Genomic DNA, 115,343 nt, shown 5'->3' with positions numbered 1-115,343 from the left:
AACGGGCGCGCTCGGAGCTCGACCGGCGGCGGGCCGAGCTGCGGACGGCCCTGGAGGAGTTGGACCGCACCACCCGGGCGACCATCCACGACCGCCTCACCGAACCGGACTTCGCCGCCTCGGTCGAGCTCTCGGTGCCCGGTCTGCTGGCGGAGATCCGCCGCAGCGGGCGTCGGCACCGGCCGGGGTCGGCCCGTGAGCGGCGGCGTCTGCTCACCGTGTTCCGGCTGCTCCAGCGCGCCGCCACCAAACCGTCGCCGTTCGCCCGGCTCGCCGAGGCCGCGCTGCTCGTCGCCGGGGCCGGCCGACGGCCACCCGACCGGCACGTGCGGGTCGACCGGCGGGCACTCGACTGGGTCCAGCACTGGGTTCGTGGCCCGGGCCTGCGGTCGGTGGCACCGGACCAGGTGTGGGTGACGACGAATCCCACCGTCACCGTCGACGAGCCGGCCCCGGGCCGGGTGAGCTGGCTGATGACCGGCGGACCGGCGGACGACCTGCGGAGCGCGGCCTGCCCCGACCAGCTGGCCCACCTGCTGCGCCGGCTGCGCTCCCCGCACCGGCTCTGCGACCTCTCCCCCGACGGCACCGTCCCGCGGCAGCTCTCCGCGCTCCTCCGCAGTGGGCTCCTCGAGGTGGGACTGCGTCCGCCCGGGCACGGACGGCAGGTCCTCGACGGCGTGCTGTCGGCGCTGCCGGCCACGACCGACGGCGGCACCGGCGAGCTGCGCGCGGCACTGCGCCTGCTGCGCGACATCGAGGCGGACCCCTCTCCCGCGCCGGGTGCGCTGACCGCCCCCGCCCGGGTGGGCCTCGACCGACTCGCCGCGGCCTGCGGGGTCGGCACCGGGGGAGCGGACCGCCTGCTGGTCACCGAGGACCTCGTACGGGTCGTGGACGAACCCGCCCCACCCCTCGACAAGGAGGTGCTGGCAGACCTCGGACGGGTCCAGCTGATCGCACCACTGCTCGCCCCCGAGCTGCCCTTCCAGCTTGCCGGCATGCTGTGTTTCCGGGAGCGGTTCGGCACCGGATCCGTTCCGCTCCTGACCGCGTACCGGTGGTTCGTCGAGTCCGGCCGCGCCGCGGCGGACACGATGATCGCCGAGTCGACTCATCCGCTGCTGCGCCGCGCGCTGGGGCTCCGCGCCGACCTGACCGACCGGCTGCGGACGCTCGTGGCCCGCGCACCGCAGGCCGACGAGGTCCGACTCGACGGCGCGGAGCTCGACCGCGTCGCCGCCGCCCTGCCCGACGAGCTGCCGGACTGGTCCTGCGCGGCGTGGCCGGTGCAGCTCGCCGGCGACCGCATCGTGCTCAACGGCCTCGGTTGCGGGTACGGTCGGTTCGCCGCCCGGATCGCCGCCGGCCTGGTCGACGCACCGGTCGGACTGCTGCGGGAGTGGGCCGGCACGGCGGACGTCGCGGAGCCGGACGCGCTGGCGGTGGACGTCACGGCACGGTTCGGCGCGACCGCCAACGAGCGGCCCCGGCTGCTGCCGTACAGCCTGGCCTTTCCCGGGCATGCCCTCGAGTGCGACCCGGAGGCCCGGATCGACCCGGGCGACTGCACGGTTCGGGTCGACGAGGAGCGCGGCAGGCTTCTGTTGCACAGCCCCGCGCTGCCGGGACGGGCGCTGCTCCCGGTCCCCCAGAACGCCACGCTGACGGCGCTGGCGCCACCGTTCTTCCGGTGGCTGCGCAGGCTTGGCCCGGCGACGGGCAGCACGCTGGCGTTCTGGGACCATGTCGACGGCAGCCTCGGCGCGGACGCCCCCGGGCTCCGCCACTATCCGCGGCTGGTCCTCGGCCGGCTCGTGCTGGCCCGCCGGACGTGGAAGGTGCCGCAGGCGGCGCTCCCCGGTGGGGCCGACGACGACGCCGCCAGGATGGTGGCCTGGCACCGGTGGTGCGCCGAGACCGGGGTGCCCCGGCGGTCCTTCGTCCGGGCGGTCACGCTGCCCGACCCGTGGGACGTCGTCCGGGGCCGCGCGTCCAGCGAGTGGGTGGGCCAGGCCCGGTCGCGGTCGGGCGGCGCCGTGCGCAAGCCCGTGTACGTGGACCTCGCCCAGCCGAAGTGTTGGCCGGAGGGGATCGCCGCCGTGCTGACCTTCGCCGAGCCGTTGCCCGACCCGGCCGCGCCGGATCCCGGGACACACCCGACGGAGTACGTGATCGAGACGTCCCAGTCCCCACGGCGGAGGAGCAGGGTATGAACGAATCGTCCACCCTCGACGTGGAACCGGTCACCGCGGACCGGAACGTGAAGAGGTACTTCGCCGGCACGCACCGCACCCGGCATCCGGCGGACACCTGGCGGCTCGCCGAGCGGCTCTTCACGCGCTGCGGCCTGACCCGGGTGGCCGACGTGACCGGCCTCGACGTCATCGGCATCCCGGTGTGGGTCGCCGTCCGGCCGATGGCCCGTACGCTCAGCGTCAGCCAGGGCAAGGGCGCCACCGACCTGGCCGCCAAGGTCTCGGCCGCGATGGAGGCCATCGAGCTGTGGCACGCCGAGGAGCTGCCGGCGACGACGCCGGGGCCGGTGGGCGTGGCCGCCTCGTCCCTGCGCCTGCCGTACGACGTCATGTCCCTGCAACGCGCCGCCCGGAGCCTGCTCACGCCGGACGTCCCGCTGGACTGGGTGCCTGCCCGGGTGGTCGGCGAGGAGCGGGAGACGGTGGTGCCGCTCGCCTGCGTGGCCATCTCGTCCCTGGCCGCACCGGCGTGGTCCGTGCCGCTGTTGCGGGTCTCCAGCAACGGCCTGGCCAGCGGAAACTGCCCGGCGGAGGCGGCCCTGCACGGGCTGTTCGAACTCATCGAGCGGGACTGCACGTACGACCTCGGCGACCGGCCCGTGTCCACCCGGACGCACATCGACCCCGAGACGGTGACGGACCCGGACTGCCACCGCTTGATCGGGCAGATCACCTCCGCCGGGGCGTGGCTGGAGCTCGTCGACAACACCCGCGACCCCGCCTTCCCCTGCTTCGTCGCCTATCTGTGGTCCCCCGAGGACCCGTCGATCTATTCGGGGTCCGGCTGCCACACCGACCCGGCGACGGCCCTCTCCCGCGCGGTCACCGAGGCCGCGCAGAGCCGGTTGACGGTCATCAACGGCACCCGGGACGACGTCCGGGGCAGCCTCTACCGCTCGCACCGCTGGGACACGCATCGGCCGGTCACCCCACCCGACCGGCTCCGTTCGTGGGACCAGACGCTGGCCGCGTTGCGAGTCCGGCGTTTCGGCTCCGTCGACGAGGAGTACCGGTGGTGCTCGCGGCAGGTCCGCCTGCGAACCGGCCAGCCCGTGCTGGAGGTGCCGTTGTCCCCGTCCGACGAGCCGCTGTCCGTGGTCCGGGTCATCGCTCCCGGGCTGCGGTTCGGCACCGGCGACGAATGCCCCAGGCCCGTTCGACCGGAGGAATCCTGATCACGATGGCGACCCATGTCTTCGCCGGCCCCACCATCGACGCCGACGACATCCGCCGGATCGTGCCCGACGCGGTGCCGCACCCGCCGGTGCGCCACGGCGACCTGCTGCGGCTCCGGCCCGGGCCGGCGGACACCGTCCTGATCCTGGACGGGCTCTTCTTCCAGGCGCCCGCCGTCCGGCACAAGGAGATCCTGCATCTGGTCCGCGAGGGGGTGCGGGTCGTCGGCGCCAGCAGCATGGGCGCGCTGCGCGCCGCCGAACTGCACCCCTATGGCGTCGTCGGCGTCGGCCAGGTCTTCCAGTGGTACGCGGACGGCACGGTCGTCGCGGACGACGAGGTCGCCGTCGCCCACCTCGACACCGACGACGGCCACGCGCAGCTCTCCGACGCCCTGGTCTCGATCCGGTACGGCCTCCTGTCGGCCATCGGCGAGGCACTCGACCAGGACGAGGCCGACGGCCTGCTGGCGCTGGTCCGCGACCTGCCGTTCCCCCGCCGAAGCTGGTCGGCCCTCTGGCGGCTGGCCGAGCACGGCGGCCTGGCGGCTGCCGCCCGCCGGATGCGCGGGTGGCTCGACGCGCACCCGGACCAGCGGGACGTCAAGCGGCTCGATGCGGTGCGGGCCCTGCACCTGGTACACGACGGGACCCCGGTGGACGCGGCGCCGGTCGACGTCGCGCGCTACGCCACCCTCGACACGGTCTACCTCGCGGACTGGCGCTGGGAGAACGAGGGCACCGAACTCGGCGGCCGGGTCGTGACCGACTACCACGCGCTGGGGTTCCTCCGGCTCTTCCTGCCGGCGTATCCCTCGCTGCACCGCCGGGCGACGCTCGACGCGATCGCCCGGGACGGGGCTCCGGAGGGCAGCGGCGACGCCGGGGCCACGCTCGTCGAGCGGGCACTCGAGGCGGCCCGGGCCCGCAGGGTGTTGGGCTCCGACGACGGGCCGACGACCGGCATGCGCGAATGGTTGTCGGCGGAGGAACAGGCCAGCCTCCCCGATCGGGAACTCGCCGTCCGGGCCCTGGTGCGTTCCTTCCGGACCGAACCCGGCGTCCGCACCGGGCACCGCGTCCCGTCCCTGCTGGCGGCGCAGCCGGCCCTGCTGCGGCTGGCCCGGACCTGCGCCGCCGCCGCAGGTGCCCTCAACGAGACGGCCATGCGGCGCAACAGCGGATTCCAGGTCGAACACATCCGTCATGACCTGGTCGAAACCTTCTTCCGGGACCGCTGGGGCTGCCCCGACCTGGAGATCGCCTGCTGCGACCGGGGGCTGACCGGGCTGGCGCAGCTGCACGAGCTCGGCCGGTACTTCCTGCTCCTGGCGCGCTCCGGCAAGCTGCCGGAGGAGACGCTGAACGCGGTGCCGGGCTGGCCGGACGGGCACCGGACGCCGGGAGACCCGGCCGGTCCCTCCGTTCCCGCCCCTGCCACGAACGCCCTTCCCGGGCCCGCCACGAACGGACGTTGAGATCGCCATGTGTGGAATCACCGGATGGATCGACTTCGGGCGCGACCTACGCACCGCGAGCGCCGCGATCGCGTCGATGACCGCCACGATGTCCTGCCGGGGGCCGGACGCCGAGGGCACCTGGATCGGCCCGCACGCCGCGCTCGGGCACCGGCGGCTCGCCGTCATCGACCTGGAGAACGGCACGCAGCCCATGCTCGACGACCCGGACCGCGACCCGACGGCCGTCATCACCTACAGCGGCGAGGTCTACAACTTCCAGGAGCTACGTGACGAGCTCGCGGCCCGCGGGCACCGCTTCCGGACCCGCAGTGACACCGAGGTCGTCCTGCGGGGCTACCTGGAGTGGGGCGAGGGGCTGCCCGAACGGCTGGTCGGCATGTTCGCGTTCGCCGTCTGGGACAACCGCGACCAGCGGCTCCTTCTTGTCCGGGACCGGCTGGGGGTCAAGCCGCTCTACTACTACCCCACGCCCCGGGGAGTGCTCTTCGGCTCCGAACCGAAGGCCATCCTCGCCCATCCCGAGGCCCGCGCCCAGCTCGGCACCACCGGGCTACGGGAACTCATGACCTGGGTGAACACGCCCGGCCAGGCGATCTTCGAGGGGATGCGGTCGGTCCTGCCCGGTCACGTGCTGAGGTTCGACCGGACGAGCACGTCGGAGACGGCCTACTGGCGCCTGCCCGCGACGGCGCACCAGGACGACCGGGCGACGACCGTCGAGACGGTACGGCGGTTGCTGAGGCGGGCCGTCGCGGGACAGACCGTGGCCGACGTGCCGCTCTGCTCGCTGCTGTCCGGCGGACTCGACTCCAGCACCGTCACCGCGTACGCAGCGGAGGCGCTGGCCGAGCGGGGGGAGGGCCCGCTGCGGTCCTTCGCCGTCGGCTTCTCCCGCCCCGGCATCCCTGGCCAGGACCCGGCCGAGGACGCGTCGTTCGCCGCCAAGCTCGCCGCCACCGTCGGGACCGCCCACGAGACCATCACGCTCAATGCCGCCGACCTGACCGATCCGGCCGCGCGCCTCGCGGTGCTCCGCGCCCGCGACCTGCCGCTCGGGCTGGCCGACATGGACACCTCGCTCTACCTGCTGTTCCGGACGGTGCGCCGGCACTCGACCGTCGCCCTGTCCGGCGAGGGCGCGGACGAGCTCTTCGGCGGGTACCCGTGGTTCCACGACCACGGTGCCACGACTGCGGACACGTTCCCCTGGATGCACCACAGCGCACCCATCGACGTCAGCGGGCCGTCGTTCCTCGACCCGGACCTGCCCCGCCGGCTGGCACTCGACGACTACCGGGCCGACCGGTACGCCGAGGCGGTGCGCGAGGTCCCGGCGCTCGACGGGGAGAACGAGCTCGACGCGCGCATGCGCCGGGTGTCCCACCTGTTCCTCACCCGGTTCATGCCGATGCTGCTGGAACGCAAGGACCGGATGAGCATGGCCGTCGGGTTGGAGGTCCGGGTGCCGTTCTGCGACCACCGGCTCGTCGAGTACGTGTTCAACGTGCCCTGGTCGACGAAGTCCTTCGACGGGAGGGAGAAGAGTCTGCTCCGCGCTGCGGTGGCCGGAACCGTGCCGGGCTTCGTGCTGGACCGCCGGAAGACCCCGTATCCGGCCATCGTGGATCCGGCGTACGACCAGGCGATGCGGCAGAAGCTCGGTGACCTGATGGCGGATTCGAACGCGCCGGTCCGGCCCCTGATGGAACAGTCCAGCGCCCGCGCGGCCTATGCCCTGGTCGAGCAGGCGGAGCCGAGTCAGCTCCAGTTCCTCCGGCTGGGTTTCGAGTCCCTGTTGCGGATCAACGACTGGATGCGCGAATACCGCGTCGAGCTGCTCTGAGGCTTTCCGGAGGCGACGCCCCGCCAGCAGACCCGACCGAAGGAGGACGACATGCCCCAGCCCCGGTTCTGGAAGTTCGACGGCACGCAGACGACGATCTCGGTGCGGACCTGGGACCACGAGGATCCCCGTTACGTAGCCATCGTGGTGCACGGCTACCCGGAGCACGCCGGCCGTTACGCCGACGTCGCCAGCCGGCTCGTCGCGCACGGCGCTGCCGTGTACGGCCCCGACCACATGGGGTTCGGGCTGTCCGACGGCGAACGCGCCTACGTCAAGGACCTTGAGGACATCGTCACGGATGTGCGCACCGTGGCCGAGCAGGCACACGCCGACCACCCCGGAAAGCCGCAGATCGTCATCGGCCACTCGGTCGGTGGCCTCGTCGCCGCCCGGTACGCCCAGCGTTACCCGGACGCCGCGACGGCTCTCGTGCTCGTGGCACCGGTCCTCGGCACCTGGCAGACCGCGACGATGCTGCTCTCGTTCGAGGAGTTCCCGACACAGGTGCACGACATCGGGCCGATGCTGTCCAGGGACGGCCAGGTGGGCGCGGACTTCAACGACGACCTGCTGGTCTGGCACGGCCCCTTCCGCCGGGTGACCCTCGAAGCCATCGCCCGAACGTTGACGGTGGCCAACGACGCCGGTTCCCTCGGCCCGCTGCCGACCCTGTGGTTGCACGGTGACGAGGATGCTCTGGTGCGCCTGGACGACACCCGGCAGGGGATCGAGCTGATCGGCGGCGAGGAGCTGCACCAGCGGCGATATCGCGGGGCCTACCACGACCTGTTCCACGAGACGAACCGGGAGCAGGTCTTCCGCGACATGATCGGCTTCATCGACCAGTTCGTCCCCGAGCCGGACGGACGATGATCGCGCAGGCGGACGCGTCGGTGGCGGCCGTGTGGTGGCTGGTTACCACCGCGTGGTGGCGGTCCCAGCCGGCGTTGGGCTCGGCGTGGAACGGGCTCGGCGTTGGCGACGCTGACCACCGTGCGTCGGCGGCCGCCACGGCGATGCTGTGGGTGGCCGAGGGTGTCGCCGCCGTGGCCCCGCACCGTGCCCGGCGCGTTCGCGCATCCGGCCCTGGGCCGGGTCGGCCCGCACGTCAGGTACTGCGGGTTCTGACTACTCCCGCCAGCCGTCGGGGTTGTTGAACGACTCCCGGGAGATGCCCGACCCGGTGCGCGGCCAGTCGCCGAACCGCTTGTCGTGCAGGTGCGCGAAGAGGTAGCAGAGGCTCTCGCACTCGGCGTCGGTGACCGCCAGGGCGGGGTTGGCCCGCACCGCCTCGTAGAACTCGCGGCCGAGGGCGACGATGTGGCCCCGGGCGTAGAGGAAGCCGTCGTCGGAGCCGTCGGTGACGGCGTGGATGTCGGCGCGGTCGAGGTCGTAGAGCTTCCGCTCGACCACCCGGTCCAGGGCGGTCAGCTCCTCGCTCGACAGGTCGGTGGCGAGGGCACAGAGCTGTTCGACGAACGGGCTCAACCACTCGTCGAGGGCGTCCGGGTCGACGTCGTCGGCCGCCGGGTCCCGCTCCCGCAGGGCCCGGCGCAGCGCCGCCGGCTCGGGGCCCAGCCGCTCCCACGCGGCCTCCACCATGGCCCAGAACCGGGCCTCGTCCTCGACACCTGGCAGCTTCGCGACGCCGTCCACCGAAACACTCATGGGCCGCAGGCTAGCGGTAGGCCCCGACATCCTGTCCGGCCACCGGCGGCGGAGCGGTCACCGGCGGCGGAGCGGTCACCGGCGGCGGGCCAGCAGGTCGGCCACGGTGGCCGGCGAGTACACCCGGCCACGGGCGAGCACCGCCACGACCAGCGGGGCGAGCACCGCGACCAGGCCGAGCAGCGCGGTCTGCTGGTCGGCCGACACCGGCAGCCCGAAGGCGACCAGCAGGCTGAGCACGGCGGCACCGGCGGCGGTGACCCCGCCGACGGTCAGCAGCGGCTCGGAGGCCGCCGACGCGTGCGCGGGAACGGGGACGGGAACGGACTCGGGCATGGCGGGCCTCCTGCGGGCTCCGTCGCGGACAGTGTCGATCGTTCATTCGGTCACGCAGGCGACGATGCGCTGCGCGCCTCCGGCGGTGACGACTGTGACGACCTGCACCGTCGTACCCTCGGGGCACCAGGGCCCCGGCGGGCCGCTCGGGCCGACCGGCCCGGCCTCGCCCTGCGGCCCCCGCTCCCCCGGCGGGCCCGCCTCGCCCCTGGGCCCCTCCGGGCCGGACGCCCCCGGTGGGCCGGCCGGACCACCCGGACCACCCGGGCCGCTCGGACCAGCCGGACCAGCCGGACCGACCGGGCCGCTCGGGCCGGCGGGGCCGGACGGCCCCGGCGGGCCCTGGTCACCGCGTGGCCCCGGCGGGCCGGTGGGACCGCCGGCGCCGTCGAGGCCGGGGACCCCCGGTGGCCCCGGCGGACCGGCCGGGCCGGGATCCCCGGGTACGCCCTTCAGGTCCTCCGGGTCGACGACGCACGTCCCGCCGAGCTGCCGGACCTGCTGGCACAGTTGCTCGGCGCCGGACAGGGCGGTGGCCGCGCGGTGCTGCTGCTGCACGGTCTGCCGTCCCATCGACGCCGCCCACCAGCCGATCGTGGCGGCGATGAGGGCGGTGGCCGCCACGGCGACCACCGCGCGGCGGCGGCCGAGGCGGTTCATCCGTAGTCGTAGCTGAAGGGTCTCGTCGGTCACGCATCACCGCCTGGCTCGTGCGGACGCAGTCTCGTCAGTTCCCGCAGCAGGGAGTCGGCATGGTCCTCGGCCGCCCGCCGGGCGGACCGCGCCTCGTCCACGGCCTGCTGGAGGGTGTCGAGCCGGGCCTCGGCGGCCGAGCGGCGCACCTCCGCCTCGTCGGCGCGCCGCTCGGCCCGGTCGATGGCCTCCTGGTACTCCCTGCGGTCGGCCCGGTTCGCGTTGAGGAGGTACAGGACGACCATGACGAGCAACCCGCCGGCTCCGACCGCGCCGAGACCACCGGGCGGGACGAGAGTCGCCAGGTCCACACGACGTCAGCTCGACAGCCGGGCGGTCAACTCGTCGACGACCTTGCGGGCCATGTCCTGCGGCACCGCCGCCGCGATGGCCGCCGGGGTGAGGCCGGCGGTCGCCAGCGCCTCGCCGAGCCGCTGCGGGGACAGGCCGGCGAGCACCCCGGCGATGATGGCGGGCTCGTCCGTCCAGTCCTTGCCCTGCAGGGTGGTGACCCCGGCGACGACGCCGTCGAGGCGGGCCATCAGGTAGTCGAGCTTGGCGACGATGCTGTTGCTGGCCGCCGCCGGTCCGGCGCCGTCGGGGTCGACGACCCGGCCCATGCTGCTCCCGCCGTAGAACGTGCCTAGGTAGACCTGGTGGATCTCGTTCTCGGCCTTCTCGCTCATGTCGTCCTCCGGTGCAGGTGGGGTGATCAGTCCGATTTCGGTCAGGTAGCGGCGGAACAGCGGGGTCTGGTCCCGGCCCGCCTTGGTCGAGTCGCGGAAGAAGCTGAAGTGGGTGTGCCAGAGGTGGGAACTGTCCCCGGTGCTGCGCTTGCCCAGCCGGTCCCACCGCTTGACCGTCTTGCCGTCGGGGGAATAGATGATCTCTCTGAGGTCCCGCGTGTCGGCCGTGCCGGCGGTGCACTGCCGCACGCACCAGACCGAGAACGAACGCAGGTCGTGGGTGCTCCCGCCGGACTTCACGCTGAAGCCGCCGACGTCCAGACCGGACGCGTCGAGGGTCAGCCCCGAACTGTCCCGGGTGGACTCCACCACGGAATAGTCACCGGGCACCACGCGGTCGGAGCCGCAGTGGTAGCCGCCCCGGTGGGAGGCGTCGCCCACGATGCCGACCTCGGCAGGTTCCAGATCCTGTGGGCGTGAGGTAGTGGGGTCGAGGTCCAGGTGGGCCAGGAGCAGGCTGCGGACAGCCATCAGGTTCGCCGGGGCCCGGGTCATGGGCGCTCCCTTCGGGAGATGGGGAGCCGGGCCAGATGACTACCGAGTGCGATACCCTCCGTTAGGCACAAGCCCGACCAAGTGGTGCACAACGGCGGGCATTTGACCCAAGAGTAACTAGGTCATCACGCTTTCACCAGGGCAAACGCCCCACCTTCGGATAGTGCGACCCAAGCCGACCGCCCGGACGCCCGGTCACCGCCCGTGTCGGCGACAGGGCGGCATCAGCCGGACCCGCTTGGAGACCTTGTCGTAGACGATCTCGTCGGAGCCGTCGTCCCGGCGGCCGGGACGCCGCCCCTAGGCCGACGTCGCCGGCGGACGCCGCCGCCTCCAGGCGTAAGCGAGGGCGAGGGCGACCAGGCCCAGGAGGGCGAGAGCGCCCGCGACGGCCACGCACACGGCGAGCCGGCGTTCGGCCGCCGCGACGTTCGCCGCGTGCTGCCGCAGCAGCTCGGGCGTCGGGTCCTGGTAGGGCAGCGACATCCCGGCCACCTGGAGCAGGGGCAGGCACGGCAGCAGGCAGGCGGCGAGGAGCAGCAGAATCCCGACCGACAGGGCCAGGCGCGCACGCGACATCGCGCCAGACTCCCACAGTCCGGCCCTCACGGGCGGGGGTGGCCGTGGTTGCCCCGTGGGCTGCGCCGGCCGGCGAGGTACTGCTCCAGGGTCTCCCGGCGGGCGCGAATGCGTCGCTCCTGTTCCAGCAGGTCGTCGCGGACCCGCTGGGCCTGGAGCAGCACGTCGGCACAGGCGACCTGGCCGCCGTCGGCGGTGACGCAGGGCATGATGTCGCGCAGGATCTGCGAGGAGAGCCCCGCGGCGAGGAGGTCCTGGATGAACTCCACCTTCTCGATCGCCTCGGGCCCGTAGTCGCGGTATCCGTTGGGGAGGCGCTCGCTGCGGATGAGCCCCTGCTCCTCGTAGTAGCGCAGGGCCCGGGTGCTGGCCCCGGTGGCGTGGCTGAGCTCTCCGATACGCACCGGTTCGTCGCCCCCTCCGGCCGCCGACGTCGACTTGACCTTCACGCTGACGTCAACGTCTAGGTTAGCCGCATGACCACGACATCCGACATGAAGGGCCGCTCCGCCCTCATCACCGGCGGATCGAGCGGCATCGGCGCGGCGATCGCGGAGCAGCTCGCCGGGCACGGGGCAGACCTGGTGCTGGTGGCCCGCGACGCCGAGCGGTTGGCGAAGACCGCCGCCGGCCTGCGCGAGCGACACGGCGTCGCCGTGCTGAGCGTCCCCCTCGCCCTCGACGAACACGACGCTCCCGTCCGCCTCATGAGGACCGTGCAGGAGGCCGGCATCGAGGTGGAGCTGCTGGTCAACAACGCCGGCATGAGTTCGCTGGCCACGGTGGCGGACAGCGACCCCGCCACGCTGCGTCGACTGGTGGACCTCAACGTCGGAGCCCTGACCGAGTTGACCACGCTCGTGGTGACCGGGATGGTCCAGCGGGGGCACGGTTCGGTCATCAACGTCGCCAGCACCGGGGCCTACACGCCGGCACCCGTCCTGGCCGCCTACGCGGCGTCGAAGGCCTACGTCCTCTCGTTCACCCAGGCACTGTGGGCCGAGACCAGGGCCAGCGGCGTCCGGGTGGTGGCGGTGAGCCCGGGGCCGACCCGGACACCGATGAACCCCCGGCCGGGCGGCGGGAAGCGCCAGCCGGCCCAGGTCGCCCGCACCGCGCTCGCCGCCCTGGAGGGAACCGGACCTGCCGTGGTCGACGGGCGGCGCAACACGGTGACGGCGTTCATGATCCGCATGGTGCCGCCACGATTCATGACCATGCTCGCGCTGCGGATGATGGCGCGCGGCCGCTGACCTCACCTCGTCGCCGTCGCACCGACCGGGCCCCCCACGCACGGGAGGCCCGACAAGCAAGGCCCTGACCAGCGTTGAGCTGGCCAGGGCCTCCTGGAGCCGCCTGACGGAATCGAACCGTCGACCTACGCTTACCGAAAGTCACGGGCCGAAGCTTGTCATGAGTGGTCAGATGTTGGCACTGAACTGCTCAAACTAGGTCAGCCACTGGTCAAAGGTTGTCACTGACGGTCGACATTCCGCAGGAGTTTTCGGGGGGTAAAACGGGGGCAACATGTCCGGCACCGGCCCATGACCGGCTTACCGCCGACACGTCATCCAACCTCACCCGGAACACGAGACGCGGCCTATCACCACGCCCGGGCAGCTGCAACGGATTGAGCCGGTACTCCTGAGGACTCCTTCAGCTGCGCCTCGATCGACCAGGATCATCCACGGGTCCCCGTGTGTGAGGCAGCCTTCAGGTCGACGGGCGCCCGGCTTCCCTGCCGCTGCCGCGAGCGCCTGCGGAGGGCGCGGCCCGCAAGGCAGACGGCGCGGCCGATGGACATGAGGCAGGAAAGGTAGTCGGCGAGATCGGCCCACTCGGACAGGAAGCTCATCATGTCCTTCACGCTGACCGGGTGGCGTCCCGGCTATGTCTCCGCCCACTCCCATCGGAAACCGATCACGGTCTGCTCGATGTAGGGGAGGCACATGCAGGCCTGCCCGGAACGCTCGAGCGGCACGATCCGCTCCTGCACCGGGCCACCCAGCATGTGGTCCGACCAGACTGAGAACCACAGGCGTGCCGGTCGCGCCTGCGGCGTGAAGTGCACCGCGACGGTGACGTTCGATGTACGGCCACGGGCCGGCCGGCGGACCTCGGTAACGCCGTTGCCGGGCTCGTACCGGCTCGTGTATTCCAGGGCCGCGCGGTCGCCCTTGCGTAGCGTCTGATCGAGCACGATGTCGTCCGAAATCAGGCCGCCGCCGTACTCGTAGTGACGGCCGATCCGACCGCCATGCGTGACGCTAATCTCGGTCACCGACGGTTCGTGGTTGAACAGGTAACTGTCTACGCCGTCCTCCCTGGCCTCGATGCACTGCACGGTTCGCCGTAATGACAGGTTGCGTTGGTCGTCCACGTAGTAGCGCTCGAACAGGGCCATCGTGCGGTGCCACTGCTGGCGGGCCATCCCGCGCGGTGCAGTCACCGTCTGCGCCACCCCGTCGGCGCCGAGGAAGGTCTGCCACAACTCCTTCTGGTCCTCCTCGGCCATCGCGAATGCACCGATGAAGTGCTCCAGAGTGGTCGCAGTGAGCCGTTCGCCGGAAAAGGCACGGTAGACCACGTTTTTCAGCTTGACCGGCAACGTGCGGTCGCTGTCCGGGCGGATGCCCTCGTCCCACAGGTAGAGGGCGAGAACCTTCGCGACGGCCCGCTGGTTGATCTCCCCACGCTGGCGGTCGCCGTGCACACGCCAGGCCCGGACATAGGTCTGCTGGCTGCGCAGCAGCTGTTGCAGCAGCTCGCCCGTCGCGGCCGCCCGTCGCCGCTGGCCGTTGGTGTCCATTCGGCCCTCCTTCCGGGGACGTACTGGGGACGTAAGGGTGATGTCGTCCGGATGCGACCTGTAGTCACCTGTACACAGCAGACGGTCACTGCTTGATCAATTCAGAAAGGCGGCCATGGCTCGTTGTCATTCGGAAGGAGGATTGCGATGAGTGCAATCGGCCCTATCCATCCCGATGCAGCCACACGACCAAGGCAATCAACTCCGTGGTGCGGCATCGAACGGCGCCCGCCGTGCCCGGATCCAGTGCCAGTTCGTCGTCGGGACGAAGCAGGCTCACCAATTGTTCGACGTGCAGCAGCAATCCGGCGGCTCCGTTGGACGGCCAGGCATTGAATTTTTCCTCCGAGGAGAAGACCGGCACGATCCGCGAACCCCCATGAATCACCGAGGCGACGTGGATGCGTGTGCGATCGCCAGTCGTCTCGCCGCCTCGAACGGGCAGCACTACCCGCCGCACCGTCAGATTCGATGCCGAATGAATAGACGAGTTGCTCGGGCTGCTCATGACCGAACCATAACAACCGATCGTTACGAGAGGAAGCCGCGAAAATGAGTTACCTCAAGGTCGACATCGCCCAGGCCAAGCAGATTGCGACCGACCTGAAGCAGAATGCCGAGGCTCGGGTCTCCGACCTGGCCAGCCTGGGTTCCAAGGTCAATCCGGCGAACGTCTGGGAGGGTGAGGCGTCTCGCGCGTACCAGGACAAGTACGACCAGTGGAAGGCCGCCGAGCAGCGGCTCATCGACGCGCTGCGCGAGCTCGGAGTAGTTGTCGACAAGATCATCACTAACTTCGACGAGGTCAACCGGCAGGGTGCCGGCGCGCTCAGCTAGGCAGCCAGGCACATGCGGATCGAGGTAGACCCAGAGCGCCTCGGCCGCGAGGCCGAGACGCTCCGCGCGCAGCGCTCCGGCATCGACCACGCCCGCCACGAGCTGGACAGCGGCGCTGGCGGTGCGGCCGGCGGCTGCGGGCACGGCGCGGACGGCGGGCTGGCCGGCGCCCTGGGCAAGCTGCGCAACGCCTGGGGCACCGACCTGGAAAGCATTGCCCGCGATGTCGGCGCGGTCGCGGACGTCATGAAGCAGCTGGCGAAGCTCTACGGCGACACCGACACCGCCAGCGCCAAGGCTTTCGAGTAAAGAGGGAGGTGCCGGTCGTGGTGGATCTGTTCGGCGGTACCCGCCTGCCCGATGAGGGCCGACTGGCAGCCGGCGCCTCCGGTCTGCACAACGCCGCCGACGCGCTCGCCGGCCGTGCCGCACATGTGCGACGGCTGGCTGGCGCGATCGGCCCCGGCCTATGGGTTGACAACTCCAGCACCCGCGCCCGCCACCTGCTCGAGGGCATCGCGGAGGAGCTGTCAACCGGCGCCCACGCGCTGCGCGGCGCCGGCGACGCGCTCAGCCTGGCGGCCCGCCGGGTGGGCACGCATCGGCGCCGGCACCAGGAGGTCGAGGAGCGCCTGCTGCGCCTGCAACGCTCCCCGCTCGATCTCACCTCCGACCCGCAGCGCGCGGCCGAGATACTGCGGCTGACCCAGGAGCGCCGGTCCATCGAGCGTGACGTGACGATAGTGATGACGCAAGCCAGGACGGTCATCGAGCAGAGCGCGGCCCGCGCCGCCCGGCACCGGCAGCAGTCCCGCAGCGGCTTGGATGCGTTCCTGCACGCCCTCGGCTCCGGGGCGTCGTGGGTCGGCGACCGCGTGGTGGACGGCGGCAGAATCGTCGGGTCGTTCGCCCGTGGAGTGTGGGACGGCGTCTGGGAGATCGGCGAGCTGGCGTACGGGCTGGGCATGTTCAGCCAGCGGATGAGCCCCGTGTCGCCGTTCTTCAACCCCGGCGCGGCGCTGAAAGACGTCCAGGGCTTCGTGGACGGCGCGACGCGTTTCGGCGAGGCGTTCGCGGCCGACCCGGCCGGAGTGACCCGCGAGGTCGGCAAGGCGATCATCGACTGGGAGGATCTCAAAACCGACCCGGCGCACTGGGCCGGGAGCCGGGTGCCGGACATCGCGCTCACCTTGGCCACTGCGGGCGGCAGTGCCGCCGTGAAGGGCGGTACGGCGGTCAAGGCGGCGTCGAAAATCGACGGAGCGGCCATCGCCTTCGACGGCGCATTGGCGCGCAGTAAGGTCACGATGAGCATCGAGGAGCGCCTCGACAGTGGCATCGATATTCGACGATGGGAACATAAGTCGATCGCCTTGGATGCGACGAAGACGGGCCACATCATCAAGAAGCATGTGAACACCACGACCCTGTCGAATGAAGATTTCCTCGCCACCAAGACGCGGAATCTCGAAGGGGTCTTTGCCTCCGAGGCTCGAGCCAATGAACTCATTGAGGGCCATATTCGCGGCAACCTGCTGGCGCTTAAGGAGTGGATGCGCTCGAATGAACCGACGCTTGTCGACATTGTCAAGGTAGACGGTGAAGTTGGCTTGGCGAGGAAAAACGGCGTTGTTCAGGTAACGAGCTATATGAAGATCGTCTATCAGAAGTCGACGGAGGTCCCGGAAGGTTTTATCGTCGAGACGGCGTTCCCCAAGTTCAGGCAGAATCAGTAGAGGCTTAAGGCGATGAGTGAACCTTCTTACCCAAGTTACCGTTCGAGTGCCGAGATGCTGCCGGCCCAACGATTCTTTTTCATGTACTTCATGGCTGACTCATTGGACGACCAGCTCGACGTCGAAGAAGCCGTGGACGCCTACCTGCTCGGTCAGGCGGGACCCGATCCGGACGGACGCCGCCTCCTCGACGAGTTGGACGACCTTATCGCCGGTCCGCTGACTGACGATCAGATCGCTGACCGCATCGAAGTCGAATGGGATGCGGATGGAGGTCCGGGTGACGTCGGAGCAACCGCCCGCGAGTTGCTGCGGCGCATCCGAGCCCACCTGATGCGCCGAGCTGCCGAGTCGGCCTGATTGCCTCTTCGATCGAGTGGAGTCTCCGTGAGTCAGGGGGAGCAGTCCGCGCAGCTGCTGAAGCTGGCGATCACCGTCGAGGTGGAGCCGGTGCGGCAGCAGGCCGGCGGCGTCTATGTCGCCGGCCCGAAGGACCTGCCCAGGGATCTGCTGGTCGAGCTGTCGCCGGACGCCACCGTGGGTGACCTAACCGAGGCCGTGGCTGGGCACTTCAAGCTCGGCGGCATCCCTGGCCTAGGCCTCACCCGGCGGATGGTCAGTTCGGCGGATCGCAGCGACCCCCACGCGGTCGGTTTCCTGCCGGCCGGGCACGCCATCGCGGAGTGTGGTCTCTTCGACGGCGTGACGCTCACCCTGCGTCAGCGCAACGGGCTGCCCGATCTGCCGCTGGACACGATGCGTGATCCCGAGGATCTGTTCATCGTAGATGAGCGTGGCACGCACCGGGGCCGGGTGACTCGGCTGCCGCGCGGCGTCGAGGTGATGCTCGGTTCGCGTCCCAGCTCGGTCCCGCACCTGATCGTCGACGATGATGGGGTCGAGGCCGACGCTGTCATCGTCAAGAACTACAACGGGGCGACGGTCTCCTGCACGGTGCTGCGCGGCACCGGCGTGCACATCTCGGGCAACCCGGTCCGACCGGGTGACAAGTGGGAGGCGCAGCCGGGCGGCACCATTTCCTTCCGCCGGGACAACACGGACGCGGTCAGCTTCATCATCACCACGGCGGAAGGGCTGCTGCACCGGTCACCGATCGGCAAGGTACGTTTCGACCCGGCCGCGCGGCTCGGCGACCCGCAATACCGGGAGCTGTCCGAGCACGTACGCCGGATCGACGCCCAGCCGGAACCGCCCGAGGACCAGCCCTTCCCGGCCGAGCAGATCGTGGTGCCGCTGACCATCGTCGGCGTCATCTACTTCGTCACGCAGAGCCTCCTGTCGCTGCTGATCACCCCGATCGCCGCAGTCATCCCAGTGGTCATCTGGCTGCGGCAGAAGCGCATGGCGCAGCGGCGTTACGAGAAGGCACGCACCCGCTGGGTGGAGCGGCTGCAGCGGGTCACCCGCGAACTGACCGAGATGGCCGGTCTCGAGGAGGGCAACCGGAAGCAGGAGAACCCGGCGCCCGCCGAGTGGGCGCGCCGCGCGTACCGAAGGCAAGCCGGTCTTTGGGGTCGCGGCCCGAACCGGGACGACTTCCTGGCCATCGCCCTAGGTTATGGGCAGACGCCGAGCCGCTACGAGGTGAAGCTCGCCGACGGTGTCGACCTGGACGATGAGGATTTCCGCAAGACGATGGAGGTGCAGGGGCGGAAGATCTCACCTGACGCGATCCGTCCGCAGCTCTTCGACGTGCCGATCACCACTAGCCTGCGCGACCATCACGTCGGCCTGGTCGGGCCCGACGAGCTGGTGCTGCGGCATGTCCGTGCGGTGCTGCTGCAGATCGTCTGCGGCCAGCCACCGGGCGCGGTCGGCCTGGCCGCGCTGCTGCCCGGCTCGCCGGAGGTGGTGGAGAACTTCGACTGGCTGAAATGGCTGCCGCACACCGCAGCCGGTTCCACGCTGCTGCCCGCCACCCGGCTGATGACCGGCCGGGCCCGGTCGAACTCGCTGCTGGCCGGCATGCGCGACGTGCTAGTCGAGCGGCAGAAATACCGGCTCAACGAGACGCGGGAGAGCTACGCCGTGCTGCTCGTGCACGAGGCGTCCGAGGTGGACACCGCCCTACTCGGCGAGGTGATCGCGCTGTCCGACGGCCTGGTCCGGGTGCTCTGGGTGGGCAGTTCGACGGACACCGCTCCGGTGCTGGTCACCAGCCTGGTCGAGCTGCACCAGAACAAGGAGGACATCGAGGAGTCGACCGGCGTGGTGCTCTCTGGCGACCCCGCGCTGGCCGAGATCGAGTTCGCGCCCAGCCTCTTCGTACCCGCGCCGGACCGGACCGCCCGCGCGCTCGCGCCGCTCTACGACCCGCAGGCCTCCGGCGCCAATGCCGGCATCCCCCGCTCAGTCCCGCTGGGCCTGATCAGCCCGCTCTCCGGATTCGGCTACCCCGATCAGCCGCGCCCCTCGCTCGGCAAGTCGCTGTCGGCGCCGATCGGGGTAGCGCAGGACGGCGTCTTCGAGCTCGACCTGGTCGCCGACGGCCCGCACGCCCTGATCGGCGGCACCACCGGCGCCGGAAAGAGCGAGCTGCTGCAGACCTTGCTCAGCGGCCTGATCGGCCGTTACGGGCCGAACGAGGTCAACCTCTTCCTGGTCGACTTCAAGGGCGGCGCCACCTTCGCGCCGTTCCGCGCCGTGCCGCACGTCGTCGGCTACGTCAGCGACCTCGACCAGCGCAACGTCAACCGGTCGCTCGCGTTCCTGCGGGCGGAGCTACGGCGGCGCGAGCGGGCGTTCGAGGCGGCCGGTCACGCCAAGGAGTACCACGAGTATCTGAGCCGGACGCTGACTACCGGCGGTCACCCGATCCCGCGGCTGATCGTGGTCTTCGACGAGTTCGCGACGATCGTGCAGGAGTTCGAGCGCACCACCCTGCCGGCCGTCATCGACATCGCACAACGCGGCCGGTCGTGGGGCGTGCACCTGGTACTGGCCACCCAGCAGCCGACCCGCGACGTGGTGGTGCCGAAGGTGCGGGCCAACGTGAACGCGCGGATCGCGCTGCGCACTCTCAGCCCCGACGACTCGATGACAATCATCGACCGGCCGGAGGCCACCCGGATCCCGCGCGCGCTGCCGGGCCGCGCCATGGTCACCTTGGAGGGCGGCAGCCTGGTGGAGTTTCAGACCGCGTACGCGGGCGCCCGCTACATGCCGCAGAACACCGGCCGGGTACGGCTGACCCCGCTCACCATCGCGAGTACCGCGGACGCGCCGGCGGACCCGGATCCCGACGACGCCGGATTGCCGGGGGCCGAGACTCACCTGCGTCATCTCATCGGCGAGGTGATCGCACTGCGGCTGCCGTCGCCCGAGCAGTCGATCGTGATGCCGGATCCGCTTGAGGCGGCGCCGGTGCGCGTACGCCCTCGTCTCCGCGCCCTGCCCCGGCATGCCGACGGCGACGCAGAGGCTGACGGCCGCACCAGGGTGGCGATCGGCGTGGTCGACCTGCCGCACCAGCAGACCCGGCTGACGGTCGAGGCCGATCTGCGTCGCGGCGCGGTGCTCTTCACCGGGCCGAACGGCTCGGGCCTGACCACGGCGCTCCGCACGGTAGCTGAGGCGATGGCCGGGACGACCGATCCGGCGCGGCCGTTCACGGTGGTGTGCCTGGACGGCGGCGATCGCCTCACCGAAACGATCGGCGACGTCGTCTGCTGCTCCATCGCGCGCGTCGATCTGACCACCACGCTGATCGACCAGCTGTGGCTCGTCCTGCGATCCCGGATGGCGCGGGTCGCGGGTCAGGCGGTGCCGATCGGATACACCGGCCGGGCGGAGATCCTGGTGCTGATCGACGGCTTCGACGTGCTGATGCGGGCGCTGGCCGCGCCGGCCACTTCCTTCTGGTACGCGCGGCTCACCGACCTGCTCACCGCCGGCCGCCGGCACGGCATCTATTTCGCGCTGAGCTCCCGCTCCGCGCGCGATCTAGACGCCACCGCGACCGGCGCGCTGGCCTCGCGAATCGCGCTGCACGAGCACTACGACGAGGCCGGCACGCCCGCCGAGGAGCGGCTGCCCGGATTCGGCACCAACGAGAGCGGCAACCTGGTGCAGATCCTGCATCCCACCCGGGACTTCGCCCTGCGACCCCGGCCCGACCTCGACCAGGACTTGGCGAGCTTCCTGCGGTCGGACACCTGGCGAACCACCGCAGCGTGTGGAGGTGACCCAGACGCCGTGGTATTGGGCGTCGACGAGGTCAGCCGGCTGCCGGTGACGGTGCCGCTCGCCGAGGAGCACCTGCTGATCGTTGGTGGCTCGCGGTCCGGGCGATCCACCCTGCTGCACGGGATCGCCGACCAGATCGCGGGCACCACCGGTCACCGTGTCGCGCTGGTGCGGGGCAAGCCGGTGGAGGAGCCGCCGCGCGACGACATAGTGCTGTTCGGAGCCGAAGAGGTGTTCGCGCTCGGGCGGTTGCTGACCGCAGCGGAGCGGCGCGAGTTCGTCGCCGAGCGGGGGCTGGCCTGCCTGCCGGACGGGCGGCTGATCCTCCTGATCGACGACGCGCCGCTGATCGAGAAACTGGACAACGGCAGCTCGCTGGAAACGGCGCTGACCGATCTGCAGGCGCGCTCCGCCGCTCAGGTCGTCGCGGTGACCTCGGCGCAGGCGGCCGCGCGCAGCCCGCTCACCGGTGGGATGCGCACCAGCGGCTTCACTGTCTATCTTCGGCCCGGCGCGCTCACCTCGGACGTTGACGACGGCTGGCGGGTGCGCAGCGTGTCCTTCCAGCATCGCCCCGGCGCGCTCTACTCACGGCACGACGCGATCCTGCAGACCGATTTCGGCCAGCACGTCGTGCACCTGATCGGCTCGAGCGACGGGAACGCCGGATGAGCGAACGTACCCTGCTGATCATCGCTGGCGTCGGGCTCCTCGCCGCCTTCTCGGTCTACTTCGTCCGCGTGCTCGGCGATCTGGTGCTCCGGCTGGCCGGCGCGGAGCCGAAGGTGCTCCACGAGTTCCCGGTGGACCGCAACTACCACCTGGGCCTGGGCCTGTCGCTGCTGCTGTCGTCGGCGATCTCGACGGTGGCGCTCCTGATCGCCACCTCGGTGGGATTCGGTGTCAAGCCAGGCTCGGCGGCGATGGTCGCGATCGGGGCGGTGTACTTCTTCCTGATCTTCTCTATCGACCGCTGGCTGGTATCCGACCAGACGGCCGGGTACGCCTCGGAGACACGCGACCGGCTGGGCGGCAGCCTGTCGTGGACCGGCAACTTCCTGAGCGAACTGTTCAAGTTCCTGCCCCGGCTGGCCGTGGTCTTCTTCGCGTCCGCGCTGTTCGCCGACTTCATCCTGCTGGTCGTATTCGACGACGAGATCAAGGAACAGATGAAGCTGATGAGCGTGCAGGCCACGCACCAGTTCGACGCGCAGGTCGCCGCCGAGGTAGCCCGCCGGGTTGCCGAACCCAAGCGGCAGTTGACCGCAGCCGCGACCGAGAAGAAGCAGGTGCAGACGACCTTCGACAACGGGGTCAAAGCCATCAAGACCGCACGCGACGCGAAAGACAAGGCCATCGCCAAGCTCCAGGCAAACGGCGTGCGGTGCCGGCGCATCGCGATTTTCGGCACCCGGATCGACAGCCGGGGCCAGCGGTTCCGGACCGTGGTCGGCCATCGGGAAGAGTGCCCGACCGAGGTGAAGGACGTACTCGACGCGTACGACAGCGTGGTGGACAAATATCCGGGCACGCAGCAGGGTGTCACCAAGGCTCAGGCGGCGATCGACAAGCGGTACGACGTGGTGGCGAAGCGCGCCTACATCACGACCGGAGCCGAGAAGGAGATTCGCGAGGAGTGGTCGGACGCCGCGCCGACGAACCGCGACGGGCTGCTGGTCCGCATGCGCGCCCTCGACCTGCTGACCAGCAAGCCATCGGGCACCTGCAATCCGGCCGCTGCAGACGCCAGCTTCGCCGAGGCGTGCATTTCGCGCTACTCGGGCCGGGCGGACACCATGCAGACCAACCTACGCATCTGGATCCTGCTGCTCGAACTACTTCCAGTACTGATCAAGTTTGTCAACGCGTTGCTCCCCCGCCGCGGCTACGCGTCGCTCATGGCCGCGCTGGACGAGAAGGCCAAAGCGCAGGCTCGGCTCGTGTCCGGCCACACCAGGGCCCGGGTGCGCGTCAAGATCGAGGAGTTCACGCGCCAGGAGCGTACGCAAATGGAACTGACCACGGCCGGCGCCGAGATCGAGATGCGCGAGATGGAACGACAGCGGCAGCAGGCCGGGAAGCGGATAATCCGGCAACGAATGCACGCAATCCCCGGCCTGCCCGGCCACTATCGCTCGGAGGACAGCCCCGATTCGGCGCCAGCGCGACATGCCCGGCGCGGCCTGGGCAGCCGCTTCCGTAACGTCGGCACGTATGTCCGCGCACGCTTCCGCCGGCGGAAGTCCCCACCGGAGCCGGTCGCCGTCCTAACCATGCCGCAACAGTTCTCGGTGTTCGACGACGTGGACACGGTCCGCATGGAGCTGACCGCCAAGCCAGTCATTCCCGAGCAGCGCACACAGCGTGTCGTCAACTCGGAGGACGACCTTTAGGGCCCGCTGATCTCACCTGAGCTGAGGGGCGGCGCCGATGATGCGCTGCGCACGAAACGGCTGTGCGCCTCCCGTCTGCAGCGTGTTGACCAAGATGACGAGGCGGCGGTTCAGGTCGCGGGTGGCGCCCATCCCGTTCCCGTAGCCCGGGCGGTCACCCGTCCTACCCGACAGGGGATCAGCGGACCGACCTGGATTCGGCCGGGCCCAGCGCGATGCTGCCAAGGATGCCGACAGGTAACAACTCCTGCGCCTGCGGCTCCACCGCGTACGCGGCCGGATAACGATCCAATTCATGGAGGGCAGGACGGCACGCAGCGACCCAGTCACCGCTGCTCGAGCAGTTCGTCGCGGAGCGGGAGGCAATCGTGGCGGCGACCATCAGCGGCCTTGTGCGCCAACTGGTGGGCGTGTGCCCGGCTCGGGCATACGGGTCAAACGGGCCGGCGGTCTCCTCTTGCGGCAGCTCCGGGAGTGTCGACGACGGAATCCGCTTGAGCCGTAGCCGGCCTTGCGAAGTACGCGGTCGGCTGCCGGTCCAGCGACACCTTCGCACGATCTACAAAGCTTGCACAGCGTTGACAAGAGTCGACAACCTACGCTTACCGAAAGTTACGGTTCAGGGTCTCCCATTGATCGTCAAAACCAGTCGCTGACCTGCACAGACGCAAGCGTCGACTTGTCAAGGACTATCACTGGCAGTCAACCGTCAGCAGGGATTTTCGAGGGGTAAACGGGGGCACCGTTGGGCGTCGCTGACACGTCCGCGACCCCACCAAGCGCCCCGTCCGGGCTCGCTTCGCTGTCCGGGTTCAAGAAGATCAGCGGCGCCGCAGCGAGGGGGCACCAGCCCCACCGCGTTCCTCGGTGCCGACGGCCGCACCGCCGAACGCCGCCCGCCGCTTCGCCGATGATCTTACTCAGGAGCGGGATCGCGCTGCCGCACATCCCCAGCCGGCCAGCGCGGCGGTTGGCCATGGAGTCACTAGCCGCCCAAGTCAGCGTCGGCGTCACCCGGCCCCGAGGTTACGCAGGCAGCCGGAAGGCGCCGACCACTGCAGCTCAAGTTCCGGCCGGACGCCATGGGTCGAACCGGTTCAACCCATGCTTCCGTCAGTACGGGCGGCCAGCAGCGGGCTGCGCTACGTCTCCGTCCCGTCCACAAGAGCACCTCATCCACAGATACAAAGACACGCCTCCACACACCAAATGCGAGACGCTCCGGAAACGGCCATTCCATTCACGATGGTACGACGTTGTCTCGCCTGGCGCCGCCGCTCGTTGTGTTGCGCATCGGCTGGCGGGGCCGCACCACGCGGCGTAGGTGTTGCCGGGGTTCCATAGATGATCGGGGTCCTGTGGCACGTCTGCCGGTCCTGTCGCTGGTCAGGGTGCTGCGGTCTAGCGGAAGCGCTGAAATCCCCTAGTGACACGGATCGTGTGATCACCGTTAGTGAGGTGGGGTTTCGTCTTGATGTCCTAGTGGCTTGATCGCTAGGGTCACTGGTCGTGTATGTGAAGCGTTCGACCCGGCGGGTGGCGGACGGTCAGACGGTGGGCTATCTGCAGTTGGCCCACAACGAGTGGGATCCGGTGGCGAAGGTGTCGCGGACGAAGGTGCTGTACTCCTTCGGCCGGGAGGACCAGCTCGACGTCGCGGGGATCCGGCGGCTGGTCGCGGCGCTGTGCCGGCTGTTGGGGCCGGGCGAGGCGCTGGCGTCGACCACTTCGGCGGATCTGCGGTTCACCGACTCCCGGATGTTGGGCGGGGCGTACGCGCTGGGCGGACTGTGGCGCACTCTGGGGATCGACGCGGCGATGCGGCGGCTGCTGGCCGACACGCGGATGGAGCCGCGGGTTGAGCGGATTCTGTTCGCGCTGGTGGCCAACCGCGCGCTGGCTCCGTCGTCCAAGCTGGCCGCGACCCGCTGGATCGCCCACGACGTCGTGATCGACGGTCTGGACCTGCCCGTGGTCGACGAGTCCTGCTACCGGGCGATGGACTGGCTGATCAACGCCGAACCGGAGCTGGGGCGGATCGTGTTCGACAACACCGCCGACCTGCTGAACCTGGAGGTGGACCTGCTGTTCTTCGACACCACCTCCACCTACTTCGAGACCGCCGACGCCGACGAGTCGGTGGCCCGCGACGAGCGGGGCATGCGGGTCGGCGACGGCGACCCGGCGGTGAAGGAGACCGGGTTCCGGACCTGGGGCAAGTCGAAGGACTCCCGGGGCGACCTGCCGCAGATCGTGGTCGGGATGGCCGTCACCCGCACCGGCGTTCCGGTCAGATGTTGGGCCTGGCCTGGGAACACGTCAGACAGCGCCCTGATACGACAAGTCAAGGACGACATGCGGGACTGGTCGCTGTCGCGGATCGTGTGGGTCGCCGACCGTGGTTTCACCTCCGAGCAGAACCGGCGCTACCTGCAGAAGGCCGGCGGGCACTACATCCTCGGTGAGAAGCTGCGCGGCGGCACGCCCGAGGCCGACGCCGCGCTGTCGCGGCAGGGCCGCTACCGACACGTCGCGGACAACCTGCAGGTCAAGGAAGTGCGACTGTCCGGCGACCTGGCCGACGACCGGTTCGTGATCTGCTTCAACCCCGAGGCCGCCGTCCGCGACGCCGCGATCAGGGCCCGCATGGTCACGATCCTGGACGAGATGATCAACGGCTCCGACAAGCTCGGCCGGGACAAGCGCGCCGAGCTACGCGGCGTCATCTCCACCAAGCCCGGCCTGAAACGCTACCTGCGCACCACCCCCGGCGGGCTGCTGCGCATCGACCGCAAGGCCGTCGAAGCCGAGGCCAACCTGGACGGCAAGTTCCTACTGCGCTGCTCCGACCCAAAGCTGTCGGCCGAGGACATCGCCCTGGGCTACAAGCAACTCCTCGAGGTCGAACGCGGCTGGCGGGACATGAAATCGATCATCGACCTACGGCCGGTCTACCACCGCGCCGAGGACCGCATCCGCGCCCACGTCCTGCTCTGCTGGCTCGCACTGCTGCTCATCCGCATCACCGAGACCCGCACCGGACAGACCTGGCCCGCCGTCCGTGACGAACTCCAACGCCTTCACCTGGGCACCTTCACCGGCCCCGCCGGCTCCTTCCGCCAGCGAACCGAACTCACCACCGGCCAGAAGAAGATCCTCACCGCCCTCGGCCTGCCCGAGCCCCGCCGTGTCTTCGAGGCCACCCCCGCAACCTCCTGACCAGCACGAACACCCCGGCCTAGTGACACGCCCCGCCACCGGGCCAACCCACGTTTCCCCAGCTCAACCCACGATTCGCGGACTAGCCAACCACCTGATCTGTGGAACCCGGGTACGACCGGCGTGCCCTGACCGGGCCGCGATGGTCAGAGACGACGACGCTCTGCGGAGGCGAGTGAGCTGCCACGGTCGGCGGCGACGGCGGCAGATTCGGCGAGGTGGCATCGTTCCAGGTCTGGATCCATGCGTGGATGTCGCGTTCCAGGGCTTGGACGGAGGCGTGGACGCCGCGGCGGATGAGTTTGTCTATCAGCAGGCCGACTTGCAGCAGCCCAGTCTGTTCACCCTCGGTCACCGGGCGGGCTGACAGGTCGGTAGGGGTGATGACTGCGGCCCTGGGGAAGGGGTCGACGGAAAAGGGCCCACACCACGGGCACCTCGCCGGCGGCCTACTTCCCTCTGGGAGGGCTCCGGCGCGGCAACGCGCCGGAGCTACCCGACCGCGAGTTCATGTACCTGGCCACCGTCGACAGCGCCACCATCAAGATCTGGCTCCGTGACCTCACCCGCGAAACCTGATCTACAAGACACTGCCTAGATCGTCGCGGCGCCGCGCCACCCGCGGTTGCGGTGAATCGCCAGATCTCCAATCGTATCGGTGGCGCGTTGCCGGGGCAGCGGACGCCCATCCGCGCGCAGCAGCCGGGTCATCGCGGAGTGAAGGACGCCCATGCGGATCAGCGGACCGCCGTCGGCCACGCCGTCCCGCAGGACGCGCAGCAGGGCGGCCGTAAACGCGGAGTTGCGGGCGCCCGCCGGTGCATGCGCCCTCTCGTCCTTCGCCGTCGCGGCCAGCACGTATGCCCCTCGGATGTCGAGTTCGCCGCCCGCCGTGCCATCCGACATGAATTCGACGGCCGCCCCGGCATAGCAGCAGTCCAAGATAACCAGGTTCCGGCGGCTCGGGCTGCGCAGGACCATCTTGCGAATCTGAGCGTACGGCAGCGCCGTGAAATCGATGTGCGCCGCCTCGGTCCCTTTTAGGCCCAAATAGAGCCCGTCCTCCAGAAAGCCGTGCCCCGCGTAGTAAAGCAGTAGGGTATCCAGCGGCTCGGCCGCCAGCTCCGCGATGCGGGGCAGGTCGCTCAGACCCGGGTTAGGAAAGCAGTCGACGCGGTCCGTGGCGAATGCGCCCTGCCCGGGGTCGGTCAGGACGTCCCGGAGATCGGTGAGGTTCGCTACGACCGAGGGCAGGTCGGAAATCTGGCTATCGGCGTAGTGAGCTGCTCCGATCAGGATTGCGGTGGACTGCTCCCGGACCGGCAGGAGCGATGTGTCGGTCGCGGCATGCCCGGCTCGGCCCCGCCGATCGCCGTCGCGGCGCTCGGACTCGATTCTGGCAAATATCGACTCCATGAAACCAGTTACACTCGGTTGACGCACCCGGCGGAGATCGACCCCGAACTCCGCCAGCACACGCGCGGCGACGTTGTCTCCCTCCTCGATGATGCCCGAGAGGAGGTGGTGAGTGTCGACGCGGAGCTCGACCAGCTGGGATGCCTCCCGCTTCGCGAGTTTTAGCACTCGTTCCGTCGACGTCGCGAACGGTATGGTCTTCCTCGTGGGCAGCAGTACTTCAGTTAGGTTGAACCCCTGCGACTCCAGGCGCCTCTGCTGCAGCCGCAGGCCGACCAACGCGAGCGGAAAGCCGATGCTCCGCAGGACCTCCACGGCGGGGCCCTCATCCTGCTTGAGCAGAGCGAGCAGGAGGTGCTCCGGCGCGACGGCGCGGTGGCCGAGCGCACGAGCCTCTTCTCTTGCCTCGAAAACCGCCAGCCGGGCAAGCGGGGTGAATCCGTCAGCCATTGACCTGGCCGGAAAGCCTCCGCGCCATATCGGCCGCGACCGCCTCCGGATCCTTGATCTTATCGGACTCGAGTTCGATCTCGACGTCACCGGACTTCACCTTGATCCGGCTCGGCGTGCGCTGACGAGCTAACCATCCCGCCACCGCGCCGGTCAGCGCCGCGAGCAACTCATTGTTTTCTGTAATCCACTGGAGAGCCTCGACGGCTGGGCCCATTTGCTCGGGCTGCGGCGGCGCGTAGACCCGGACGAAACGGGTGCCTCGCAGGTCGACGTCGGCACGCAACTCCCGCTCGAGATCTAGCAAGAGGTCGAGGCTGCCAATGATTTCGACGGTCGGTCTCATCGGACCACCGTACGACAGCCCGCAACACCCGGGTTCCACAGATCAGGTGGTTGGCTAGTCCGCGAATCGTGGGTTGAGCTGGGGAAACGTGGGTTGGCCCGGTGGCGGGGCGTGTCACTAGGCCGGGGTGTTCGTGCTGGTCAGGAGGTTGCGGGGGTGGCCTCGAAGACACGGCGGGGCTCGGGCAGGCCGAGGGCGGTGAGGATCTTCTTCTGGCCGGTGGTGAGTTCGGTTCGCTGGCGGAAGGAGCCGGCGGGGCCGGTGAAGGTGCCCAGGTGAAGGCGTTGGAGTTCGTCACGGACGGCGGGCCAGGTCTGTCCGGTGCGGGTCTCGGTGATGCGGATGAGCAGCAGTGCGAGCCAGCAGAGCAGGACGTGGGCGCGGATGCGGTCCTCGGCGCGGTGGTAGACCGGCCGTAGGTCGATGATCGATTTCATGTCCCGCCAGCCGCGTTCGACCTCGAGGAGTTGCTTGTAGCCCAGGGCGATGTCCTCGGCCGACAGCTTTGGGTCGGAGCAGCGCAGTAGGAACTTGCCGTCCAGGTTGGCCTCGGCTTCGACGGCCTTGCGGTCGATGCGCAGCAGCCCGCCGGGGGTGGTGCGCAGGTAGCGTTTCAGGCCGGGCTTGGTGGAGATGACGCCGCGTAGCTCGGCGCGCTTGTCCCGGCCGAGCTTGTCGGAGCCGTTGATCATCTCGTCCAGGATCGTGACCATGCGGGCCCTGATCGCGGCGTCGCGGACGGCGGCCTCGGGGTTGAAGCAGATCACGAACCGGTCGTCGGCCAGGTCGCCGGACAGTCGCACTTCCTTGACCTGCAGGTTGTCCGCGACGTGTCGGTAGCGGCCCTGCCGCGACAGCGCGGCGTCGGCCTCGGGCGTGCCGCCGCGCAGCTTCTCACCGAGGATGTAGTGCCCGCCGGCCTTCTGCAGGTAGCGCCGGTTCTGCTCGGAGGTGAAACCACGGTCGGCGACCCACACGATCCGCGACAGCGACCAGTCCCGCATGTCGTCCTTGACTTGTCGTATCAGGGCGCTGTCTGACGTGTTCCCAGGCCAGGCCCAACATCTGACCGGAACGCCGGTGCGGGTGACGGCCATCCCGACCACGATCTGCGGCAGGTCGCCCCGGGAGTCCTTCGACTTGCCCCAGGTCCGGAACCCGGTCTCCTTCACCGCCGGGTCGCCGTCGCCGACCCGCATGCCCCGCTCGTCGCGGGCCACCGACTCGTCGGCGTCGGCGGTCTCGAAGTAGGTGGAGGTGGTGTCGAAGAACAGCAGGTCCACCTCCAGGTTCAGCAGGTCGGCGGTGTTGTCGAACACGATCCGCCCCAGCTCCGGTTCGGCGTTGATCAGCCAGTCCATCGCCCGGTAGCAGGACTCGTCGACCACGGGCAGGTCCAGACCGTCGATCACGACGTCGTGGGCGATCCAGCGGGTCGCGGCCAGCTTGGACGACGGAGCCAGCGCGCGGTTGGCCACCAGCGCGAACAGAATCCGCTCAACCCGCGGCTCCATCCGCGTGTCGGCCAGCAGCCGCCGCATCGCCGCGTCGATCCCCAGAGTGCGCCACAGTCCGCCCAGCGCGTACGCCCCGCCCAACATCCGGGAGTCGGTGAACCGCAGATCCGCCGAAGTGGTCGACGCCAGCGCCTCGCCCGGCCCCAACAGCCGGCACAGCGCCGCGACCAGCCGCCGGATCCCCGCGACGTCGAGCTGGTCCTCCCGGCCGAAGGAGTACAGCACCTTCGTCCGCGACACCTTCGCCACCGGATCCCACTCGTTGTGGGCCAACTGCAGATAGCCCACCGTCTGACCGTCCGCCACCCGCCGGGTCGAACGCTTCACATACACGACCAGTGACCCTAGCGATCAAGCCACTAGGACATCAAGACGAAACCCCACCTCACTAACGGTGATCACACGATCCGTGTCACTAGGGGATTTCAGCGCTTCCGCTAGACCGCAGCACCCTGACCAGCGACAGGACCGGCAGACGTGCCACAGGACCCCGATCATCTATGGAACCCCGGTCGTAGCCTGCCAGTCCACGCGCTGTTTACCCGCGTATCGATCGGTTCACGGTGGCCGGCGCGCACCTCGCCGACCCGCCTTCGACCGTCCGGCGGATGGCAACCGGTCCGCGGCCGGTCATCTGACGACGAGGAGGTAAAGAGCGGCCACGGCGGCGATGTTGAGGAGGACGATAATGACGAGAAAGCCGTTGACGGCGCGGCGGTGTCCGGTGAGCCGGCGGTTGAGGTCGGCGAGCAGCTCGTTCTGCCGCTGGATCTCGGCTCGCCCGGCCGTGCGGGCCGCGAGGTCGCGGAGTTCAGCCTCGCGTGCCTGGTCGGTGGTCTCGCTGAGCTGACCGGTGAGATTCGTCACCGCGTGTGCGACCTCGCTGAGCAGATTCTCGACGCTGCGGGCGGCCTCGGCTCGGGCCGTGGCAGCGTCGCGGGCGTGGTGGTGGGCGCTCTGCCGGATCTCGGCCAGTTCGCGGGCGACCTCGCGGTTGGCGGCGTCGACGGCCTGGTGCAGTTCGGTGAGCCGGCGGGTAAGGTCGGCGCCGCCGGTGTCGGCGGCCTGGCGGATCTCCGCGAGGCCGTCGGTGAGCCGCTGGACGGTACCGGTGACATCGAGGACCTCGATGGCGGTCTCGTGCACGGACTGCTGCACTGCGGCGAGCCGCCGGTCGGTCGCCTCGGCTTGGCGCAGGCCGTCCTGGGTCCGGGCTTTGATCTTGACGAGTTCGAGTCGGTGGGCGTCCAAAATGCGTTCCAGTTCGGCCACGGTGCGGGCCAGTGGTTCCCGGGACACCTCGTGCAGGATCTCGTAGAACTGGGAACTCTCGTCGTCCATCGCCGCGCGCCTCACCGGTTCTGTCTGATCAGGTCGTAGTCACGTGCGCAGGACAGCAGGGCGACCGCTGCCGCGAGCGCTGGCCCGGGGCCTTCGGCCCGGGCGGCGGCGGCCTCGCGTCGCAGGCGGGCCATCCGGTTCTCGAACTCACGGTGCAGTCGTTGCGGAAACTGGCTCGCGATGTCGACGTGGTCGGCGAGGATCGCGAATTCCCGGTCACGTTCCTCGCGGATCGTGCGAGCGGACTCCCGATGTGCGGCCAGGGCTCGGCGTTCGGCGTCGAGGGCGGTGACGGTACGGGCGAGCCGCCGCTCCGTGTCGGCGGTGTCGGTGTCGCAGCGGTCGATGCTGATCTTCTTGCGGCGGGTCGCGAAGTCGGTCAGGGACGTGGCGAGGTCACCGGTGGCGGCGGTGACGGCGGCTGCGAGCATCTCCCGCCCGGTACGGGTGTTGAGGTTGACCAGGGCGCGGACGAGAAAGCCACCGGGGGCACCGGTGTTGTCACGGTACCGCCCGAACCTCTCTTCGACGATATCGTCGGCGCACCGGTGGACCACCGTGTCCGACACGGCCGGGTCTCGGGGCTCGCGCACGTCGCCGGGGAAGCTGCGCAGCACTCTCCGCTCGTCCTGGCGCCAGGTGGCCCAGGCTGCGCGGTAGGCGTCGAGCAATTCACGGTCGATGGTGGACAGGTCGCGGATCCGGATGTTCGTGGCGTCCGTGGTAGTCCCGAGTCGCGGTGGGGACAGGGCTTCGAGGGCTTCCCGTGCCCTGGCCAGGTGGCCCAGCCGTTCCCGGAACCCGGCGATCGCCTTCTCCCGCAGTTCGCAGGTCGCCTCGCTGCCGTGGACAGCACGGTCGCAGGCGGCGACGGCGGCGTCTAGTTCGGTGCGGCGCCGCTGCTGGATTTCGCACGCGACGTCGTGGGCCTCGAAGGCGCGCCGGACTCGGTTCTCCGGCCGGCGGGCGCCGGCCAGGTCGGCGCGCAGGGCCGCAAGGAACTCGTCGCGCAGTGCGATGGCGGGGTGTTGCGGGTCCGCGCGGATCAGGGCGTTCCAGCTGCGACCGAATTCCAGCGGGTAGAGCCAGGCGCCAGCGTTCCACTCGGCACCGACGATCTGGAGCCCGTCGAAGTTGGGCATGTCGTCGAGGATCGAAATCCGTAGGGCCGCCATCGTACGGCCGGCGGGTGGGGTCTCGTCGAGCCAGTCGAGGGTCTGCTCGTTGGAGAAGGCGTGCGTGAGGACGACGCGGAAGCGGCGCAGTTGCCGAGGCCAGTTGCGCAGTGATTCGACCTCCTGGACGGATGGCTGCAGTGCGCCCTGTCCGCTGATCAGCGCGATGAGGATCACCATGTCGGACACGTTGATCCACCGGTCGAGCAGGCGGTGGGCATGCCGGTCCTCGGCCCGGTCTGCGGCGGCGACACCCGGCAGGTCGAGGATGCGGACGCCCTCGCCGCCGGGCCGGGTGAAACAGCCGGCAGGCAGTCCGATCTCGATCACCGAGGCGGCTGAGGTGCGGCCGTCAATGACTGCGGCCCGTACGCCCTGGATCCGTTTCTGGATCTCGTCGGTGGTGACCGTCTGGGGCGGCTCACCGGCCGACGCCCGCCAGGTCCAGTCAGGGCCGGCCGCTGCGGCGTAGCGGAACGCCGTCGGGGTCGAGGACTCGCCGACCTGCCGGCCGGCGCGCAGGACCGCGGCGATCTCGTCGTGGTGGGCCGGGTCGACGCCGAGCAGGGTCAGCAGGAGGGTCGTCTTGCCGACCTGGGTCTCGCCGTACAGGGCGGCGTCGAGTTCCCCCGCACTGGTCGCGGTCGCCCGACGGATCTCTGGTGCCAGGTCCTGCAGGAACTGCTCGTAGACGTCGAATGCCCAGCCGAACCGGTCCTGCTCGATCCGGGCGGCCGGTTCACTCCACCAGGGCGAGGCTGGCATGCAACCGGTCCAGTAGTTCGAGCCGGCGGGCCTTCACCCGCTGAATGCTCATCCGCAGCCACTCCCGGCGGGCCATGTCGTGGTCAAGGCCGTAGCCGTCGCGCAGCCGCTGCACCAGCATCCGCCGGGCCAGCGTCATCAGCTCCTCGTAAGCGGTCAGCCGGTTGTCGAGTTCCATCGCCGTAATCCGGTCGATGGCCTTCTCGGCGAGGTTCAGCTTGCGGATCAGACGTTTGTTGAGGACATCGACGGTCACCACGGCGACGGCCGCCGTCGCGAGACTACCGGCCACCAGGGTGGCCACGGCCTGGCCCATCGCGCTGCCGATGCCGCCGCGGGCCGCAGCGGCCAGGCCCTGGACGGTGTCGACGCCGCCGGTGCCGTCGTCGATGCCGGCGATCGACGCCCAGGTCCGGACCATGTCGCGTTGTGCCTGGTCCCAGTGTTCCCACTGGCGGGTGAGGTCGCGGGCGTGCTCGGCGGTGGAGCGCTGGGCGGGCCGGAGGGTGCCGTCCTCCAATGCCACCAGGGCGGGCTGGAGGCTGCCTAGGTGGGCCCATTCCAAGGTGAGCGCCGGGAGCAGACTGACGGCTTTGCGCAGTTGTTCCGACGGTCGGATGCTCTGGGCGGCCGTCATCGTGGCGAGCCGCCGCAGTTCCCGCAGGATCTCGGCGGTGACGGCGGTGCGGCGGTCCTCGACGGCCGGCTCGGGCAGGACCGGGCCGGCGATCGCCGGCAACGCACCTGGTGAGGTCCAGGCGATGTCCAGCTTGACCCCGAGCTCGGACAGGTTGCGCTGGACGACGGCGGCGAACACCTGCGGTAGGACCGGCGCCAGGGGTGAGGTGCCGCTGCTGCCGCCGGTCCACGCATCGCGGACCAGATCGGCGAGCGCGTCCCGGTTCTCTGAGGGCCGCAGCGAGAAGAACGCGGCTCCGCGCTCGATGGCCCGGCTCCAGCCTTCGAACCGGTCCCGGTGCAGGTCGTGCAGCCGTTCCAGTGCGTCAGCACGGAGGGTGCGGATCCGTTCGCTAAGCTCCCTGACGAATACCGGGCGCAATGCGGCCTCGGCGTCATCGAACGCCCGCAGGATGACCCTGCCCTCAGCCCGCTCGTCCTGGTCAGCGTGGTCGTTGGCCTCGTTGAGGGCACGTTCGGCCTTGGTCAGAAGGTCGCCGAGCTCGCCGAAGATGATGCGCTCCAGTTCTCGTACTCGGTGGTAGCGGTTGCGGCCGACGCCGGGACCCATGTCGCTGAGGGCCGACCGGAGCTCGGCGACTGGGTCGGGGCCGTCGGTGCCGCGCCGGACCCAGGTGGTGAAGACAGAGTTCTCCGGCACCCCGTAGCGGGATGTCGCTCGGGCGCGCAGTGCCGCCAGCTCGCTGGGCACGTCGCGGGAGGTGTCGCAGTGGCTGATCGCGATCAGCGGCGTGGTGCCTTCGAGGAACTGTTTGTGCAGGTCGTCGAGGACCACATTGGGCCGGTCGGTGGCCAAGTCCTGCTCGTGGGTGACCACCAAGGCCCGGGAGGCGCCGACCAGCGACTGCCGCATCAGCTCCTGCCAGCGGTGGTTCTCCTCGGTGCGTTTCTCGTACCCGGGCAGCAGCAGCAGTCCGGCCGTGCCGGTCGGTGCATCGGGGAAGAGCTGATACGGCACCTCCAGCTCGAGCAGCAGCACGTTGCCGCCGTCGTCGCGCAGCGCGTACATCCACTGCTCCCGGTCGACGGGCTGCCGCTCCCAGCGTTTGCCTTTCTCGGGGTCGTCAACGAGGCGGGTCAGGTAGCCCTGCGGCTCGTTGACGGCGGACTCGATGAGGAAAACCGGCATGCGCTCGCCCTGGGAACGGTTGGCGCGCAGCCAGGAGTTGTCCAGGCCGTAGATCTGCCGAACCAGGGTGGTCTTACCGGTGCCCTGGGTTCCGGCGACGGCGATCAGGTGCCGGCCGCCGAGGGTCTCGGCGGTGAGGGTGTGCCGCACGACGTTACGGCACAGGTCGACGAGGGCATCGCCGCCGTTGTCCAGAACGGTCAGTGCGCCGGCAAGGTTGAGTAGGGTGAGGTTGAGGGACGTGAGCACGTCCTCCGGGGACGTGACGACTTCGTCGGGGGACATCGGCATCCTCGGGCGCGTCCGTAGTGGAGACCGCTAGCATCTCTATTGGGCAACAGCCATACCGGTTCGGACGGTAGCGCGGGATGGGACGCAGATCCAGCGACGGCTATTGCAGTGTCGGCCTATTGACTGCGGAGCCGGTCGAGCTCCAGAACGGCCAGTCCACGGTGCCCGCAGGCTGGTTCACCGGTTAGATACACCGTGGCCAGTCAGGTCCGACTACATGTCCGCAAGTCCGCAGCAAGCATGTCCGGAGAGTGACGTTCGATCAACGCGCGGGCAGCAGAGGCAACCCAAAGGGACGGAGTCGCCCTCTGCGAAACTGTGTTAGATGGGAGCATGCAGCCCCTCGACGACCTCACTCTTGATGCGGTGATCGTGCTGCCCGGCATCATGGGCAGCGAACTGTACGACGTGCAGGCCGACCGGCAGATCTGGGGATTCCGAGACCCGAGGTGGTACGGAGAGGCGTGGCGGAACCCAGAGACGCTGTCGCGGCTCGCACTCGACGATAACGAGCGGGCCGGAGCGTATGGCCGGGTCCGGGCCACCAACGTGCTGCAGATCCCCGCCTTCGCCCCGATGCTGCGCGGCTTCGAGCCCTACCGTGTGCTGCTGGACCGGATCGGACAGATGGTGCTGCCCGGGGCGCTGAGGGTCTTCCCGTACGACTGGCGGCTCCCGGTAGCGCACAACGCGCGATTGCTGGCGGACGACGCCACCCGACATCTCGCGGATTGGCGTCGCCGAGGGCATCCTCAGGCTCGGCTGGTGCTGGTCGGGCATTCCATGGGCGGGCTGGTGGCACGGCACTGGATCGATGTCCTCGGCGGGGCGGACGACGTCCGGACAACGGTCACGCTGGGCACCCCCTTCGGTGGGGCGGTCAAGGCGGCCGAGATCCTGGCCGCCGGCCGGGGCGTACCCGGCTTCCGCACTAGACGGCTGCGCACCGCGTTACGTTCCGTGTCGGTGACCATGCCCGGCGTGTATGATCTGCTGCCCACCGGGCCGGTGGTGGTGCTCGGCGATGAGCGGATGCGTGAGCTGTCCGCTGTGGATATTGTAGACATCGGCGGGGACAGAGACCTGGCAGAGGACGCCCGTCGGCGCCGCCCGGCGTCCGGATGGACCGACCATGCACTGCGGACCGTCGTCGGAACCGGACAGACGACCGCACAGAACCTGCGTATCGTGGCGGGAGAGGTCCGGACCAGCGTGCGCGCCCTCCGGCGAGGGCGGGACGGCACCGTGGTCGAGGTGGACCGCTCTGGTGACGCCACGGTGGCCCGGGACGCCGCGTCCCCGGTCGCGCAAGCGCACTGCTACCTGGCGCAGACACACGGCGGCCTGCCCGCCTCGGCCGAGGTCGCCCATCACGTCGCGAACATTCTCTCCGAGACCCCGCTCACCCAGCCGCTCGGCCTGCCGGAGCCGGGACTCGACCTGCCGGACGTGGTGCCCGCTGGAACCGAGTTCGCCTTCCGGGTGACCGGGGTGGAGCATCCGCGGGACGCGGCAGCATGGTTCGGTCCGGTGGACGGGAGGACCGGACCACTCCCGCTGCCGGCACACTTCCGGGACGGAGAGGTCTGGGTCAGTGTGCCACCGTGCCGGCCAGGGCTTCACCGGGTCGCCGTCCGCGGCGTAACCGAGCTGGTGCTGGTGGACGCCGCGGAAAACGAACAGGGATGACCACCGCTTCCAGGTTCACCGTGTACCCGGTCGTCGTGGACCGGCCCGGCGGCCGGTATCCGGAAATCACCGGGGGGCATGCCGAGGCGGAGAAGATCCTCGACCTCCTCGACCGGCACTTCGACGGGATGCGTACTGAACCGGTGACTCAGGCCACCCGCCAGCCGAGTGCCACACAGCTCGGCACCTGGTCCGGCGGCACCGGGCAACCGCGAAACTCGATCTTGATATGGATCGGGCACGGCGAGCTCCACCAGTACACCGAGGCATACCTGCTCACCGAAGAAGGCAACCACCCGCTATCGCCGGACTCGATCGTGCGACACCTGCGAGACGAGGCGGACCAACGCAACGCGATCCGCACGGGCCAGCCGCCGTCCGAAGCGTGGGCCATGATGGTCGTCGTCGCGTGCGGCGCGGCCCGGTTCGTCGAGCTGGTCCAATCCCGGCTCGGTCAGGGCGGAAACCAGCCCCGCCGGCTGCTGCTGATCGGTGTCGGTGACGCGTCGCCCGCCGGTGCCCGGCCGACCTTCCTCGGCGAGTTCACCGCGACGCTCACCCGGGTACTCGACTCCTACACGGACAACGACACCGAGGTCGACATCTACGACCTGATGGGCCGGCTCGGTCGGCGGTTCGGGGACGACGCCTTCGTCGCCCCGGTCCGCCTGTTCGACGGTGCCCCGCTGCTCCGCCGCTGCCAGGCACTGCCCGCCGGGCTGACCGCGTCCCTGAACGAGTACCGGGAACTGGCCCGGCTGGTCGACGGGCTGACCCCGGAGATCCGCGCGCACTTCGCCACCCGCGCGCTCGGCGCCGACCCGACAGTGCTGGCCTGGGACTTCATGGGCCGGGCCGACGAACGCCGGGAGATCCTCCGCTGGCTGCGTAGTCGTGACCAGGGCATGCTGGTGGTCACCGGGGCCGCCGGGGTCGGAAAGTCCGCCCTGCTGGGCAATCTGCTCATGCTGCGAGACGCACGGCTCACCGACGTACTGATCCAGCGCGGTCACCTCGACCGTGACATCCTCCGGGACCGCCCGGACCCGGACGTCTTCACCGCGGTCCTGCACCTGACCGGCATGTCGGCCGCCGAGGTCACCGACCGGCTGACCATCGCCGCCGGACTCGACCCGGCCCCGGCCGAGGCGGTGCTGGCCGACCGGGTGGCGGCGTTACTGACCGGCCTTGCCGGCCGCGCCGCCGGGTTCACCGTACTGGCCGACGCCCTCGACGAGTCCCGGCAGCCCGCCGCGATCGCTGCGGTGCTGCGCCGGGTCACCGCGATCAGCGGGTGCCGAGTCGTCGTCGGAACCAGGGCGTCCTCCACGGAGGGCCCGGACCGTCCGGCCGCCGTCGGCGCTGTCACCGGAGACCTGCTCGATGCCCTCGGTAGTGCCGACGAGCACACCTCGGTGCTGGTGGTGCAGCGCAGTCGCGCCCTGATGGAGGACTACGTCGAACGTCAGCTGCGGGCGGCGACCGCAGCAGGCCGGCTCCACTGCACTGATGCCACGATCACCGACGCCGCTCGGCAGATCGCCGACGGTGACCGGCAGTTCCTCTTCGCCCGGCTCGCGGTGTACGAGATCCTACGCGCACCGGGCCTGCTCGGCTCCCCGGCCGAGGCGGACCGGCTGTTCACGTCCAGCCACGGCGCGCTGTTCACCGCCGCCGTGCAGCGGCTCGCCGACCGTCATCCGGCTGGTGCCGCGCTGCTGATCGCCCTTGCCTTCACGCAGGGACGGGGGGTCCCCCGGAGCAGTGGTGTCTGGGCCACGATCGCCACCGCGATCGGTGATGTCCCCGTCGGCGAGGACGACGTCGACCGGCTGCTAGACGGTGCGAGCCCGTACGTGCTGATCGACTCGGAGGACGGCAGCGCGGTCTACCGGTTGTCCCACCAGACCTTCCGGGACCATCTGTCGGCCGCGCCGGACGCGGCCGACCGCCGCAGCCGGATCGCGGACGCTCTACTGAAGGCCGTCGCCGGCACCACCGGGCCTCTCGACCGGCACCTCCGCCGGAACCTGTCCGCGTACGTCCGGGCCGGGGAGCGTTGGGCGGCCCTGGCGGCCCTGCCGGATGTCATCGACGGGCTGGACCCGCAGGCCCTGGCCGCCGACGTGGTGCAGGCCGCCTTCCAGGGCCGCCCGGTGCCCGCCGCGATGGCTGGGATCGTCGACGTGTGGGCCGCGATGGCGGAGGTCCCCGTGCCGGAGCGGGGGCTCTACCGATGGCTCGGGCTCGCCGGGCAGCAGGGGTTGGTGACCGTCGAACCGGACGGACCACCGGTTGTCGCCGGCCCCTGGCGGTTGCGTTGGGCCGCCCGGGAACGACGCCCGTCGCGGGGACGACTGCCCGGGTCCGGCCGCGAGATCACCGCGCTGGCGGCCGTTCCGCTGACCGACGGTCGTACCCTGCTGGCTGCCGGATCCCAGGACGGCTCGGTGCGGCTGTGGGATCCCGCCACCGGGCTGCCCACCGGTGAACCCCTTACCGGACATCGAGGGTTCGTCCTCGGACTCGCCCCGTGTCGGCTACGCGACGGGCGGGACCTGCTGGTCGTCGGCAGCGGTGGCGGCACGGTCACCGGGTGGGACCCGAACACCGGGGCGCGGAGATCATCGGTTGAGCTCGCGGGCGGGCTCCGGCAGCTGTCGTGCGTCCTGCTGCCGGACGGGCAGCCGGTGTTGTTCGTCGGCGACGCCACCGGCATGCTGCACCGCCTCGACGCGACGACAGGGGAACCGCTCGGCAAGCCGACGAACGCACACCATGGCCGGACGGTCACCGCCCTGATCACCTTCGATCTGCCGGACGGCCGGACCCTTGTCGCCAGTGGCGGCGAGGACGGCACGGTCGCCGTCTGGAACCCGCGCAACGGCCGACAACTCGCCCGCCGCTCGATGATCGCGTCGGCTCACGTACGGGCCCTGGCTGACCTCACCCCTGCTGGTCTGCCCGGAAGCGTCGCGATCAGCTCCTACAGTGGAGTGCACGTCTGGCAACCCATGGGAAGGGGAATTCTCGGCCGGATGGAGGCCGTCCTCGGCGGGTGGCGATCGCTGATCCCGAAGGAGATCTCACCGGCGACGCTCATCAGTTTCGGTGTACCCGGAGGCTCCTCCGGGGTGCTCTGCAGCGCGAATCCCGGGACCGAACTGTGGCACCCCCGCACCGGGGAACGGCTGGCCGACATCCCGACCGGCTCCCCCGGCTGGACGACCGCTGCCGCCGTCCTATCAGACGCCGCCGGGCTACCGATCCTCGCACTCGGCTGCTCGGACGGCGATGTCCGGCTGTGGGGAGACCTACCGCCACCGGAAACCGAACTACCAGGACTCGTGTCCGGTGCCACCGCGCTGCTGTGGACCGACGACCCGTCCGGGGTTCCGGTCCTGCTCGCCGGTCTCCCGGACGGGAAAATCCTGCGCTGCCGAGATGACGGAACGACGATCCCGTTCGCCCGGCACCCCGGCCGGCTTCGCAGTCTGACCGTGGTGCCCGGCGACCGGTCCGGCCGGCCCGCCACGGTGGTCAGTTGCGGAGGGGACGGAGTCCCGCGCCGGTGGGACGCGGCCACAGGCGCGGCGATCGGGCCAGTAATCGGCCGGCACCGCGGAGAGGCGCTGTGTGTCCTCGCCTACCAGGTACCCGATGGGCGGTGGCGGCTGGCGAGCAGCGGCATGGACGGGACGATCCGGGTCTGGGATCCGGCCACCGGGCGTCCGGTACTCGCCCCGCTGACCGGAGCTCAGGCGTGGGTCTGGCGGGTGGTGACGGTGCCGACGGCATCGCACCGTCCGGTGCTGGCTGCCAGTGACGCCGATGGCGTCCTGCATACCTGGGACGGAGTGGACGGGCGACTGATCGGCCGGTATAGGGCAGCCGCCGAGGGCACCTTGGCCCTGAGATCGTACGTGCGGGCGCTAGCTGCGTTCACGGCCGACGATGGCACCCCGAAGCTGCTCGCCGGTGCCGGGAACGGGACGCTCCACTGGTGGAACGCGGCAGCGGACGTCACCACCGGGCACGTCGTGTCCGCCGCGCCGCGCCCGGCTTCGGTGGAGGCCGTCGCGGTTGTTCCCGGCGAGACCCCAGGTGCGATCGTGGCCGGATACGCCGACGGCGCACTCGTGCTCATCGACCCGTTGACCGGTGATCGGTTGCACCACATTGACCTCGACGGCACCGTCCGGTGTCTCGCCGTTTCCGGGAACCGGGTGGCTGTTGGCCAGGACGGCGGGGTGGTCCTGCTGGAGCTGCGGTCCGACCGGACGGCACCGATCGAGCGGTGACGTTTGGCACCCGACGCTACTGGTCGGCGCGTACGCCCGGGCCGCCGCCCGGTTCCGGGGCCGACCAGCCGTCGGCGGCGGCCGATGCGCATGCCGGACGATGTTCGCCACGGTCGAGCCGGCGGTGCTGCCGCCGGCTACAAGACCTCCCAATGTCGGACTGTTACCGGGCAGAGCGACGAAGGACGCTCGCGAGCCAGCCGGTCAGGGTTGTCGTCGACAACGACAGGCAGCGTTGCTGCCACGCCGGCACCGGCCCCCGGTGCGTGCGGCGCGAGCAAGCCGAGCCCGGACGAGATGACCTTCCAGATCACCGCTCCCTGCGCGAACCCCACATCGAGCCCGGCGGCCCCGTCACGCCCTGCCCCCCATGCGGGAGGTTTTCGGGGGGCGATTCAAAACTACATCGATAAAAATGAGGCCCTGACCAGCGAACCTGCTGGTCAGGGCCTCTCTGAGCCGCCTGACGGAATCGAACCGTCGACCTACGCATTACGAGTGCGTCGCTCTAGCCGACTGAGCTAAGGCGGCAACGACCGCCAAGTGTACGGCACGCCCCGGCCGCCGCCACAGCGGGATGCCGCCCGCAACGGGCGGCCGCCCGCAACGGGAGGCGCAACGGGACCCGCGACGGCGACGGCACCGGGCCCCGCCCCGGGCACCGGCATCCCGGACATCCGGCCCGTCCCTGCCCACACCCGACAGCGGATCGGCCCCGCCCGGACTACGCTGCGGCTGGTGACCGACGATCGCACCCCCGTCGACGGCCCGGCCCCTCTCGATGACCCCGACGACGAGCGCGCCTTCGCCCGCACGACCCGCCGGCCGCGCAGCATCGACCCGCCGGAGCTGGGCTTCACCCCGCGCCGGCCGGTGCCGTGGCTCGCGCCGCTCCTGCTGATCAGCACCGGCCTGCGGACGCTGCTGGCGATGCTGTTCGGGGCGTACCTGGACAAGCGGGAGTTGCAGAACTCGCTGGAGGCCCGCATCGAGCGCCAGGTCGGGCCGGACGGCGGGCTGTGGCTCGACTACGTGGCCGACCTGGGCGACGGCTTCGACGCGACCTACTCGGTGGCGTACCTGCTCGCCCAGCCGGAGCTGACCGTCGACGGGCACCGGCTGCCCCGGGCGCAGACCCTGGTGATGGGGGGCGACCAGGTCTACCCGTCGGCGTCCTACGAGGCGTACGAGGACCGCTGCAAGGGGCCGTACCAGGCCGCGCTGCCGGTCACGCCGCCCGAGCGGCCCACCCTGTTCGCGGTCCCCGGCAACCACGACTGGTACGACGGGCTCACCGCCTTCCTGCGGCTGTTCGTCCGCTCCCGGGACCGGCACTTCGGCGGCTGGGGCACCGGCCAGTCCCGCTCGTACCTCGCCGCCGAGCTGCCCGCCGGCTGGTGGCTGCTGGGCCTCGACGACCAGTCCGGCTCCTACCTCGACGACCCGCAGCTCACCTACTTCGACGCCGTCGCGCAGCGGCTGGGGCCGGACAGCCGGGTCATCCTGGCCGTGCCCGCGCCGACGTGGGTCAAGGCCGTCGACCACCCCACGGCGTACGACTCGATCGACTACTTCGTCCGCACCATCGTCGCGCCGACCGGGGCGCGGGTGCGGCTGCTGGTCTCCGGGGACCTGCACCACTACGCCCGGTACGCCGGCCCGGACCGGCAGCTCGTCACCTGCGGCGGCGGCGGGGCCTACCTGTACCCGACCCACCACCTGCCGGAGCGGATCGAGGTGCCCCCGCGCGACACCCTGTCCCGGCGGGCCAGCCGCAGCCTCCCGTACGACCTCGCGGCCACCTTCCCCGACCGGGCCCGCTCCCGCCGGTACGGCTGGGGCGTCTTCGCCCGGTTGCCGAGACGCAACCCGGGTTTCGGCACCCTGCTCGGCACGGTGCACACCCTGCTCATGCTGGCCATGGCCGGGGTGGCGGCGGGTCGGGCCGGTGGCACCGAGCAGCGGCTGCTGAGCGTCCCGCTGGTGGCGATGCTGCTGGTGACGATGCTCGGCGCGGTCTTCTTCGCGAAGCCGCCGAGCGCCGGCGGCAAGCGGCAGGTGCGGCACTGGATCCTCGGCGTCGCGCACGGGCTGGCGCAGGTGGCGCTCGCCGCCGCCGGCACCTGGGCCTGGCTGGCGGTGCCCCTGCACGACTGGCCGTGGCCACTGCCGGTGGCCGCCGCGGCGGTGGTGTACGGCCCGCTGATCGGCCTCCTCGCCACCGAGCTGGTGGCGGCCTACCTGCTGGTGGCGGGGGCGTTCGGGGTGAACGTGAACGAGCTGTTCGCCGGTCAGGGCATCGAGGACGCCAAGGCGTTCCTGCGGATGCGCATCGACCCGGACGGCACGCTCACCATCTATCCGATCGCCGTGGACCGGGTCTCCCGCGCCTGGCGGCTGAACCCCGACGACTCCCCGACCGCCTCCTGGCTGGCCCCGAAGGATCCGCTGACCCCGCGCCTGGCCGAGCCACCGGTCGTGCTGGCGCCCTGAGCGGCTCAGGCGTCGTAGCGCTGGTCGTGGGCCTGGCGGGAGCCGCAGACGGCGGCGCGGGAGCACATGGAGCGCGTGCCGTCGGCGTCCAGCCGCACGGTCACCGCGTCCCTCGGGACGCTGTGGCCGACGACCCGGCCGTCCCCCTCCGGGGTGCTCACGCGGGTGCCGATCGCCGGGGCGGACTCGGCGAACTTGGCGTAGAGCGGGTGCTCGTATTTCAGGCAGCACATCAGCCTGCCGCAGGCCCCGGAGATGCGCAGCGGGTTGAGCGGCAGGTCCTGGTCCTTCGCCATCCGGATCGTCACCGGCTCGAAGTCGGTGAGGAAGGTGGCGCAGCACAGGTCGCGCCCGCAGGAGCCGATGCCGCCCTGCACCCGCGCGGAGTCGCGGGCGGAGAGCTGGCGCAGCTCGACCCGGCAGTGCAGGGTGGCGCCCAGGTCGCGCACGAGGGACCGGAAGTCGACCCGGTGCGGGGCGGTGAAGTAGACGGTGGTGCGGTCCCCGCCGCCGTCGGCGGTGGCGAGCACGTGGTCGACGGCGACGACCTTCATCGGCAGGCCGTGCTCGCGGATCAGCCGCTTCGCGGCCACCTTCGCCTCGGCCTTGCGCCGCCGCAGCAGCTCGTCGCGGCGCAGGTCGTCGTCGGTGGCGAGGCCGGCGAGCCGGGGGAAGCCGTCGGTGTCCTCACCGACCCACTGCGCGGCCCAGACGCACTCCGCCACCTCGGGGCCGTCGTCGGTGGGGACCAGCACCCGGTCGCCCACCTGCGGGCGGAACTCGCCCGGGTCGAGGTAGTAGAGGCGCCCGTACCGGTTGAAGCTGACCGCGCAGAGCATGCCCATGCCTTCACCCTACGACGCGGTGCGGCCCGGCACCCAGCCCCGCGTCACCACGCGGTCACCGGACCCGCAGCGGGGAGCCGTGGTAGGGGCCGCCGACCGTCGACCCGCGCCAGGTGGTCTCCGCGAGGCTCGGCGACCACTGGCGCAGCAGCGTCTCCGCCCCGTCGTAGGCCACGCCGAGCACGGCCAGCACCCGGTGGGCGATGTCGGCCGCCGCGAGCAGCCCCGCCGCGCCCGGCCCGGTGTCGCCGGCGGTGGCGGCCCGCACCCGGACCGCCTCGGCGGAGCCGAGCACGTCGGCGAGCGCGCGGGCGAGCGCGAGGCGGCTGCCCTCGACCCAGTCGGCGAGGGCGTCGGCGTAGCCGGCCGTGGCCTCCAGCCGGCCCACCAGGCTCTCCGGCCCCTCGTCGAGGTGGCGCAGCAGGGCGGCGCGGGCCTGGTCGTAGGCCGAGGCGGCCGGCCCGGACCAGGCGGCGGGGTCGGTGAGGGTGCGGCACACCTCGTCGTACGCCCGGACGAGCCCGCGCACCGCGTGGCCGGCGCCGGTCAGCGGGGCGGGGTGCAGGTCGAGGAAGCCCCGCACGGCGTCGCCGGGGAGCACCTGCATGCGGCGCAGCAGCGGCCAGAGCCGGTGCCCCTCGGGCGCACCGCCGGCGAGCAGCGTGTCGACGCGGTCGAGCAGGTCGAGCCCCGGCTCGGCGAGGCGGTCGAGGGCGTCCATCACCGCTCCCGGCCGAGCCGGCGACGGACGGCGTCGTCGACCCCGGTGTAGCGGTCGGCGGCGCTGCGCACCGCGGACGCGGCGGCGGCGAGCCGGGACGCGGCGACGGTCGCCTCGCGGGCCCGGTCGCCGGTGGCGTCGGTCCACCGCCGGTGCAGGGCCCGGCCGATCTCGCCGGGCCGGCCGGGGACCTGCGCGCCGAACGCCGGGTGCGGCGGGTCGGTGGCGGTCACGGCGCGGGCCAGCGTCTCCAGGGTGGCGCTCGCCTCGTCCAGCCGGGCGGCGAGGGCGCGCAGCTCGTCCACGTCAGGCCCCCGCGAGGGGCCGGTAGGCGGCGAACGTCTCGTTGTGCAGCTTCTCCCGGGCCCACTGGGCCGCGTCGGCGGCGGCGGCCACGGCGGCGCGCACGGAGGCGGCCACGTCGCGGTGGTGGCGCTGGTGCAGGGGGCCGAGAAAGCGCACGTCGGTGATCCGGCCGTCGGCGGTGACCAAGACCTCGACCAGCCCGTCCGGGGAACGCACGGTGACCTCCACGGTCGACACCGCCTGGTCGAACTCGGCCTGCAACGCCTCGATGCGGCGGTAGCGCCGCACCGCCTCCTCGATCCAGGCCTCGTCGATCTCCCCCCGAGGCATCGCGGACTCCTCCCGGCAGTGCACTCACTGAGTGTGCCGCCACGGTCACCACGGCATCACCGGACCGTACCGCACACCAATCGGGCCTGTCGATGCCCTGTGGACGGAGCAGGGGTGGGCGGTCAGCCCTTCCAGAGGGCGAGCATCATCGCCTCCACGGCGATGCGCGGCTTGACGTTGGCCTCGATGGCGGCGCGGCACTCCAGCACGGCCTCCAGCCGGCGCAGCGCCCCCTCGGCGTGCCACTTCTGCCCGCCCGCCTCGGCCAGCGCGGCGGTGTCGGTGTGCACGGGGGCGACGGGCGCGCGCAGCGCCGCGACGAGGGCGTCGCGGTAGAAGCCGGCGAGGTCGACCAGGGCCCGGTCCAGGGCGTCACGCTGGGCGCGCGTGGCGCGCGACTTCTGCCGTTTCTCCAGGTCCTTGAGCTGGCCCTGGGCGCCGCGCAGCGCGCCGGCCGCGCCCCGGCCGGTGCCGCCCGCGCCGAGCGCCGTCTGCAACGCGGCCTTCTCCGCCTCGTCGAGTTCGGCGACGGACGCGGCGGCCTCCGCCTCGGCGGACTCGATCAGCGCGGACGCCGCGTCGAAGGCGGCGCCCACCCCGGTGAGCCGGCGCGGCACGGCGAGCACGGCGTCGCGCCGGCTGCGGGCCTGCGGGTCGCCGGCGAGCCGCCGGGCCCGGCCCACGTGCCCCTGCGCGGCCGCCGCCGCCCAGCGCGCCACGTCCGGCGCGATCCCGTCCCGGCGGACCAGCACCTCGGCCACCGCCTCGGGCGCGGGCTGCCGCAGCGGTACGACCCGGCAGCGCGACCGGATGGTCACCGACACGTCGTCGGGGTGGGTGGACGGGGCGCAGAGCAGGAACACCGTGCGCGGCGGCGGCTCCTCGACGGCCTTGAGCAGCGCGTTGCCGGCCGCCTCGGTGAGCCGGTCGGCGTCGGAGATGATCACCACCTGCCAGCGCCCGCCGGACGGGGTGCTGGCCGCCCGCAGCACCAGCGCGCGCATCTCGCCGACGCCGATGCTGAGCCCCTCGGGCGCGACGAGCCGCACGTCGGCGTGGGTGCCGGCCATCGTGGTGTGGCAGCCGGGGCAGGTGCCGCACCCGGTGCCGGAGGCGCACTGGAGGGCCGCGGCGAAGGCGCGGGCGGCCACCGAGCGGCCCGAGCCGGGCGGACCGGTGAAGATCCACGCGTGGGTCATCCCGGCCCCGGGGTCGACGGCGGGCTCCGCGCCGGGGGCGGCCTGCCGGAGCTGGGCGGCGGCCGCCGCGGCGGCCCGGCGCAGCGTGGCGACCGCCTCGTCCTGGCCGACGAGGTCGGCGAAGACGCCCGGCGGGACGGCGGCTTCCCGCGGGGCGCCGGCTTCCGGTGGGGCGGCTGCGGCTGCGGAGACGTCCGGCATCAGGTGCGGTGCTCCATCGTCACCAGCTCCGAGTCGGATAACTCGGGCTGCACCGAGGTGTCGGGCCCCTGGGCGGGCCGGGGGTGCACGATCCCGGCCGGGTCGACCAGGAACTCCGCCACCCGGCGGGCGACCAGCCCGGCGGTCTCCTCGACCGGGCGGGACGCGTCCAGCACCAGGTAGCGCTTCGGGTCGTTCGCGGCGAGGTCGAGGAAGGCGTACCGGACCCGCTCGTGGAAGGCGACGGACTCGGCCTCCAGCCGGTCGGCCCCCTCGTTGCGGGCGGCCACCCGGGACAGGCCGGTGTGCGGGTCCACGTCGAGCAGCACCACCAGGTCGGGCTTGAGGCCGCCGGTGGCCCAGGAGGAGAGCCAGGAGACCTCGTCGACGGGGAGCGTCCGCCCGGCCCCCTGGTAGGCCAGGGACGAGTCGACGTACCGGTCGCTGATCACCACCGCGCCCCGGACCAGCGCCGGCCGGACGACGGTGGCGACGTGGTGCGCCCGGTCGGCGGCGTAGAGCAGCGCCTCGGCGCGCGGGGACGGGCCCTCGGCGGTCGCGTCGAGCAGCAGCGCGCGGATCCGCGCGCCGACCTCGGTCGCGCCCGGCTCCCGGGTTACCACCACCTCGCGCCCCTGCCCGCGCAGCCGCTCGGCGAGCGCGGCGAGCTGGGTGGACTTGCCGGCCCCCTCGCCGCCCTCGAAGACCACGAAGAGCCCGCTGGAGACGAAGTGCTCGGCCGGCATCAGCGGGCGGCCCCGGATCGACCCCCACAGGTCGGCGAGGACCGGCACGCCCTTCTTGTCGTCCATCTGGCCGAAGGCGCTGATCCCGGCGAAGATGCCGGCCGCGCCGGCGGCGAGCAGCAGCAGCCGGGTGGAGGAGACGGAGATGCCGAGGTCGGCGATGGTCAGCTTGCGGGAGCCGCCGACCCCGACGAGGAGGCTGCTCAGCGCGATGGCGAGGATCAGCACCAGCCGGGTGCCGATCTGCACCACCGCGAAGACCCGGCCGCGCACCTCGTCGGCGACCTCGCCGCCGAGCAGCGTGGTGCCGGCGAGGAAGGCCATGCCCGCGCCCGCGCCGACCAGGATCGCGCCGAGCATCGCCATGGACAGGTGCACGGCGAACGCGAGCACCACCACCGACGCGCTGGCCAGCACGATGCTCATGCCGAACCAGCGCCGCCGGGACATCTCCCGCACGATCATCGGGCCGAGCCCGATGCCCAGGGCGAGGCCGATGAACATCGCGCCGAAGAGCAGGTAGAAGGCGGCGTCACCGGCACCGAGCGAGGCGGCGAAGAACTTGGCCGTGCCGATCACGATGCCGCCGCCGGCGAACGCGCCGAAGATGCCGAGCACCAGGCCACGGACCAGCGGGGTCTGGCCGATGTACTTCCAGCCCTCGGTGAACTGGCGCATGACGCCCTGTTCGGTGCGCTCGGCCTCGCTGGCCTGCGCCTGGCTGATCTCCTTGATCCCGAAGGCGACGACCAGGGCGGTGGCGAGCCGGGAGAACGCGTTGAACCACAGCGCGAGCTGCGCCGGCTCGGCCCAGGACGGCATCTCCCCGCCGGTGGCCGCCCGGACGCTGCGGTCGAGCAGGGCCAGGCCGAGCGCGGCGGCGATCGGGGTCAGCCCGTACGTGGTGATCAGGGTGAGCTGGTTGGCCGCCTCCAGCCGGGCGCGCGGGATGAGGTTGGGGACCGCGGCCTCCTTGGCCGGGATCCAGAGCAGGGTGATCGTCTCGATCAGGAAGGTGGCGACCGCCGCCCAGCCGACCACCAGCCCGCCGCTGGCCCCGGTGAGCGCGAACAGCGGGATGGAGGCGAACAGCAGGAAGCGCAGCACGTCGCAGATGACCATGGTCCAGCGCCGGTCGAACCGGTCGGCGAGGACGCCGGCCACCGGGCCGAGGATCAGCGCGGGCAGCAGCCGGATCGCGATCAGGGTGCCGAACGCGGCGCCCTGGGCGGTGCTGCCGGAGACCTGGGCGGCGGCGAAGACCGAGGTGGCGAGCAGGCCGAGCCAGTCGCCGAAGGAGGCGGCGCCGAGCACGATCCAGAGTCGGCGGAACGGTCGGATGCGCAGCACGGAGCGGATCGCGGCGGCCCCGGACCGGTCGGCCGGCTGCGTCCCGGCCGGCGGGGCGCCCGCCTGGGCGCCGGTGCGGCCGGTGTCCTCGGCGCCGGGCGGGCCGGCCGACGGCGACTCGCCGGGCGACTCGCCGCTGTTCTGGCTTTCGATGGCCGTACCTCCACGTGCCGGCCCAACGTTGGGCATCCCGGTGCAACACTCTAGTCCCGGTCGGAGGACTTCCCGCCCGTGACAGTGCCTGCTCGCCGAGCCTAGGCCGCAGCCGCCACCCGTCGCCGCCGGTGTCCCCGGGCCGCCGGGCGGAAGCACGCCCCGGCAGACGCGAGGCTCTTTCACAATTGACCGATCGACAGTTAGCGTGCACACGTGACCAGCGAAGGCGACAAACTGCGCGAACGCCTGGAACGGGCGACCGCCCACCTCGACCCGCCGTACGCGGTGGTCGACCTGGCGGCGTTCGACGCCAACGCGGCGGCGCTGCCCACCCGGGCCGGCGGCAAGCCGATCCGGGTCGCCAGCAAGTCCGTCCGGTCCCGCGAGCTGCTCCGCCGGGTGCTGGGCCGCCCCGGCTGGCGCGGGGTGATGGCGTTCACCCTGCCCGAGGCGAACTGGCTCGTCCGGGCCGGCGTGACCGACGACGCGCTGGTGGCGTACCCCACGGCCGACCGGGGGGCGCTCGCCGAGCTGGCCGCCGACGAGGGGCTGGCCGGGGCGGTCACGCTGATGGTCGACGGGACCGACCAGCTCGACCTCGTCGACGCGGTGTGCCCGCCGGGCCGCCGGCCCGCGCTACGGGTCTGCGTCGACCTCGACGCGTCCTGGCGGCCCCTGGGCAGGCGGGTGCACGTCGGGGTGCGCCGCTCGCCGGTGCACAGCGCCCGGGCGGCCGGCGCGCTCGCCGCCGCGATCGCCGCCCGGCCGGGCTTCCGGCTGGTCGGCCTCATGTCGTACGAGGCGCAGATCGCCGGGCTGGGCGACGCCCCGCCGGGGCGGGCGGCCCTCGCCGCCGCGATCCGGGCCGCCCAGCGCGGGTCGTACCGCGAGTTGCTGGCCCGCCGGGGCGCGGCGGTGTCGGCGGTACGCGAGCACGCCGACCTGGAGTTCGTCAACGGCGGCGGCACGGGCAGCGTGGCGGCGACCAGCGCCGATCCCGCGGTCACCGAGGTCACCGCGGGATCGGGCCTGTACGGGCCGACGCTGTTCGACGCGTACCGGGCCTGGCGGCCCACCCCGGCCGCGTTCTTCGCCTGCGCCGTGGTCCGCCGGCCGACGCCGGAGCTGGCGACCGTGCTCGGCGGCGGCTGGATCGCCTCCGGCCCGCCCGCCGGCAACCGGCTGCCCACCCCCTGGCTGCCGACCGGCCTGAAGCTGCTCGGCGCGGAGGGCGCCGGCGAGGTGCAGACCCCGCTGACCGGCCCGGCGGCGGCCGGCCTGCGCGTCGGCGACCGGGTGTGGTTCCGGCACGCCAAGGCCGGCGAGCTCTGCGAGCGCGTCAACGAGCTGCACCTGGTCGACGGCGACCGGATGGTCGGGACCGTCCCCACCTACCGGGGGGAGGGTCACGCCTTCCTCTAGTCCCGCCGCCGCCCGTTCAGGCGGTGGGGGCGGGGGCCGGGGTGGTGACGCCCGCAGCGGCGGCGGCCGACGCCTCCACGTGCCGGTGCAGGTATTCGCGGATGAGCGCCTTCGCCTCGGCGAGCACCCGCTCGTCGCCCTCGGCGTTGCGCCGGAACGCCAGCTTGATCAGGGCGTCGGCGGCCTCGACGGCGATCTCCAGGCAGAACCGCAGGCGCGGCTCGTCGACCATGCCGAACCGCTCGGTGAGCACCCGGGCGAGCTGGTCGGCGATGACGCCGTTGTTGTCCCGCTGCTCGTCCAGCAGGTGCAGGTCGACCACGTCGCCGAAGTGCAGGGTACGGAACCCGGGGACGGTGCGGTGCATCGTGATGTACTCGTCGATCCCCGCGTCGACGCCGTCCCACCAGTGCGTCAGGTCGTCCGAGGCGAACCGCTCGTCGAGCCGCTGGAGGTAGGATTCCATCGTGCGCAGGGTCAGCGCCTGCACGATCGCCCGCTTGTCCGGGAAGAACTGGTAGACCGACCCGATCGCCACCTCGGCGCGCTCGGCGAGCAGGGTCGTGGTCAGCCCCTCGTACCCCACCTCGTCGACGAGTTCGGCGCAGGCGTCCAGCATCCGCTGGACCCGCGCGACGCTTCGACCCTGGACCGGCACCCGGCGCAACGGCCCGGTCGTGGCGGCTGGTGTGGACACTCGGCGCCACCCCCCTTCGACGGATGAACATATCTGCACGTCACGACTACGTGACTACCGGTACAACGAGCGGACCTGGATTGCGGTATTTACCAGGCACAACGTTCCTGATATGAAGACATCTCACATTCACGTCGAGGAGCGCGCATGGGCAGCACGACCCCGCCGAGCCCCCACTGGCGCAACTGGGCCGGCAACCAGCGCAGCACCGCCACCACCATCCTCCGCCCCCGTACGATCGCCGACGTCGCCGCCGCCGTCCAGGCCGCCGCCGCTGCCGGCGAGCGGATCCGGCCCGTCGGCAGCGGCCACTCCTTCACGGCCGTGGCGTGCGCCGACGACCGCCGGATGGAGCTGACCGACCTCGACACCGAGACCCGGGTCGACCGCGACCGACGCCTGGTCACCGTACCGGCAGGGATGCCCCTGCACCGACTCAACGCCCTGCTCGCCGGGCACGGGCTGGCGCTGCCCAACCTCGGCGACATCGACGCGCAGACCGTCGCCGGGGCGATCTCCACCGGCACCCACGGCACCGGCGCGGCGTACGGCTGCCTGTCGACCTTCGTCGAGGCGCTCACCCTGGTCACCGGCACCGGGGAGGTGCTGCGCTGCTCCGCCGGCGAGCACCCGGACGTCTTCGCCGCCGCCCGTGTCTCCCTCGGCGCCCTCGGCGTGCTCACCGAGGTGACGCTGCGCGTCGTGGACGCCTTCGTGCTGCGCGCCCACGAACGACCCGCCGCCCTCGACGACGTCCTCGCCGACCTGCCGTCGCTGGTCGCCAAGCACGACCACGCCGAGTTCTTCTGGTTCCCCTACACCGACCGGGTGCAGCTCAAGACCAACGACCGGGTGCCCGCCGACGACCGGCCGCTACCCCACTGGCGGGCCTGGCTCGACGACGACTTCCTCGCCAACACCGTCTTCGCCGGCCTCTGCCGGCTCGGCCGCGCCGCGCCGCGCCTGGTGCCCGCGATCAACGCGGCCTCCGCCCGGGCGCTCAGCGAACGCACCTACACCGGCCGCTCCGACGCGGTCTTCTGCACCCCGCGCCGGGTCCGCTTCATGGAGATGGAGTACGGCCTGCCGCGCGCCGCCCTGCCCGAGGCCCTGGCCGAGGTGCGCCGCATCGTCGGCAGGCTCCCGTTCAAGGTGCAGTTCCCCGTCGAGGTGCGCTTCACCGCCGCCGACGACATCTGGCTCTCCCACGGGTACGGGCGCGACTCGGCGTACATCGCCGTCCACCAGTACCTCGGCGCGCCGTACGAGCCGTACTTCCGGGCCGTCGAGGAGGCCGCCGCCGGGCTGGGCGGCCGCCCCCACTGGGGCAAGCTGCACTGGCGCGACGCGGAGTCACTGGCACCGGCGTACCCGAAGTTTGCCGACTTCCGCTCCCTCCGCCACCGCCTGGACCCGCAGGGAGTCTTCGTAAACCCCCACCTGACAACTCTCCTGGGCCCCTGACGCGCCCCGCGCGAACGGGCCTCGCGAATCTTGGTACGAAATTGCCCTCAGGGGGGCGGATTCGTACCAAGATCCGGAGGTTGTCCACAGGGGGTGGAGCGGTGACCCCTGCGTGGGGAGAGTGGTGGGGTGAGGGGCGGGAGTAGGGGCGAAAGCCTGGGGCAGGGTGGGGGTTGGGCCCGGTTGGCGCGAGCACTGCCAGGAGACGACGCCGACGAACTGACCTGGTTGCTTTTCCATCAGGACGATGTGATCAGCCTGGCGCAGGCACGGCAGTTCCTGACTCCCAAGGCGATCCGGCACCGGGTCACCGTCCACCGGTGGCGACAGGTGCACCGCGCCGTCTTCGTCACCCACAACGGCCCCGTGAGCGCAGACCAGCTCCGCTGGATAGCCGTGCTGGCCGCAGGTCCGGCGGCGGTACTCGCCGGCCCTACCGCTGCCGGCGCCTGGGGCCTGCGCCGGTACGACAGCCGAGCCGTGCACCTGCTCCTGCCCGCCGCGCACCAGACCCGATCGCTTCCGCCCGGCGTCCTGCTGCACCGCACCACCCACCTGCCCGAGGAGGACGTGCTGCGGGTGGGTCAGCCGTGTCGCACCATGCCAGCACGTTCGCTGGTGGACGCCGCGCAGTGGGCAGCCACCGACGAGGACGCGCGGGCGATCATCGCGGCCGGGTTCCAGCAGCGGCTCGTCGCCGGCGACGACCTGCACCGCGTGCTCGACCGGCTACCGCGGGCGCGACGCCGCAGCCTCATCCGCCAGGCAGCCACCGATGCGGCAGGCGGCTCCCACTCCCTGCCCGAGCTGGACTTCCTGAGGCTGACACGCCGCGCCGGCCTGCCCGAGCCGTCCCGGCAGGCGGTGCGACGCGACGCCAGCGGGCATCGTCGGTACCTGGACGCCTGGTTCGACGAGTGGCGCGTGCACGTGGAGATCGACGGCGGACAGCACCTCGACCCGCGGGCCGCCTGGGCGGACATGCGACGACAGAACGACCTCTGGATCGAGGGCGACCGGGTGCTGCGGTTCCCGGCCTGGGCGGTGCGCCACACTCCTGACGAGGTGGTGGCACAGGTCCGCGCCGCTCTCCGCGCGGCAGGCTGGCCCGGTTGAGCCCGCCGCCGCCCTAGCTCAGGTGGTGGCCTTCTTGGGGGGTGTCGCCTTCTTCACCGGGGTCGCCTTCTTGGCCGCCGTGGACTTCGCAGCCGCCGTCGTCTTCGTGGCGGCGGTGGTCTTCTTCGCAGCCGCCGTCGTCTTCTTCGCCGTCGTCTTCTTCGCGGCCGGGGCCTTCTTCGCCGCCGCCTTCTTCTTCGGGGCCGGGCCCTTCGCCCGCTTCTCGGCGAGCATCTCGGAGGCTTCCTCGACGGTCAGCGCCTCCGGGGTCTGCCCCCGCCGCAGGGACGCGTTGAACTCGCCGTCGGTCACGTACGGGCCAAACCGGCCATCCTTGATCACCAGCGGCTTCTCGGTCAGCGGGTCGACGCCCATCTCCCGCAGCGGCGGCGCGGCGGCCCGACGCTGGCGGGTCTTCGGGGCGGCCAGCAGGGCCAGCGCCTCGTCCAGCGTGACGGTGAACATCTTGTCTTCCGAGTCCAGCGAGCGGAACTCGTCGCCCTGCTTGACGTACGGGCCGTAGCGGCCGTTGTTGGCGAGGACCTCCGCGCCGTCGGGGGCCACCCCGACCAGCCGGGGCAGGCTGAGCAGCTTCAACGCCTCGTCGAGGGTGAGCGAGTCCGGCGACTGCGTGCGCAGCAGCGACGACTTGCGCTCGCCGCTGGCCACGTACGGGCCGAACCGGCCGGACTTGAGCAGGATCGGCTCGCCGGTCGACGGGTCGTCGCCGAGCTTGCGCTCGCCGCCCCCGCCGAGGAACAGCTCGTGCACCTTCTCCGGGGTCAGCTCGTCGGGGGCCAGCCCCTCGGGGATCGGCGCCCGGTCGCCCTGGCCGCCGCCCTCCTCGCCCTCACCGTGGGCCGCCGGCTCCTCGCCGGGCGCGCCCCGCTGGAGGTACGGCCCGTAGCGCCCCACCCGGACGACGACCTCGCGGCCCTCGTCGTCGGTGTGCAGGGGGATCGAGTTGACGCTGCGTGCGTCGATCTCGCTGAGGTTCTCCGTGACCAGCTTCTTCAGCCCGCCGGCGTGGGCGATGGTCTGGTCGCCGGCCCCGTTGGCGCTGCCGAAGTAGAACGCGGTGAGGAAGTCGACGGCGGCGTGGTCGCCACCGGCGATCTCGTCCAGCTCGTTCTCCATGCTGGCGGTGAAGTTGTAGTCGACCAGCCGGGGGTAGTGCCGCTCCAGCAGGCCGATCACCGCGAACGCCAGGAACGACGGGATGAGCGCCTGGCCGCGCTTGCTGACGTACCCCCGGTCCTGGATCGTCTGCATGATCGACGCGTAGGTGGAGGGGCGGCCGATGCCCAGCTCCTCCAGCGCCTTGACCAGCGACGCCTCCGTGTACCGCGACGGCGGCTGGGTGTGGTGGCCCTGGGCGGCCAGCGCGTCGGCGGTCAGCGGCTGGTCCTTGACCAGGTTGGGCAGCCGGCGCTCGGCGTCCTCGGCCTCGGCGTTCTCGTCGTCGGAGGACTCGACGTACGCGCGCAGGAAGCCCGGGTCGGTGATCGTCTTGCCGGTCGCGCCGAAGTCGGCCTCCTCCTGCGCGGAGGAGACGGCCCGGATCCGCACCGAGACGCTGGAGCCGACCGCGTCGGTCATCTGGGAGGCGATGGTGCGCCGCCAGATCAGCTCGTAGAGCTTGAACTCCTCGCCGGACAGCTCCCGGGCCACCTCGCCCGGGGTGCGGAAGTTGTCGCCCGCCGGGCGGATCGCCTCGTGCGCCTCCTGCGCGTTCTTCACCTTGCCGGTGTAGCGGCGCGGCTCCGGCGGCACGCTGCGCTCGCCGTAGAGCTCGACGATCTGCCGGCGGGCCGCCGCGATGGCGGTCTCCGACAGGTTCACCGAGTCGGTACGCATGTAGGTGATGTAGCCGTTCTCGTAGAGCCGCTGCGCGGTGCGCATCGTCTGCTGCGACGAGAACCGCAGCTTGCGGGCCGCCTCCTGCTGGAGGGTGGAGGTGATGAACGGCGCGTACGGGCGGCGGCGGTAGGGCTTCTCCTCGACCCGGGTGACCGTGAACGGCCGCCCCGCGAGGCGGGCCGCCAGCCCGCGCGCGCCGCCCTCGTCGAGGTGCACGACGCCCGCGCCGGGCCGCACCTTGCCGGTGGTCGGCTCGAAGTCCTTGCCGGTGGCGATCCGGTCGCCGTTCAGCGCGACGAGGGTGGCGTTGAAGGTGCGCGGCCCCTCGCCCGGCCTCGCCACGGCGAGGGTGGCCAGGATGTCCCAGTATTCGGCGGTGCGGAAGGCCATCCGCTGCCGCTCGCGCTCGACCACGATCCGGGTCGCCACGGACTGCACCCGGCCCGCCGAGAGCTTCGGCATGACCTTCTTCCACAGCACCGGGGAGACCTCGTAGCCGTAGAGCCGGTCGAGGATGCGCCGGGCCTCCTGGGCGTCGACCAGGTCCCGGTCGATCTCGCGGGGGTTGGCCACCGCCGCCTGGATCGCCGGCTTGGTGATCTCGTGGAAGACCATCCGCTTGACCGGCACCTTGGGCTTCAGCGTCTCCACCAGGTGCCAGGCGATCGCCTCGCCCTCGCGGTCCTCGTCGGTGGCCAGGAAGATCTCGTCGACCTCCTTGGCCAGCTTGACCAGCTTGCTGATCTGCTGGCGGCGGTCGGGCGAGACCACGTAGAGGGCGTGGAAGCCGTTGTCGACGTCCACCCCGAGCCGGGCCCACGGCTCGCCCTTGTACTTGGCGGGCACGTCGGCGGCGTTGCGTGGCAGGTCGCGGACGTGACCGAAGCTGGCCTCCACGACGTACCCCGGGCCGAGATAGCCCGAGATCGTCTTGGCCTTCGCCGGTGACTCGACGATGACCAGACGGGTGGTCCTGGCGTTGCTCGGCACGTCTCCTGCGACCTCACTCCTGCTCGTGGCCGGCCGATCCGGGGCGCGGACCACCCGCGGTCCGCCGGAACCGCCGGCGGTCCGGATGTCCAACGTAACGCGCCGTCCGGGTTCCGGGTTTCGCGGGCGGCAAACCGCCCACGCCGCTTCCCGGGGCACCGGCGACGGTCTTGCCGGACGGCGCCACCGTACACCGTGGGTAGGCCCTCGGGCGGGCCACTGTGACGACGCCGCCTCTCGGTGGACGCCCGACCAGCCGCTCCGCCGCCGTCGCCCGACGGCTGGAGTGTCCTTGATCGGACACCCGGGGGAGGCCCGACCGGCGACGTCCCGGCCGGCTCGGGGCGTGCCGCCCCGCCCGGCTCAGCCGGCGGCGGGCCAGTCGGCGGCGGGCCAGTCGGCGGCAGGCCAGTCGGCGGCAGGCCAGTCGGCTCAACCGGCGGCGGGCCAGTCGACGGCGGGCCAGTCGGCTCAACCGGCGGCGGGCCAGTCGGCGGCGGGCGCGGCGGGTGGGCGGTCGCCGATGAGGTCGGCGAGGCGGGCCAGCCGGCGGCGGCCCGTGATCCGGTACGCCGGCCCGCCCGCCTGCGCGTCGAGCAGCACCGCCGGCAGGCCGACGGCGGCCAGGGCCGCGCCGGCCGGTTCCCGGCAGTGCTCGTCCGCCGCGCCGAGGCGGAGCAGGAACCCGGGCGGGTCGGCCGCCCCGGCGGCGGCCACCCAGAGCCGCAGCCGGCGGCCGTTGAGGTGGAACCCGGCGGGCGGCCGTTTCACCTCACCCGCAGGCTCGACGGACGACGCCGGGTCGCGCAGCCAGGCCAGCGCGAGCGGCGCGAGGGTGCTCGCGTACGAGGTGCGCACCAGGTGCCGGCCGTCGGGGGTCGCCTCCCAGGTCGCGGCGATGCCGCGCCGGGACAGCTCGGCGACGAGCACGTGCACCCGCCAGGCGGCGTCCAGCACGATCGACAGCCGGGCGGTGCCGCCCATCCGCGACACCTCGCCGGGCCCGGCGAGCAGCCCGGCCAGGTCGGCGACGGACGGGTCCGCCGCCTCGGCGCCGAACAGGGAGAGCTGCCGCACCGGGTCGGGTGGTCGGTCGGGGGACGTCAGCGGCACTCCGGGACCTCGTCGAAGGCCTGTCTGAGCTCTTCGGAGTCGAGCCGGCTGGTGTCCAGCGCGCTGGCGTCGTACTCCTTGTCGAGGGTCTCCACGGCCGCGCGCACCCCGTCGTAGAAGGCGGTGGCCTCGCCGGTGCCCAGCCCGTCGATGGTGTCGCGGGCCCGGCCGTACGCGTCGCGCACCTTGCCCAGGGACGCCTGGAAGCGGGCCGAGATCTCCTCGCCGTGCTCGGTCTCGGGGACGCCGGCCTGGTCGATCTTGCGACGGGCGGTCTCGCTGGCGTCCGCCGCGCCGGCAAAGAGCCGCACCAGGTTCTCCTTCGCCTGCGCCGGGGTGGTCTGCGCGGTCATCTGCTGCTGGGTGCTGCTGGTCAGCTTGTTGATCTCGGCCCGCCACGGGCTGAGCGCCTCGCAGACCGACGCCGCCCACGCCTGCGGGCTGGGGCCGCCGCCGCACGCGGCCAGCGCCAGGACGAGCGTGGCGAGGACCGCCGTCAGCTTTCCGGCGGTCGCCGCCCGGCACGTGCGCATGCGTTGCAGCGTACGGCCTCCGCGCCGTCGTGCCACGGGTCGGTTTGCCGCCCCGGGCCCGCCACGGGGGTGCGGGCTCCCGGCCGGCGGTGGTCGACCGGCCGGGAACCCGCTGTGTCACCGCTCAGGCGTTGACCGTCTCCGGCCGCTGGTCGGCGCTGCCGGCGCCGGTGCCGCTGTCGTCGGAGTCGCCCATCGCGATGCCCTTGCGCTTGCTGAACACCACCGCCGCCACGACGATCAGCGTGGCCACCACCGCGATGCCGACGCGGAGGCCGACGTTGCGGTCGTCGCCGACGCTCCACGCCACGACGGCCGGCGCGATCAGCAGCGAGACCAGGTTCATCACCTTGATCAGCGGGTTGATCGCCGGGCCGGCGGTGTCCTTGAACGGGTCGCCGACGGTGTCGCCGATGACCGTGGCGGCGTGCGAGTCGGAGCCCTTGCCGCCGAACGCGCCGTCCTCGACGAGCTTCTTGGCGTTGTCCCACGCGCCGCCCGAGTTGGACAGGAACACCGCCATCAGGGTGCCGGCGCCGATCGCCCCGGCCAGGTACGCGGCCAGCGCGCCCGGCCCGAGGCCGAAGCCGACGGCGATCGGGGCGAGGATGGCGAGCAGGCCGGGGGTCATCAGCTCGCGCTGCGCGTCCCGGGTGCAGATGTCGACGACCTTGCCGTACTCGGGGCGCTGGGTGCGGTCCATGATGCCGGGCAGCTCGCGGAACTGCCGGCGCACCTCCATCACCACCGCGCCCGCCGAGCGGGACACCGCGTTGATGGCCAGCCCGGAGAAGAGGAACACCACGGCCGCGCCGATGATCAGGCCGACGAGGTTGCGCGGGTTCGCCACGTTCAGCGAGTTCAGGATCTCCGCGCCGACGTCGCCGACGCCCGCGTCCGAGTACGCCGTGCGCAGCGTGTCGGTGTACGAGCCGAACAGCGCCGTCGCCGCCAGGACGGCGGTGGCGATCGCGATGCCCTTGGTGATCGCCTTGGTGGTGTTGCCGACCGCGTCCAGCTCGGTGAGGATGCGGGCCCCGTTCTCGTCGATGTCGCCGGACATCTCGGCCACGCCCTGCGCGTTGTCGGAGATCGGGCCGAAGGTGTCCATCGCGACGATCACGCCGACGGTGGTGAGCAGGCCGGTGCCGGCCAGCGCCACCGCGAACAGCGACAGGGTGATGGAGCTGCCGCCCAGCAGGAACGCGCCGAAGACGCCCGCGCCGATCAGCAGCGCCGAGTAGACGGCCGACTCCAGGCCGACGCTGATGCCGGCGAGGATGACGGTCGCCGGGCCGGTCTGCGAGCTCTTGCCGATGTCCTGCACCGGGCGGCGGTTGGTCTCGGTGAAGTAGCCGGTGAGCGCCTGGATCGCGGCGGCCAGCACGATGCCGATGATCACGGCGGCGATGGTCACCCCGCGCGGACCCAGCGGCGGGTCGCCGCCGTCGACGCCGAGGCTGGCCCGCCACTCGGGCCCGAGCAGGTCGGCCCAGGTCGGCTTGAGGTAGACGAAGGAGGCGACCGCCACCAGCACCGCCGAGAACAGGGCGGAGAGGTAGAACGCCCGGTTGATCGCGGTGAGGCCGTTGCGGTCGGAGGCGCGCAGCCGGGTGATGAAGACGCCGACGATCGCCACCAGCACGCCGATCGTGGAGATGATCAGCGGGAGGACGAGGCCGTCGTTGCCGAACGCGGCCCGGCCGAGGATCAGCGCGGCGACCAGCGTGACCGCGTACGACTCGAAGAGGTCGGCGGCCATGCCGGCGCAGTCGCCGACGTTGTCGCCCACGTTGTCGGCGATGGTGGCGGCGTTGCGCGGGTCGTCCTCGGGGATGCCCTGCTCGACCTTGCCGACCAGGTCGGCGCCGACGTCGGCGGCCTTGGTGAAGATGCCGCCGCCGACCCGCATGAACATGGCGAGCAGGGCGGCGCCGAAGCCGAAGCCCTCCAGCACGGTCGGCGCGTCGCCCTTGAACAGCAGGACGACCAGCGCCGCGCCGAACAGGCCGAGGCCGACGGTGAGGAAACCGACCACGCCGCCGGTGCGGAAGGCGATCTTCATGGCGCCCTCCCGGCCGCCGGTCGCCTCCCGGGCCGCGGCGGCGACCCGCAGGTTCGCGCGGGTGGCCAGCCACATGCCGGCCCCGCCGATGAACGCGCTGAACAGGGCGCCCACCACGAAGAAGGCGGACCGGCCGATCTTCACCGCCAGCTCGCTGCCGTCGGTGTCGTGCACCGGCAACAGGAAGAGCAGCACCACGGCGATCACCACGAAGATCGCGAGGGTCCTGAACTGCCGGAGCAGGTAGGCCGAGGCCCCCTCCTGCACCGCTCCGGAGATCTCCTGCATGTTGGTGGTGCCCTTACCGGCTGCCAGCACGGCCTTGGTCAAGGCGGCGGCGAAGACGAGTGCCACCAGCGCGATGACCGCGGCGATGACGACGTACGTCAGGTTGGCTCCGGTAAGGGACAGTGCGCCGCCGTCGGCGGCCATGGTCCCGGACATCTGTGTCCTCCTGTACCGAACACTCGCGCCGGCCGGTGGAGACGCACGGACCGACGCCTGGATGCGGACTCGCAAGCGCGCCAACCCACTCCAGCGGACCAGCGATGAACACCCATACCCGCTGGCTGCGGGAAGGATCACTTGCTGACAACCCGCGTACTGTAGCCCTCCGTAGTGCCAGAGGTCACATTGAGGGGCACCCTGTTCGGATGATCTTCGTCGCTGTGTTACGAGAAGAATTCTGATATAAGCCCCGGCCACGACGAACGGGCCGCCCTCCCGGTCGGGAGTGCGGCCCTGAGCAGGCAATCAGTGAGTTGAGCGCGGAGTCAGCCCGGACGACTGATCATGCGATCAGCGAGGGTTGAGCAGAGAGTCAGCGGTGCACCGGCCATACCATGCGGACCTCCGTGCCGACGCCCTCCTCGACGGGGCGCACCTGAAGATCCTCGACGAAACCGGCCAGCAGCGCGAAGCCCACGCCGGTGGTCAGATCGTCCTCGTTGAGCGACTCGTTGGCGAGCTGGTCGGCGTCCAGCGCGGCCAGGCCGATGCTCGCCTCGATCGGCGCCCGGTCCACCACCCGCACCGCGTACGCCCCGCTGTCGGACATCTCCACCAGCACCGGATCCGGCACGTTGTACTGCCGGTGCAGGGCCACCGCCCGGGTGCACGCCTCGCCGATGGCCAACCGCACCTCGTCGAGCAGGTCCTCGCGGACGCCGGCGCGGCGGGCCACCGCGACACCGACCAGCCGGGCGGTGCGCACGTGCACCGGGGCCGGCGAGAAGGAGAGCCGGACCGTCGCCATCAGGCGCCGGAGCCGGTCGGATCGGCCCCGATCGCCGCGTCGACGGTCGGGTACAACGGGAAGACCTGATCCAGGGCCGTGATCCGGAAGATCTTGAGCAGCGGCTCCTTGCCACAGACCAGCGCGAAGCTGCCGCCGGCCGCGCGCAGCCGCTTCAGCGCACCCACCAGCACGCCCAGGCCCGTGGAGTCCAGGAAGTCGACCCGACCCAGGTCGACCACGACGTGCCGGGCCCCGCCGTCGATCAGCTCCAGCAGCCGTTCCCGCAGCCGAGGGGCCGTGTAGACGTCGACCTCACCGCCGACCTCGAGCACCGTGTGCTCCCCCACGGCACGGGTCGCCAGCGACAGCTCCATCGGTCCTCCTCGCAAGAGTCGTAAACTCTCCTGGGCATCTAACCATCCCCGCCGGGGCCGTCCGCGAGGTCACCGGCGAAGGGCTCCCCCTTACCCACACCCCCGCCGGTCAACTCCGAACACTTGTGCGAGAGTGCAGGACATGCCCCCCGCAGCCACCGTAGCCGCAGGCCACGGCCCCGACCGCCCGCCCGGCGCGGCCCCGGCCGAGCTGCTGCATCGGCTGCGCGCGCGCACCGGCGGCGACGCCGACCCGGTCACCCACGTCGAGCGGGTGCCGGCCCGGCCCGGCGAGCAGGCATCGTGGCCGCCGTGGGCCCCCGAGGAACTGCGCGCGGCGTTCGCCCGCCGCGACGTCGTCGCGCCCTGGCGGCACCAGGCCGAGGCCGCCGACCTGGCGTACGCGGGCACACACGTCGTCGTCGCCACCGGCACGGCGTCCGGCAAGTCCCTGGCGTACCAGCTTCCCGCACTGGCCACCCTGCTCGCCGACCCCCGGGCCACCGTGCTCTACCTCGCGCCGACCAAGGCGCTCGCCGCCGACCAGTTGCGCGCCGTCGCCGGCCTGGACCTCGACGGGGTACGCCCCGCCACCTACGACGGGGACACCCCGCGCGCCGAGCGGGAGTGGATCCGCCGGCACTCCCGGTTCGTGCTGACCAACCCCGACATGCTGCACCACGGCATCCTCCCCGGGCACGCGCACTGGTCGGGGTTCCTGCGCCGGCTGGCGTACGTCGTCGTCGACGAGTGCCACACCTACCGGGGCGTGTTCGGCTCCCACGTCGCGCACGTGCTGCGCCGGCTGCGCCGCCAGTGCGCGCGCTTCGGGCGTACCCCCGTGTTCCTGCTGGCCTCGGCCACGTCGGGTGACCCGGCGACGGCGGCCGGGCGGCTCACCGGCCTGCCCGTCGCGGCCGTCACCGACGACGCCTCGCCGCGCGGCGGGGTGACCTTCGCCCTGTGGGAGCCGCCGCTGCTGCCCGGCGACCAGGCTCCCGGGGCCGGCGGCCCGGCGGGCGGGGCCGGCGACCTCGCGCCGGTGCGCCGGTCGGCGCTGCGGGAGACCGCCGACCTGCTCGCCGACGCGGTCGCCGCCGGCGTGCGCACCCTCGCCTTCGTCCGGTCCCGCAAGGGCGCGGAGGTGGTGGCCGCCACCGCGCGCCGCGCCCTCGACGAGGCCGTCCCCGGGCTCGGCGACCGGGTGGCCGCCTACCGGGCCGGCTACCTGCGCGAGGAGCGGCGCGAGCTGGAACGCGCCCTGCTGCACGGCGACCTGCTCGGGCTCGCCTCGACCAACGCGCTGGAGCTCGGCGTCGACCTGGTCGGCCTCGACGCCGTGCTGATCTGCGGCTGGCCGGGCACCCGGGCGTCGCTGTGGCAGCAGGCCGGGCGGGCGGGGCGCTCCGGCGACGAGGCGCTCGCCGTGCTGGTGGCCCGCGACGACCCCCTGGACACCTACCTCGTGCACCACCCCGAGGCCCTGTTCGGCCGCCCCGTCGAGGCCACCGTGCTCGACCCGGCCAACCCGTACGTGCTCGCCCCGCAGCTCGCCTGCGCGGCGGCCGAGGCCCCACTCACCCCCGCCGACCTGGACCTCTTCGGCGACGGCGCGAAGGAGGCCGTCGACTCGCTCGTCGCGGCGGGCGCGCTGCGGCAGCGGCCGACCGGCTGGTACTGGCGGCACCGGGAGCGCCCCGAGGTGGACCTGCGCGGCGAGGGCGGGGCACCGGTCTGCGTGGTCGAGGCGGCCACCGGGCGGCTGCTCGGCACCGTCGACGGCGGCTCGGCCCACTTCCTCGTCCACGCCGGCGCGGTCCACCTGCACCAGGGCGTGTCCTACGTGGTCGACTCGCTGGACCTCGACGACGGGTGCGCGCTGGTGCACCCGGAGGAGCCCGACTGGTCCACCCACGCCCGGGACGTCACCTCCCTCACCGTGGCGTCGGTCCGCTCGTACGTCGACGCCGGGCCCGTCGGGCTCTTCCTCGGCGAGGTGGACGTGACCAGCCAGGTCGTGTCGTACCAGCGACGCCGGATCTCCTCCGGCGAGGTCATCGACACCCGCCCGCTGGACCTGCCGGCCCGCGAGCTGCGCACCGTCGCCGTCTGGTTCACCCTCTCCCCGGAGTCGCTGGCGGCGGCCGGCGTCGAGCCGGCGGACGTGCCCGGTGCGCTGCACGCCGCCGAGCACGCCGCCATCGGGCTGCTGCCGCTGATGGCCACCTGCGACCGGTGGGACATCGGCGGGCTGTCGACGGCGCTGCACCCGGACACCGAGGCGCCCACCGTCTTCGTCTACGACGGGCACCCGGGCGGGGCGGGCTTCGCCGAGCGGGCGTACGGCACGGCCGCGCAGTGGCTGCGGGCCACCCGCGACGCGATCGCCGAATGCGGCTGCGAGGCGGGCTGCCCGTCCTGCGTCCAGTCCCCGAAGTGCGGCAACGGCAACAACCCGCTGTCCAAGCCGGGCGCGCTCCGGGTGCTCGACGTGGTGCTGGCCAACCTGCCCGCGCCGACCGACCCGGGGGCCACGCTGCCGAGGCAGGATGACCGACGCACTGGGGCTGGCGGCGTGCCGGGGTAGGCGAGCTCTGGGGCAGCCGGCGGCCACCGGGTTTCCGGGACACGTGCATGACCGAAAGGCGTAGTGGGCATTGATACATGGGAGCGCTTCCATGCCAGGCGCCCGCCCCACTACCCTGAGATCGCCGTTTCCAGCCGCCGGAGGAGGAGTCGTGGCCGACACCATCGCCGAGACCGTCGACCTGCTCTACACCATCGACCAGGAACACCTCACCCCCGACCAGCAGATCGCCCTCGGTGCCGCCATGGCCACGCTCGCTCAGGCGGAGCGGCTGGAACAGATCAACGAGCGGCTGCGCGGCATCCACCAGGTGCTCAACGCGTGGGCGCTCAAGGCCACCGTCGACGGCGGACGCTGACGCCGGCGGGCGGACGACGACTGCCGGCCTGGCTCGCGGTCGTCGGCAGGCCAGCGGTTGTCGGCGGGCGGGCGGTTGTCGGCGGGCTGTGCGAGACTCCGGCGACCCTCTGAAGGAGAACTCATGCAGCTCGACACCTTGCAGCACCAGCAGCAGTTCCACATCCGGCAGCGCATCCGGATGATGGTCAACCAGTACGAGGTCCACTCCGTCGCCCCCGACGGTTCGGAAGGCGGGCTGCTGGCCTTCGCGCAGCAGAAGCGGCTGGCGTTCAAGGAACAGGTCACCATCTACACCGACGACAGCAAGCAGCAGCCGCTGCTCGGCTTCAAGGCCCGGCAGCGGCTGGACCTCGGCGCGACATACGACGTGACCGACCACGCCGGCACCCCGATCGGGCTGTTCCGCAAGGACTTCGCCCAGTCGCTGCTGCGGTCCACGTGGCACGTCGAGCAGGCCGGCCTGCCGCAGATCACCGGCCAGGAACGCAGCATGCCGGTGGCGCTGCTGCGCCGGTTCGTCGACTCGCTGTCCTGGCTGCCGTACCACTTCGACTTCACCGCGGGCGGCCAGCCGGTGTTCTCGGTCGTCAAGAAGTGGGGCCTGCGCGACCGGTACGTCGTCGAGGTGCACAACCCGCAGATCGACCGGCGACTCGTTATCGCCATGGCGATCGGCCTGGACGCCCTACAGGGCCGCTGAGCCCGACGGCCGCCGAGCCCTGAGGGCCGCTGAACCCTGAGGGCCGCTGAGCTGAACCCTGTGGCGCTCGGCTTCCGGCTCGGCCGGCGCGGGCGGCCCCCTGCCCGAAGGGCCGCCGGGCCGCCTCCGGGCCGACGCCCCGGGCCTGGCCCCGGCCCCGGCTCCGCGACCAGGGCCGGGGCCGAGCCAGGGCCAGTCCCGGGAACCAAGCCAGGATCGGGGATCGGGGTCGAGCCGAGGCCGGGGGTCGGGGTCGAGCCAGGGCCGGGGGTCGGGGGCCGGGACGGCCCGGCGCGGGCGGTCGCCGTGGCGACCCGGGTGAGACCGGGCAACGGCGTGACGATCACCTCCGTCGTCACCACGGCGTCCAGCCCGTCGAGCCGGCAGCCGACCAGCCGCGCCCCGTTCGCCCGCGCGATCTCGCCGGCGGACGCGCAGGCCGCCTCGCCGCCGGTCAGCGCCTGAGCCGCTGCGGCGAGCGCGCCGAAGTCCGCCGCCACCGCAGCCCGCTGCCGCGCGACCCGGGCCGCGCCGACGGCCGCGCCGAAGACGCCCACCAGCACGAACGCCAGCCCGACGGCGAGCAGACACACGGTCGCCCCGCCCCGCTCACCGTCCGGTCGCGGTCCCTGCGGGCCGCACGAGCGCCAGCCGCACACGTGCCAGCCGCGACATGATCGACACGGGTGCCGAACGCGACACGAACGCCGGGCGAGACACGAGCGGAACAGGCCCCGACGGGTCGGACGCTTCGTCACGGCCGTGGCCCCGGGGCACCCGGCTCGACGGCGGCGACCGCCGTGGCGGTGACGGTGACGAGGGGCAGCCGGGCGCCGAGGGCGCGCACGGGTGCCCGTACCGTCGCGGTGACCCGGTCGTCGCCCACCGAGACCGAGACCTCCGCCCCGGCGGGCGCCGCCGCTTCCCCCGCCGCCACGCCGGGCTGGCCCCGGGAGGCGGCCAGCGCCGCCTCCCGGGCCGCACCGAGGCAGCCGGCCTGCGTCGCGACCGCGTTCACGGCGGTGAGACCGGCGAGCAGGAGCAGCAGCACCGCCGGCAGGCCGGCGGCCAGTTCCGCCGTGAACGACCCGCGCTCCCGGGGCGACGGGGACGGCTGCCCGGCCGGCCGGCCGCCCTCGCCCGGCCCCGGTTGTCGCTCCGGCGCACCCCGACCGGGACGGACCTGCCGGCGGGCGGTCACTTCAGTGCCCGGTCGATGACGGCGGTCAGCGCGGACTGCACGTTGCCCGAGGTGAGCACCTTGAGCAGGATGCCGGCGAACGCGACGGCGGCGAGGGTGCCGACGGCGTACTCGGCGGTGTTCATCCCGGCGTCGCCGCGCAGGCGGTTGAGGATCTTGCGCATGGGCGTTCTTCCCTTCTGGACGGTCGCCGCGCAGCCGGTCGGCTGGCGGCGTTCAGAGCACGTCGCCGAGGACGGCGACGATCACCGGCACCAGGCCGGCGAGAATGAAGGCGGGCAGGAAGCAGAGCCCCAGCGGCAGCACGATGAGCACGCCGGCCCGCCGGGCGGCGGCCTCGGCGGCGGTGGACCGGTCGGCGCGCAGGTCGTCGGCGAGCCGGGTCAGCGCACCCGCGAGCGCGGCACCGCTGTCGGCCGAACGCAGCGCGGCACCGGCCAGCCGTTCGGCCCCGGGCACCGGGAGGAGATGCGCCCACGCCTCCTGGGGCCGGCCGCCGAGCAGCAGGGTCCGGCCGACCAGGCCCAGGCGGTCGGCGAGCGGCCCGCCGAGCGCGTCTGCCACGGCCAGCACGGACCGGTCCACCGGCGCACCGGCCCGCATCGTGGCGGCGAGGAGATCCGCGGCGAGGGGCAGGTCGGCGGCCTCCCGGAGTCGCCTCTCCCGGGCTGCGGGCGGCTCGATCCGCCGCAGGCCCCGGTCCGCCGCGACGGCGGCGACGACCCCGCCGAGGAGCCCCGCCCAGCCGCCGAGCACCACCAGGACGGCGAGCCCGAACAGCCCCGCCCCGAGACGGATCGGGTCCGGCCACCACGGCGGCCGGGACCGGCCGGCCGCCTCGGCCGGCCCCGTCGCGTGCGGCGCGTCCGCCCCGCCGAGGCCGGCCGGTCTGTCCGGCGGGGCCGTCTCCCCCGCACCGGCCGCCTCGCTCCGCCGGCCCAGGCTGCGCAGCCGGCGGGTGGAGCCCGCCCGCGTGCCGACGGACAGGGCGAGCACCGCCGCGACGACGAGGCAGCCGGCGGCCACCGCCTGACGGGTCATCGACTGCTCCCGCCGGGCGCGGCACCGAGGCGTTCCGTCCACAGCAGGCCGGCGAGCTGAAGGACCACGGCCGCCACCGCGCAGCCGCCGCCGACGGGGGTGTGCAGCAGGACCGCGACCGGGTCGACGCCCACCCCGTAGCCGAGCCCGATGCCGCCGAGCGGCAGGGCGGCGAGCAGCCAGGCGGTCGCCCGTGCTCCGGCCGCCTGCGCCGCGGCGGCGGCCAGCCCCCGGTCGCCGGCCCGGGCGTCGGCCTCGATCCGTTCCAGCAGGTCGGCCAGGGGCGCGCCGGTGCGGTCGGCGAGCCGCACGGCGGCCCGGGCCAACTGGCGGAGCCGATCCGCCCCGTCGGGCGGGGCGGCCGGAGGGCCGGGCTGCCCGTGGGCACCCGGCGCAGCACCGTAGGGAGCCCCGCCCGGCGCGCCGCTCAACAGGCCGGCGTCCGGGGCCGGGACGGACCGGCCGCCCGGGATGAGGGTCGCGGAGGCGGTCAGCACCGGCACCCCCGCACGCAGGTCTGCGGCGAGGGCGCAGAGCTGGTCGAGCCCGTGCCGGCGGGCGCGCTCCTCCTGCCGGAAGCGCTGTCTCCGGGCCAGCCCCCGCACGAGGAGCGACCCGTACGCGCCGACCACCACGGCGGCCACCGGCCCGGCCAGCAGGCCACCCGAGCCCGCGCCCACCGCGCCAGCGACGAGCAGGGCCCGCCCGGGTGAGGCCGCCAACCACCCGGTCAGCCGCAGCGAACGGGGACCGGAGGCGGACAGCGCCCACGGGTCGTACGCCCCCTGGTAGGTGTCGACGGACGCCCCGCCGGGACGGGAGCCGAGCTGCCCCGCTGGCGGGGCCGGGTGGTGTCCCGCCGTCGGGGGGCGGTCCGGTGTGCCGGCGGGCCGGCGCGGGTCACAGCGGCCGGGCGGGCCCGGTCGCCGGCCGCCGCTGGGCGGGGTGACCGGGCCGGGCCATCCGCTCGGCGCGGTGGCGGGGCCGGTGCACCGGCCGGCCTGTGCCGACCGACCCGGCGGACGGAGGTGGCCGGCGGGCCGCCCGGCCGCTGCCGGCCGCCCGGCCGGGCCCGGTGCGCCACCCGGGTCCGAGAGGTCGGACGGGTCAGAGAGGTCGGACAGCTCAGAGAGGTCGGACGGGTCAGGCCGCCGGGCGGCCCGGTCGTCGGCGCTCCGGTCGCCTGGTGGGTGCGGCGACGCGGGCGACAGCGTCCCGAGGACGGACCGCCGCCGGGCCCGGCTGTTGCGCAACGGCCACACCACGATCGCCGCGGCGGCGACGATGCACACGGCCACCAGCCAGCCCGCCGTGGTCACGTGGAGCCGCCACGGCGGTGGGCCGCCCCCGGAACCTCCGCCGGGTCGGCCCGGTCGGGACGCTCCCGCTGCGGCCACCCCGCGCCCAGGACCGGCGGGACCGCGACGTCCCGCTCCCGCAGCAGCACGCCGAGGGCCTGCGCGGCGGGGCCGGCGCCGTGACCGCGCACCCAGGCGGGGACGACCGTGACGAGGCGGTCCGGGCCGTCCGGGAGCAGCAGGCAGACCGACTCCAGCACCCGGCCGCGCGCGCCCCGGCGGACCTGGAGCAGCACCTGGAGCGCGGCGGCGACCTGGGCGTGCAGCGCCGCCCGGGGCAGCCCGCCCAGCATGCCGAGCGCCTCCAGCCGGGCCGGCACGTCCGAGGGCGTGTTGGCGTGCAGCGTCCCCGCGCCGCCGTCGTGGCCGGTGTTCAACGCGGCGAGCAGATCCACGACCTCCCCGCCCCGGCACTCCCCGACGACGAGCCGGTCCGGACGCATCCGGAGCGCCTGCCGCACCAGGTCGCTGAGCCCGACCGCGCCGGAGCCCTCCACGTTGGAGGTGCGGGCCTGCAACCCGACCACGTGCGGGTGCACGGGGCGCAGCTCGGCGGCGTCCTCGACCAGCACGATCCGCTCGTTGCCGGGGACCAGCCCGAGCAGGGTGTTGAGCAGGGTCGTCTTGCCGGAGCCGGTGCCGCCCACCACCAGGTACGCGAGCCGGGCGGCCACCAGGGCGGCCAGCACCGGGGCGACCGGCCGGGGCACGGTGCCCTGCCGCACCAGGTCGTCCAGGGTGAACGGGCGCTGCCGGAAGGTGCGCAGGGACAGGTAGGGCCCGTCGGTGGCCACCGGGGGCAGCACGGCGTGCAGCCTCGTGCCGTCCGGCAGCCGGGCGTCGACGCAGGGGGAGCCGTCGTCGAGGCGACGGCCTGCTCCGGCGGCGAGGCGCTGCGCCAGGCGACGCACGTCGTCGACGGTGCCGACGGGCACCGCGACCTGGTGCAGGCCGTGGCCCCGGTCCACCCACACCCGGTTGGCGTTCACGAGAACGTCGGTCACCTCGGGGTCGGCGAGCAGGGGTGCCAGCGGGCCCGCGCCGACCAGGTCGTCGTGCACCCGGCCGGCGATGCGGAGCACGGCGGTGTCGCCGAGGACCGCCGCCGCCGGCTCGGCGCGGACGGCGGAGACCACCGCCGCCGGCGTGACCGGGGCGGCCGTGGCGGCGAAGCGCTGCCGCACCCTGCTGGCGATCTCCTCGCCGTCGGCGTGGCCGTTCACGCCGCACCCGGCACCGGGACGCCGGTCAGCTCGCCGACGATCCGCTGGCAGAGCGCGGCGAGTGGGCCGCGCCCGTCGGCGGCGGGGGCCTCCCCGCGCTCCAGCCCCCGACACAGTCCCGGTTCGGGGCGCAGCGCGCCGGCCAGCGGCAGGCCCAGTGCGCGGGCCACTTCGACGGCCTTGAGCCGGCCCGGGGCCGGGCCCCGCACGACGACGGAGAGCTGGGCGCAGTGCGGCGCGGCGGCCGCCGCCACCCGGGCGGCCGCGGCGGTGGCCCGCAGCTCGGCCGGCACGACGAGGAACGCCTGGTCGGCGGCCTGCAAGGCGAGCACGGCCGGGTCGTCGAGGTGCCGGGGCACGTCGACCACGACGAAGTCGCGCCCGCGCCGGGCCGCGTCGAGGGTGGCCGCCATGGCCGGGGCGGGCAACGGCAGGGGATCGCCCCGGTCCCACGAGAGCACCACCAGGTCGCCGCGGCTGGGCAGGGCCCGGACCAGTGCCGGCGGGTCCACCCGGCCGTCGGCGTCGGTCAGCGCCGGCCAGCGCAGCCCGTCGAGTTGCTCCCAGCCGAGCACCAGGTCGAGCCCGCCGCCGAGCGGGTCGGCGTCGACGAGGAGCGTGCGCAGCCGGGCCCGGGCGGCGGTGACGGCCAGCCCGCCGGCGAGGATGCTGGCTCCGGCGCCGCCCCGGCCGCCGAGCACCGCGACCACCCGGGCCACGCCGTCGCCGGCCCGGTCGGGCGCGCACTCGGCGAACCGGTCGACCAGCCAGGGCTCGGCGGCCGGCAGCGTGGCGACGTGCTCGGCGCCGATCAGCTCGGCGATCTCCCAGCCGGGATCGAGCTGCCCGGTCCGGCCCACCAGGACCATCCGTGACCGGCGGGGCAGCCGCGCCCGCAGGCAGGGCTGGGCCTGGTCGTCGCCCACCAGCACCAGTGGCGCCGGCATCCACCGGGACCGGGCGGCGGCCGGGTCCGCGGCCACCTCGACCTCGGTGCCGCCGGCGGCGGCGAGCCGGAGCAGGTCGTCGAGCAGGCCGTCGTCCGAGGTCACCACCAGGGGCAGTCGGCGGCGCGGCGGGAGCGGGGTACGGGGTGGTGGCATCGCGGCCTCCAGCAGTCGGGCTCGGGGGTGCTGCCGGAGAGCGTGCCCGGGTGGGACCCCGTCCGGCCGCCCACGATGGCTTCCCTGTGGACAGTCGGGGGCACTGTGGACAACGCCCGCGAGCCGAGTGGATCTGCTAAGGCGGGCCGAAGCGGCGCAGGTGGGAGGGGTCAGCCACGGCGGGCCCCGGGGCCTCGTCGCATGGCCCGCGCCCGAATACCCGGCCGGCCGGGTGCCCGATGGGCGGCCGAGGCAGAATTCCTCCCGGCAACCATTGACCTCCGGTAAGCCCATTTCGCATAATTCGCTCCTCCGTGCCGCTGATTCGAGTGGCACCGTGCGCGGATCGGGGCCATGACCCACTCACGAGAGTTCGACGATCGGCGCAGGCTCGACATCTCCAGGGGCACCGGGGAAGGCGTCGGGACTGCGGCGCGCCTGCGCATCGGCGGCTGGGTGCCGCCGTCGGTGGAGCGCGCGGCGCTGCCGGCCAAGCCCTACCAGGCGTTTCCCGCCGGGGACGGCTGGGCCGCGGCGGGTCCGGGGGCGGCGGCGGCCGCCCCACCGGCGGCCGCGCCGTCGAGGCGGGCCTTCGGCAGCGAGGGGCCGCAGCTGGCCCTCGTGCTGGTCTCGGTGGTGGTCGGCCTGGTGGCCACGCTGGTCATCACGCTGCTGCCGCTGTTCAACGCCTACCAGCCGTACCAGCCGGGGCCGATCGCCGAGGAGCCCATCCGGGTGGGTCTGCCCACGGACAGCGCGACGCCCACGCCCACCCTCTCGCCGGCGCTGGGGTCGCTGTCGAACCGGGCGTCGGCGCCGGCCCGGGCGTCCGCGTCGAGCCGCCCGTCGACCGGCCGGCCCCGGGAGATCGGCCCGACCCCGACGGCCCGCGCTACCACGGGCCGGCCCGCCCCCGCGACGACCGGGCCCCGGCCGCAACCCACCCAGGCGGGTGCGCGGGAGCTTCCGGCGCTTCCGCCGTCCGCGGAGTCGCGCCTGCGGTCGACCAACGGCGGGCGTTCGACGTACGTCGACTTCGTCAACGCCCGGCGCGAGCGGGTCGTCGTGTACTGGCTCGACTGGGACGGCCGCCGCCGGCAGTACCGGACGCTGGGGCCGGGCGAGTCGTACCGGCAGCAGACCTACGTCGGGCACCCGTGGGTGGTCACGAACGACCGGGGGTGGGGGCTGGCCTGCTTCCAGCCGGAGCCCGAGCCGCGTCGGGCCGTGGTGCGCTGAGACGACGGTGGCTCACCGTCGTGGCCGATGCCACGACGGTGAGCCACCGTTCCCCGCTAGTTGGCGACGAGCTAGTTGGCGACGAGGCGGAACTGCTGGTTCGCCTGCCCGTGGCAGTCGTAGAGCTGGACCTGCTGCCCGTTGCCGGTGCCCCACACGTCGAGGCAGCGGCCGGACTGGACGCCGGAGATGGTGCCGTTGGAGTTGACGTTCCACTGCTGGTTGGCCTGGCCGTTGCAGCTGTAGATCTGGACCGCCGCGCCGTTGCCGGAGCCGTTGGCGTCCAGGCACCGGCTGCCGCCGTACACGGTCAGTTGCTTGCTGGCGGTGTACGTCCACTGCTGGTTGGTCTGGCCGTGGCAGTCGTAGAGCTGCACCCGGGTGCCGTTGGTCTGCGACGAGTTGGGCACGTCGATGCACCGGCCCGACTGGTTGCCGACGATCCGGTTGGCGCCGCCGGAGGGCGGCGGCGTGGTCGGCGTGGCGGTCGGCGTCGCCGTCGGGGTGCCGGTGGGACCGGGACCGGCGGCGTTGAGGGCGTTGAGGACCGAGGTGTACGCGGCCTTCTTGTTGCCCCCGCCGTCGAACAGCAGCGGGTTCTCGTTGGAACGCCAGGAGTCGCTGTCGCGGACGCCCCAGACGGTGATGCCGATGCAACGGGGCACGTTCAGACACGCCTGGGTCAGCCCGGCGTACTGGGTGGTCGAGGCGTTGGTGACGTCGACCTCGGTCAACGCCACGTCCACGCCCAGCGCCGCGAAGCTCGACAACGTGGTCTGGAAGTTGCTCGGCAGCGAGCTGCCGCCGGTGAAGTGGGTCTGCAAACCGACGCAGTCGATCGGCACGCCCCGGGACTTGAAGTCCTGGATCATCCGGTAGACGCCCTGCGTCTTGCCGTAGCTCCAGTTCTCGATGTTGTAGTCGTTGTAGCACAGCTTCACCGACGGATCGGCCGCCCGGGCGGTGCGGAACGCCACCTCGATCCAGTCGTTGCCGGTGCCCTGAAGATTCGACTGGCGACGGCTGCCGTCCTCGTTGAACGCCTCGTTGACCACGTCCCACGCAGCGAGCTTGCCCTTGTAGTGGGCCATCACACCGTTGATGTGGTTGATCATGGCCGAGCGCAGCGCACTGCCGCTCATCCGCTCCATCCACGACGGCTGCTGAGCGTGCCAGGCCAGGGTGTGCCCCCGCACCTTCAGCCCACGCTGGGTCGCCCAGTTGTAGATCTGGTCCCCGGCCGAGAAGTTGAACTGACCCTGGTTCGGCTCCGTCGCGTCCGGCTTCATCTCGTTCTCGGCCGTGATCATGTTGAACTCACGCCCGGCGATCGTGCTGTACGTGGAGTCGTTCAACCGGCCCCCGGCGATGGCGGTGCCGAAGTAGCGGCCCGATTGCGCCGCGGCGGCCCCCAGCGTGGTGGCCGCCTGGGCCAGGCTGGGCACCACCAGCGCCGCGCCGGCCAGCACGAGCGCGCTGGCGGCGGTGGCCACCACCACGCGACGGCGGCCGTTGCTCAGTAGACGTTTCATGACACTCCTTTGCATATCCATCGACGATGCGCAAAGTTGGAGGGAAGCGCGGATTCACGGGCCGGTTTCCGAAATTTTCGGAAACTGCCGTAACTGGACTGCAACATACCGGCAACTGTGCAATCGGTCAACGTCGATGATGCTGCCGGTCGAGGCCAGGGAGGCGTCGCCAGCCCAACACACGCTGACGGCACGCCGGGAACCCGGTCGGGGGCCTCCCCCGCCGGGCCTGACGACCGCTCCGCCGAGAGCCGAAACTTTCGGCCACTGGCGCGCCCCGGTTCAGCCGAGGGCGGTGTGTCGCGGCGGGAACCGCAGTTCGAGCTCGACCGACTGCACCTCGTCCCGGCTCACCGTGATCGGCTCGGGCCGCCCCGTCCAGTAGCCCTGGGCGAAGTCGACGCTGTAGCTCTTCAGGCGCTCGACGGTCGCGTCGTCCTGCACGTACTCGGCCGCGACGCGGATGCCCAGCGTCTGGCACAGCTCCACCAGCTTCGACACCACCGCCTGATCGGCCGGCGACCGGCAGAGGTCGACGATGAACGTCCCATCGATCTTGACGAGGTCCACCGGGAGGTACTTCAGGTGCGCCAGCGCGCCGTACCCGGTGCCGAAGTCGTCGAGCGCCAGGTGGCAGCCCGCCGCCCTGATCCCCCGGGCGAAGGCCAGCGCCTCGTTCCGGTTCTCGATGAGGGCGGTCTCGGTGATCTCGAACGTCAGGCGCTCCGGCTTGACCCCGTGCCGGTCGATCGCCTCCGTCACGAAGGTGAGCAGGCCCGGGTCGGCGAGGGACTTCCCCGAGATGTTGACCTGGTAGTGGGAGGTCTGCGCACCCCGGCCGATGAACTCCAGGGCGTGATCGACCACCCACTTGTCGACCATCAGGATCTCGCCGACGCGTTCGGCCATGTCGAGGAAGGCCACCGGCGCGACCGGCTCCCCGGTGTCGCTGCGCACCCGCAGGAGGATCTCGTGGCGGGTGACCTGGTTGAGGCTGAGGTCGACGATGGGCTGGGCGTAGAGGGCGAACCTGTTGGCCGAGACCGCGTGCCGGACGCGGGAGCGGCACCGGGCCGTCCGTTCGGCGTCCGCGACCGGCTCGTCGAGGACGACGACGGCGGCGGTGTCGCGGCGCGCGTCCCGGGCCGCGTGCTCGCCGTCGACGAGCAGGTCGAAGCCGGTGGCGGGCACGCCGCTGGCGAAGCGCACCACGCCGGCCGAGGTGGTGAGCCGCAGGGTGTTCTGCCGGACGCCGAACAGGTGGTTGCGGAACGTCTCCACGATCCGGGCCGCCAGGCTCTCGGCCGCCTCCGCGCGGTCGTCGGCCGGCGCGAGGAGCACCCCCCACAGGCCGGAGCCGACCAGACCCGCGGTCACCCCGGGCCCGACGACCGTGCGCAGGAGCCGGGCGACCGCCGCCGTCAGCCGGTCGCGGTCGGTGTCGGTGAGGGCGTCCGGCAGCCGGGTGGCGGGCTCGGTCGCCACCACGACCAGGGCACCCCCGGTGGTACGGCGGGCCCGGTCGACCTCGTCGATGACGTACCCGCGGTTCGGCAGCCCGGTGAGGGCGTCCAGCACGGCCAGGTCGGCGCCGAGCATCCGGCTCCGGATGGCGAGCCGCCGGCGTTCCTGCCGGGCGAGTTCGAGAGTGGTGACGTCCTCGCCGGTCACGACGATCCCCGACGGCTCGCCCCCGCAGGTGGTGATCTCCAGGTGGCAGTGCACGTGGCGGATGCTGCCGCCGGGCTGGACCACCCGGAAGTCGACCTCACCCGGCCGGCACCGCGTCCACGCCGTCCGGACGGCGGCGCGGACCCGCCCGGCGTCGACCGGATGGACGAGCCCGAGCAGCGTCTCGGGCGTGAGGCGCAGCGTCCCCGGCGCGTGCCCGAAGATCATCGCCATCTCGTCGGACCAGCTGAGCCGGCCGAGGCCGTCCCGCCCGCCGGCCACCCAGGTGACGGTGCCCGACTTCGCCAACTGGGCGGCGCGCGCAACCCTGGTCGCCTCGTCGACGTCCCAGGTCAGCGGGTCGACGAGGTCGGCGTCGACCATGATCTTGTAGCCCTCGGCGAGCGCGAGGTCGTACTGGCTCTGCGCGGCGCGCGCGACGCGGCGCGCGCGGGCGAGCTCCAGCGGGCTCGGCCGGGTCTCGGCCAGCGCCAGGATGTCATCGAGATCCACGACCTGCCCCCTGCCGCCGGTGGCCGTCCGGGCCGACGTAGCCGGCCTCCTCGGCCAGCTCGCGCAGCCCTCGCCGCGCGGCGACCTTGTAGGAGCGGACGCTGTTCTCGGTCAGCCCGAGGATGCGGGCGATCTCCTGGTTGGAGAAGCCCTCCTGCGCCATCTGGAACACCTCGGCGTGCCGCGCCGGGAGCCGGTGCAGCCAGCCCCGCAGCAGCTCCTGCGCCTCCCACACGTCGGCGATGTTCGAGTGCGGCGTCGTCGGCAGGTCCTCCGGCGCCATCGCGGCCTCCCGCAGGTGCCGCTGGTGGTCCTTGCGGATCTTGTGGCGCGCCGTGACGATGATCCAGCCGATCGGCCGGTCGTGGACGCGCAGCTTGGACCACTGGACGCGCCCGTGCAGGTACGCCTCGTTGAGCGCGTCCTCGACCACCTCGCGGTCCCGGCACGCCGACCTGAGGATCCGCTCCACCTGGTGGTAGGAGGCCTCGGTGAAGGCGGCGAACTCCTGGTCGTGCGCGGCCTTCAGGCGCGCGGCCTCCGCCTTGCGTGTCTCCTCGCAGTCGACCTGCTCCGGGGTCAGGGCGGCGGTGCCCTCGAACTCGATCACGCCGCCTCCCCCGCGGCACCGGAGCTCGGCACGCCACGGCCGCCCAGCTCCACCTCACGGTGCCCGTCGCGGTCGCGCTCCACGATCCGCACGACCTCGTGGTCGGCCTCCGCGAGCCTGACCAGCCACGTGACCCGGGCTGTCGTACGTGTCGTCAGCTCCCGTTCCTGCTGTATCCGCGCCCGGTACGCGACGCAGGCGCGCACCAGGCCGGCCACCACCCCCGCGACCGTGACGGCCACGGCCATCACCTGGAATCCGGTGAGCGGTTCCGCCAGCGCTTCGTTCATCGTTCCCCCTGCCCGTCTCGGTGTGACAACTACTATCCGTGGCGGGCGGCGGATGTAGACGCCTCAGCGTCCACAATGTTCCGGAAGATCCTTGATCAAGCCTTTCACCTGCTCATACGGCACAAAGTAGTGAGGGCGGAACGCTACGCGAAGGGGGCGTGGCAATCCCATCGGGGCAATTTGCACATCACCCAAAGTCACTCTCGGCTATCGGCCCGCCACTCCGGAACCGGCCCTCGCGCGAGCCCGGCCCAGCACCTCCTCGACGGTGAGCGGGCTGCGGGGATGGTGGGTCAGCGAGAGCGGCGTCCGGATCTTCCGCGGTGCCGCGCCCTCGGCGGCGAGATAGAACTCGCCCACCGTCAGCCGGGAGATGTCCGGCACGTCCCCGCCCTTGGCCCGGGCCATCTCGCGCGCCGCCTCGATCTGGATCGGGCTGTTCATCAGGCCGTACAACTGCGTCGCCGCGTTGCCCGGGATGCGGTTGTGCAGCCCCTTCGGCGCCTGCGTGGCGAAGACCAGCCCCAGCCCGTACTTGCGCGCCTGGGCGGCCAGCGCCAGCGTGCTCTGGGTGCAGGCCGTCATCGCCCCGGACGGGGCGAACGTCTGCGCCTCGTCCATGACGAGCAGCCCCAGCAGCGGCCGGTCGCCGGCCGGGTTCCTCTTGATCCAGGCGAACAGCGCCATCTGGAGCTGGTTGACGAAGCTCTGGCGCACGTCGTCGGAGGGCAGGCCCACCAGGCTGACCACCGACACCCGGGCCCGTCTGCCGGGTGCGGGCGTGAGCAGCACCCCGGGATCCATCGGGGTGCCCTCGCCGCCGAAGAGCGGATCGTTGACCATGGCCGCCGTGAGGTTCTGCGCCAGGCTGAGGCCGATCTTGTCGGCGTCGTCGAGGTCGATGATCCCGTCCGGCAGGTCGGCCAGCGTGTCGACGAGGCCCTTCAGCCGGGAACCGCCGCGCCGGCCGTAGTGCTCGACGGCCTTGCGCAGCACCGCCAGCCCCAGGTGCGCCCGGGTCGCCCGGCCGGTGACCATGGCGCGCGGCGCGAGGGCCGCGACGGCCGCCTCGACGGCCTCACCGAACTCGTCCGGGTCGTCGCGGACCCCGGTGAAGTCGGGCAACGGCTGGAAGCTCAGCGGGCGGCCCGAGTTGCGGCGCGGCGTCCAGACCACCACGTCGGTGTACGTCAGGTAGTCCTTCGCCCGGGCCGCGTCGCCCGGCCGCCAGCCCGCGGGCGGCTCGGGCCACTCCTCCCCGAGGCGGGCGAGGTCGTTGTTCGGGTCGAGCACGATGGCGGAGACACCGGCGAGGGCGCACTCCTCGACGATGCGGCGGATCAGCACCGTCTTGCCCGAGCCCGAGCCGGCGAAGATCGTGGTGTGCTTCCGGAGCGCCTCCAGGGCCAGCGGCACGGGCGCGTCGTCGTCGTACCCGTACCCGACGACGAACGCCGGCTCGGCCGGGACGCCGGTCGCCGGAGCCGGTGTGGCCTGGGCCGGGTTGGCTTGGACCGGAGCGGCCTGGACCGGAGCGGCCTGGACCGGAGCGGCCTGGACCGGAGCGGCCTGGACCGGAGCGGCCTGGACCGGAGCGGCCTGGACCGGTGCGGCCTGGACCGGTGCGGCCTGGACCGGTGCGGCCTGGACCGGTGCGGCCTGGGCTGGCGCGGTGGGTGCCGCCACGGTGGGGACAGGCCCGTTGGGGATCGGCGTGGCCGGGCCGGCGGCGGGCCCCAGCGGCGGTTCGGCGTCCGCCGTCCAGCGGTCGACGTCGGCCAGCGTGTGCTGGAGGAACTTCAGGTCGCGGGTCGGGCGGCGGTCGACCAGCCAGCCCTGGAAGTCCATCGTGGCCTCGGCGAGCATGACCCGCAGCGCCGAGAGGATCCGCAGGTCCTCCTCGCCGACGCCGATGGTCTGCCCGCCCGCCGCGGTGAACGCGGCGACGGCCTTCCGGGTGGCGGCGCTGGTCGACCAGCCACGGTTGCGCAGCAGGAACAACGTGCGCTTGGCCGAGCCGGTGTCGAGGGCCGCCGCCACACTCGCCTTGCGCAGCCGGGCCAGCGCCGCGTTGCCGTGGTGGTCGTCGCTGATCGCCCGGAAACACCAGTGCGCCTGGTCCTCCGTGCGCTCGTCGAGCGTCAGGCGCAGCCGGGCGTGCAGCGGCGGGTCGGTGCTCGGGGGCGGGTCGACGCTGAACGCCGCACCGGCGTCGCCGCGTTCCAGGATCCAGGCGGTGAGCCCGGCGGCGAGCAGCGGCGGCATCGCCTCGTCCTCCGTCGCCCGCCCGAGCGGGGCGGCGACGTCGGCGGCGGCCCTCAGCTCGGCGAAGCGGGCGTCGTAGCGGTCCATCTCCTCGGCGGTGGCCGTGACCGGGGCGGCGGGGCGGGGCGCCCGGGGCTCCGCGGCGGCCGGCTCGCCCAGCGTGGTCATCTCCCGCACCTCGCCGGCGGCGAGGCAGCCCCGGATGTGCCGGTCGATCTCGATCAGCAGCTGGCGCGGGGTGAAGGCCCCCGCCTCGGCGAAGGCGCGCGGGGACACCGGCCACGAGGGGTACGGCGGCGCGTACCCGACCTCGCCGTAGCGGACGGAGAACCGCTTCTCGATGATCGCCCGGGCGAGATCGGCGTCGTCGATCCGGCGCAGGACCGGGGTCTCCCGGAACCGGTCGGCGACGGTGTCGGCGGCGGTGGACCGGATGATCGTCCACGAGTTCGGGATGCAGGCGAGGACGGTCAGCGTGCGCCGCGTCGCCTGCCGCAGCGACATCAGGCCGTCCGCCATCCGGGCCAGCATGAGCGACTGGGCCGGGCTCATCGCGGCGGCGCCCACCACACTGGGGTCGCTCTGGATCGCCAACTGGGCGATCAGCGTGTCGACCTGGTCGATCGCCACCACCGACGGGCCGGTGAGCGCCAGCAGCCAGGACAGGTCCTGCACGATCTGCTGGGCCGGTCGCGGCGCGCGCCGCATCCCCCACGCCGCGCGTTCGCCGGCCACCACCTCATCGCCGGAGAGGAAGTAGTTCTCCGCCAGGTCGCGGTGGGAGATGTCCTCCGAGGCGGCCAGCGCGAGGGCGCGGGCGGTCTCCTGGCAGGTGCGGGCCGCGTGCCGGTCGTAGTCGCCGAGCCCGGTGAGGAAGGCGTCGAGCGCCGGCCGGGTCAGCTCGGTGTCGCCCATCACGGCCCGGCGTGCCGTCCGGGGCGCGCCCACCAGCGCCGACAGCCGCCGCAGCAGCAGCTTGAGCTGCGTCTCGGTGCTGCCGGGCACCGGCCGGGCCAGGCCGTCCAGCAGGGCGGCGAGGACGTTGTCCCAGAAGCTGCCCGCGTCGAGCAGGCCGACCAGGAAGAAGTAGCCGCCCGCCTCCTGCACCCGCTGGCGGACCACGCCCAGCAGGTGGGTCTTGCCGGACCCCCGCTGACCCTGCACGACCAGGCCGAGCGGGCTGCCGTGCGGGTTCGACGCCGCCTCGTCCACCCCGGCGAGCACCTCCCGGACGACCGGGACGTGCAGGCCCTCGACGTGGAAGGGCAGCGGCCGCCACACGTCGTCGGGGACCGGCGCCCAGTCGAACCGCAGGGCCGCCAGCGCGGTCCGCTCCGCCTCGTCCATCACACGCCGATCGCCAGCAGATGGTTGTCCTGCCCGCCGAGGCGCAGCGCGGCCGCGATGTCCACCCCGGTGAGCGTCTTCTGGTTCGACTCCGGCGCGAGGGCGACGCCCTCGGAGCGGCTGAGCCGACGCAGCGCCTCGTCCAGGTCCTCGCGTGGCACGTCGGCGAAGAACGGGCGGAGGCGGCGCAGGCTCACCCAGGCTCCCGGCGCGTCGGCGAGCGCCCGGTACGCGCTGACGACGCGCGCCGCCAGCGCGCCCGCCGGGTCGGCGGCGGCCGTGGGAGCCGACGCGCGTACGTCGGTCACGGCGAACAGCTCGGCCAGCGTGGCGCAGCCGCTGCGCGCCAGGACCCGGTCGCGCAGGTTGGCCTGGAGGGCGGTCAACGCGGCACCGAGCGCCGACGCGCCCCGCAGCGCGAAGTCGAGGTCGCTCTGCATCCGCACCCAGCCCTTGTCGTCGAGCTGGAGGGCGTACGTCGATCCGCTCTTGCGGCTGGCGACGTAGTGCAGGCGGGTGAGCTTGTCGCGCTGCGGCTTACGTACGTCGAGGTGGTAACGCTCGCGCAGCTCGGTGTTCAGCACCTCGCGCGCCTCGGCCATGAGCACGACGAGGATCGCGCTCTCGGATGCCGTCAGATCATCGCCGGCCATGCTGCCGTCCTTCCGCCATGTCCCGCCGACGCTCCCGCAGATACGTGCCGATCTGCCGGACCACGGCACCGACGTCGTGGGTCACCCGGGCGTTGGTGAAGCGCAGGACGGCGTAACCGTCCAGTTGCAACTGGACGTCGCGCTGCCGGTCGGCCTCGAAGTGGACCGGACGGCAGTGCTCCGGCCCGTCGATCTCCACCACGCACCGTTCGTCGGGCCACACTAGATCCAGTCGGATCGGCGTGGCCAGATCGTGCGACCGGTAGCTCTGGTTCCACCGCCGCCCGACGGCCCAGCTCTCGGCGGCGAGCGCCGCCTCCAGCCTCTTCTCGGCGTCGCTCGCCGGATGCGGCCGGCCCACCACCGCCCCGGGCACGGGTGACCCGTCGCGCGGCGCGGATGGCACGTCGCGCAGCGCGAATCGCACGTCGGGCGGCGTGGGTGGCGCGGCGCGCGCTGTGCGGGGCGGCGTGAGCGACGCGGCGCGCGGCACGGGCGGCAGGGCGACCGAGAACTCCGGGACCGCCTCCAGCCCGGCCGCGCCGGCACCGAGCAGCCAGGTGACCGGGCCGCCGTGCTGCACCAGCCAGGCGGCACCCGCCGCGGAAACCGCGCCCGTGCCGGCGGTCGGCTCGACGAGCAGCACCACCCGACGCCGGCCGAACGCCCCCGCGACGAGCCGCGCCAGCGCCGCCGCCCGGGTACGCAACGGCAACTGCGCGCCGGACGGCCGCCGGGCCGTCACGGCGAAGACGGCCAGGTCCGGCAGGAAGGAACCGGGATAACGGTCGCGGCGGGACCGCGCCGCAGCGGCGGCCCGCACCGCCGCCAGCCCGGACGTGTCCGGGCGTACGCCGTCCGCAACCTCGGGCAGCCAGGCGGGCAGCACCTCGACGGCGACCTGTTCGAGCCGGTCCAACGCGGCGTGCACGAAGTCCACCGGCAGCGCGACCCGGGCGGCCGGGCGGTGCACCACGGCGGCCAACTCCGCGTGGTCTCGCGCGATCAGCATGGCCAACGCGTCGGTGTCCGCGTCGGGCAGCGCGACGACCCGGTCGGAGGGGACGTCGGCGAGGCTCCGGTTAACCAGCAGGGTCCGGCCCTCCCCAGCATCGACGCACGTCCCGGACAGAGTACGAACGCGCCTCGGACGACGCCACACCGTTGCGGGCCCGCTACGTAGGGCGTCAGGGGACGGAAAGGCCCTCTCACCAGCGGCGGGACGCCTGCGCAACGTCGGAGAGTCGGCTTTCGGACCGTGGGGGTGGACGTCCCGACGCGCTGCCCGATGACACCGACGTGAGCTGACCGACCTGGCAGGACATGCCGGCGTTCCCCGCCATTCGCGCAGCCGCCACAGCCCATTCGGTAAGAGTCAGTCGCCCTTGGCAGGCGGGCCGTCCCCGTCCTCCTCCCTACCGGCGGCCACCTCATCAAGTAGATCGTCGATCTCCACCGTCGTCGCGTCCACGACCGGTTCGGGTGCCGCCGCGTCGACCACCGATGTCGGCTCGGCGATCCATGCCTCCCACGACAGCCCGTGCTTCTCGGCCAGATAGCGGGCGCGGTAGAGCCGGGTCGCGTCGTCGATAGCAGAACGGAGCATGTTGAAGCTGAGCCCCGCAGCGAGGACAGCGCCAGCGATCGGCACGACCTGGGCGAGCCGCGCCTTGGTGAGCCGCAGTCCAAGCAGCTTGAAGATCTGCACGAGGACCGGCACCAGAGGCTCTTTTCCCAACTGCTTCCATGTTGCACGGCGCATCATCTGCTGGGTGAGGCGGGACAGGCTGGCGAGAGCGGCCGTCTTGCTCGTGGACGATGACGCTGTGCTGTAGTTCAGGACCCCCATCAGGAACAGCTCCTCTTCGGGCTCCCGAGGGTCGTAGCCGTAGTGGACGGCAACCTCGGCCACAGCACGACCGAGTAGGGCCAGCGAGAGCACGGCATCCGATGCCACCGCCGCGACCGCGACCGCCGCCGTCGTACCACCGCTGACAGTCGTGCCGACCACCGCTCCGGTGACCGCGACGGAGGCGACGCCGGATTGGAGAACCCCGATGAATGGAACGGTCAACATGGGCCGGCCCTGGTCAAGGTCCTTGAGGTCGAGCGTCTCGAACGGTGATTCCGCGCCCAGATCCTGGTGCTTGCGGCGCAACTTCTCGACCCGCTTTTCCAGCGAAGCCGAACGCACTGCGGGCAAGAAGATGGCCTTTGAAGCCACCTTGCAACGCCTTGACGATGGTCTCGTCGCCGAGTTCCAAGGCCTTCTCCGCGCCGGGAGCCTTCCTGAGCTGCTCGCCGGCACGCTTGGCGACAAGCGCGATCTTGCTGGTAGCGCGTGCCTTTAGGCTGTCCCGACGCTTGCGCTCACTGTCGAGCAGGGCGGACCAAGCCCGAGCCTCGTAGTCGGACATGACTGCTCGCATCTACTACGCCCCTCACCAACCATTGGGCTCGCCCGGTCACGTCCGCGCTGGTGGTGTAAGAGACGGCCATCGCGTGATCCGGTCTGATGCTATGCGGCGATCGGGGTGGGGTCGGGTTGGTCGGTGTCGTGTTGGCTGGTGTCGACGGTGATCAGGCGGGCTTTGGCCAGTAGTTCCAGGCCCATGTAGCGGCGTCCTTCGGTCCATTCATCGGTCTGCTCGGCCAGGACAGCACCGACGAGGCGGATGATCGCCGCCCGGTTCGGGAAGATCCCGACGACGTCGGTGCGCCGGCGGATCTCTTTGTTCAGGCGCTCTTGCGGGTTGTTCGACCAGATCTGACGCCAGATCTCGCGCGGGAAACTGGTGAACGCCAGGAGGTCGTCGCGGGCGGCGTCGAGGTGCTCGGCCGCGGTGGGGAACTTCGCTTCGATCGTCGCCACGACCCGCTGGAACTGGGCTCGGACGGCGTCGGCATCAGGCTGGTCGAAGATCGTGCGCACAAGGGTCGCGATCCACGGCTGCGCCGACTTCGGCACCTTCGTGAGCAGGTTGCGCAGGTAGTGGGTGCGGCATCGTTGCCAGGTGGTGCCGGGCAGGGCTGCGCCGATCGCGGCGACGAGGCCGCGGTGGGCGTCGGAGATGACCAGTTGGACGCCGGAGAGTCCGCGGGCGGTCAGGGATCGCAGGAACGCCAGCCAGCCGGCGCCGTCCTCGTCCGAGGCGACGTCGACGCCGAGGACTTCACGCTGGCCGTCGGCGTTGACCCCGACCGCGACCAGGGCGTGGACGTTGACGGTCCGGCCGTGTTCGCGGACCTTCATGGTCAGCGCGTCCATCCACACAAACGTGTAGTGCGCGGCGTCCAGGGGCCGGTTGCGGAACGCCTCGACCTGGGCGTCGAGGTGGGCGGCCATCTCCGAGACCTGCGACTTCGACAGCTGCCGGATCCCGAGCTGCTCGACCAGCTTCTCCACCCGCCGCGTCGAGACCCCGAGCAGATAACTCGTGGCCACCACCGAGACCAGGGCCTGCTCGGCCCGTCGCCGATGCGTCAGCAGCCAGTCGGGGAAGTAGCTGCCCTGACGGAGCTTGGGGATCGCCAGGTCGATCGTTCCGGCGCGGGTGTCCCACTCCCGAGGCCGGTAGCCGTTGCGCGAGTTGACCCGCTCGTCGCTGCGTTGCCCGTAGCCGGCGCCGCAGATGGCATCCGCCTCGGCGGACATCACCGCCTGCGCGAACGTGCGGATCATCGCCTGCAACACATCCGGCGACGCGCCCTCAATCTGCTCGCGCAGCAGGTCAACAGGGTTCACACTCTTTGAAGCGGCCATCGCGCTCTCTCTTCCTTCTCTGACTTGGTCGTCTTGAAGGATCGACGCGATGGCCGTCTCTCATCTACGCAACACGCCCATCACGGGCAAGTCGTACACCACTCCCGTGGACGCAACCGCTCGCCCGCGCGCCCCACCGGAGGGCAAACCTAGGCGACGTCCCGCGCATGCTGAACTTCCTGTCCGCCACCCGACGATCATCACGGACACCGGCTTTCACTCCCTTGACGGTGGCTGGTGGCTTCGGCGCGAGCGATTCAATGAGCGGATCGCCGCCTTGGTGACTCACCACTCCTGCGCCTGCGCGAATCGGAAGAACGCGGACTTGGTGACGTCCTGGCTGCCGAGTTCCCTCGGGAGGAGACGCCGGTGACCGACGCGCTCTGCTTCTCGGACATGACCACCGGGCCGGACGGTCAGGACTTCGAGCTGCTGGAGCGGCTCGCCGAGATTCGGTCGCGGTACGGGCCGGAGCATCTGGTGACCCGGTTCATCTGCCGGACGGAGCCGGAGATGGTCGCCGCTGTGCAACGGACTCAGCGCCGGCTCTCCGGCAGCGTCGCTCAGCCGATGTGGGGCTCGGGGCGTTCCTCGTAGCCGTGGGTGATGCGGAGCAGGGTCGACGGGTGGATGTCGAGCGCACCCAGCTCGTCGCGGGCCACCCACCGGACGTCACTTGATTCGTCGCTCGGGGTCAGAGTGCCACCGACGGGCACGGCTCGCAGGCAGAGCGAGAACTGTTGCCGCACCTCGCCGTCCGAGTATGCGATGACGTGGCCGGGATCGGAGTAGACGCCGACCATCCCGGTGACCTCGACCCGTACGCCGGTCTCCTCCCGGGTCTCCCGGACGGCCGTCCCCGCGACCGGTTCGCCGATCTCCTGGCCGCCGCCGGGCAGCGACCACAGGCCGTTGTCGGTGCGCTGGATGAGCAGCACCCGACCATCATCGTCTCGAACGAAGACGGAGACGGCCACGACGATGCTGTTGGCCTTCGGCGCGTTCCTGTCGTGGAAGTGCTCGGTTCTCGCCACGGCCACAGGCTGCCACCTCGCCGCCGGCTGACTCTCGGATAACGGGCTGCGCCCGCCGGAAACGGCAGGAGGCACTCACGATGTGCGTCGCCTCGACCTCGGAGGTGCGAGAATAGACGACGGTTCGGGACGCTGGAGGTGAGCTGTGACGTCGAGTAGCGCTGAGCAGATGCCCGAATGGCCGACCGCTGAGCATGTACCGGCTGAGGAGCTGGCGCGTCGCCAGGGGATCCGGCCGGTCGCCTCCGTCGACGACCTGGCGCGGCCCGGCCTGTTCGAGTCGGACGAGGAGTTGGATGACTTCCTCGCCGACCTTTATGCCTCCCGGCGGGCTGGCGCCGCGTGAGCCTGGTCGTCCTGGACACCGACGTAGCGTCGGCGATCCTCCGGGGGCGGCTGCATGACCGTCTCCGTGCTCGTCTGGTCGGTAAGACCCTCTGCATCACCTTCGTGACGCTCGGGGAGCTGACCAAGTGGACCGCGCTGCGGAGCTGAGGGCCACGCAAGCTGGCTGATCTCGCCCAGTGGCGGTCCGGAGTCGTGTTGCTGCCCTTCGATGAGGCGGTGGCGACAACCTGGGGGCAACTCCAGGCTCGGGCGCAGCATCGCGGGCGGCCCCGGCCGACGAATGACTCCTGGATTGCGGCGTGCTGCCTGGTCGACCGGCTGCCGTTGGCGACATTCAACGGCAAGGACTACGCCGACTTCGCCGAGTACGACGGCCTTCGCCTCTTCGACGTCTCCTAGCTTCCATCAACGCGGACGACCGTCTGGGGCCCGCAGGCACGGATCCTCGTCCGCACCGGCAAGCTCCCACCCGACGGTCCGGCCTTCGGACTGGCCGACCCGGGAAACGCGCCTTCACCCGGGCCCGGAACGGGGCCGGGAAAGGGACGACCCCCGTCGGGGGGAGACGGGGGTCGTCGGGAGGTTCGGCTCCGGGGGGGTTGAGCCGAACCGGCTCGGCGGTCACGGGGGGTGCGATCGCCGAGGGCCTGCTGTCGTACGACAACGCGAATGTGCGTCGCAAGAACAAGCATGCCTGAGCAAACCGGTATACGTCGAGTGGTGTCGCCTCCACTCCCTGCGAAATCATCGCCGGAGAGTGTGACCGCCGTCACTGACGGCAGGGGGTGGTGACGGTTGCCGTTGGGGCCGGGACCGAGTCCGTACCCCGGGCACCCGCCGACCATAGACCATCCGGCTAGACTTTCGCGCCGTGGGCCGAAGTGCCGCTTTTTTCGATCTGGACAAGACCGTCATCGCCAAGTCGAGCGCCTTGGCGTTTGGTCGGCCGTTCTACCGGGATGGGCTGATCACCCGGCGGGACGTGGTGAAGTCGGCGTACGCGCAGCTGATGTTCCGGCTGGGCGGCACCGACGAGCAGACCATGGCCAAGACCCGGGACTACCTGGCCGCGCTGTGCAAGGGCTGGCAGGTGGAGCAGGTCCGCCAGATCGTCGCGGAGACACTGCACGAGTTGATCAACCCCTACGTGTACGCGGAGGCGGCGGCCCTGATCGAGGAGCACCAGGCCGCCGGCCGGGACGTCGTGCTGGTTTCCGCCTCCGGGGAGGAGATGGTCCGGCCGATCGGCGAGCTGCTCGGGATCACCGACGTGATCGCCACCCGGATGGCGGTGGCGAACGGCCGGTACAGCGGCGAGGTGGAGTTCTACGCGGCCGGTCCGAGCAAGGTCGAGGCGGTCACCGAGCTGGCCAGGGTGCGCGGCTACGACCTGGCCGACTCGTACGCGTACTCCGATTCGATGAGCGACCGGCCGCTGCTGGAGTGCGTGGGGCATCCGTCGGTGGTCAACCCGGACCGGGCGCTGCGCAGGCTGGCCACCGAGAACGCCTGGCCGGTGCTGGAGTTCCGGCACCCGATCCCGCTGGGCCGCCGGCTGCGGGAGCGGCCGGCGGTGCCGGTCGCCGCGGCCGCGCTGGGCGTCGGCGTGGGGGTGGCGATCGGCATCGCCTGGTACGGCCGGCACCGCCGCACGCGCACCACCCCGGTGGCCTGACCGGCGCAGCCCGCGGCCTGTCGGGGCACCCCGGCCAGGCCAGCCGGGTCAGCCGGCCGGGTCAGGCGGCGGCGAGGATCTCGTCGCCGACGGCGGTGAGCTGGTCGGCGCCGAGCTCGACGGCGGCCATGTAGTGCCGCAGCCAGGAGCGCAGCCCGTCGGGGGTGCCGGTGGCGAACGCCCCGGCCGCGCCGACGTACTCGGGTTCGCGCTCGCGGTGGCCGACGTCGACGCCGACGAGCCCGCGGGGGTCGAAACCGGTGGACATCAGGACGAGCCGGGCGGCGCCCCGGGCCACCAGGCCGGACGGCCCGGCGAACGGGCGCAGGTTGAGCAGCTCGCCGTGCACAACGGCGGCGAGCACCAGCGGGGGCACGGCGGTGCCGCCGGCGACGAGCCCGGCCAGGCCGTCGAGTCGGGCGGCGACCACCGGGTCGGCCACCGGCCGCCCCAGCTCGTTTTCGGGTACGACGTCCCGGGCGGCGAGCACGTGCAGCCGGGCGAGGACCTGCCGGGGCGACGTCGGCCAGCGCTCGGTCAGGCCGGGCAGCGCCCCGGCGACCCGCAGCGCGCCCTGGCTCACCGGGTCGGTGACCGTGCCGGCCCGGACGGACTCGCGGTCGTGGGCGTACCCCTCCAGGGCGGCGCTGGCCACGGCGCAGCGGAGGCTGACCTCGGCCGCGACCTGGCCGCCGTGCCGGCGCAGCGCGCGGTGCCGCAGCGCCTGGTCGACGCGGTCGCGGGCCCGCTCGACGGCGGGGGCGATGTCGGCGAGCGCGAGCAGGGGCGCGAGCGGATCAGCGGTCACGCTGCCACGCTAGCCACCTGCGGAGACAGCGGGTAAGAAGGGGACCCTTCTCTACCGTATGCGTTAACAGGGGGCCCTTCCTTACAGCTCGGCGCGTGGCGGGGGCCGCTCGGCGCGCGTGGGTTCGGGGAGCTGTCGCGGCCTCCGGCCGCCCCGACTAACCTCTGCGGGGGTAGGAGACGCAGGTCACGCGAGCGACGAGGGAGTCACGGCATGAGCGAGGCACTGGCCAACTTGCTGAACGAGACGCGGCAGTTCCCGCCGCCGGCCGCACTCGCCGCCAACGCCAACGTGACCGCCGACGCGTACGCCGAGGCCGCCGCCGACCGGCTGGCGTTCTGGGAGCGGCAGGCCGGGCGGCTGGCCTGGGCGCAGCAGTGGGAGCAGGTGCTCGACTGGTCGAACCCGCCGTTCGCGAAGTGGTTCGTCGGCGGCCGGCTGAACGTGGCGTACAACTGCCTGGACCGGCACGTGGAGGCGGGCAACGGCGACCGGGTGGCGATCCACTGGGAGGGCGAGCCGGGCGACACCCGCACCATCACGTACGCCGACCTGCACCGGATGACCTGCCAGGCGGCGAACGCGCTGACGGACCTGGGCGTGGTGGCCGGCGACCGGGTGGCGATCTACCTGCCGATGGTGCCGGAGGCGGCGGTGGCGATGCTGGCGTGCGCCCGGATCGGGGCGACGCACAGCGTGGTCTTCGGCGGCTTCTCCGCCGACTCGCTGAGCAACCGCATCCAGGACGCCACCGCCAAGGTGGTGATCACCGCCGACGGCGGGTACCGCCGGGGCAAGCCGTCGGCGTTGAAGCCGACGGTGGACGAGGCGGTGGCGAAGTGCCCGTCGGTGGAGCATGTGCTGGTGGTCCGCCGCACCGGTGAGGAGGTCGCCTGGTCGGCGAAGGACCACTGGTGGCACGAGACGGTGGAGACCGCGTCGGCGGAGCACGCCGCGCAGCCGTTCGACGCCGAGCACCCGCTGTTCATCCTCTACACGTCGGGCACGACGGCCCGGCCGAAGGGCATCCTGCACACCACGGGCGGCTACCTGACGCAGGCGGCGTACACGGCGCACGCGGTGTTCGACCTGAAGCCGGAGACGGACGTCTACTGGTGCACCGCCGACATCGGCTGGGTGACGGGGCACTCCTACATCGTGTACGGGCCGCTGGCCAACGGCGTCACCCAGGTCATGTACGAGGGCACCCCGGACACGCCGCACAAGGGCCGGTTCTGGGAGATCGTCGACCGGTACAAGGTGAGCATCCTCTACACCGCGCCGACGCTGATCCGCACGATGATGAAGTGGGGCGAGGACATCCCGGCCGGGCACGACCTGTCCTCGCTGCGGCTGCTGGGCAGCGTCGGCGAGCCGATCAACCCCGAGGCTTGGATGTGGTATCGGCAGCACGTGGGCCGGGGTGAGCTGCCGATCGTGGACACCTGGTGGCAGACCGAGACGGGCGCGATCATGATCTCGCCGCTGCCCGGGGTCACCGAGACGAAGCCGGGTTCGGCGATGACCCCGCTGCCGGGCGTCGTGGCCGACGTGGTGGACGACCAGGGCCAGTCGGTGCCGAACGGCGGCGGCGGTTACCTGGTGCTGCGCGAGCCGTGGCCGTCGATGCTGCGCACGATCTGGGGCGACGACGACCGGTTCGTCGAGACGTACTGGTCGCGGTTCGAGGGCATGTACTTCGCCGGGGACGGGGCGAAGAAGGACGACGACGGGCACATCTGGCTGCTGGGCCGGGTGGACGACGTGATGCTGGTGTCGGGCCACAACATCTCCACCACGGAGGTGGAGTCGGCGCTGGTGTCGCACCCGTCGGTGGCGGAGGCGGCGGTGGTGGGGGCGACCGACCCGACGACGGGGCAGGCGATCGTGGCGTTCGCCATCCCGCGCGGCTCGGTCGACACGGCCGGCGAGGCGGGTGAGCAGCTCATCGCGGACCTGCGCAACCACGTGGCGCGGACGCTCGGCCCGATCGCCAAGCCGCGGCAGATCATGCTGGTGCCGGAGCTGCCGAAGACCCGCTCCGGCAAGATCATGCGCCGGCTGCTGCGGGACGTCGCGGAGAACCGGTCGCTGGGCGACGTGACGACCCTCCAGGACTCCTCGGTGATGGAGCTGATCTCCTCGGGGATGGGCGGCGGCAAGTCCGACGAGGACTGACGGCAGGCGTACCCTCGGAGGGTGGCGGGCCCCGCGCGGGCCGCCACCCTCCGTTTCTGTGCGCGCGGACGGTGCGTGACCGCGGGGTGTCGGTCGGTCGGTTGGGGGGCACCAACTGAACGGACACAGGGGACGCCACCCCCTGTCGGAAGGGTTATTTCTCCTTTAGGTTCAGCCGCATCGGTCGGTTCGACGGATGTCTCTGCCGTGCGCGCCGACCGGCTCCACGCCCATGCCCGAGAAACGGAGCGGCATGCACATGATTCCGCAACGACGGTCACGCCGACGCCTACTCGTCGCGCTGCCCGCCATCGCCCTCGCGGCCACGTCACTGACCGTGACGGGGACTGCGTCGGCCCAGACGTCCGGCCCGGCTCCTGCCACGATCGGGGCGGACGAGCACTACATCAACTACGCCGAGCCCGAGGTGCAGCCGGACACCGCCGGCAAGGAGGTCAAGGGCGCCGACGGCGTGTACACCACCGCGGCGGACGAGGCCCGGGCCTACGACCGCAAGTACGCCGCGGGCAACCCGACGACCGCCAAGCAGCTGGCGAAGCTGGAGGCCCAGTCGATCCGCTCCGGCAAGAGCCCCCGGTGGATCAAGAAGGCCCCGACCACCCAGAAGGCGAAGCTGCTCACCCTGCTGGTGGAGTTCAACGACCAGGCCAACGACGACTTCACCGGCACCATGGTGCCGAAGACGGTCTTCGAGGACCGGACGTGCGTCCCCGGCACGGTGCAGAACGGGCCGAAGCACAACAACATCCCGAACCCGGCGAGCCTGCCGCACAAGGACAACAACTCGATGTGGGTGCCGGACTTCTCCCCGGCCCACTACAACAAGATGCTCTACACGAAGACGGGCATCACCGAGCGGGTCCGCAAGGACCTGAAGGGCCCGGACGGCAAGAAGGGCATCAGCCTCGCCGGCCGGACCATGCACAACATGTACCTGGAGATGTCCAAGGGCGCGTACACGGTGGACGGGCAGGCCAGCCCGTGGATCACCGTGCCGCACTCGGAGGGCTGGTACGCGGCGTCGCGCTGCTTCCAGGACGAGAACGGCAACTGGGTCGCCGGGCGTGAGCAGGCGATGAACGGCCACCCGGACAACCCGGCCGGGGCGGGCCGGCTGGCCACCGACGCGATCGACGCGCTGGCCGCCATGGACCCGAGCTTCCCGTGGGCCGACTACGACATCGAGGACCAGAGCGACCGCGACGGCGACGGCAACCTCTTCGAGCCCGACGGCGTGATCGACCACCTGGTGCTGGTGCACGCCGGCCAGGGCAAGTCCCGCGGCGGCGGCGCCGAGGGCACCTACGCGGTGTGGGCGCACTCCTCGACCGTCCCGGGCGGCTACACCATCCCCGGCACGCAGCTCAAGGTGTCGAACTACATCGTGCAGCCGGAGGACGCCGGTGTCGGCGTCTTCGCCCACGAGTACGGGCACGACCTGGGCCTGCCGGACCTCTACGACACGTCCGGCAACGCCGACTCCGACGTGGACTTCTGGGACCTGATGGCCTCCGGGTCGCACAGCGGCGAGATCTTCCAGGCGCTCCCCACCCACATGGGCATCTGGGACAAGTGGGTGCTCGGTTGGGCCGACCCGGTGACGGTCGCCCCCGGTTCCGCCCCGCGCACCATCAAGCTCGGGCAGACCTCCCGCACGCCGGTCGGCACGGCCGACGGCATCAAGGTGGACCTGCCGGACAAGGTGATCACCCTGGCCACCCCGCACAGCGGGTCGAACATGTGGCACAGCGGGGCCGACCAGAACTGGGCGGACGTCAAGCTGAGCCGCTCGGTGAGCGTCCCCTCGGCCGCCGACGCCAAGTTCTGGATGTGGAACAACTACATCATCGAGGAGGACTGGGACTACGGCTTCGTCGAGCTCTCCACCGACGGCGGGGCGACCTGGTCCGAGCAGAAGGTCTACGCCGCGGACGGCACCGTCGTCACCACGCCGGACAACTACGCCGACCCGAACGGCCGGATGGCCGACTTCGGCGGCAAGAAGTACGGCCTGACCGGCTCGTCCGGCGGCTGGCGGCACGACTACGTCGACCTGTCGGCGTACGCGGGGCAGACCGTGCAGCTGCGGCTGCGGCAGGCCACCGACGAGGCGTTCGTGGAGCGCGGCTGGTTCGCCGACGACTTCTCGGTCACCGGCGGCGGCGCGACCACCTGGAGCGACGACGTCGAGGGCGGCGCGAACGGCTGGACCGCGACCGGCGGCAGCTTCACCGACACCACCGGCGCGGGTTGGAAGACCAACTCGGGCACCGAGGTCCGGGCGCACTACTACCTGGCCGAGTGGCGTAACTTCGACGGCTTCGACAAGGGCCTGAAGTACGCGTACGACACGGTGTACTCGCACGAGGCGTGGAAGGTCGACCGGATCTCCTACAACGCCCCGGGCATGCTGGTCTGGTACCGCGACACGGCGCTGGGCGACGTCAACCACGTCACCGGCCAGCTGACCGCCCTGCCGAGCTACGGCGCCAAGGGTGGCCTGCTGATCGTCGACTCGCACTTCGACCCGCTGCGGCGGCAGGGCACGGCGGCCGAGAAGGACCCGTCGGTGCTGGACAACCTGCCCAGCCGGCCCCAGTCGTCGAACGCGGCGTTCGGCCTGAAGAAGACGTACTCCTTCAAGGAGTGCCTGGAGGCGGCGGACGAGCCGTACAGCGAGTACTGCACGAGCTTCCCGGCGCAGCCGGCGGTGCCGCAGTTCACCGACTCCAAGGGCTGGTACCCGGGCATCGAGATCCGGGACGGCTCGCCGTACGCGCGGGACAGCGACGCCTCCGTGGTGCTGCCGTCGCGCGGCAACGTGCCCTACACCACCCGGGTGGTCAACCCGGACGGCACCCCGGCGCCCTCGTACTACGGGGTCACCCTGGGTGGCGGGGCGATCGTCCTGGGCACCGGCAACCCCGGTGACGCGAGCGCCGCCTACGGGGTCTCGCTGACGGTGAAGAAGACCGCGTGGAACAACGCCGTCGCCACGGTGAAGGTGACCGCGGCGACCCCGTGACGACGGGCGGTAACTGATCGGAAGATCAGCGGAGGGGCCGGCGGCGGCGACGCCACCGGCCCCTTCCGCATTTGTCGGGCCACACCCATCGAAATTCGTCGCTGCAATTCACCATGGGGCGTCCGCGCTGCTCAGCCGGCCGGCGGAGGCGATCGGTGTGACGGTGAAAAGCGTTCCCAACAAAAGTTTGCAACAAATCGACGCACGCATCTTCCCACCCGTCCCGGGAGACTCTATGTTCACCATTGGTCCCACAGTCGGGACGACTCACCGGCTCCTACCCCCGTTGGGCCGGTTCCCTCACACCGGAGGTACCACGTGCGGAAAGTCGCAGTGGGTCTGCTCGGGCTTTCGTTGACGGCGACGGGCCTGGTGGTTGCCACCACCGCCAACGCGGCGCCGACCGCGAAGGTCCCGACGGCCGCCCCGTCGGCCGCCGAGAAGGCCCCAGCGGATCACGATCTGCCGGACAAGTTCGAGGACAAGCGGCGCGCGCTCCGCCAGGAGGGCCTCAGCGAGGTCCTCTCCGGCCGGGCCAAGGCCCAGAAGATCAACGGCAGCACCGTCGTCAAGGTCGGCAAGACCGCCGGCGGCACGGCCACCGCGGCCGGCGCGCGCAGCGCCAAGAAGGGCCAGAAGGACCAGTACGTCGAGCTGGCCCGGGAGCGCACCGACAAGATCTTCGTCATCCTCGCCGAGTTCGGCGACGAGCGGGACCCCGCGTACCCGGACAAGGACATCAACCCGAACATCGCCGGGCCGACCACCTTCAAGGGGCCGCTGCACAACGAGATCCCCGCCCCCAACCGGTCGGTGGACAACTCGACCGTCTGGCAGGCCGACTACAGCGCGGACTACTTCCGCAAGCTGTACTTCGGCACCGGGCAGGGCGACGAGTCGCTCAAGCAGTACTACGAGGCCCAGTCGTCCGGGCGCTACAGCGTCGACGGCATGGTCACCGACTGGGTGAAGGTCAAGTACAACGCGGCCCGCTACGGCCGCTCCGACGACCCGATCGCGGACGACGACACCAGCAACCCGGCCAACGACCCGGCGGTCTGCGCGGACAACATCTGCCAGAACACCTGGGACCTGGTCCGCGACGCCGCCAACCAGTGGGTCGCCGACCAGAAGGCCAAGGGTCGCACCGACGCCCAGATCAAGGCCGACATGCAGTCCTACGACCAGTGGGACCGGTTCGACTACGACGGCGACGGCGACTTCAACGAGCCGGACGGCTACATCGACCACTTCCAGATCGTCCACTCCGGCGGCGACCAGGCCGACGGCGACCCGCACCAGGGTGAGGACGCCATCTGGAGCCACCGCTGGTCGGCGTACAACACCTCGCGCACCGGCCCGGCGAACTTCCCGATCGGCGGCACCCAGATCGGCAACACCGGCGTCTGGATCCGCGACTACACGATCCAGCCGGAGAACGGCGGCCGGAGCGTCTTCTACCACGAGTACGCTCACGACCTGGGCCTGCCGGACGACTACAACAACCTCAACGGCGGCGACAACAACAACGAGCACTGGACCCTGATGGCCCAGAGCCGGCTCGGCGCCAAGAACGACGCCGGCATCGGCGAGCGCGGCGGCGACCTCGGCGCCTGGAACAAGCTCCAGCTCGGCTGGCTCGACTACGAGGTGGTCAAGGCCGGCCAGAAGAAGACCCTGGAGCTCGGTCCACAGGAATACAACACGGCCAAGCCGCAGGCCGCCGTGGTGGTCCTCCCGCAGCGGGAGTACACCTTCGACTACGGCGCGCCGTTCGAGGGCAGCAAGCAGTTCTTCTCCGGTAACGACGACGACCTGGACAACACCCTGACCAGGACGATCGACCTGACCGGGAAGACCTCGGCGGCCCTGTCGCTCAAGGGCCGGTTCGACATCGAGTCCGGCTACGACTACCTCTTCTTCGAGGCGTCGACCGACGGCGGCACCACCTGGAACGCGCTGCCCGGCACCGTGAACGGCAAGCCGATCCCGCCGGTGTCCGGCAGCGACCCGACCCCGGGCCTCAGCGGCAGCAGCAACGGCGCGTGGACCGACATCAACATCCCGCTCAACGCCCTGACCGGCAAGAGCATCCAGTTCCGGTTCCACTACATCACCGACGGTGGCGTGGCCGAGGGCGGGTTCTTCGGTGACAACATCACCGTGACCGCCGACGGCCAGACGCTGTCCAGCGACGGCGCCGAGAGCGGCACCGGCGACTGGGCGGCCAAGGGCTGGAGCATCGTCGAGGCGACCTACACCCGGCTCTTCGACAACTACTACATCGCCGGCCACCGGTCGTACGTCTCGTACGACCAGTACCTCAAGACCGGCCCGTACTACTTCGGCTACGGCAACACCCGCCCGGACTACGTGGACCACTACGCGTACCAGGAGGGCCTGCTGATCTCGTACTGGAACCTCCGGTTCGCGGACAACGACACGTTCGAGCACCCGGGCGAGGGTCGCAACATGATCATCGACTCGCGTCCGGAGCCGCTCTACAACCTGACCGGCAACCCGTGGCGGGCCCGCGTCCAGGTGTACGACGCGCCGTTCAGCACGAAGAAGGCGGACTCGTTCACGCTGCACATCAACGGGCAGGCCCAGTACGTCCGGGGTCAGGCCGCGCAGCCGCTGTTCGACGACACCAAGCAGTACTGGTTCCCGGAGCTGCCGAACCACGGCGTCAAGGTCCCGGCCACCGGCACCAAGATCAAGGTGCTGGAGCAGAACGGCACCTCGATCAAGGTCCGCTTCTCCTGATCCGCTGATCAGCACACGCTGATCCATTGATCAGCACGCGCTGATCGACCGCTCCACCGCGATGCCCGGGCAGGCCACCTGCCCGGGCATCGCCCTTTCCGCCCCGGTGCCCGGGGGTCCTAGGCTGGGGCCATGACCGAGCAGCGCGGCGGGGCCGTCGACGAGTCCTGCGTCCTGACCGAGGGGCCGTGGACGCACCGGTTCGTCGGGGCCAACGGCAGCCGCTTCCACGTCGTCGAGGCCGGCACCGGCCCGATGGTGCTCCTCCTGCACGGCTTCCCCGAGCACTGGTGGGCCTGGCACGACGTGCTGCCGGCCGTCGCCGACGCCGGCTTCCGGGCCGTCGCGGTCGACCTGCGCGGCTACGGGGCCAGCGACAAGCCGCCCCGGGGGTACGACGGCTACACCCTCGCCGCCGACGTCGCCGGCCTGATCCGGGGACTCGGCGAGCGGTCCGCCACCGTCGTCGGCACCGGCGCCGGCGGGCTCATCGGCTGGACCGCCGCCTCGTTCCACCCGTCGCTGGTCCGCCGGCTCGTCGTGCTCGGCGCGCCCCACCCCCTGCGACTGCGGGCCGCGATCTTCGCCGACCCGCGCGGCCAGTTCGCCGCCGCCACCCCGGCCCTGAAGTTCCAGCTTCCCCGCTACGAGCACGTGCTCACCCGCGACGACGCGGCCGCGGTCGAGGAGATGCTGCGCCGCTGGGGCGGCCCCCGCTGGGTCGACGGCCCCGACTTCGACGCGTACGCCCGGCGCTGCCGGGAGGCGATGCGCATCCCGCAGGCCGCGTTCTGCGCGCTGGAGGGCTACCGCTGGGCGTTCCGCTCGGTGCTGCGGCTGCACGGCTACCGGTTCGTGCGGCTGATGCAGAAGCCCCTGGTCACCCCGACGCTGCAACTGCACGGCGCACTGGACGTCGCGTCCCTGCCGCGCACCGCCCAGGGCTCCGGCCGCTACGTGACGGCCCCCTACGAGTGGCGGCTGCTGGACGACGTGGGCCACTTCCCGCACGTCGAGGCGCGGGACGTGGTGCTCGGCGAGATCCTGCGCTGGGCGAAGTCCTGAGGAGGTCCCGCCCCTGCCCCGGGTCGCGGCCCGGCCGCCCGGCGGGTCAGAGCCGCTGCTCCCGCAGGTCGGCGACCGCGCCGGCCGGGGCCCAGCCCTGATAGACCCCGAAGTCGAAGACCTCCAGCCCCATCGCCTGCGCCACCGGCCACCGGCCACCCGTGTATTCCACCCGCAGCCAGCCGTCGTGCTCGGCGAGGACGATGAACGGCTGGCCCTGCCACGTGCAGGTGGTCCGCACGTACGCCAGTCCCTCCACCTCGGACGCCGGCAGCACCCGCACGTAGCGGCCGGGGCGGATCTCCTCGAACCCCTCGCCGGGCTCGGGCTGGTAGAGCCGCACGTCGTCGCCGTCGGGGCTGGCCTGGTATTCCCGGCCCCGCCAGCGGGCCACGTAGCCGTCGCGCATCAGCCGTCACCGGCCCGACGCCACAGCAGCGCGTCCGTGTCCAGGGTCGCGACCACCCGTTCGGTGCCGTCCGCCCCGATCCGCCAGAGCTGCGCGCCGTGCGGCAGCCGGGCGCTGTCCACCTTGAACTCGGCCACCACGTCGCTGCTGTCCCCCGGTGCGAAGCCGTTGCCCCGGAACGGCGGGCGCTCGATCACCCACCCCTCCATGGCCCGCATGGCGCCCTCGTTCTGGCCGCCGTACGGGATGCGGTAGAGGCTCGGCCGGTGGGCGGGCCAGCGCAGGACGTAGATCTCCTGCGCGTCCCGCGAGAACGGCGAGCCCGGGTGGCTCAGGCCGAGCGCGTCGTGCAGCTTGGCCGGGGTGTTCAGGTGGGCCAGCTCGCTGGCGCGGTGCACGAAGCCGGAGACCCGGTCGTAGCCGCGCTCCAGGTAGTAGGAGAGCTGGCTGGGTGCGACGGCCTTCTGCATCACCACCGGCTGGTTCGGGTCGACCGGCGGCGGCGTCTGTCGGGACGCGCCGGCCGCCGCCTCGGCCGCCGGTGGCGGCTCCGGTTCGCTCTCGACGTCGTCGCCGAGCCCCACGTCGGCCGCCCAGTTCGCCAGCGCGACGATCTGCTCCCCGGGCAGCTTCGCGCCCACCGGCGTGTTCGGGTTCACCGCGAACGACCAGGCGTCGTCGGGCCAGCGGCGGATGAGCTGGGCGAACTTGACCGACACGGTCTCCACCGGACCGTCGGCGTGGTCGGCCATCCGCTCCGGGGAGGTGTAGACGACGACGAACCGCTCGCCGTCGAGCCGCTCGGTCCGCCAGACGAAGCCCGGCTCGCCGGGTCGGCTGCCGTCGGCCGAGTCGGGTGCCACCGGGAGCAGCACACGGGCCAGCAGCAGGGTGGAGAGGAACGTGTCGGTGCTGCCGGTGCCGGCGGCGGCGAGCAGGTCCTCCTCGACCTCGTTGGCCGGCTGGAAGTCGGGGACGGGCGGCGCGGCCGGCGCCGGCTCCGGGTCCGGGTCCGGGTCCGGCTGCGGATCGACGACGGCATCACCGGCCAGCACGGACCCGCCGGCCGGCTCGGACACGTCGACCGGTGCGGGCGCGTCGGCCGGTGCGGGCGCGTCGGCCGGTGCGGGCGCGTCGGCCGGTGCGGGCGCGTCGGCCGGTGCGGGCGCGTCGGCCGCCGGCTCGGGCGCGTCGGCCGGCGTCGGCAGGTCAGGCGCGGCCGGTGCCGGATCGCCGGGGATTCCCGGCTGGAAGAGGGACCCGTCCGACGCGTCGGACGCGGGTCGCCTCGCCGGGGTGAACAGCGACACCGTCGCCTCCGCGTCGGCGACGCCGACGGGCGCGGCGGCTGCGGAGCCGCTGCCGGGCGCGGTCACGGGTTCGGCGGGGGGCGCGGCGACGGACGGGTCCGCGCCGACCGGATCGGGGACCGACTCGGTCGGAACGGTCGTGCCCAGCGCGACGGTCGGTTCGGGCGGAACGGTCGTGCCGAGGGGAACCGTCGCGTCCGGAGCACCGGTCGAGCCGAGCGGAGCCGTCGTGCCCAACGCGACGGTCGCGTCCGGTGGCACCGTCGTGCCCAACGAGACGGTCGCGTCCGGCGAGACCGTCGTCCCGAGCGGAACCGTCGCGTCCGGCACAGCGGTCGTGCCCAGCGGAACCGTCAGGTCCGGCGACACCGTCGTGTCCAGCGCGACCGTGGCGTCCGGCGGGGCGACCGGGTCCGGTGCAGCGACCGGGTCCGGGGCGGGCAGGTCCCGCGCCTCGATGATCGTGCCCTCGATGACGATCGGCGAGAAGGACGGGCGGGGCGCGGGCGGCCCGGAGACCGGCTCCGCGATCGAGGCGGTCACCTCCTCGACCAGTTCGTCCACCGGGGCGGGGCCGGGACGCTCCGCCAGGGGCCGGGTCGGCTCCTCGTCGGCCGCCCCGGGGCGGGGACGCACGAACCCCCGCTCGGCCCCCGGCGCGGTGCCTCGACGCGGTGGCCCCTGCGCCGCACCGGCACCGGTCGGGCCGATGGGACGGGTCGGCTCGTCCGCGCCACCCGCCCGGCCGAAGAGGCCGGCCGGCGCACCGGTGGCCGCCGCGAGGGGACGGGTCGGCTCGTCGGCCGGCGGCACGGCCCGGAAGGCCCGGGTCGGCTCCTCCGCCGGCGACGGCCGGGGCGGCACCGCGCCGCCGGGCCGCAGGAGGCGGGTCGGCTCGTCGTGGGCCGCAGCGGGGCCGGACGCCTCGGCCGGCGACGCCGGCGGTGCCGCCCCGGCCCGGGAGATCGGCACCGTCGGCGGCTCGGGGGCGGGGGCGGGGGCGGGACGGAAGGGCTGGGTCGGTTGCTCGGCGAGCGGGTCCGGCGCGGGGCGTCGCCGGGGGAACGCCTGGCCGCCGCCGAAGCCCCGGGACTGCGGGGCCGGGCGCTCGGCGGGACGGCGGGGGTCGCCGAGCACCCGCGCCGCCCGGCTGCGGCCGGAAGCCGGTTCGAAGAAGGAGGTGGGCTGGCCGGGTGGCCCTGGCGGGGCGGCGGGCGGGCCGTTGCCGGCCGGCGTCGCCTCGCTCGGCGGGGCGTCCGCCGGCGGCCGCCGCCGGGGAACGTTCAGCCACGCCGAGCCGCCCGGCGCGGGCTCGCCGCCGGTCGCGGCGGAGGCGGCGGCGTCACGGGCGCGGCCACCGCCCGGCCCGTCCGGGCGCGGCGGGGCCGGCGGCGGGGGCGCGTCGGCCCCAGGCGGGCGGGGCGGGGCCGCCGCCGGAGCCGCCGCCGAGGCGGTGAGCCGGGTGGTGGGCGTGCCGGCGGCGTCGGCGGGGACGGTGGCCGGCCCGCCCGGCAGCGGGCCACCGGCCGCCGTGCCGGGCGCGGGCGACACGGGCGCGTCCCGGCCGGGGACCACCGCCGTGGCGCGGGCCTTCGCGGCGGACTCGACGCGGTCCAGGCGGGCGCGGGCGCCGAGGGTGCGGCCCGGCAGCCGCACGTCGCCCCGGGAGAGCTGGGAGACGAACCAGGCCGGCAGGTAACCCTCGATGGGCAGGCCCGGGTTGACCGCCAGCCACCACTCGTGGTTGGGCCACTCGGCGGCGAGGTCGGCGTATGCGCTGCGCCGGCTGGGCGCCGGGCTGCCGCCGAGGCAGGCCCGCAGCGCGGCGGGCGACGTGAAGGCCAGCACGTGCGTGCGGCCGCCGGTGGTCCAGGTGCCCCACCCCATCGGGACCTGCCCGGCCAGCGCCTCCGCGGAGACCGGCAGCAGCAGGTCGGTGCGGGCCAGGATCCGGAAGTAGAGCTCCTGGTCGTTGGCGCGGAGGGCGTCCCGCATCGCCGCTTCGGCCTCGGTAGCCGGCTCCCAGTCGGTCACGGCCACCTCTCCTCCCGCCATCAGGCCATAGCCATCGCGTACAACCTACAAGGTGGTAACAAGATCACAATGGCTGGCCGGGGACGCCCCGCCGGACAATCCGGATGCGGATAACATCCGGTTTCGAAGCCGACACGATACGGAGGCGCGATGCCCCGGCCCACCGCGCGTCCGGCCCTCGCCGCAGCGGCCGTGGCCCTGCTGTCCGCGTTCCCCGCCGCCCCGGCGCAGGCGGCCGGCGCGCATCGCGCGGCCCCCGGCTGCGCCACCCCGCCGGCCCCGGACCGACCCGTCGCGGAGACCCCGTGGCCGCAGCGGCGGTATGCCCCGCAGCGGCTCGCCGCGCTGGCCAGCGGGGCCGGCGTCACCGTCGGGGTGATCGACTCGGGGGTGGACCGCCGGCACCCGCAACTGGCCGGGCGGGTCGACGCCGGGGCGGACTTCCTCGACCCGGGCGGCGACGGCAGCGGCGACTGCGCCGGGCACGGCACCGGTGTGGCGAGCATCATCGCGGCCGAGCCCCGCGTCGGCGTCGCGTTCCAGGGCCTCGCGCCGGGCGCCCGCATCCTTCCGGTACGCGTCAGCGAGCAGCAGGTGGTCGAGGGGCGGGAGTCGGGGCGCACGGTCAGCGCCGTCGACTTCGCCCGGGCGATCCGCTGGGCGGTCGACCACGGGGCCGACGTGGTGAACCTCTCCGTCGTGCTCTACACCGACGACCCGGCCGTCCGGGCGGCGGTCGGCTACGCCGTCGCGCGGGACGTGGTCGTGGTGGCCGCCGCCGGCAACCTGCACGACGGCGGCGACCCGCGACCGTACCCGGCCGCGTACGACGGGGTGCTGGGGGTGGGCGCGATCGGCCCCGACGGGCGGCGGGCCGACTTCTCGCAGACCGGCCCGTACGTCGACCTGGTCGCCCCGGGCGGCGAGGTGCTGATGGCCGCCCCGGGGCAGGGCCACCGGCGGGCCGAGGGCACCAGCTACGCCGCCCCGTTCGTGGCGGCCACCGCCGCTCTCGTCCGGCAGTATCGGCCGGAGCTGACGGCCGCGCAGGTGACGCGGCAGATTCTCGCCACGGTCGACCCCGCGCCCGGCGACGGCTCCGGTGACGGGTACGGCGCGGGCGTGCTCAACCCCTACCGGGCGGTCACCGAGACCGGGGCGGGCCCGCAGGGGCCGGCTCGCCGGGCCGTGGCCCTAGCCGCGGGCGAGGCCGATCCGGCGCTGGCCGCCCGCCAGGCCCGGCGGGCGGCGGCCCGGGACCGGGCGGTGGTCGTCGCGGCCGTCGCCGGGGCGGCCGTGGCGGGCACGGCGCTGCTGGCGGTGGTGCTGCCCCGGGGCGGCCGCCGCCGCTGGCGGCCGGCGGCCTGACCGCCTGCGGTGGCGGCGTCCGGCGGCCCTGCCGAACGCCAGAACGCCATGGCCGCCGAACGCCGCGGGCCGCAGCCGCTCACTGGAACAGGTTGACGTTCCGCTTCTCGGTGTCGAGGTAGTCGGACGCGGAGTCGTGGACCGCCAGCTTGATGTCGCGCAGCATCGCCTGGAGGTCCTGGGAGGCGGAACGCCACCGGGCCTGCCGCTGCTCGTAGGCCTGCCGGGCCTCGCCGTCCCAGCTCGCCACCAGCGGGGCGGCGTCGCGTTCGAGCTGGCCGAGCTGGCTGTCCAGCGTGTTCAGCGCCCGCTGGATGTCGGCACCCGCCTGCTGGAGGGCGGCGAAGTTGACGACCAGAACCCCATGGTCCATCGGATGATCCCCTTTCCGGGAGGTGCTACAGCGGCAGTTGGATGCCGCGGTTGGTGCCGGCGACCCGGCTGGCGGCTTCGTTGTCGGACACGTCGTACTGCTGGCCGGCGGTGCGGATGGCGGTGGCGGTCTCCCGCAGGGCCCGCTGCAACGCCGCCTGGTCCTGCGACCACTGCCGCTTCACCTGCTCGAACGAGCGCCCGCCGGCCCCCCGCCAGGCCTGTTGCAACACCTCCAGCTCGGCCAGCAGGCTGGTCAGCATGGCCTGGAGGGACTGGTCAACCTGCTCGAACTTCGCGGCGGTCTGCTGCAACACCGCGGCTTCTGCCTGGGTCTCGGACACCCGGACGTCACCTCGTCTCCTCGATCGTGGCTGGCCGTCGGGCGCGCCCGCGGCGGACGCGCCGCCCGCCTGTCCCGGCGGCGACGCCGGGGCGGGATGGGGTCAGCCGGCTCGTCGCTGACGGTAGCGGCCCGGTGGCGGTTCTGCTACCCCGCCTGGCTCCCCTGTGGACAACCACGGCTCCCGCGATGGCGGGGCGGAGCCATACGATGACGCTGCGGAACCGTCCACGGTCACGCCCCGGGTCACGGCGGCGTTCCGGGCGGGCGTTGAGGAGGCGCGGTGACGGCCAGCACGACCACGGCCCCGGTCCAGCCGGCGCACCGGCAGCCGTTGCCCCCGCGCTGGATTCCGGCCGCCAACCGCCGGGGTCCGGCCGGGGTGCGGGCCGGTCAGGTGGTCGCCACGCAGGCGGCGGTGGCGCTGGCCGCCGCCGGGGTCGGCCGGGGCGCGGCCGTGACCGTGGCCGCCGTCGCGGTGGCCGCCGCACTGCTGGCCGGCACCTGGGTCCGGGCGCGGGGGCGCTGGCTGTTCTCCTGGCTGGGCGTCGCCGCCGGCCACCTGTCCCGCCGGCGGGCCCTGGCGTCGGCCACCGGCCCGGGCGCGCTGCTGGGGCTGCTCGACCCCGGCGCGGTGATCCGCGCGGCGGAGCTGGTTGGCCGTCCGGCGGCCGTGGTCGACGACGCGGAGGGCCTGACCGCCGTGCTGGAGGTCGGCGACCCGGGCGACCTGCTCGGCGACGGGCCGGGGGCACTGCCCCCGCCGTCGACGCTGCTGCCGCCGGTCTCCCCGGAGCTGCCCCCGGTGCGGCTCCAGCTCCTGTTCGGCGGCTCGCCCGCCCCGGCCGTCGCGGTCGGGGGGAGCACGGTGGCGACGTCGTACCGGCAGCTCACCGACGGGCTGCTGGCCGGGCGCGACTCGGTGCTGCTGGCGGTGCGGGTGCTGCGGGTGGACGGGTGGACCGACGCGGACCTGCGCGCCGCCCTGTCCGGGGTGGTCCGGCGGATCGTGCGCCGGCTGGGGCCGGTGACCGCCCGCCCGCTCGGCGAGCACGCCGCGCCCCGCGTACTCGCCGAACTGGCCCACCACGACGGCGGCGGGCCGCTGGTGGAGACCTGGCCGGCCGTGCGGACGGGGGAGCTGCTCCAGACCATCTTCCGGGTGCGGCGCGGGCCGGACCCGGCCACCGACGCGGGGCGGCTGCTGGTGCCCCGGCTGCTCACCCTGCCGGCCGCCGCGACCACGGTCTCGCTCTGCGTGGGGCCGCGCGCCGGTGCCGGCGGCGCGACCGTGCCGGCCGAGCTGACCGTACGCCTGGCCGCCTGGACCCCGGCCGGGCTGACGACGGCGACGCAGGCGTTGCGGCGGCTGGCCGGCGGCGCGGGCGCGGAACTCGACCGGCTCGACGGCCAGCAGCTTCCCGGGTTGGCGGGCACGCTGCCCCTCGCCCTCGCCGTTCCGGGCGCGGCGGCCGACCCGGCGGTCCTCGACGGGTTGGAGCTGCCGGTCGGCGACGCGGGGCTGATGATCGGCGCGAACCGGCGCGGGGCGGCGGTGACGGTCCGGCTGTTCCGGCCGGAGGGCACCCGGTTGATGCTGGTCGGCGGGGCGCGCGCGGCGCAGCTGCTGGTCCTGCGGGCGCTGGCGCTGGGCGCCCGGGTGGCGGTCCAGACGACCCGGCCCCGGGCGTGGGAGCCGTTCGTCCGGGGCGTCGCCACGCCCGACGGGCCGATCCCGGTGCTGCCGCCGGGCCGCGCGACGGACGCGGTGGCCGGCTCGGCGCTGCGGCCGGTGCTGCTCGTGGTGGACGCGGGCCCGGTGCCCGCCGACGCCGGTCCCGGGCCGGCCTGGCGCTCCACCCTGGTGGTCCGGGACGGCCTCACCGCGTCCGACGTCGACCAGCTGGGCCGGGCCGACCTGGTCGTGCTGCAACCGTTGCGCCCCGCCGAGGCCGCCCTGGCCGGCGCCGCGCTCGGCCTCGGCGGCTCGGCCGAGTGGCTGACCCGCATCCGGGAGGACATGGTGGCGGTGGTGAACCGCCGGGCGCTGCGCTGGGCGCTGCTGTCGCCGACCCCCATCGAGTCGCAACTGATCGGCCGCCCCGACCGGGGCTGACGGGTCGGGCGGGACCGACGGCGGGTTCCGCCGGTGGCGGGTCCATGGCACCATCCGTGACCATGGGTTTCCTGAAGGGTCTTCTGATCCGGCTGGGCAGCACGGCGGTGGCCTTCTGGCTGGCCACCCTGCTCATTCCGGGCATCACGCTCGACACGGGCTCGGCCGTCGAGGCGATCGTCACGCTGCTCCTCGTCGCGGTCATCTTCGGGGTCGTCAACGCGGTGCTCCAGCCGATCGTCAAGACCGTGGGCTGCGGCTTCTACCTGCTGACCCTGGGGCTGATCGCCCTGGTGGTCAACGGCCTGCTCTTCCTGTTGACGAGCTGGATCGCGGGCGAGGCCGGGCTGCCGTTCCACGTGGACGGCTTCTGGCCGGAGGCGGTGCTCGGCGCGCTGTTCGTCGGGGTCGTGACCTGGCTGCTGGGCGCGGCCCTCGACCGCGACTGAGGCCGGGCCGGGGCGGCCCGGCCAGGGCAGGGTGGGCGGATTCACGGCGCGCGGGGCCGGGCGGGCAGGCTAGCGTCGCAGGGTGTTCACCCTGACCCGCGACGACGGCCACCAGCTCAGCACCGACCCCGCCCGCCTCGACCTCGACCTCGTGCACCACTGGCTCTCCACCGACGCGTACTGGGCGTTGGGGCGGGACCGGGAGACCGTCGGGCGGGCGTTCGCCGGCTCCCTGCCGTACGGCGTGTACCGCCCCGGTGACGGCCGGCAGGTGGCGGTGGCCCGGGTGGTGACCGACCGCGCGACGTTCGCCTGGCTCTGCGACGTCTACGTGGACCGGGCGGCCCGGGGGGCCGGGCTGGGCACCTGGCTGGCCGGCGCGGTCCGTGACCACCTGGCCACGCTCGGCGTACGCCGGATCGTGCTGGCCACCTCCGACGCGCACGGGGTCTACGCGAAGATCGGCTTCGCCCTGGTCGAGCCGGACCGCTGGATGCAGTACGACGGGCGGGGGCAGGCGTGAACCCGCTGCGCCTCGGCTACCTCTACGGCATCGGCGCGTACCTGCTCTGGGGGTTCTTCCCGCTCTACCTCAGGGCGCTCCAGCCGGCCGGCCCGCTGGAGATCCTGGCGCACCGGATCGTCTGGTCGGTGCTCTTCGTCGCGCTGCTGCTCGCCGCGCTGCGCAACGTGGGCTTCCTGCGGCGGTTGGCGCGTCGCCCCCGGGCGCTGGCCGGCATCGGCGTGGCCGCCGCGCTCATCGCGGTCAACTGGGGCACCTACATCTACGGCGTGAACTCGGCGCGGGTGGTGGAGACGGCCCTCGGCTACTTCATCACCCCGCTGGTGTCGGTGCTGCTCGGGGTGACCGTGCTGCGGGAGCGGCTGCGCCCCGGGCAGTGGCTGGCGCTGGGCATCGGCACGGCGGCGGTGGCCGTGCTCACCGTCGACTACGGCCGGCTGCCCTGGCTCGCACTCACCCTGGCCGTCAGCTTCGCCGCGTACGGGCTGGTCAAGAAGCGCCTCGGGCTGCCGGCGGCGGAGGGGCTCTTCGTGGAGTCGGCGGTGCTCGCCCTGCCGGCCCTCGGCTATCTCGGCTGGCTCGCCGCCGACGGTGGCCTGGCCTTCGGCCACGTCTCGGCCGGGCACACCGCGCTGCTGGTGCTGGCCGGCGCGGCCACCGCGACCCCGCTGCTGCTCTTCGCGGGTGCCGCGAACCGGCTGTCGCTGACGGCGCTGGGCATGCTCCAGTACCTCGCCCCGATCCTCCAGCTCGGCTGCGGGGTGCTCATCTTCCACGAGCCGATGCCCCCGGCCCGGCTCGCCGGCTTCGCGCTGGTCTGGCTGGCGCTGCTGACCTTCACCGCCGACGCCCTCCGCCACGCCCGCGACTCCCGGCGCTCCCGCGGCCCCGCCACGACCCGGCCGCTCGCGCCGACGCCGGTGGGACAGGGGACGACGGGCCCCTGAGTGCGCAGCCGCGGCCCGTCGCTTTCCGTGGCGGGGTGCGGTGTCGAGCGCGGCAGCCCACCGGTATGACCGTCGGTCACCACTGTCCGACCACACGACGGACCTCGCGCCCCCTTTGCTCTGCACCCACCCACGCAGCACGCGCCGCAGGCAGCACCGACGGGAGATCACGCTTGCCCGGGCGGCCCGGCGGCCGGTTGCGTGGCGTGACCGTTGCGTATCCGGGTGCAGAGCAAAGGGGTGAATCCGGGTGGTGTCCGGTCGGGTAGGACAACTACGCGCCGCAACATCGCCAAGGCGAGCAACGCCCACGATCACAGCCCCGCGCACGATCACGGCCCCGCCCACGATCACGGCCCCCGCAGGGGCACCGCCCCGCCCAGCGGAGCCCAGCCGGGCTCAGCGGGCGTCGTAGGCGAGGACCGGGGTGCCGTCGGCGCGCAGCAGCTCCAGCCGGACCAGCTCGCCGTCGGTGAAGTGGGTGGTGGCGGTCAGGCTCAGCTCGTCGCCGGGGGCGGCCAGCCAGGAGCCGATCTGCTCCGTCGCGCCGTCCGGGCCGTGCGCCACCAGCCGGAAGGTGTACGCCTCGCGGTGCCCGGCCCGCCGGTCGTAGCCGCAGCGCATGGTGACCTCGGTGCCCCACGGCGTGCCGGTCAGCCCCACCTCGGCGTGCACCGGCACCGTGCCGGCGATCGGCCGCATGGACGCCAGCGCGATCTGCGGGGTGGGCGTCGGGGTGATCTCGACGGGCGGCCGGAGGGTGGCCGCGCCGAACCCGGCGAACAGCGCCAGGACGGCGGCGGCCAGCGCGGTCAGCGCGTACCGGCGGCGGGCGGCGGACCGCTCGCGGCGTCGGCGGCGGCGGGCGGCGTCGAGCAGCGCGGGCACCCGGGAGACCTCGGCGGGCGGCTCCAGGAACTGCTCCAGCCCGGCCGGGTCGAGCCGGCCGAGCAGCCCGGGGAGCACGGCGATCTCGGCCACCGCGTCCCGGCAGGAGGCGCAGCCGCCGAGGTGCCGCTCGTAGGCGGCCCGGTCGGCCGGGGCGAGCGCGCCCAGAACGTAGGCGCCGTCGTCGTGCGCGAACTCGCAGCGGGTCATCCCGTCACCCCCATCTCGGCCAGCGCCAACCGGAGGGAGCGCAGCGCGTAGTGGGTGCGGGACTTGACGGTGCCCGGTGGCACGCCCAGCCGGGCCGCCGCCTCGGACACCGAACGCCCCTGGTAGAAGCACTCGATGAGCACCTCGCGGTGGGTCGGGCTGAGCCGGTTCAGCGCCTCGGCGACCGTCCACGCCTCCACCGCGCGTTCCGCCTCGTCGATCGTCTCCGGGGGCTCGGGCAGCTCGTCGGTGTAGATCTCGCCGACCCTCGTGGACCGCCGCCGCCACGCGTCGATGGCCAGGTTGCGGGCCGTGGTGAACAGCCACGCCCGCACCGATCCGCGCGTCGGGTCGAGCGACTCCGGGTGCCGCCAGGCCCGCAGCAGGGTCTCCTGCACCAGGTCCTCGGCCCGGGTCCGGTCGCCGTTGACCAGCCGCAGGGCGTGCGCGTAGAGCGCGTCGGCATGCTCGTCGTGCAGCGCGCGCAGCAGTTGGGCGTCGTGGTCGCTGATGACGACCTCCTCGCTGTCGCCGGAGTCCAGCGGCTCCCGCTGTCGAACGCGTCCAGCGATGCGTTCGCCCGACAGTACGTGCGGTGTCGCCGATCGGTTCATCCGCAGGTCGACGGGGAGGTCAGGCGCAGGTGTTCACATCCGGTTCATGTTCGGGCCGACCCGCGCTCACCGCGCCCTCCTAGCGTCCGCCGGGTACGCACGTCGGAGGGTCGACCCCGGCGTGCACCGACTTCCTTGGAGGCACCTCCCGATGAGCGACCGACCCCGGCTGCTCCCCCTGCTGGGCGCCACCCGCCACGGCAGCCGTGACGCCATGACCTGTCTCTACCGGTGCGGCAACGCCTGCGACCACCCGGTGCCCAACACCTCCGACAACCCGTACCTGGGCGACATCGTGGACGCCGAGGTGTCCCGGCGCGGCGTGGTCCGGGCCGGCGCGGTCGGTGCGCTCGTCCTGGGCTTCGGCGGCGCGGCCGCCGGGGCGCTGGCCGGCGCCGGGGCGGCGTCCGCCGCGCCGGCCACGCCGGTCGTGCCGGAGGCCGCCGGGTTCGGCCGCCCGGCCGGCGGGGTGGGCAGCGGCGCGCTGACCTTCCGGCCGATCCCGCCGAACAAGCTCGACACCCTGGTCGTGCCCAACGGGTACGACCACAGTGTCGTGATCCGCTGGGGCGACCCGGTGGTGCCGGGCGCGCCGGAGTTCGACGTGCACGCGCAGACCGCCGCGAAGCAGGCCAAGCAGTTCGGCTACAACAACGACTTTGTCGGCGTGCTGCCGCTGGACAAGCGGGGCCGCCGGGCGCTGCTCGTGGTCAACCACGAGTACACCAACGAGGACCTGATGTTCCCCGGCTTCACCAGCCTCGACGCGCTCACCGTCGAGCAGGTGAAGGTCGCCATGGCAGCGCACGGCATGTCCGTGGTCGAGCTGGAGCGGGTCGACGGCACCGGGCAGTGGCGGCCGGTATCCGGCGGCCGGCGGCCGTACAACCGGCGGGTCACCGCGCTGGCCACGAAGTTCGAGCTGACCGGCCCGGCCGCCGGCTCGGCGTGGCTGCGCACCGCCGCCGACCCGAAGGGCCGGACGGTGGTCGGCACACTGAACAACTGCGCGGGCGGCGTCACCCCGTGGGGCACGGTGCTCTCCGGCGAGGAGAACTTCAACCAGTACTTCGTCGGCGGGGACGCCGCGCCGGAGGAGCTGAAGCCGAAGCTGGCCCGCTACGGCATCAACACCACCGAGCGCTACCCGAGCGGCAACCGCAAGTGGGACCGCGCCGACGAGCGCTTCGACCTGGCGAAGAACCCGTACGAGGCGCACCGCTTCGGCTGGGTCGTCGAGATCGACCCGTTCGACCCGGAGAGCCGGCCGCGCAAGCACACGGCGCTCGGCCGGTTCAAGCACGAGGGCGCGAACGTCATCGTCGCCCGCAGCGGGCACGTGGTGGCCTACATGGGCGACGACGAGCGGTTCGACTACCTCTACAAGTTCGTCTCGGACAAGAAGTTCATGGCCGGCGACTCGTGGGTGGCCCGCAAGCACAACCTGACCCTGCTGGAGTCGGGCACCCTCTACGTGGCGCAGCTCGAAGGCAACTCGGCGGCCGAGATCGACGGCTCCGGCAAGCTCCCCGCCGACGGGGCGTTCAACGGCCGGGGCCGCTGGATCAAGCTGGTCAGCGGCACCCGCTCGTACGTCGACGGGATGACCGCCGCGGACGTGCTCACCTTCACCCGGCTGGCCGGCGACAAGGTCGGCGCGACCAAGATGGACCGCCCGGAGGACGTCGAGCCGAGCCGGCTGACCGGCAAGGTGTACGTGGCGCTGACCAACAACACCGACCGCGGCAAGGCGGGCAAGGCCCCCGCCGACGAGGCCAACCCGCGCAACCTCAACAAGCACGGGCAGATCCTGGAGCTGGTCGAGGACGGCAACAACAACGCCGCCGAGACGTTCGCCTGGTCGCTGCCGATCGTCTGCGGCGACCCGACGGACCCGTCGACCCACTTCGCCGGGTACGACAAGGCGAAGGTCTCCCCGATCTCCTGCCCGGACAACGTCGCCTTCGACGCCACCGGCAACCTCTGGATCTCCACCGACGGCAACGCGCTGGGCAGCAACGACGGCCTGTTCGCCACCGCCGTGGAGGGGCCGGAGCGGGGGCACCTCAAGCAGTTCCTCACGGTGCCGCTGGGCGCGGAGACCTGCGGCCCGTTCATCACCGACGACAACCGCTCGGTGTTCGTGGCGGTGCAGCACCCGGGTGAGATCACCGGGGCGACCGTGGAGAACCCGGCGTCGACCTGGCCCGACGGCGACTACGCCAAGCCCGGCGTGGTGGTCACCTGGCGGCTGGACGGCGGCCCGATCGGCAGCTGACCCGCTGGGCGTCGCGGCGGGCCCCCTCCCCACCAGGGCGGGGGCCCGTCGTCGTCCCTGCTTCCGGGTTCCCCGGCCCCGGCTTCCGGCCGCCGGTCCTCGGCTCCCGGTCCCCGGGCCTCGGCTCCCGGTGGCTGCGGGGTCAGTTCTCGGCGGCGACGGCGTCGGCGATGGCGCGGGCGGCGGTGAGCAGCTTGGCCCGGACCACCCGGGCGGAGGTCATCATCTCGCTGGCCGGCAACGAGCAGGCCAGCACCATCCGGCGTTCCATGTCCTTGTCGGGGACGACCAGCACGGCGGCGCACGCGACGCCCTGCCGGAACTGCCCCAGCTCCAGCTGCATGCCCCGGCGGTCGCCGGCCGCCACGTCCGCCTCGAACGCCTCGGGGGTGGTGAGGGTGGCGTTGGTGAACGGGCGCATGCCGTATTCCCGCAGGTAGCGGAAGCGCTGCTCGGCGGTGAGGGTGGCCAGCAGCGCCTTGCCGAGCGCGGTCGCGTGCGCGCCCTCGTCGAACCCGGGGACCAGGTCCTCCAGGTGCGGGGAGCGGTGCCCCTCGGCCACGGCGGTGACGGCCACCTGGCCGCCGACGAAGCGCCCGAGATAGTGGCTGTAGCCGGTGTCCAGGGCGGCGCGGCGCAGGCACTCGCCGACCGCTGCGGGCCCGCGGAACGCGGTGACCAGCTCGCGGTACCGGTCGGCGATCTCCAGGCCCACGATGTACGTGCCGTCCTCCCGGCGGATCACGTAGCCCTCGTAGGCCAGCGTGCGGACCAGGTGGTAGGTGGTGGCCACGGTCAGCTCGCAGCGCCGCGCGATCTGCTTGACGGTCAGCCCCTTCGGGGCGCGACCGACCGATTCGAGCACGCGTAGCGCGCGGGAGACACTCCGGATGAGGTCCGAAGGTTCCGCCAAGGGGTCGCGCACAACCACCTCCGCCGCCGGGGGACTTACACCATATGAAATCCAGGCGTCCGGCGAAATGCCTGTTCGGGTCGACGCTGCCAGATCATCCTAAACGGTCAGTGCGCCGAGCGACACGGTGAGTTGTCCGAGTCGGACTCACGAAGGGTTCGCGGAACCCGTACCGAAGGCTCGGGAGGCCTCAGCCGGTGCGGTCGGCGATGTAGTCGCAGAGGGACTCCAGCGCGCGGCGCGACGGCGTCTCCGGCAGCAGCGCGAGCTGCTCCCGGGCCTCCTCGGCGTAGCTGCGGACGGTCTCCCGGGCGCGCTTGAGCGCCGGGGACTCGCGGAGCAGGCCGAGGGCCTCGGCGTGCAGGGCGTCGTCGACGAGCGGGCCGGTGGCCAGGATCTCCCGCAGCCGCACCGAGGCGGCGTCGGAGTCGTCGGAGGCGAGCGCGTAGAGCACCGGCAGGGTAGGCACGCCCTCCCGCAGGTCGGTGCCGGGGGTCTTGCCCGACTGCACCGACTCGCTGGCGATGTCGAGCAGGTCGTCGGAGAGCTGGAAGGCGACGCCGATCGTCTCGCCGTAGCCTGCCAGGGCCTCGGTGTGCGCGGCGGACGCCCCGGAGAACAGGCCGCCGAAGCGGGCCGAGGTGGCGATCAGCGAGCCGGTCTTCTCGGCGATCACGCCGAGGTAGTGGGTCACCGGGTCCTGCCCGTCCCGGGGGCCGACCGTCTCGGCGATCTGACCGTGCACCAGGCGGGCGAACGTGCGCGCCTGCAACCGCACCGCCTCCGGCCCCAGATCGGCCGAGAGGTCCGCGGCGCGGGCGAAGAGGTAGTCGCCGACCAGGATCGCCACCGAGTTCGTCCAGCGGGAGTTGGCGCTCGGGGCGCCCCGCCGCACGGCGGCCTCGTCCATAACGTCGTCGTGGTAGAGCGTCGCCAGGTGGGTGAGCTCCATCACCACGGCGGCGGAGACGACCCGCGGGTCGGCCGGATCGCCGAACTGGGCCCCCAGCGCGACCAGCAGCGGGCGGAACCGCTTGCCGCCGGCGTCCACCAGGTGCCGGGCGGCCTCGGTCACCAGCGGGTCGGCGCTCGTCACGGTGGCCCGCAGCTCCGCCTCGACGGACTCCAGCAGGCCCAACACGGACGCCTCGACGCGGGCATCGGCCAGGTGCAGGCCGAGCGCGCCGAACTGACCCGTGCTCTCCCGACCCCGCCGAGCGGAGCCGGTGGCACCTGAACGCTCGCCAGCCGGATTCACCACGCTATCCACCATGCCACACCCGTTCGACCTGCTCCGGGGCGGGGATGCGGCGACGGGGCCGGCACGCTGTCGCGTACCGGCCCCGTCGCGGGGAAACGTCGGTCATCGCACGAATTCG

The 115,343-nt window shown here is 72.6% G+C and carries 92 protein-coding genes, 1 tRNA gene and 1 pseudogene (2 of these 94 running past the window's edge); 37 read left to right on the top strand and 57 right to left on the bottom strand.

Going from position 1 to position 115,343, the window contains the following annotated elements; all coding sequences use genetic code 11:
* The 5 genes in view from O7633_RS21400 to O7633_RS21380 are tightly spaced (at most 51 nt apart) and all read left to right on the top strand, a layout consistent with a single transcriptional unit that may run on beyond the window.
* Window positions 1-2,216, top strand: the 3' portion of a protein-coding gene (locus tag O7633_RS21400) for a lantibiotic dehydratase (RefSeq protein WP_282323671.1). It extends 322 nt beyond the left edge of the window; only the last 2,216 of its 2,538 coding nucleotides appear in the window; its start codon lies beyond the left edge, outside the window; it ends in the stop codon at window positions 2,214-2,216.
* The gene (locus tag O7633_RS21395; RefSeq protein WP_282323670.1) at window positions 2,213-3,433 is read left to right on the top strand and encodes a YcaO-like family protein; all 1,221 of its coding nucleotides are present in this window, start codon (window positions 2,213-2,215) and stop codon (window positions 3,431-3,433) included. Before O7633_RS21400 ends, O7633_RS21395 begins: the two co-directional genes overlap by 4 nt.
* Before the next feature lie 5 nt (window positions 3,434-3,438).
* Window positions 3,439-4,911, top strand: a complete 1,473-nt coding sequence (locus tag O7633_RS21390; RefSeq protein WP_282323669.1) for a TfuA-like protein — start codon at window positions 3,439-3,441, stop codon at window positions 4,909-4,911.
* Window positions 4,912-4,918: 7 nt separating this feature from the next.
* Entirely contained in the window at window positions 4,919-6,757 is a 1,839-nt protein-coding gene (asnB, locus tag O7633_RS21385) for an asparagine synthase (glutamine-hydrolyzing) (RefSeq protein ID WP_282323668.1), read from the top strand.
* 51 nt (window positions 6,758-6,808) lie between these two features.
* Window positions 6,809-7,633: an alpha/beta fold hydrolase gene (locus tag O7633_RS21380; protein WP_282323667.1), complete on the top strand. Its 825-nt coding sequence runs from the start codon at window positions 6,809-6,811 to the stop codon at window positions 7,631-7,633.
* 255 nt (window positions 7,634-7,888) lie between these two features.
* Here O7633_RS21380 and O7633_RS21375 read toward each other — a convergent pair whose 3' ends face one another.
* The 7 genes from O7633_RS21375 to O7633_RS21345 form a co-directional block, all read right to left on the bottom strand.
* Complete coding sequence (locus O7633_RS21375) at window positions 7,889-8,428, bottom strand: DUF4240 domain-containing protein (RefSeq protein WP_282323666.1); 540 nt, start codon at window positions 8,426-8,428, stop codon at window positions 7,889-7,891.
* A 75-nt stretch (window positions 8,429-8,503) separates the two neighbouring features.
* The gene (locus O7633_RS21370) at window positions 8,504-8,764 is read right to left on the bottom strand and encodes a hypothetical protein (RefSeq protein ID WP_074475325.1); all 261 of its coding nucleotides are present in this window, start codon (window positions 8,762-8,764) and stop codon (window positions 8,504-8,506) included.
* 42 nt (window positions 8,765-8,806) lie between these two features.
* Complete coding sequence (locus O7633_RS21365) at window positions 8,807-9,457, bottom strand: hypothetical protein (RefSeq protein ID WP_282323665.1); 651 nt, start codon at window positions 9,455-9,457, stop codon at window positions 8,807-8,809.
* Window positions 9,454-9,768 (bottom strand): hypothetical protein, encoded by a 315-nt coding sequence (locus O7633_RS21360; protein WP_178063019.1) that lies wholly within the window; start codon window positions 9,766-9,768, stop codon window positions 9,454-9,456. The genes O7633_RS21365 and O7633_RS21360 overlap by 4 nt, the downstream gene beginning before the upstream one ends.
* Before the next feature lie 6 nt (window positions 9,769-9,774).
* Complete coding sequence (locus O7633_RS21355; protein WP_282323664.1) at window positions 9,775-10,698, bottom strand: hypothetical protein; 924 nt, start codon at window positions 10,696-10,698, stop codon at window positions 9,775-9,777.
* Window positions 10,699-10,998: 300 nt separating this feature from the next.
* Complete coding sequence (locus O7633_RS21350) at window positions 10,999-11,277, bottom strand: hypothetical protein (protein ID WP_282323663.1); 279 nt, start codon at window positions 11,275-11,277, stop codon at window positions 10,999-11,001.
* A 26-nt stretch (window positions 11,278-11,303) separates the two neighbouring features.
* Complete coding sequence (locus O7633_RS21345; RefSeq protein WP_282323662.1) at window positions 11,304-11,681, bottom strand: MerR family transcriptional regulator; 378 nt, start codon at window positions 11,679-11,681, stop codon at window positions 11,304-11,306.
* Window positions 11,682-11,753: 72 nt separating this feature from the next.
* On the opposite strand from O7633_RS21345, the gene O7633_RS21340 reads away from it, so the two are divergent.
* On the top strand, window positions 11,754-12,530 hold the full coding sequence (locus O7633_RS21340) for an SDR family NAD(P)-dependent oxidoreductase (protein ID WP_282323661.1): 777 nt from the start codon (window positions 11,754-11,756) through the stop codon (window positions 12,528-12,530).
* A gap of 635 nt (window positions 12,531-13,165) precedes the next feature.
* On the opposite strand, the gene O7633_RS21335 is transcribed toward O7633_RS21340, so the two are convergent.
* On the bottom strand, window positions 13,166-14,086 hold the full coding sequence (locus tag O7633_RS21335; protein WP_282323660.1) for a hypothetical protein: 921 nt from the start codon (window positions 14,084-14,086) through the stop codon (window positions 13,166-13,168).
* Window positions 14,087-14,249: 163 nt separating this feature from the next.
* Window positions 14,250-14,594 carry an SseB family protein gene (locus tag O7633_RS21330; RefSeq protein WP_282323659.1) on the bottom strand — a complete coding sequence of 115 codons (345 nt, stop codon included), beginning with the start codon at window positions 14,592-14,594 and terminating at the stop codon, window positions 14,250-14,252.
* Window positions 14,595-14,638: 44 nt separating this feature from the next.
* On the opposite strand from O7633_RS21330, the gene O7633_RS21325 reads away from it, so the two are divergent.
* The 6 genes from O7633_RS21325 to O7633_RS21300 are packed head-to-tail and all read left to right on the top strand — an operon-like array spanning window position 14,639 to window position 23,258.
* Complete coding sequence (locus tag O7633_RS21325) at window positions 14,639-14,923, top strand: WXG100 family type VII secretion target (protein ID WP_282323658.1); 285 nt, start codon at window positions 14,639-14,641, stop codon at window positions 14,921-14,923.
* Window positions 14,924-14,935: 12 nt separating this feature from the next.
* Window positions 14,936-15,232, top strand: a complete 297-nt coding sequence (locus O7633_RS21320) for a hypothetical protein (protein ID WP_282323657.1) — start codon at window positions 14,936-14,938, stop codon at window positions 15,230-15,232.
* Window positions 15,233-15,249: 17 nt separating this feature from the next.
* Window positions 15,250-16,659 (top strand): RNase A-like domain-containing protein, encoded by a 1,410-nt coding sequence (locus tag O7633_RS21315; RefSeq protein WP_282323656.1) that lies wholly within the window; start codon window positions 15,250-15,252, stop codon window positions 16,657-16,659.
* 12 nt (window positions 16,660-16,671) lie between these two features.
* Window positions 16,672-17,019, top strand: coding sequence for a contact-dependent growth inhibition system immunity protein (locus O7633_RS21310; RefSeq protein ID WP_282323655.1), 348 nt, complete (start codon window positions 16,672-16,674; stop codon window positions 17,017-17,019).
* A 27-nt stretch (window positions 17,020-17,046) separates the two neighbouring features.
* On the top strand, window positions 17,047-21,537 hold the full coding sequence (locus O7633_RS21305) for an FtsK/SpoIIIE domain-containing protein (RefSeq protein ID WP_282323654.1): 4,491 nt from the start codon (window positions 17,047-17,049) through the stop codon (window positions 21,535-21,537).
* On the top strand, window positions 21,534-23,258 hold the full coding sequence (locus O7633_RS21300; RefSeq protein ID WP_282323653.1) for a DUF4407 domain-containing protein: 1,725 nt from the start codon (window positions 21,534-21,536) through the stop codon (window positions 23,256-23,258). The genes O7633_RS21305 and O7633_RS21300 overlap by 4 nt, the downstream gene beginning before the upstream one ends.
* A gap of 178 nt (window positions 23,259-23,436) precedes the next feature.
* Here the strand turns inward: O7633_RS21300 and O7633_RS21295 are convergent, their stop codons facing one another.
* Window positions 23,437-23,640 carry a hypothetical protein gene (locus O7633_RS21295; protein ID WP_282323652.1) on the bottom strand — a complete coding sequence of 68 codons (204 nt, stop codon included), beginning with the start codon at window positions 23,638-23,640 and terminating at the stop codon, window positions 23,437-23,439.
* A 1,127-nt stretch (window positions 23,641-24,767) separates the two neighbouring features.
* On the opposite strand from O7633_RS21295, the gene O7633_RS21290 reads away from it, so the two are divergent.
* Window positions 24,768-26,477: an IS1634 family transposase gene (locus O7633_RS21290; protein WP_282323649.1), complete on the top strand. Its 1,710-nt coding sequence runs from the start codon at window positions 24,768-24,770 to the stop codon at window positions 26,475-26,477.
* A gap of 594 nt (window positions 26,478-27,071) precedes the next feature.
* Here O7633_RS21290 and O7633_RS21285 read toward each other — a convergent pair.
* The 6 genes from O7633_RS21285 to O7633_RS21260 all read right to left on the bottom strand — a co-directional run bounded on the left by O7633_RS21285 (window position 27,072) and on the right by O7633_RS21260 (window position 35,600).
* Entirely contained in the window at window positions 27,072-28,343 is a 1,272-nt protein-coding gene (locus O7633_RS21285) for a Clp protease N-terminal domain-containing protein (RefSeq protein WP_282323651.1), read from the bottom strand.
* Entirely contained in the window at window positions 28,336-28,689 is a 354-nt protein-coding gene (locus O7633_RS21280; protein WP_282323650.1) for a hypothetical protein, read from the bottom strand. Before O7633_RS21280 ends, O7633_RS21285 begins: the two co-directional genes overlap by 8 nt.
* A gap of 140 nt (window positions 28,690-28,829) precedes the next feature.
* Window positions 28,830-30,539 (bottom strand): IS1634 family transposase, encoded by a 1,710-nt coding sequence (locus O7633_RS21275; protein WP_282323649.1) that lies wholly within the window; start codon window positions 30,537-30,539, stop codon window positions 28,830-28,832.
* Window positions 30,540-30,836: 297 nt separating this feature from the next.
* Complete coding sequence (locus O7633_RS21270) at window positions 30,837-31,547, bottom strand: hypothetical protein (protein WP_282323648.1); 711 nt, start codon at window positions 31,545-31,547, stop codon at window positions 30,837-30,839.
* An 11-nt stretch (window positions 31,548-31,558) separates the two neighbouring features.
* On the bottom strand, window positions 31,559-33,487 hold the full coding sequence (locus O7633_RS21265) for a hypothetical protein (RefSeq protein WP_282323647.1): 1,929 nt from the start codon (window positions 33,485-33,487) through the stop codon (window positions 31,559-31,561).
* The gene (locus O7633_RS21260) at window positions 33,462-35,600 is read right to left on the bottom strand and encodes a hypothetical protein (RefSeq protein ID WP_282323646.1); all 2,139 of its coding nucleotides are present in this window, start codon (window positions 35,598-35,600) and stop codon (window positions 33,462-33,464) included. Before O7633_RS21260 ends, O7633_RS21265 begins: the two co-directional genes overlap by 26 nt.
* A gap of 339 nt (window positions 35,601-35,939) precedes the next feature.
* Between O7633_RS21260 and O7633_RS21255 the strand changes: the two genes are divergently transcribed.
* Both O7633_RS21255 and O7633_RS21250 read left to right on the top strand, forming a co-directional pair.
* The gene (locus tag O7633_RS21255) at window positions 35,940-37,295 is read left to right on the top strand and encodes a hypothetical protein (protein ID WP_282323645.1); all 1,356 of its coding nucleotides are present in this window, start codon (window positions 35,940-35,942) and stop codon (window positions 37,293-37,295) included.
* Entirely contained in the window at window positions 37,292-41,596 is a 4,305-nt protein-coding gene (locus O7633_RS21250; protein WP_282323644.1) for a WD40 repeat domain-containing protein, read from the top strand. The genes O7633_RS21255 and O7633_RS21250 overlap by 4 nt, the downstream gene beginning before the upstream one ends.
* Before the next feature lie 457 nt (window positions 41,597-42,053).
* On the opposite strand, the gene O7633_RS21245 is transcribed toward O7633_RS21250, so the two are convergent.
* A tRNA-Thr gene (locus tag O7633_RS21245) sits at window positions 42,054-42,127 on the bottom strand.
* 135 nt (window positions 42,128-42,262) lie between these two features.
* Between O7633_RS21245 and O7633_RS21240 the strand changes: the two genes are divergently transcribed.
* Window positions 42,263-44,089 (top strand): metallophosphoesterase, encoded by a 1,827-nt coding sequence (locus tag O7633_RS21240; protein ID WP_282328611.1) that lies wholly within the window; start codon window positions 42,263-42,265, stop codon window positions 44,087-44,089.
* Window positions 44,090-44,094: 5 nt separating this feature from the next.
* Here O7633_RS21240 and ricT read toward each other — a convergent pair whose 3' ends face one another.
* The 6 genes from ricT to tmk form a co-directional block, all read right to left on the bottom strand.
* The gene (ricT, locus tag O7633_RS21235; protein WP_074475333.1) at window positions 44,095-44,934 is read right to left on the bottom strand and encodes a regulatory iron-sulfur-containing complex subunit RicT; all 840 of its coding nucleotides are present in this window, start codon (window positions 44,932-44,934) and stop codon (window positions 44,095-44,097) included.
* Window positions 44,935-44,989: 55 nt separating this feature from the next.
* Window positions 44,990-45,655 carry a hypothetical protein gene (locus tag O7633_RS21230; RefSeq protein ID WP_282323643.1) on the bottom strand — a complete coding sequence of 222 codons (666 nt, stop codon included), beginning with the start codon at window positions 45,653-45,655 and terminating at the stop codon, window positions 44,990-44,992.
* A complete protein-coding gene (locus O7633_RS21225; RefSeq protein ID WP_074475335.1) occupies window positions 45,655-45,960 on the bottom strand; it encodes a hypothetical protein in 306 nt (101 codons plus the stop codon). Before O7633_RS21225 ends, O7633_RS21230 begins: the two co-directional genes overlap by 1 nt.
* A gap of 1 nt (window position 45,961) precedes the next feature.
* A complete protein-coding gene (locus O7633_RS21220; protein WP_282323642.1) occupies window positions 45,962-46,291 on the bottom strand; it encodes a YbaB/EbfC family nucleoid-associated protein in 330 nt (109 codons plus the stop codon).
* Window positions 46,292-46,413: 122 nt separating this feature from the next.
* On the bottom strand, window positions 46,414-47,691 hold the full coding sequence (locus tag O7633_RS21215; RefSeq protein ID WP_282323641.1) for a DNA polymerase III subunit delta': 1,278 nt from the start codon (window positions 47,689-47,691) through the stop codon (window positions 46,414-46,416).
* On the bottom strand, window positions 47,691-49,976 hold the full coding sequence (gene tmk / locus O7633_RS21210; protein ID WP_278131092.1) for a dTMP kinase: 2,286 nt from the start codon (window positions 49,974-49,976) through the stop codon (window positions 47,691-47,693). The genes O7633_RS21215 and tmk overlap by 1 nt, the downstream gene beginning before the upstream one ends.
* 180 nt (window positions 49,977-50,156) lie before the next feature.
* Between tmk and O7633_RS21205 the strand changes: the two genes are divergently transcribed.
* Window positions 50,157-51,365, top strand: a complete 1,209-nt coding sequence (locus O7633_RS21205) for an amino acid deaminase/aldolase (protein WP_074475337.1) — start codon at window positions 50,157-50,159, stop codon at window positions 51,363-51,365.
* 16 nt (window positions 51,366-51,381) lie between these two features.
* Here O7633_RS21205 and O7633_RS21200 read toward each other — a convergent pair whose 3' ends face one another.
* On the bottom strand, window positions 51,382-51,984 hold the full coding sequence (locus O7633_RS21200; protein WP_074475338.1) for a TetR/AcrR family transcriptional regulator: 603 nt from the start codon (window positions 51,982-51,984) through the stop codon (window positions 51,382-51,384).
* 225 nt (window positions 51,985-52,209) lie between these two features.
* On the opposite strand from O7633_RS21200, the gene O7633_RS21195 reads away from it, so the two are divergent.
* A complete protein-coding gene (locus tag O7633_RS21195) occupies window positions 52,210-53,526 on the top strand; it encodes a D-arabinono-1,4-lactone oxidase (protein WP_282323640.1) in 1,317 nt (438 codons plus the stop codon).
* A gap of 228 nt (window positions 53,527-53,754) precedes the next feature.
* Complete coding sequence (locus O7633_RS21190; RefSeq protein ID WP_282323639.1) at window positions 53,755-54,642, top strand: DUF559 domain-containing protein; 888 nt, start codon at window positions 53,755-53,757, stop codon at window positions 54,640-54,642.
* Between the two features lie 18 nt (window positions 54,643-54,660).
* On the opposite strand, the gene topA is transcribed toward O7633_RS21190, so the two are convergent.
* From topA to O7633_RS21160, 6 genes are all read right to left on the bottom strand, one after another.
* On the bottom strand, window positions 54,661-57,492 hold the full coding sequence (gene topA, locus O7633_RS21185; RefSeq protein WP_282323638.1) for a type I DNA topoisomerase: 2,832 nt from the start codon (window positions 57,490-57,492) through the stop codon (window positions 54,661-54,663).
* Window positions 57,493-57,963: 471 nt separating this feature from the next.
* Complete coding sequence (locus O7633_RS21180) at window positions 57,964-58,605, bottom strand: hypothetical protein (protein WP_278131085.1); 642 nt, start codon at window positions 58,603-58,605, stop codon at window positions 57,964-57,966.
* Window positions 58,596-59,138 carry a hypothetical protein gene (locus tag O7633_RS21175; protein WP_278131083.1) on the bottom strand — a complete coding sequence of 181 codons (543 nt, stop codon included), beginning with the start codon at window positions 59,136-59,138 and terminating at the stop codon, window positions 58,596-58,598. The genes O7633_RS21180 and O7633_RS21175 overlap by 10 nt, the downstream gene beginning before the upstream one ends.
* A 124-nt stretch (window positions 59,139-59,262) precedes the next feature.
* Complete coding sequence (locus O7633_RS21170; RefSeq protein ID WP_278131081.1) at window positions 59,263-61,647, bottom strand: sodium-translocating pyrophosphatase; 2,385 nt, start codon at window positions 61,645-61,647, stop codon at window positions 59,263-59,265.
* A 376-nt stretch (window positions 61,648-62,023) separates the two neighbouring features.
* Window positions 62,024-62,461, bottom strand: coding sequence for an ATP-binding protein (locus O7633_RS21165; RefSeq protein ID WP_074475345.1), 438 nt, complete (start codon window positions 62,459-62,461; stop codon window positions 62,024-62,026).
* Window positions 62,458-62,814, bottom strand: a complete 357-nt coding sequence (locus tag O7633_RS21160; protein WP_178063006.1) for an STAS domain-containing protein — start codon at window positions 62,812-62,814, stop codon at window positions 62,458-62,460. Before O7633_RS21160 ends, O7633_RS21165 begins: the two co-directional genes overlap by 4 nt.
* Window positions 62,815-62,956: 142 nt before the next feature.
* Between O7633_RS21160 and O7633_RS21155 the strand changes: the two genes are divergently transcribed.
* The 3 genes from O7633_RS21155 (at window position 62,957) to O7633_RS21145 (ending at window position 66,461) form a co-directional block, all read left to right on the top strand.
* Entirely contained in the window at window positions 62,957-65,401 is a 2,445-nt protein-coding gene (locus O7633_RS21155; protein WP_282323637.1) for a DEAD/DEAH box helicase, read from the top strand.
* A gap of 151 nt (window positions 65,402-65,552) precedes the next feature.
* Window positions 65,553-65,759, top strand: coding sequence for a hypothetical protein (locus O7633_RS21150; RefSeq protein ID WP_043961488.1), 207 nt, complete (start codon window positions 65,553-65,555; stop codon window positions 65,757-65,759).
* Window positions 65,760-65,882: 123 nt separating this feature from the next.
* Entirely contained in the window at window positions 65,883-66,461 is a 579-nt protein-coding gene (locus O7633_RS21145; protein ID WP_178063004.1) for a hypothetical protein, read from the top strand.
* 278 nt (window positions 66,462-66,739) lie between these two features.
* Here O7633_RS21145 and O7633_RS21140 read toward each other — a convergent pair.
* The 7 genes and pseudogenes from O7633_RS21140 to ssd all read right to left on the bottom strand — a co-directional run.
* A pseudogene (locus O7633_RS21140) lies at window positions 66,740-67,120 on the bottom strand (Rv3654c family TadE-like protein); the annotation flags it as partial.
* A gap of 95 nt (window positions 67,121-67,215) precedes the next feature.
* Entirely contained in the window at window positions 67,216-67,533 is a 318-nt protein-coding gene (locus tag O7633_RS21135; RefSeq protein WP_074475394.1) for a TadE family type IV pilus minor pilin, read from the bottom strand.
* A gap of 125 nt (window positions 67,534-67,658) precedes the next feature.
* Window positions 67,659-67,826 (bottom strand): DUF4244 domain-containing protein, encoded by a 168-nt coding sequence (locus tag O7633_RS21130; RefSeq protein WP_074475350.1) that lies wholly within the window; start codon window positions 67,824-67,826, stop codon window positions 67,659-67,661.
* Window positions 67,827-67,878: 52 nt separating this feature from the next.
* The gene (locus O7633_RS21125) at window positions 67,879-68,460 is read right to left on the bottom strand and encodes a type II secretion system F family protein (protein WP_178067041.1); all 582 of its coding nucleotides are present in this window, start codon (window positions 68,458-68,460) and stop codon (window positions 67,879-67,881) included.
* Between the two features lie 239 nt (window positions 68,461-68,699).
* Entirely contained in the window at window positions 68,700-70,022 is a 1,323-nt protein-coding gene (locus tag O7633_RS21120) for a hypothetical protein (RefSeq protein WP_282323636.1), read from the bottom strand.
* The gene (locus tag O7633_RS21115) at window positions 70,019-71,284 is read right to left on the bottom strand and encodes a TadA family conjugal transfer-associated ATPase (RefSeq protein WP_282323635.1); all 1,266 of its coding nucleotides are present in this window, start codon (window positions 71,282-71,284) and stop codon (window positions 70,019-70,021) included. The genes O7633_RS21120 and O7633_RS21115 overlap by 4 nt, the downstream gene beginning before the upstream one ends.
* Complete coding sequence (gene ssd, locus O7633_RS21110) at window positions 71,281-72,336, bottom strand: septum site-determining protein Ssd (RefSeq protein ID WP_282328610.1); 1,056 nt, start codon at window positions 72,334-72,336, stop codon at window positions 71,281-71,283. The genes O7633_RS21115 and ssd overlap by 4 nt, the downstream gene beginning before the upstream one ends.
* Window positions 72,337-72,741: 405 nt before the next feature.
* Here ssd and O7633_RS21105 point away from each other — a divergent pair, with 405 nt between their 5' ends.
* Window positions 72,742-73,626, top strand: coding sequence for a hypothetical protein (locus O7633_RS21105; protein ID WP_282323634.1), 885 nt, complete (start codon window positions 72,742-72,744; stop codon window positions 73,624-73,626).
* A gap of 71 nt (window positions 73,627-73,697) precedes the next feature.
* On the opposite strand, the gene O7633_RS21100 is transcribed toward O7633_RS21105, so the two are convergent.
* From O7633_RS21100 to O7633_RS21060, 9 genes are all read right to left on the bottom strand, one after another.
* Window positions 73,698-75,158: an endo-1,4-beta-xylanase gene (locus O7633_RS21100; RefSeq protein WP_282323633.1), complete on the bottom strand. Its 1,461-nt coding sequence runs from the start codon at window positions 75,156-75,158 to the stop codon at window positions 73,698-73,700.
* Between the two features lie 282 nt (window positions 75,159-75,440).
* Complete coding sequence (locus tag O7633_RS21095) at window positions 75,441-77,342, bottom strand: EAL domain-containing protein (protein WP_282323632.1); 1,902 nt, start codon at window positions 77,340-77,342, stop codon at window positions 75,441-75,443.
* Entirely contained in the window at window positions 77,329-77,952 is a 624-nt protein-coding gene (locus O7633_RS21090) for an RNA polymerase sigma factor (protein ID WP_282323631.1), read from the bottom strand. Before O7633_RS21090 ends, O7633_RS21095 begins: the two co-directional genes overlap by 14 nt.
* On the bottom strand, window positions 77,949-78,242 hold the full coding sequence (locus O7633_RS21085) for a hypothetical protein (RefSeq protein WP_178063000.1): 294 nt from the start codon (window positions 78,240-78,242) through the stop codon (window positions 77,949-77,951). The genes O7633_RS21090 and O7633_RS21085 overlap by 4 nt, the downstream gene beginning before the upstream one ends.
* A gap of 207 nt (window positions 78,243-78,449) precedes the next feature.
* On the bottom strand, window positions 78,450-81,854 hold the full coding sequence (locus O7633_RS21080; protein WP_282328609.1) for a DUF87 domain-containing protein: 3,405 nt from the start codon (window positions 81,852-81,854) through the stop codon (window positions 78,450-78,452).
* A complete protein-coding gene (locus O7633_RS21075) occupies window positions 81,854-82,507 on the bottom strand; it encodes a hypothetical protein (RefSeq protein WP_282323630.1) in 654 nt (217 codons plus the stop codon). Before O7633_RS21075 ends, O7633_RS21080 begins: the two co-directional genes overlap by 1 nt.
* Window positions 82,494-83,519: a DUF559 domain-containing protein gene (locus O7633_RS21070; RefSeq protein ID WP_282323629.1), complete on the bottom strand. Its 1,026-nt coding sequence runs from the start codon at window positions 83,517-83,519 to the stop codon at window positions 82,494-82,496. Before O7633_RS21070 ends, O7633_RS21075 begins: the two co-directional genes overlap by 14 nt.
* Before the next feature lie 363 nt (window positions 83,520-83,882).
* The gene (locus tag O7633_RS21065) at window positions 83,883-84,731 is read right to left on the bottom strand and encodes an EcsC family protein (RefSeq protein WP_282323628.1); all 849 of its coding nucleotides are present in this window, start codon (window positions 84,729-84,731) and stop codon (window positions 83,883-83,885) included.
* Between the two features lie 294 nt (window positions 84,732-85,025).
* Entirely contained in the window at window positions 85,026-86,270 is a 1,245-nt protein-coding gene (locus O7633_RS21060; RefSeq protein WP_282323228.1) for an IS256 family transposase, read from the bottom strand.
* Window positions 86,271-86,639: 369 nt separating this feature from the next.
* Here O7633_RS21060 and O7633_RS21055 point away from each other — a divergent pair, with 369 nt between their 5' ends.
* Window positions 86,640-86,867, top strand: coding sequence for a hypothetical protein (locus O7633_RS21055; protein WP_282323627.1), 228 nt, complete (start codon window positions 86,640-86,642; stop codon window positions 86,865-86,867).
* Here O7633_RS21055 and O7633_RS21050 read toward each other — a convergent pair.
* Window positions 86,834-87,304: an NUDIX domain-containing protein gene (locus O7633_RS21050; RefSeq protein ID WP_282323626.1), complete on the bottom strand. Its 471-nt coding sequence runs from the start codon at window positions 87,302-87,304 to the stop codon at window positions 86,834-86,836. The genes O7633_RS21055 and O7633_RS21050 overlap by 34 nt on opposite strands.
* 145 nt (window positions 87,305-87,449) lie before the next feature.
* On the opposite strand from O7633_RS21050, the gene O7633_RS21045 reads away from it, so the two are divergent.
* From O7633_RS21045 to O7633_RS21035, 3 genes are all read left to right on the top strand, one after another.
* A complete protein-coding gene (locus O7633_RS21045) occupies window positions 87,450-87,650 on the top strand; it encodes a hypothetical protein (RefSeq protein ID WP_282323625.1) in 201 nt (66 codons plus the stop codon).
* A 161-nt stretch (window positions 87,651-87,811) separates the two neighbouring features.
* Window positions 87,812-88,051, top strand: a complete 240-nt coding sequence (locus tag O7633_RS21040; protein ID WP_282328608.1) for a PIN domain-containing protein — start codon at window positions 87,812-87,814, stop codon at window positions 88,049-88,051.
* Between the two features lie 472 nt (window positions 88,052-88,523).
* Window positions 88,524-89,327: an HAD-IB family hydrolase gene (locus O7633_RS21035; protein ID WP_178062988.1), complete on the top strand. Its 804-nt coding sequence runs from the start codon at window positions 88,524-88,526 to the stop codon at window positions 89,325-89,327.
* A gap of 61 nt (window positions 89,328-89,388) precedes the next feature.
* Here O7633_RS21035 and O7633_RS21030 read toward each other — a convergent pair whose 3' ends face one another.
* Window positions 89,389-90,135, bottom strand: coding sequence for an oxidoreductase (locus tag O7633_RS21030; RefSeq protein ID WP_282323624.1), 747 nt, complete (start codon window positions 90,133-90,135; stop codon window positions 89,389-89,391).
* Window positions 90,136-90,348: 213 nt separating this feature from the next.
* On the opposite strand from O7633_RS21030, the gene acs reads away from it, so the two are divergent.
* The 4 genes from acs (at window position 90,349) to O7633_RS21010 (ending at window position 99,190) form a co-directional block, all read left to right on the top strand.
* Window positions 90,349-92,313: an acetate--CoA ligase gene (gene acs, locus O7633_RS21025; RefSeq protein ID WP_282323623.1), complete on the top strand. Its 1,965-nt coding sequence runs from the start codon at window positions 90,349-90,351 to the stop codon at window positions 92,311-92,313.
* 253 nt (window positions 92,314-92,566) lie between these two features.
* On the top strand, window positions 92,567-95,359 hold the full coding sequence (locus O7633_RS21020; protein WP_282323622.1) for an immune inhibitor A domain-containing protein: 2,793 nt from the start codon (window positions 92,567-92,569) through the stop codon (window positions 95,357-95,359).
* 333 nt (window positions 95,360-95,692) lie between these two features.
* Window positions 95,693-98,125 carry an immune inhibitor A domain-containing protein gene (locus O7633_RS21015; protein WP_278136311.1) on the top strand — a complete coding sequence of 811 codons (2,433 nt, stop codon included), beginning with the start codon at window positions 95,693-95,695 and terminating at the stop codon, window positions 98,123-98,125.
* Window positions 98,126-98,257: 132 nt separating this feature from the next.
* The gene (locus tag O7633_RS21010) at window positions 98,258-99,190 is read left to right on the top strand and encodes an alpha/beta hydrolase (RefSeq protein WP_043961451.1); all 933 of its coding nucleotides are present in this window, start codon (window positions 98,258-98,260) and stop codon (window positions 99,188-99,190) included.
* A gap of 46 nt (window positions 99,191-99,236) precedes the next feature.
* Here the strand turns inward: O7633_RS21010 and O7633_RS21005 are convergent, their stop codons facing one another.
* Window positions 99,237-99,602, bottom strand: coding sequence for a hypothetical protein (locus tag O7633_RS21005; RefSeq protein WP_074475731.1), 366 nt, complete (start codon window positions 99,600-99,602; stop codon window positions 99,237-99,239).
* Window positions 99,599-102,943 (bottom strand): SseB family protein, encoded by a 3,345-nt coding sequence (locus O7633_RS21000; RefSeq protein ID WP_282323621.1) that lies wholly within the window; start codon window positions 102,941-102,943, stop codon window positions 99,599-99,601. Before O7633_RS21000 ends, O7633_RS21005 begins: the two co-directional genes overlap by 4 nt.
* Window positions 102,944-103,093: 150 nt before the next feature.
* Here O7633_RS21000 and mycP point away from each other — a divergent pair, with 150 nt between their 5' ends.
* Window positions 103,094-104,311, top strand: coding sequence for a type VII secretion-associated serine protease mycosin (mycP, locus tag O7633_RS20995; RefSeq protein WP_282323620.1), 1,218 nt, complete (start codon window positions 103,094-103,096; stop codon window positions 104,309-104,311).
* A gap of 79 nt (window positions 104,312-104,390) precedes the next feature.
* Here mycP and O7633_RS20990 read toward each other — a convergent pair whose 3' ends face one another.
* Both O7633_RS20990 and O7633_RS20985 read right to left on the bottom strand, forming a co-directional pair.
* Complete coding sequence (locus tag O7633_RS20990; RefSeq protein ID WP_074475415.1) at window positions 104,391-104,684, bottom strand: WXG100 family type VII secretion target; 294 nt, start codon at window positions 104,682-104,684, stop codon at window positions 104,391-104,393.
* A gap of 25 nt (window positions 104,685-104,709) precedes the next feature.
* Window positions 104,710-105,027, bottom strand: coding sequence for a WXG100 family type VII secretion target (locus tag O7633_RS20985; RefSeq protein ID WP_282323619.1), 318 nt, complete (start codon window positions 105,025-105,027; stop codon window positions 104,710-104,712).
* Window positions 105,028-105,309: 282 nt separating this feature from the next.
* Here O7633_RS20985 and eccE point away from each other — a divergent pair, with 282 nt between their 5' ends.
* The 4 genes from eccE (at window position 105,310) to rarD (ending at window position 109,061) form a co-directional block, all read left to right on the top strand.
* Window positions 105,310-107,142: a type VII secretion protein EccE gene (gene eccE, locus O7633_RS20980; RefSeq protein WP_282323618.1), complete on the top strand. Its 1,833-nt coding sequence runs from the start codon at window positions 105,310-105,312 to the stop codon at window positions 107,140-107,142.
* Window positions 107,143-107,204: 62 nt separating this feature from the next.
* Window positions 107,205-107,591, top strand: coding sequence for a phage holin family protein (locus O7633_RS20975; RefSeq protein WP_282323617.1), 387 nt, complete (start codon window positions 107,205-107,207; stop codon window positions 107,589-107,591).
* Between the two features lie 82 nt (window positions 107,592-107,673).
* Window positions 107,674-108,114, top strand: coding sequence for a GNAT family N-acetyltransferase (locus O7633_RS20970; RefSeq protein ID WP_282323616.1), 441 nt, complete (start codon window positions 107,674-107,676; stop codon window positions 108,112-108,114).
* Complete coding sequence (rarD, locus tag O7633_RS20965; protein ID WP_282323615.1) at window positions 108,111-109,061, top strand: EamA family transporter RarD; 951 nt, start codon at window positions 108,111-108,113, stop codon at window positions 109,059-109,061. The genes O7633_RS20970 and rarD overlap by 4 nt, the downstream gene beginning before the upstream one ends.
* Before the next feature lie 399 nt (window positions 109,062-109,460).
* Here the strand turns inward: rarD and O7633_RS20960 are convergent, their stop codons facing one another.
* Together O7633_RS20960 and O7633_RS20955 are read right to left on the bottom strand one after the other, a co-directional pair.
* Entirely contained in the window at window positions 109,461-110,159 is a 699-nt protein-coding gene (locus O7633_RS20960) for a zf-HC2 domain-containing protein (protein ID WP_282323614.1), read from the bottom strand.
* Window positions 110,156-110,650 (bottom strand): sigma-70 family RNA polymerase sigma factor, encoded by a 495-nt coding sequence (locus O7633_RS20955; protein WP_282328607.1) that lies wholly within the window; start codon window positions 110,648-110,650, stop codon window positions 110,156-110,158. Before O7633_RS20955 ends, O7633_RS20960 begins: the two co-directional genes overlap by 4 nt.
* Window positions 110,651-110,924: 274 nt before the next feature.
* Here O7633_RS20955 and O7633_RS20950 point away from each other — a divergent pair, with 274 nt between their 5' ends.
* Window positions 110,925-113,051, top strand: coding sequence for a PhoX family phosphatase (locus O7633_RS20950; RefSeq protein ID WP_282323613.1), 2,127 nt, complete (start codon window positions 110,925-110,927; stop codon window positions 113,049-113,051).
* A gap of 142 nt (window positions 113,052-113,193) precedes the next feature.
* Here the strand turns inward: O7633_RS20950 and O7633_RS20945 are convergent, their stop codons facing one another.
* The 3 genes from O7633_RS20945 to nuoN form a co-directional block, all read right to left on the bottom strand.
* Window positions 113,194-113,976 (bottom strand): IclR family transcriptional regulator C-terminal domain-containing protein, encoded by a 783-nt coding sequence (locus O7633_RS20945; protein WP_074475423.1) that lies wholly within the window; start codon window positions 113,974-113,976, stop codon window positions 113,194-113,196.
* 178 nt (window positions 113,977-114,154) lie between these two features.
* Entirely contained in the window at window positions 114,155-115,237 is a 1,083-nt protein-coding gene (locus O7633_RS20940; protein ID WP_074475424.1) for a polyprenyl synthetase family protein, read from the bottom strand.
* Window positions 115,238-115,327: 90 nt separating this feature from the next.
* Window positions 115,328-115,343, bottom strand: the end of a protein-coding gene (nuoN, locus tag O7633_RS20935; RefSeq protein WP_074475425.1) for an NADH-quinone oxidoreductase subunit NuoN. 1,538 nt of this gene lie beyond the right edge of the window; 16 of the gene's 1,554 nt are visible here — the last part of the coding sequence; its start codon lies beyond the right edge, outside the window; its stop codon occupies window positions 115,328-115,330.

It is taken from the genome of Micromonospora sp. WMMD712 (assembly GCF_029581295.1).
Lineage (GTDB): Bacteria > Actinomycetota > Actinomycetes > Mycobacteriales > Micromonosporaceae > Micromonospora > Micromonospora carbonacea.
This window is presented reverse-complemented; position numbering and strand designations above follow the sequence as displayed.

What these genes read in the sequence shown, in the direction of transcription:
- O7633_RS21395 (WP_282323670.1), top strand. Translation starts at nt 2,213, where the DNA reads ATGAACGAATCGTCCACCCTCGACGTGGAACCGGTCACCGCGGACCGG.
- O7633_RS21390 (WP_282323669.1), top strand. Translation starts at nt 3,439, where the DNA reads ATGGCGACCCATGTCTTCGCCGGCCCCACCATCGACGCCGACGACATC.
- asnB (WP_282323668.1), top strand. Translation starts at nt 4,919, where the DNA reads ATGTGTGGAATCACCGGATGGATCGACTTCGGGCGCGACCTACGCACC.
- O7633_RS21380 (WP_282323667.1), top strand. Translation starts at nt 6,809, where the DNA reads ATGCCCCAGCCCCGGTTCTGGAAGTTCGACGGCACGCAGACGACGATC.
- O7633_RS21375 (WP_282323666.1), bottom strand. Translation starts at nt 8,428, where the DNA reads ATGAGTGTTTCGGTGGACGGCGTCGCGAAGCTGCCAGGTGTCGAGGAC.
- O7633_RS21370 (WP_074475325.1), bottom strand. Translation starts at nt 8,764, where the DNA reads ATGCCCGAGTCCGTTCCCGTCCCCGTTCCCGCGCACGCGTCGGCGGCC.
- O7633_RS21355 (WP_282323664.1), bottom strand. Translation starts at nt 10,698, where the DNA reads ATGACCCGGGCCCCGGCGAACCTGATGGCTGTCCGCAGCCTGCTCCTG.
- O7633_RS21350 (WP_282323663.1), bottom strand. Translation starts at nt 11,277, where the DNA reads ATGTCGCGTGCGCGCCTGGCCCTGTCGGTCGGGATTCTGCTGCTCCTC.
- O7633_RS21340 (WP_282323661.1), top strand. Translation starts at nt 11,754, where the DNA reads ATGACCACGACATCCGACATGAAGGGCCGCTCCGCCCTCATCACCGGC.
- O7633_RS21335 (WP_282323660.1), bottom strand. Translation starts at nt 14,086, where the DNA reads ATGGACACCAACGGCCAGCGGCGACGGGCGGCCGCGACGGGCGAGCTG.
- O7633_RS21330 (WP_282323659.1), bottom strand. Translation starts at nt 14,594, where the DNA reads ATGAGCAGCCCGAGCAACTCGTCTATTCATTCGGCATCGAATCTGACG.
- O7633_RS21325 (WP_282323658.1), top strand. Translation starts at nt 14,639, where the DNA reads ATGAGTTACCTCAAGGTCGACATCGCCCAGGCCAAGCAGATTGCGACC.
- O7633_RS21320 (WP_282323657.1), top strand. Translation starts at nt 14,936, where the DNA reads ATGCGGATCGAGGTAGACCCAGAGCGCCTCGGCCGCGAGGCCGAGACG.
- O7633_RS21310 (WP_282323655.1), top strand. Translation starts at nt 16,672, where the DNA reads ATGAGTGAACCTTCTTACCCAAGTTACCGTTCGAGTGCCGAGATGCTG.
- O7633_RS21300 (WP_282323653.1), top strand. Translation starts at nt 21,534, where the DNA reads ATGAGCGAACGTACCCTGCTGATCATCGCTGGCGTCGGGCTCCTCGCC.
- O7633_RS21295 (WP_282323652.1), bottom strand. Translation starts at nt 23,640, where the DNA reads ATGGTCGCCGCCACGATTGCCTCCCGCTCCGCGACGAACTGCTCGAGC.
- O7633_RS21285 (WP_282323651.1), bottom strand. Translation starts at nt 28,343, where the DNA reads ATGGCTGACGGATTCACCCCGCTTGCCCGGCTGGCGGTTTTCGAGGCA.
- O7633_RS21280 (WP_282323650.1), bottom strand. Translation starts at nt 28,689, where the DNA reads ATGAGACCGACCGTCGAAATCATTGGCAGCCTCGACCTCTTGCTAGAT.
- O7633_RS21270 (WP_282323648.1), bottom strand. Translation starts at nt 31,547, where the DNA reads ATGGACGACGAGAGTTCCCAGTTCTACGAGATCCTGCACGAGGTGTCC.
- O7633_RS21265 (WP_282323647.1), bottom strand. Translation starts at nt 33,487, where the DNA reads ATGCCAGCCTCGCCCTGGTGGAGTGAACCGGCCGCCCGGATCGAGCAG.
- O7633_RS21260 (WP_282323646.1), bottom strand. Translation starts at nt 35,600, where the DNA reads ATGTCCCCCGACGAAGTCGTCACGTCCCCGGAGGACGTGCTCACGTCC.
- O7633_RS21255 (WP_282323645.1), top strand. Translation starts at nt 35,940, where the DNA reads ATGCAGCCCCTCGACGACCTCACTCTTGATGCGGTGATCGTGCTGCCC.
- O7633_RS21250 (WP_282323644.1), top strand. Translation starts at nt 37,292, where the DNA reads ATGACCACCGCTTCCAGGTTCACCGTGTACCCGGTCGTCGTGGACCGG.
- ricT (WP_074475333.1), bottom strand. Translation starts at nt 44,934, where the DNA reads ATGGGCATGCTCTGCGCGGTCAGCTTCAACCGGTACGGGCGCCTCTAC.
- O7633_RS21230 (WP_282323643.1), bottom strand. Translation starts at nt 45,655, where the DNA reads ATGGACGCCCTCGACCGCCTCGCCGAGCCGGGGCTCGACCTGCTCGAC.
- O7633_RS21220 (WP_282323642.1), bottom strand. Translation starts at nt 46,291, where the DNA reads ATGCCTCGGGGGGAGATCGACGAGGCCTGGATCGAGGAGGCGGTGCGG.
- O7633_RS21215 (WP_282323641.1), bottom strand. Translation starts at nt 47,691, where the DNA reads ATGCCGGACGTCTCCGCAGCCGCAGCCGCCCCACCGGAAGCCGGCGCC.
- tmk (WP_278131092.1), bottom strand. Translation starts at nt 49,976, where the DNA reads ATGCCCAACGTTGGGCCGGCACGTGGAGGTACGGCCATCGAAAGCCAG.
- O7633_RS21200 (WP_074475338.1), bottom strand. Translation starts at nt 51,984, where the DNA reads ATGCTGGACGCCTGCGCCGAACTCGTCGACGAGGTGGGGTACGAGGGG.
- O7633_RS21195 (WP_282323640.1), top strand. Translation starts at nt 52,210, where the DNA reads ATGGGCAGCACGACCCCGCCGAGCCCCCACTGGCGCAACTGGGCCGGC.
- O7633_RS21175 (WP_278131083.1), bottom strand. Translation starts at nt 59,138, where the DNA reads ATGCGCACGTGCCGGGCGGCGACCGCCGGAAAGCTGACGGCGGTCCTC.
- O7633_RS21170 (WP_278131081.1), bottom strand. Translation starts at nt 61,647, where the DNA reads ATGTCCGGGACCATGGCCGCCGACGGCGGCGCACTGTCCCTTACCGGA.
- O7633_RS21160 (WP_178063006.1), bottom strand. Translation starts at nt 62,814, where the DNA reads ATGGAGCTGTCGCTGGCGACCCGTGCCGTGGGGGAGCACACGGTGCTC.
- O7633_RS21155 (WP_282323637.1), top strand. Translation starts at nt 62,957, where the DNA reads ATGCCCCCCGCAGCCACCGTAGCCGCAGGCCACGGCCCCGACCGCCCG.
- O7633_RS21145 (WP_178063004.1), top strand. Translation starts at nt 65,883, where the DNA reads ATGCAGCTCGACACCTTGCAGCACCAGCAGCAGTTCCACATCCGGCAG.
- O7633_RS21130 (WP_074475350.1), bottom strand. Translation starts at nt 67,826, where the DNA reads ATGCGCAAGATCCTCAACCGCCTGCGCGGCGACGCCGGGATGAACACC.
- O7633_RS21105 (WP_282323634.1), top strand. Translation starts at nt 72,742, where the DNA reads ATGACCCACTCACGAGAGTTCGACGATCGGCGCAGGCTCGACATCTCC.
- O7633_RS21100 (WP_282323633.1), bottom strand. Translation starts at nt 75,158, where the DNA reads ATGAAACGTCTACTGAGCAACGGCCGCCGTCGCGTGGTGGTGGCCACC.
- O7633_RS21085 (WP_178063000.1), bottom strand. Translation starts at nt 78,242, where the DNA reads ATGAACGAAGCGCTGGCGGAACCGCTCACCGGATTCCAGGTGATGGCC.
- O7633_RS21080 (WP_282328609.1), bottom strand. Translation starts at nt 81,854, where the DNA reads ATGGACGAGGCGGAGCGGACCGCGCTGGCGGCCCTGCGGTTCGACTGG.
- O7633_RS21075 (WP_282323630.1), bottom strand. Translation starts at nt 82,507, where the DNA reads ATGGCCGGCGATGATCTGACGGCATCCGAGAGCGCGATCCTCGTCGTG.
- O7633_RS21070 (WP_282323629.1), bottom strand. Translation starts at nt 83,519, where the DNA reads ATGCTGATCGCGCGAGACCACGCGGAGTTGGCCGCCGTGGTGCACCGC.
- O7633_RS21060 (WP_282323228.1), bottom strand. Translation starts at nt 86,270, where the DNA reads ATGGCCGCTTCAAAGAGTGTGAACCCTGTTGACCTGCTGCGCGAGCAG.
- acs (WP_282323623.1), top strand. Translation starts at nt 90,349, where the DNA reads ATGAGCGAGGCACTGGCCAACTTGCTGAACGAGACGCGGCAGTTCCCG.
- O7633_RS21020 (WP_282323622.1), top strand. Translation starts at nt 92,567, where the DNA reads ATGCACATGATTCCGCAACGACGGTCACGCCGACGCCTACTCGTCGCG.
- O7633_RS21010 (WP_043961451.1), top strand. Translation starts at nt 98,258, where the DNA reads ATGACCGAGCAGCGCGGCGGGGCCGTCGACGAGTCCTGCGTCCTGACC.
- mycP (WP_282323620.1), top strand. Translation starts at nt 103,094, where the DNA reads ATGCCCCGGCCCACCGCGCGTCCGGCCCTCGCCGCAGCGGCCGTGGCC.
- O7633_RS20990 (WP_074475415.1), bottom strand. Translation starts at nt 104,684, where the DNA reads ATGGACCATGGGGTTCTGGTCGTCAACTTCGCCGCCCTCCAGCAGGCG.
- O7633_RS20975 (WP_282323617.1), top strand. Translation starts at nt 107,205, where the DNA reads ATGGGTTTCCTGAAGGGTCTTCTGATCCGGCTGGGCAGCACGGCGGTG.
- O7633_RS20960 (WP_282323614.1), bottom strand. Translation starts at nt 110,159, where the DNA reads ATGACCCGCTGCGAGTTCGCGCACGACGACGGCGCCTACGTTCTGGGC.
- O7633_RS20950 (WP_282323613.1), top strand. Translation starts at nt 110,925, where the DNA reads ATGAGCGACCGACCCCGGCTGCTCCCCCTGCTGGGCGCCACCCGCCAC.
- O7633_RS20940 (WP_074475424.1), bottom strand. Translation starts at nt 115,237, where the DNA reads ATGGTGGATAGCGTGGTGAATCCGGCTGGCGAGCGTTCAGGTGCCACC.